This is a genomic window from Pseudomonas fluorescens (genome assembly GCF_902498065.1).
GTDB classification, from domain to species: domain Bacteria; phylum Pseudomonadota; class Gammaproteobacteria; order Pseudomonadales; family Pseudomonadaceae; genus Aquipseudomonas; species Aquipseudomonas fluorescens_BJ.
Genome location: NZ_CABVIR010000006.1, coordinates 1 through 115,343, shown reverse-complemented (window position 1 = coordinate 115,343; position 115,343 = coordinate 1). Strand labels below are relative to the sequence as shown.

The following is a 115,343-nucleotide window of genomic DNA, read 5'->3' as shown; positions in this document are numbered from 1 at the left end:
AGTGGTTTAGTTAAAGTGTTTTGGAAATATTTAGTCAGGCTTAACTGACTGGCATCAACTTTACAGACTGTTTTTTGATTATTAGGATTCAAGGGGTGGATCTGGTTAACTATTTTATAAATGCGAACTGTCTGGTGAGGCCGAAATGCCAATGAAGATGTTACTTAGCCATAAAAATAACAATCTCACCGAACTTGAGGTTTTTGGCTTGTCGGCGCAATACAATCTTGCGGACGGACACAGTTATATCTCGGCGGAGAAGCACTTTAATACGGTGTTGTCTGAGTTGCCCGCTCTTTGGCGTTCGGCAATTGAAGTCCCTATTCCGGAAATGGAAAAACTATTCAAAAATAAATTTGCGGAGTACTTTGGCCTTGATGGCTTGAGGCAGCACGCGAATTTTTCGATATGTCCTACGGCCTCCAATAGCATCGACATCGTCGGCGCGTGGGCGCGATCGATGAACTATAAAGTTGGGCTTGTCGAGCCCACGTTTGATAACCTTGCGCAATTACTCCGACGCAGGGAAGTCGAAATAGAAGCTATTCCTGAGGTTGCATTTACTGATCTGGGCATATTAGACGGACTTATTCAGGATAAAAAGCTAGACGTGTTATTTATGGTCAACCCAAATAACCCAACAGGATTTGTTGTTGATGCTGTGATGATGAGGAATGTCGTTGAACTGTGCCACCATCATAATCTGGTTTTGGTGCTCGATACTTCCTTCAGGTTTTGCCACCAGAGCCAAATCGATGAGTACGAATTACTCATTGATCGGGGATTGTCATTTATAATTTTGGAAGATACAGGTAAGCAATGGCCAACATTAGACGCTAAGGCTAGCATTCTTTCCTATAGCGAAGACTTGCAGCATGCCATTCGAGCCATCTATGAGGAGCTTTACCTGTGCTGTTCAAATTTTTCGTTGAGAGTAATTATCGAATTCATTGATGCCACCTTGAAAAAGGGTGGTCTCCCTTACATACATTCGATTATTGAAAAAAATATTGAAATCGCTCGGTCAGAACTGAGCGGCACTCTAGTTGATATTGAATCATTGCACCCAGACTCTATCATGGCGGTAATGTGGCTTAACATCGAGAGAACCGGGCTCTCCGATCTTGAGTTGACCGAATATCTTGCCAGTTATGGTGTGGCAGTTCTGCCTGGGAGATATTTTTATTGGGGGAGTCATTATACAGCGGGACATAATCGTATAAGAATCGCTTTAATGAAACCCGACGAACAATTCGCATTTTCGATTTCGCGTCTGAAACAGGCGCTGACAGAGCTTCAGAGATTAATCTTTACAAGAAATAGAGATGTAATGGAGATCCTATAAATGCGCAAGCTTCTCGTCACAGGCGATTTTGACATTGGCGAAGGCGTATTCCCCGATAGTGTCGAACTCCTCCATATACGATGCCCTGTCGATGAACAGCAAATAATGGATATATTGCCTGGGGTTCATGACTACATCCTCGGTGGCCCTGAGTATTTATCCGCTCGACTGATTGACATCGCTACCAAGTTAGAGCACGTCGTGGTGATGGGGACAGGAACCAGCAGTTTCGTGGACGTTGAATACGCGAAAAAAAAGGGTATCCGATTAAGTAATACACCCTATATGAACGCTCATGCTGTTACAGAGTTTACGCTGGCGATGATCACTGTCAGTTTGGCAAGAATATTTGAAAGCATCGAGGGTGTAAAAGAGGGCTCCCGGTGGCTTCAAACGCCGAGACGCTCATTATCGAGCTTGGGCATTGGTTTTGTGGGCATGGGTGCTATTGGTACTGAAATAGCACAGCAACTGCAAAAGAGAGGTTGCAAGGACTTACACTATTGGTCTCGAACTCGGAAGCTCGAACTTGAAGCCTCGTTAAATTTAAAATATAGCTCTTTGATTAGAATGGTAGCTGAAGTCGATATCCTGTGTGTTCACATTGCGGGTGGCTCCGAAACGCGTCACCTTATTGATGAGGTCGTATTAAAAAGGGCAAACCCCAAGCTGATGATCTTCAATATGTCCAGTCCTGGCATTATTTGTCCGGTCGCCCTGAAGGGCTATCTCCAGAATAATACTGGCGCATCGTGTTTTATTGATGGATATTATAACGAGTGGACAGATAATAAAGGTCATTGTCATGACGTACACGGTCTGCTTTCTTTGCCGACTACAAATTTGGTAGCAACCTCTCATCTGGCAGGACAAGAGCAACAAACTGTAAAAAATATCTTTACCTGTGCATTGATTAAAATTCTTGAGTTTGCTTCTGATCACAAAAATTAAAAGATTGTTTTTTTTATCTGATCTATTTAAATAGAACTATTGATCTCCTGTACCTTTGAAAAAATATTTCGTCAATTTCTTATATGTTCAAAAAGAGAGTTTTCAATGCAGCACGTACCAGGGGCCTTTTTCGGAAATCATACCTTCGGAGAGCTTTATGATATTGCTCCGCAAAAACTAAATGATATTCGCTATTTAACCGAACTTCTGTGTGCTTCTGCTACTAAGGCTGGCGCGACCGTTTGTGGAACTGTATCCAAACAGTTCGAGCCCCAGGGCGTTACAGTTTTGGTCTTGTTGGAAGAGTCCCATGCGTCATTTCATACCTATCCGGAAATCGGCGCGCTATTTTTTGATATGTTCACCTGCGGTGACAACTGCAATTCAAGTGATGCGTTTGAGTTCATATGCTCCGCGTTGGATTGTTCGAAGCATGAGATAAAAACCGTGAAAAGAGGTTTTCAGTAATTGAAAATTTACCTGGCAGGTAATTTGTTGTGAGGAGAATAGCGAGAGTGAGCAAGATTCCAGAATCCATGATATTACAAGAACCTATTTCGGAAGGTATCAGCCGATCGTGGGAAATTTATAAAATACACGTGCAAAGCAAAACAGAATTTCAGGATTTGTTAATCGCGGATACTGCTCACGGAACTACTTTGTTCTGCAATAATGAAAGGCAAAGCTCCGAGCTAAGTCAGTTAGCCTACCATGAAGGTCAAGTAATGCCCGCTCTTTTGAGCATGCCGAATTTGCCGAAAACAGCGTTGGTTATTGGATCTTCCGAAGGCGTAGCTGTCCAAATATTGCAAAAGGCCGGTGTAGAAAATATAACCCATGTAGACATCGATGAAGAGTGTATGGTTGCCTGTGGGAAATACTTGCCGTACGGGTACACAGTTGACGAAATAAAAAAGTATATGAGCGCCGGCAGTACTGATTCACTGAAAGTGATAATCGGAGACGGAAAAGAATATATTGAGAGCATGCTTGATAAAAATATTAATTTCGATCTTATTGTGATGGATATTCCTGATGAAGGTCCTAAAACAGAGGGGCTTTATGATGAGCTATTTTGGAACAGAGTTAAGTCGGTTCTAGCTCCTGGCGGCGCATTTATCACACAAGCTGGCAACTCATGCTTGTGGCGTTGCGACTCACTTAAAACCGCCTACGTCAGAATGAAGAAAGTATTCCATCATGTAACGTATTTCGAAGTGGATGAGCAGGATTGGGTTTGGCTGGTCGGTCATGCCGGAGAGGTTGAACTGTCCACTGAACAAATGCAGGAAAAATTAGCTTCAAGTAAATATACCCCTCGCCACATTGACGCGGTGTCACTTTCAAGATCGGTGATTGCTCCTAAGGTGATGCGAATGGATGACTGCATCTGACAGCTTTATGAGACAGCTAAAGAGAGTTGCACCTGTAATAAAGGCCAATTCTCCTTACACAGAATGATTGGAAAATCCGTCGCTCTCATTAAAAAATCTGCAATTGTACCGATTTTTGAACCCTTGCAGCATCGAGTTCAAAAATCGGTAATTAATTCAAATCTTCACTGTATCGAAATTTCTTTGTAGGGCATCAGAGTTCATCATGAACGACAGGTTTTGAGCCCAAATCCTGTGCAAATCGAAGCAGGTAACCATCCGGATCTTGTACTAGAAAATTACTCTCTCCCAAGAGCTCTTTATCCGATTTATACCAAAACGTTTCTATTGGTTTACGCAGTTCATATCCCGATTTTTTCAATGTCCTCGCCATCGTGGTTACGTCGGGACATTCGATTGATAAATTCATCCCGCGTCCGTAGGGATGTGCTAGAGGTTCTACGCGCCAAGGCGAAGTCTTAAAACGATCTTGCCCCAACATCAATTGACTACCGTGATAAGAAATAAATGCAAATCCTTCTTCAGACCTTTCATACTCGACGCGGAAGCCAATCACCTTACAATAAAATTTTAAACTACGTTTAATATCAGAAACGATTAATTCTGGAACGAGTTTGTTGAAGTTAACCATGTAATGTCCTTCATCCTTGAAGTTATAAATATTTTTTGTGCCGCGGAATTAATATCAACTATATTGCAAATGAAGTCCAATCCGGATTGTTGATGATGTGTTGCCATATATTGCTGCTTGCTCGCCCGTTCAGTATTGGCTTTTTTGATTAAGGCTGAAACATTAATTATTCTATTCTTTCTTTACATGTATTTTAGTTTTTTGTAAATTCATGCGATGGAGATTAAAGGAGAAATTCAATGACTGTTCGAGATTCTTTGAAGATATAAGTCAGCGTGCGGTCGTCATAAAGTTAGTGTCGGAAACACACGAAATTTTCGAAATGCATTAACTGTATCATTGATAGATACCGCATTCATGTTCGTAATTAACAAGATATCCTATTCTAAACACAGGAGGGGCTCTTATGCGCGAGTTTCGCACCGCAGAAGCAATCTTTGACTCTCAACTGCAGAACGGCAATTTGACTGCAATTAAAGATCTGGCAGAGCAGGTAATTCGGCCTAGAACCGATAACTATAATCTACAGGGCCAAACGCTGAAATTATGGGCGGAAAACATGGGGTCTATGACGGAGTTCTTACGTCAGCCACATGCTGATATAAAGCACTTTCAGTTGTCGAAAATCAAAACGCTTGTGGACAGGGCTTATAATAACGTCCCGTTTTATCGCGAATTGTATGGAGCGTGCGGTTACGAAGAAGGGGCCATCTCTTGTTTTTCTGATTTTGAACAGCTTCCCATCGTGACCAAAGCTGTTTTGAACGACTTTGAGCCTCGCATCAGGGTAAACGATCCGAAAGTCCTGGAGTTTGCCAATACGTCTCGAACATCGGGTTCAAGTGGAAAACCGTTCACAGTGTACAGTGACGATAACGACATCGTTCTCGACCATTTGCAGGTAATGCGTTTTTATAATTCATGCTTGCAGCGTCCTCTGAAAGAACAAGACTGGATTTATGTGATTCATCACTCGGGATTGGCGTTTTCATCGCTACACGGAAAATACAGAACATTTCAGTTGCCCGATCTATTGCCGAGCACGCCGTTGGGCGAGCACTTGCTTTTACTACGGCCCAGGTTGCTCATCATATTGCCGAGCTATCTGCCAATTATACTTAAACATAAGTTGGCACTGCAGATGAGTGGCGTTGAAGCTATTTTAACTAATTCCGAAAGCAGCACGCAGCTCGAGCGAACCTATTACTCAAAGGCATTGGGAATTCCTGTTTTTGACGAATACAGCTCTGAAGAAGTCGGATTGATCGCGACCCAATGCGCTCATGGTCAATATCATGTAATCGAGGATGGTGTTTATCTCGAAGTTGTGAATGCGGATGCACAAGGATTTGGTAGCGTAGTTTGTACAGATCTAGATAACGATTTGATGCCATTAATCCGGTTTGATCATGGTGATATAGCACGCAAAACCTCAGAGCGTGAGCGCTGTGGTTGTGGCAGTTGCTGTACGTCGCTTTATGAAGTCAATGGCAGGCGCGATGATGCTTTCCGAACACGTGAGCATCACCTTGTTCCTAGCGCGTCCATTCTTGCAGCGGTGGACGATATATTGGTTACACCTGACAAAACACTAAACGCCTTCCGATTAATACAAAAAAACGAGAAAACAATAGAGTTAATTACTCACTACACGGGAAGTCCTCACAAAAATATGACGGAAATCCTCGGTCAGTTAAATGACCGGCTCTCCTGCTTGTTCGGTTATACGATTACGTTATTGCATCAAGAAGTGGATATGCTGCCTGATCAGAAATCGTATAAACGCAGAAGTATCATACGAGAGTGGGAGTTGGATTAATTGTCTCTGGTAAAAATAGAAGGCGTTTCTTTGTGCTTTAATGAAAAAATGCTTTTTTCCAATCTGAATTTTTCTATAAATAGCGGAGATAAAATAGGGATTATTGGTGATAATGGTTCTGGAAAAAGTTCTTTGTTGCGCACGATTGCAAAAAGCCTGGATGAGCATGATGGAAATATCACTCACTCCAGAGGGATGCGCTGTCACTATGTGCAGCAGGGATTTCCAGAGCTGTGGAGCAAGTTAATTGCTTCTGAAATATTGGAGAGTTGCTTGTCTGAGCCTCTCGCCGAAAAGTGGAAGGCGGATTACGTATTTGAATTATGCGCATTTCCGAAAGAATATCGGTCCTTGTCTTTTGACCAGCTGAGTGGAGGCTGGAAAAAGATATTAATGATTGGCAGGGCGGTTCTTTTAGAACCGGATCTATTGTTGCTGGATGAGCCTACAAATCATTTGGATCAGATACACATCGCAAACCTGATTCGTTTGCTTGGAGACAGCGGTTTATTATCTACATACGTTGTGGTTAGTCATAATCGAGATTTTTTAGACGCGGTTACGAGAAGTACATTAATTCTTCATCATAAAAAATTCTCTTATTTCAATTTTTCTTTTACACGAGCTCGTGAATTGTTTTTAGAGCAAGAACGATCCATTGCTTGCTCTAGAACTGAAGCTATAAATGAAATTCAGCGGCTAAAGAAAAGTGCTCAATTCCAACGTCAACTTGGAGTGAACAACTATAGCGATACAGCGTTGCAAAAAGCCAAAAAAATCGAAAAAAAAATCAAAATGCTTGAAGCGGTAGTACCCGAAAAACAAGCCTTTCGCAAGAAAGAGGTTGGCTTGGATGTAGAGGAATTCCATGCCAAGAAGATCTTGCAAATTGAAAATCTTAATTTGTACTCGGGCGAAGGTCGTCTATTATTTTTCATTAAGTCCTTAGTGATAGAGAGAGGGGATCGATTAGTCATTTCTGGCGTTAATGGTTCTGGTAAAAGTACCTTACTCAAAGCCATTATTGATAATATTGATCCTGGTATCAAAATTGGGCCTTCTGTGAAGGTCGGTGTTCTGGATCAAGAACTTTCGTCACTGCCGCTTGATTCTGAAATCCTCGAATTTATTGCAACTCTATTTCAACTCGACCAACAACAAGCAATCAATAAACTAGCGTCCGCAGGTTTTTGTTTTCTGGACTCTCAAAAAACAATCGGACAAATTAGTCATGGAGAGCGCACGCGTCTTGCTTTGCTGACACTTCGCTTGAGTTGCCCAAATTTCTTGATTTTAGACGAGCCAACTAACCACTTGGATATTACTTCTCAAGAGCTGCTGGAAATTGAAATGCAGCGCCTGAATCCAGCGGCGATAATAGTTTCTCATGACACCCGATTTGTTAAACGTACGGGAAATCGATTTTTTAATATTTCGGATGGGGCCTTGATAGAACTCTTCAACTAGTTTTCAAGTTTGTCCAAATCTCTTTCCAAAGTTTAAATAATTTAATGACCAGAGATGTCGTGCTATTAAGGAACCATAAATGCCTATGGATACTCTGATTAGTTTGAAGTCCGTTTGCAAAAGCTACTACTTGGCCAGGGAGACAGAGGGTATTGCGGATTGGTGTCAGCAATTAATAAGACCAAAATATACTACATTCAAGGCTTTGGAATCGATAGATCTTACCGTCTCCAGTGGTGCGGCAGTTGGGTTTATCGGGCCTAATGGGGCGGGTAAATCCAGCTTGATCAAAATTTTGTGTGGAATACAAAAACCAAGTTCAGGCTGTGTGAGAGTTCTTGGATATGATCCCAGTCTTCGTCAAAGAGAGTTTCTGAAACAAATTGGTGTCGTGTTTGGACATAAGACATCTCTGTGGTGGGATCTCCCTGTAAAAACGAGTCTAGATACTTATAAAGAAATTTATAGTATTGCAGATGGCGACTATCGGGAGCGGCTTTATGAGTTGACTGATGCATTGAATCTTGGCCGCGTTCTTCACAAGCCTGTGCGCAATCTTAGTCTTGGTGAGCGCGTGAAGTGTGAGCTGACGTTGAATCTTTTGCATTCTCCAAAGCTAATCTTTTTAGATGAGCCAACTGTAGGCTTGGATGTCACGTCGAAGTTTGAAATACGCAAGTATCTAAACTATAAAAGAAAGCATGGTGGTCTTTCGGTGTTTCTCACGAGTCATGATTTGGGTGATATCGAATCCTGCTGTGATGATGCCGTTATCATTGATAAAGGTAAAATCCGATTTGATGGCTCTATGCGCGATTTAAGCGAGAATTTTACAGCCAATGTCAAATTGGTAGTTAGCACAAAGGATTCGACCCAAAGTGAATCAGGTCTCCTGGCTTTCAAAGGAGCTGTGGACAGGATTCAGGGCGTAAGCATTCTTAATGATGGGTTGAATCAGATCACCTATCTAGTTCCCAAGGCATCGTTGCGTTCGGTTTTCAACTTGTTTCCTGAAGGTTTATATGATTTAGAAGTATCCCCGTTAGATTTTGAGAATAACGTGGTTAATCTTTTCAAAACATGGTCTGGTGAATCCTCGTGATGAGTATTGCTTATTACAAACTTGCGCAAACCGGGTTGCTGTCGGTTTACAGGGACCGGTCTATGCTGATTACGGATTTGGTGGTCGCGACGGGTGTCCCATTCGTTATACAGTTTGCAATTTGGCGATTTGTCTATGATCAGGGTAGTGCTGGCGCATTATCGCAATATAGTCTTGAAGAGACTTATCTATATTACGTGGCTGTACTGGCGCTCAATCGTTTGAATAATGCCTACGACCTTATATCGAGAGTGTCTACCCATGTCCACGAAGGGCAGTTGGAAGGTATTTTTATTAAGCCAGTAAGCTATTTCGAATATAATCTATTTGTTTTTCTGGGAGAGAGTGCCCTGTATTATGCTCCTATATTGATTATCGCAATTTTTGTGTTGGTTTCGGGAGGAGACTGGACAGGCGTTTTGGGTTTTGTAGTTTTAAGCATGACAAATCTGTTCTTTTGTTTTTTGCTGGGCTTTTTAATGTCGCTTTCGACGTTTTGGCTTACGCGGCCCGATATGATACTTAGCTTCCAAGTGGTTCTGGCAAGCGTTATGGGAGGCACGCTATTACCTATCGCTTATTGGCCTGACTACCTTCAGCCTTTAATGAGATACAATCCGTTTCGCCTGATCATTAGTGGTCCAGCGGAGTTCTTGCTGCGTCCAAGCAGTGGCTTGCTTATCGAGCTTATATGTCTTTATATTGTTTGGTTTCTAATTATGCTAGTGGCTTGCAAAGTTATATTTAGATTTGCAACTGGCAGATATTCGGGGGCGGGGGGGTAAATGCACATAATTAATCTGTTCAAAAATGCGGTAAAAGAAGAAGCGAGATATAAGATCAATTTGTTAGGCGGAGTGCTTGCATTGCTCACGCTTTACAGCCTGCAGTTGGTTTTTTTTGACGTAATAAGCTCATTTGTACCTGCTGACGAAATCAACGGCAACTGGCTTATGATTTTTTTTATGTCATATGCATTGGGAGGCTTGCTTGTGAATTTTTTCAGCTCAGCAATCACAGGCTTCTTTCGACAACTGACGCAAGGGAAACTGGAAGCTTTGCTGGTTCGACCTATTAATTTGTTTGTCCTGATTCTGTTCCGGTGGTGTCAGGTTTACTACCTGTTAGTTGCTCTACTCTTGGTGGTTATCTGTATTTTATCGAACAAAATTGATTTCCAGCCATTTTTTTTCAGTTTGACTAATACTGTTCTGTATTTACTTGTGCTGGTGGCAGGGGTGGCGGCAAGCATTACCTTTATATTGGCTTTTAACTCGTTCTCCTTCATTACCCAGCGTGATTTGCCTATTGATTATATTCACGCGTCAATTTTTACCTTCGCATTGCTGCCTGCAACGTTTTACTCGAAAATAGTATTGTATTTTCTGGTCGCGGCTTTGCCAATGATTGTGTTTGCTTCCGTCGCATTGGACGCTCTGTATAATGGGGTGACTTTGTTTGTTTCGGTTTTTCTACTTGTAGTGAGCGTTACATCATTTTTTGTTATTAAAATTGTTTATGCTCTGTTCAATCGATTCGACAGTATTGGAGGCTGAATCGGCATACTAAATTCGGAATGTGCCGATAGTTGATAGTTTCGAAAAGAATTCAACTGTCGGCACTTCATCCGGGTATTGATCTTGTGTCAGTTGCTTGCTCCTTCAGATTCTGAATTTGCCCACCAGCATCTGCAAATGCGTCCCCAACCGCGCCAGCTCAACGCTGGAGGCCGCGGTCTCTTCACTCGCCGCCGAGGTCTGTTCAGACACGTCGCGTACGTTCAGCACGCTCCGGTTGATCTCTTCAGCCACCGCACTTTGCTGCTCGGCCGCCGCGGCGATCTGTTGGTTCATTGACTGAATCGCCGACACGGTGCGTGTGATGCTTTCCAGTGAGCCACCGGCACGGCGGGTCAGTTCGACGCTGCTGTCAGTCAGGGTGCGGCTGTTGTCCATGATGGTCGCGACTTGCTGGGTGCCACTTTGCAGGCCGACGATCAGCTCTTCAATTTCTTCGGTGGACTTCTGTGTGCGCTGAGCCAGGCTGCGGACCTCGTCGGCGACCACCGCAAAACCACGTCCGGCTTCGCCTGCGCGGGCGGCTTCAATGGCTGCGTTGAGCGCCAGCAGGTTGGTTTGCTGGGCGACGGATTTGATCACGTCTAGCACGCTGCCGATCTTGTCGCTTTCGCGTTTGAGATGACCCATGGCTTCGGTGGAGTTGCCGACTTCCTTGGCCAGGCGTTCGATTTGAGCGATGGCTTCGCCGACCACCTTGTCGCCTTCGCGTGCCTGCTGATCGGCGGCGAGCGCGGCTTCGGAGGCTTCTTCGGCGTTGCGCGCGACTTCCTGCACGGTGGCGGTCATTTCGTTCATCGCAGTCGCCACCTGATCGGTCTCGACCTTTTGGCTGTTGACCCCGGCGCTGGTCTGTTCGGTGACTGCGGACAGTTCTTCAGCGGCGCTGGCGATCTGTCTGACGCCATCGCTGATGCCGCCGATCAACTCGCGCAGGCCCAGGGTCATGCTTTGTATCGCGCGCTGGAGCTGGCCGAGTTCGTCCTGGCGCTCGGAAACGAGGTTCTGGGTCAGGTCGCCGGCGGCGATGCGCTCGGCCACTTTCAGCGTCTGACTCAGCGGAATGACGATCTGCCGGGTGATAGCCCACGCCGCAAAAAGACCGAAGACCAATGCGAGGGCGCTGGCCAGCAACAGCATGTTCTTGGCGCGCGTGGCGTCGGTGTCGCGCACGATAGTTTGCGAGGCGGTGAGCTTTTTGCTGACGTCGATCAGGATGTTGCCTTGAGCGGCCATGCGTTTCAACGCGGCGGCGCTGGCGACCTGAGAGTCACGGAACTGGCTGACGGCGGCACGGTAGGCTTTGAGCGATTCGCTGGCCTGTTGCAGATTGGCAGTGTGCTGTTGCGGCAGTTTTGACGGAAGGCTGTCGAGGCTGTTCAGGGCATTGGCAATGGCATCCAGCGCCGGTTGTTCGGCGTCGGCCTTGCCGCTGTAGGTGTATCCGCGAACCTGATAGCGGGCTTGTTGAAGCAATTTACTGACCTCAACCACAGCGTTGAAATCGGCGACGCTGTCGCCCTGCTGCATGGATTTTTCGACTTCAGTCACGCGTGCGACGGCGTTATCGGCGTTGGCGCCGAGTTTGCTGCGAGCATCTTCGCGGTTAGCGCCGGCCTGGGTCATGGCGGCGAAGGCTTGTTTGTACTCGCTGACCGCGGCCAGTTGCTGGTCGACCATGGCTGCATCGGCAGGTTGCTCGATCAGTGTGCGTGCAGTTTTCAGCCCGGTGTCGAGTTGACCGAGCAGGTCGTTGACGGCGCCCGGGCCCTGTTCGCCACGGCGCATTTCGTAGTCCACGCGGGCCAGCCGCAAGTCTTTGGTCAAGTCGTTGAGGCTGGCAATGAACCCCAGCTTATCGCCGCGACTTACCACGTCACTCAGGCCGGTCCAGCCCGTGACGGTGATCAACAGCGTCAGCAGTAGCACCAGACCGAAGCCGACACCCAGTTTGCGATTGACGCTGACGTTCCCCAGTTTCTCGGCTAGCCATCGGTACATACTGCAACTCCCACGGACCACAAGTTGGTTTTATGGGAGGTGTATCGGCTGGTGGGCGGGAATCTGAAGGTGCGGACCGATGTACAGCGAAGCGATATCCGAAGTGAATGATGACCTGTGGGAGCGGGGTGTTTAGAACAGGCGCGAAAGCAACGCAGTGACAGCAGTTTCGACGCGCAGGATGCGCTCGCCGAGTTGCACCGGTTGCAGGCCGGACTTGGCCAGCAGATCGATTTCGTAGGGGATCCAACCGCCTTCCGGGCCGATGGCCAGGGTCACCGGTTCGTCCAGACCGCGGGGGCAGGGCGGGTAATTGCCCGGATGGCCGACCAGCCCCAGAGTGCCTTCGGCAATTGCTGGCAGTCGATCTTCGACAAACGGTTTGAAACGTTTCTCGATGACAATTTCAGGCAACACGCTGTCCCGAGCCTGTTCAAGGCCGAGGATCAGTTGCTCGCGAATCGCTTCAGGTTCGAGGAACGGCGTCTGCCAGAAGCTCTTCTCGACGCGGTAGCTGTTCACCAGGACGATCCGTGGCACACCCATGGCCGCCACGGTCTGAAACACCCGACGCAGCATTTTGGGCCGAGGCAGGGCCAGCACCAGGGTCAGCGGCAGCTTGGCTGGTGGCGGTTGGTCGAGGGTGACGCGCAGTTCGGCTTCGTCGGCGTCCAGGCGCAGCACTTCGGCCGAGCCCATCAGGCCGCCGATACGCCCGACGCGCATGCTGTCACCCACTTCACAGCGGTGGACTTCCTGCATGTGGGTCAACCGGCGATCACGCAGGATCGCCCGGTCGGCCGCGATGAAGTCGGCCTCTTCAAGCAGCAGCAGGTTCACGCTTGGGTCGCTGGCGGCTGGTCGTTGTGATCGTCAACCGGCTGGTCGTCCGGATGGTCGCCGCGCTTGCTGATCAGGCCGCCGAACAGGATGCCGATTTCAAACAACAGCCACATCGGTACAGCCAGCAGCGTCTGCGAGAAGATGTCCGGCGGCGTCAGGATCATGCCGACCACGAAGCAGCCGATGATCACGTACGGGCGGATTTTCTTCAGGTACTTGACGTCGACCACGCCGATCCACACCAGCAGCACCACGGCCACCGGGATTTCGAACGCCACGCCGAAGGCGAAGAACAGCGTCATGACGAAGTCGAGGTAGCTGCTGATGTCGGTCATCATTTCCACGCCGGCCGGGGTGGCGGCGGCGAAGAATTTGAAGATCAGCGGGAACACCAGGTAATAGGCGAATGCCATGCCGGCGTAGAACAGCATGATGCTCGATACCAGCAACGGCACCGCGATGCGCTTTTCATGCTTGTACAGACCCGGCGCGATGAAGCCCCAGATCTGATGCAGGATCACAGGAATCGCGAGGAACAGCGACACCATCATGGTCAGCTTCAACGGCGTCAGGAAAGGCGACGACACGTCGGTGGCGATCATCGTCGCACCAACTGGCAGATACTGGCGCAGCGGCGTGGAGACGAAGGTGTAGATCTGCTGGGTGAAGGCGAACAACCCGGCGAAGATGATGAAAATCGCCGCTACGCAGCGCAGCAGGCGGGTACGCAACTCGGTGAGGTGCGAAACCAGCGGCATGTGCTGGTCGTTTTCTGGGAGATCGCTCATGAGACTCGCGGCGGCAAAGTGGTGTCGTGAGGAGCCGGCGTTATCGGCGCGGCGGCAGGAGCAACGGGTTCTGCATGCGCCACAACCGGCGCCGCTTCAACCGCATCGACAGCTTTCGCGGTTTCCGTCGGTGCAGCAGGCGCGGATTCTGTTGTCGACGCATGAATCGTTTGTTCCACCACCGGCTGAACCGGTGTGGCTTCCTGCTGAGTCGGCGTGAAAATCTTCCGCGCCTCCTGCTCCAGCGACAGAATGTGCTCGTTGTGCAGTTGCCGACGAATCTCGTCGGCACCGATTTCACGTTCAACTTCCTGTTTGATCGCGTTGAAGCTGCGCTTCAGACGCCCGACCCACAGGCCGGCGGTGCGCGCAGCGCCCGGCAGACGCTCGGGACCCAGCACCAGCAGGGCCACCAGGCCGACGAGCAGCAGTTCAGAGAAGCTGATACCAAACATTAGTCAGTGCTCACACGTCTTTGCGGATCGGCTCTTCGACTTTTTGCGCCTGCACGTCGATGGTGTGCGGCTGATTCACGGACTGCGTGGTTTGTGGCTGAACAGGTGGAACCGGTTGAGCCGGGGTCACGGTTGGGTCGGCCGTTTTTTCGTCATCGTTCATGGCTTTGCGAAAGCCCTTGATCGACTCGCCGACGTCAGTGCCGAGGTTTTTCAGTTTCTTGGTGCCGAACACCAGCACGACAACAACCAGGATGACGATCCAGTGTTTCCAGTCAAAAATGCCCATGTTGCTGCTCCTCTCTAATTAGTTGTTCAGGCGGACGGGCGCGAGGCTTTCTCTACGTGTCCGGACAGACCGAAGCGACGGTCCAGTTCATCGAGTACAGCCTGTGGATGCTGACCCAGTTGGGCGAGCATGACCATGCTGTGGAACCACAAATCGGCGGTCTCGTAGATCACATCGCTGCAGTCGCCGCTGATGGCGGCGTCCTTGGCGGCAATGATGGTTTCGACCGACTCTTCGCCGACCTTTTCCAGAATCTTGTTCAAGCCCTTGTGGTAAAGGCTGGCAACGTACGAGCTGTCGGCGGCGGCGCCTTTGCGCGCTTCCAGTACCTCGGCCAGTCGGGTCAGAGTGTCACTCATGTGTGTGTCCTGCGGAATAGATGGCGTGCGGGTCTTTCAGAACCGGGTCGACGGTTTTCCAGTCGCCGTTCTCGAAGACGCGATAGAAGCAGCTCTGCCGCCCGGTATGGCAGGCAATGTCGCCGATCTGCTCGACCATCAGGATGATCACGTCGGCGTCACAGTCCAGGCGCATCTCATGCAGGGTCTGCACGTGGCCGGACTCTTCACCCTTGCGCCACAACTTGCCACGGGAACGTGACCAGTAGATGGCGCGGTTTTCGGCAGCGGTCAGTTCCAGTGCTTCTCGGTTCATCCAGGCCATCATCAGGACGCGCCCGGTCTTGTGATCCTGGGCGATTGCCGGCACCAGGCCGTCGGCGTCCCACTTGATCTCGTCCAGCCAGTTTTTCATCTTCGACTCCGACAGCGGGCTCCGCACTTCATTAGCAGAGTCCAACGTTCAAACAGTGTGCCAGTGGATCGCACAACTGGCTATCGGCGAACGACCAGATACAAACCGACGGCCATCATGATTCCGGCCGGCCAGTAGGCCAGTTCGTTCAACGGACCGCCCATGGCCAGTATTGCGCCGCCGGCCAGGTGCGCGGTACCGAGCAGGCGCAGGAACCAGTCGTCCCGACGTCGATGCCACGGGGGCGGCGGGTCGTAAGCGTGGGGCTGTGACATGCGTTCGAGCAGATCGCGCGCCATGTTGGCCAGGTGCGGCAGTTGTTCGAATTGGCTCTGCACGTTACCGAGCAGGGCTTTGGGGCTGACACGCTCGCGCATCCAGCGCTCGAGGAACGGTTGCGCGGTGTTCCACAGATCGAGGTCCGGGTATAGCTGACGGCCCAGCCCTTCGATGTTCAACAGGGTTTTTTGCAGCAGGACCAGCTGTGGCTGCACTTCCATGTTGAAGCGTCGAGCGGTCTGGAACAGGCGCATCAGCACCTGGCCGAAGGAAATATCTTTTAACGGTTTTTCGAAGATCGGTTCGCAAACGGTACGGATCGCCGCTTCGAATTCGTTGAGTTTGGTTTCCGCCGGCACCCAGCCCGAGTCGATGTGCAATTGCGCCACGCGCCGGTAATCGCGTTTGAAGAACGCGAACAGGTTGCGCGCCAGGTAATCCTGGTCTTCCGGGGTCAGGCTGCCAACGATGCCGCAGTCGATCGCAATGTACTGCGGGCTCCACGGGTTGACGGTGCTGACGAAGATGTTGCCGGGGTGCATGTCGGCGTGGAAGAAACTGTCGCGGAACACCTGGGTGAAGAAGATCTCCACGCCGCGTTCGGCGAGCATTTTCATGTCGGTACGCTGGTCGGCGAGGGTCGCTAGGTCGGTGACCTGAATGCCGTAGATGCGCTCCATCACCAGCACTTTCGGTCGGCACCAATCCCAATAGACTTGCGGCACGTACAGCAGCGGCGAGCCTTCGAAGTTACGCTTCAACTGGCTGGCGTTGGCCGCCTCGCGCAGCAGATCGAGTTCGTCGTAGATGGTTTTTTCGTAGTCCTGGACCACGTCCACCGGGTGCAGCAGGCGCGCATCCGCCGAGAGTTTTTCTGCTGCGCGGGCGAGGATGAACAACCACGCCAGGTCTTGCGCGATGATTGGCTTCAGGCCGGGGCGAATCACTTTGACGACGACTTCTTCACCGGTTTTCAACTGCGCGGCATGCACCTGCGCCACCGACGCCGAGGCCAGCGGTTCAACGTCGAAACGGCTGAATACTTCACTGATCTTTTTGCCGAGTTGTTCTTCGATCAGCTTGATCGACACTTGCGAATCGAACGGCGGCACGCGGTCCTGCAGCTTCATCAGCTCATCGGCGATGTCTTCCGGCAGCAGGTCGCGGCGGGTGGACAGGATCTGCCCGAACTTGATGAAAATCGGCCCCAGGTCCTGCAGCGCCAGACGCAATCGCGCGCCCCGGCTCAGGTCCAGCGGCTTGCGCGGGAACCAGCGCCACGGCAGGGCGTAGCGCAGCGCCAGCAGAAACCACGGCAGCGGCAGGGCGAACAGCAGGTCATCGAGGCGGTAGCGAATCACAACGCGCTGGATGCGCAACAAACGGCGGACGGCAAGCAGCTTCATGCGTTATCGCTTGGGTCGAGGGATCGGGAAAGGCGCTCGAAACGCGCCTCGAGACGTTCCAGATCGAGTTTGATCTGGTCCAGTTCACTGAATCGTGCTTCGGCTTCGCGCTGACCGACGAGGGTGCGCGATTCTTCGGCCAGGTACTCGCCCAGGTTCTGACCCAGGCTGGCAAATCCTTGCTGATACCAGCGTGCGCGGCTGCGCAGGTGGCCGCCGACCAGGTGCGTGGCCACAGGTCCCAGCCAGCGCGAGAGTTCGTACTCCCAGTCCAGCTCGAGGTCCTGAAGGATCGCCGCCAGTTCCAGCAACACGCCGCTGTCACCGTCGAGTTCAACTTCAGGGCCATGCAGGACCGAGGTCTTGTCCTTGCTCATCGCCAGTTTCAACAGGCTGGAGGCCGGTGCACGCAAGGTGCAGTCGGCGCCGGTTTCCCAGTGGGACGCCAACATCAAGCCTTCGTCGCTGGGCAGGATGAACAGTTGCAGCGCCGGGCTTCGGCAGTTGACGGCAATCACTCTGCCGCTCAAATGCGCCAGCCGCGGTAGCGCCGTGCTGTCGAGACGCAGCACCCGGTTCAGACCGAGTTCTACGCTGGCGAGCAGGCCGGCCAGCAACATCAGGGTTTGATGCCGCGGTGCAGGGCGACGATGCCTGCGGTCATGTTGTGGTAGGTCACGCGGTCGAAACCGGCCTCGACCATCATCGACTTCAGGGTTTCCTGGTTCGGGTGCATGCGGATCGATTCGGCCAGGTAGCGATAGCTTTCCGAGTCATTGGTGATCAGCTTGCCCATCAAAGGCATGAAGGCGAACGAGTAGGCGTCGTAGGCTTTGGACATCAGCGCGTTGGTCGGCTTGGAGAATTCCAGCACCAGCAAACGGCCGCCCGGTTTGAGTACGCGCAGCATCGAACGCAGGGCGTCTTCTTTATGCGTCACGTTACGCAGGCCGAAGGCGATGGTCACGCAGTCGAAATGGTTGTCCGGGAACGGCAGCTTTTCAGCGTCGGCCTGAACGAATTCGACGTTGCCGGCCACACCCAGATCCAGCAGGCGGTCACGACCGACCTTGAGCATGGATTCATTGATGTCGGCCAACACCACCTGGCCGGTCGGGCCCACGAGGTGCGAGAATTTTTTGGTCAGGTCGCCGGTGCCGCCGGCAATGTCCAGCACGCGGTTGCCGGTGCGAACGCCCGACAGTTCGATCGCAAAACGCTTCCACAAACGGTGCATGCCGCCCGACAGGAGGTCGTTCATCAAGTCGTACTTGGCGGCTACCGAGTGGAAAACCTCAGCGACTTTTTCCGCTTTTTGGCTTTCCGGAACGTTTTTGAAACCGAAGTGCGTGGTGGGTTCGGCATCGCTGCCTTTGCGCTGATCAGTCATATCGCTGTCACCAGAAGAGAATGCGGGACATTCTAATCCCGGTGGCCTGCTTTGTCTTGGCAAGGCTGAAGGTAAGATGTAGAACCGCCGGGACGTTTTGACGCAGTCAGGGTCAAGATGCTTCAGGAAAGTATCCATAAAGCAGGAGTCATTCGATGGCCCGTATTAGTGTTGAACGTGCCCACGGCCTGGGCAAGGAAGCGGCCCGCGAGAAGGCCGACCAGTTGGCGCAGAAACTGTCCGATCAATATGGCCTGGAGCCGCAGTGGTCCGGCGACACCTTGAACCTCAAGCGTTCCGGGGTGAAGGGCGCGGTGCATGTCAGCGAAGATTCGATCCGTGTCGATGTAGAGTTGGGTCTGATGATGTCGGCCATGAGCGGCATGATCAAATCGGAAATCGAAAAGGCCCTCGATAAAGCGTTGGTCTGAGCCCGCATTGAAGCCCCTGTGGGAGCTAGCCTGCTAGCGATAGCGTTTCATCAGTCAACGACAATGTCGACGGATAAATCGCTATGGCCAGCAGGCTGGCTCCCACATTTGTTTTGTGGTGTCGCCAGAGGTTTATGTCAGTTGTTAGGGTGCCGTTTCTAATTTTTCTCCCTACTTTGTGCATGAGCCCGACACTTTCGCGGGCAGTTCCTCAAACCTTTTGCGCGTGAGGTGCACCATGGCCAAAGTTATTTTGAAGAAAAAAATCGACGCTTCGACAACCGCTCTGAGCGACGTCAAATCCTATGCCCGCAAGATCTGGCTGGCAGGCCTGGGTGCCTACGCCAAGGTCGGCCAAGAGGGCAGCGAATACTTTCAAGAGTTGATCAAAGAAGGTCAAGCTGTTGAAAAGAAAGGCAAAAAGGTAGTTGCCGAGAAACTTGAAGCCGCTAACGCCGAGATCGATGAAGCCAAGAGCGAAGTGAGTACCTTCAAAGGCAAGGTCGAAGTTCAACTCGACAAGGTCGAGAAGGCTTTTGACTCGCGTGTTGCAAGTGCCTTGAATCGTATCGGCATTCCGTCTAAACATGACGTTGAGACACTGTCTGCTAAGCTCGATGAGTTGACGGCATTGCTCGAACGCGTCGCGCGTAAATCTTAAGGAGAACGGGATGGCTGGTAAAAAGAACACCGAAAAAGAAGGCAGCTCGTGGATCGGGAAAGTCGAAGACTACTCCCGCAAAATCTGGCTGGCTGGTTTAGGCGTGTACTCGAAGATCGACACTGACGGCAGCAAGCTCTTCGATACATTGGTCAAAGACGGCGAGAAAGCAGAGAAGCTCACCAAGAGCGCTGTCGGCAAGAAAGTCGATGACGTCAAGGACTCCGCTTCCTCGGCAAAATCGCGCATCACTGGCGTGAAAGATCGTGCGCTGGGCAAGTGGGATGAGCTGGAAGGGGCTTTCGACAAGCGCCTGAACAGCGCCATTTCGCGCTTGGGTGTACCGAGCCGTAATGAAGTGAAAGCGCTGCACAGCAAGGTCGATACCCTGACCAAGCAAATCGAAAAACTCACCGGCGCCAAGGTTGCGCCAGTTGCGGCGAAAACCGCCGCCGCCAAACCAGCGACCAAAACCGCTGCCAAGCCACTGGTAAAAGCTGCCGCCAAGCCGGCTGCCAAACCCGCCGCGAAAGCAGCGGCCAAGCCGGCTGCCAAAACGGCCGCAGCAAAACCTGCAGCAGCCAAGTCAGCAGCAGCCAAGCCAGCGGCCAAACCGGTCGCCGCCAAAGCCGCAGCTAAACCAGCTGCCAAGCCTGCAGCGAAAACCGCAGCCGCCAAACCGGCAGCCAAGCCGGCAGCAAAATCTGCTGCAGCGAAAAAGCCTGCAGTGAAAAAACCGGCAGCGCCGAAAGCCGCTGCTCCAAAACCAGCAGTGGCGGCCGCCAAACCGGCAGCCCCGTCGACTCCGGTCAGCACTTCGAACTCTGCTACCGCGCCGACCCCTGTTGCATCCCCGACTGCCGCGCCAGCTCCATCGACGCCAACCAGTCAGTCCTGATTTCAGGGCTCAAAAAAACGCCCGGCCTGCAAAGGTCGGGCGTTTTTGTTTGTGCACGGTTCTGCAAACACCGCGGCCCCCTGTGGGGGCTAGCCTGCTAGCGATAGCGGTTCATCAGTCAACAACAATGTCGACGAATAAATCGCTATCGCTAGCAGGCTAGCTCCCACAAGGGCCGCGGTGTTCAGGGGTTATTCGTGTTCTTCAAGATACTGCAACGCCAGTTGCTCGGTCGCCACTTTGATCGGCGGCAACAAGTGCGGTGCCACCAGCATCATGATCTGATACACCACCAGCCTCACCTCGCCCTCGCGATCCAGAATCCGCTGATAATCCAGCGAGAACAGCAACGTCATGGTGATCTGTTCCACCAATTGCCCCAACGCCTGGGTGTCGCTGACCAACTGCCCCTGAGCCTTCAGCCGCGCGAGCAATGACGCCAGCGTGCGCTTCAGCGCATTGAGCAGATTGCGTATTCCTTTGGCCAGTTTCGGCAGTCGCCCGGCGAGGTTCGACAGGTCCTGGAACAGAAACCGATAATGAGCCAGGCGCTCGACGATCAAATGCAGAAACAGCCAATAGTCTTCAGGGGCCAGTTCTACGTCGGACGGCGGATCGAGCAGCGGCGCGAGCTCCGCCTGGAAGCGCTCGAACAACCCGAGAATCAGCGGTTCCTTGCCGTGGAAGTGGTAGTAGAGGTTGCCCGGGCTGATGCCCATTTCGTTGGCAACTTCCATGGTGGAGACGTTCGGTTCGCCCTTCTGGTTAAACAACTGCAGGGCACATTCGAGGATCCGGTCGCGGGTTTTCATCCAGTCTTCTTAATGATCAGGTCATGCCACGGTCGATGCCGGCCGTGGTGTGTTGAGCGTCAGCGCACGCGCACGTAAGTACCGGGTGCCGCCTCCATCGGTGGATAGTTCTGGTTGCCGAGCGCCATGTGGGTTTCTTTCTGTGCGCCCGAGCGTTCCTGAATCCAGCCCAGCCACTGCGTCCACCAACTGCCGTCGACTTGCTTGGCGTCGTAATACCAGGCCCGGGGATCGCCGCTCAGTTTCGTGCTTTCGATGAAATTGGCTTTCGGGTTGGAAGGCGGGTTGAGGATGCTCTGCACATGACCGCTATTGGACAGCACGAAGCGCCGCTCGCCACCCAGTAGCAGCGTCGAGCGATACACCGCATCCCATGGGGTGATGTGGTCGTTGATGCCGGCCACGCTGAAGCTGTCGACCGTGACTTTCTGCAAATCGATCGGCGTGCCGCACACTTCCAGGCCGCCCGGATGACTCAGCGGGTTGTGCTTGAAGAAGTCCAGCAGGTCGCCGTGAAAGGCCGCCGGCAGACGCGTGTTGTCGTTGTTCCAATAGAGGATGTCGAACGCCGGCGGCTCCTTGCCCAACAGGTAGTTGTTGACGAAGTAGCTCCAGATCAAATCGTTGGGGCGCATCCAGGCGAAGACCTTGGCCATGTCTCGGCCATCCAGTACGCCTTTCTGATACGACCGACGTTTGGCCGCTTCCAGGGTCTGTTCGTCGGCGAACAGGGTCGCGGGGCTCTCCATCTGACTGTCGAGCAGGCTCACCAGATAGGTTGCGCTGGATACCCGGCGCAACTGCCGTTTGGCTTGCAAATGGCCTTGCAGCGCGGCGATGGTCAGCCCGCCGGCGCAAGCGCCCATCAGATTCACTTCCCGGGCACCGGTAATCGCCCGGCACACATTCATCGCTTCTTCGACGGCTTCGACGTACGTCGATAGGCCCCATTCGCGATGACGCACATCCGGGTTGCGCCAACTGATCATGAAGGTCTGCAGGCCGTTTTTCAGGGCGAACTGGACGAAGCTGTTGCTCGGGCTCAGGTCGAAAATGTAGTACTTGTTGATCTGTGGCGGCACCACCAGCAGCGGTTTGGAATACTGCTTTTCGCTCATCGGCTTGTACTGGATCAGCTCCAGCAGCTCATTGCGAAACACCACGGAGCCGGTGGTGGTGGCGACGGTCTTGCCGACCTCGAATGCCTGTTTGGTGACTTGCCTGGGCAGGCCGTCGTTGTGCAGGAAATCATCGACCAGATGACTGATGCCACGCACAAGGCTGTTGCCGCCGGAGTTGAAGATTTCCTTGATCGCCAGCGGGTTGAGCAGGGTGTTGGACGGTGACACCGCATCATTGAGCAAGGCGAACGCGAAGTGCGCGCGGGCGCGATCATCCGGGTTCATGTTGCTTTCGTCGATCCAGCTTTTGACCTGCTTCTGCCAACTCAGGTAAGCCTGCAAGCTTCGGCGATAAAACGGGTTGAGGCTCCAGGCCGGGTCAGCGAAGCGACTGTCGTTGGGGTTGGTCGGGTGCAGGGTTTCGCCCAGCAACACCCGCCCCAGTTGACCGCCCAGCTTCAACGCATGGCGGGCGCTGTGTACCGGGTTGCGCAAACCATGGGCGGCAACGCTGCGCAGGGTCGACAGCAAATCCCGACCACGCAGGCCGGTAATCGCACTCTGTGCGTTGATGAACGCGGCGGGAGTGGGTAAAGATTCCCTCGCTGGCTTCTCGCGCATGACTCAACACTCCTTCGTCTTCAGGCCAAATACAAACACACCGAACCAGAACACCATAGACGCTGTAGCGGGTTGTTGCGCGGCGCGGCGTCCTGCCGACTGACAATGTGCCGGTTAACCGCCCAATGGCGACGGATGCGGATGCATCACGGCGCGCTGCCGTTCTTCCTCGAGAAACTTCATGATGATCGGCGCCACGGCCTCGGCGCGCGTGATCAGGAACAGGTGCCCGTCATCGATGATGTGCAACTGGGCATTGGGAATCCGCCAGGCCAACATGCGCATGTTGATCAAAGGGATCAGCGGGTCATCGTCGCCGGCCAGTACCAGCGTCGGCTGGTTGATCTTGTGCAGCCAGTGAATGCTGGTCCAGCCGAGCCCGGCGAACAGCTGCCAGTAGTAACCAAGCTTGCCCGCCGAACGTACCTTTGCCGCATGGCTGGCCGCCAGTGTCGGATCGCGACGGAACGAGCCGCCGTAGATCATCGGCGCAATGCGGATCACGTGAGACGGCTGGATGTAACGCCGTGGGCTGGCCATCATCCACAGCACTTTTGGTTTGCCCGGCACCATCACCGCACCCGCCGCGGTCGCCGCCAGCACCAGTTTCTTGCAGCGCTCGGGGTAGTCGTAAGCAAACTGCTGGGCGAGGGCGCCGCCCCACGACACGCCGATCACGTTCACTTGCCCGTAATCGAGATAGTCGAGCATCCGCGCCGTGAGCTTGGCCAGGCCCGGAAAACGATAGGGCCGGTTCGGCGTCGACGAACCGCCGACACCGGGCACGTCGAAAGCGATGACTTCGAGGTCCGGGTCCAGCGCCGCGACGAACGGAAACACCAGCTCAAGGTTGGCGCCGATGCCGTTGAAAATCAGCAAGGGCGTCAAGTGAGGCTTGCCGGGGCGTACTGCCGTGCGGAGGGTCTGGCCATCCAGGTCGACGGTACGAAAAATGAACGGTTGCGGCATGCTTCAAGCCCTGTGGGTTAATTATCCCGATCCGCTGCAGGCGCTGAGCAGGCTCAGCTCCTGCAGCGGATCGGGGTGTGTCAGTTACCGCTCGTGTACATAAGTGCCCGGCGCTGCTTCGCCCGCGGGATAAGCCTTGCTGCCCAGTTTTGTCGGAGATTTTTTCAGTTCGCCCGAACGCTCGGCCTGCCAGGCTTGCCAGTGCAGCCACCAGGAATCGGTGTGCTTGGTGGAATTTTCCTGCCAGTCCTCAGCCTTCAACGGCATCTCAACGCTTGTCATGTAGCGCGATTTCGGATTGCCCGGGGGGTTCAGAATGCTCTGGATATGCCCGCTGCTGGACAGCACAAACTCAACCTTGCCGCCGAACAGTTGCGCCGACTTGTAGCAGGACTTCCAAGGAGTGATGTGGTCGTTGGTGCCGGCCAGGGAAAAGATGTCGGCCGTGACCTGCTTCAGGTCGATCGGCGTGCCGCACACTTCCAGTGCATCCGGGCGGATCAGCGGATTGTTTTTGAACATCTCGATCAGGTCGCCGTGGAACGCAGCGGGCAATCGGGTGGTGTCGTTGTTCCAGAACAGGATGTCGAACACTGGCGGCTCGTTGCCGAGCAGGTAGTTGTTCACCCAGTAGTTCCAGATCAAATCGTTGGGGCGCATCCAGGCGAAGACTTTCGCCATGTCGCGGCCTTCCAGCACACCGGCCTGATAGGAGTGGCGCTTGGCGGCTTCGAGGGTCTGCTCGTCGACGAACAGGGCCACGTCGCTGTCCAGGGTGGTGTCCAGCACGCTGACCAGCAGCGTCAGGGCGTTGACCTTGTTCTCGCCGATCGCCGCGTAGTGGCCCAGCAGCGCGGTGCAGGTGATGCCGCCGGAGCAGGCGCCGAGCATGTTCACGTCTTTGCTGCCGGTGATCGCTGTGACCACATCGACCGCTTCCTTGAGCGCTTCGATGTAGGTCGACAGACCCCACTCGCGTTGCTCCTTGGTCGGGTTGCGCCAGCTGACGATGAACGTCTGCACGTGATTGCGCAGGCAGAAACGCGCCAGGCTTTTGTCCGGGCTCAGGTCGAATACATAAAACTTGTTGATCTGCGGCGGAACCACCAGCAACGGGCGCTCGTGCACTTGCTCGGTGGTCGGCCGGTACTGGATCAGCTCCAGCACGTCGTTGCGGAAAACCACCGCACCTTCGGTCACGCCCAGGCTCTTGCCAACCTCGAAGGCGCCCATGTTGACCTGGCTCGGCATGCCGCCGTTATTTACCAGATCCTTGGCCAGGTGCGAGAGGCCGTCGAGCAGGCTCTTGCCACCGGTTTCGAAGAAGCGTTTGACCGCCGCCGGGTTGGCCGCACTGTTGGTCGGGGCCATGGCTTCGGTCATGAGGTTGATCACGAAATGCCCGCGTGCCGTGTCCTTGGGCCCCAGGTTACTGTCGTCGATCCAGTCGTGGAGTTCCTTGCGCCACGCCAGGTAGGTTTGCAGATAACGTTTGTAGAGCGGGTTCTGGCTCCAGGCCGGATCGGCGAAGCGACGGTCATCGCTGGTCGGCAGCAACTCGGATTTGCCGAACAGCACATTCTTCAGTTCGAGGCCGAAATGAGCGACATGCTTGGCACTGTGAATTGGTTGTTTGATGGCCTGCCTGAGCACCATCCGAGCAGAAGCCAGCAGATCCTTTCCGCGCAGCCCAACGACAGGATTAAGCCCCAAGGTGTTTTCCGAGGCTTGATACTTCAAGTCATCGTTATTCTTGTTACTCATCTACGACGCTCCATTGTCCTGAGACGAGTACCTGAGTCCAGCCGTGTAGTCACACAGCCAATGCCAGGTACTACTGCTCGGGTGACCGATAATTCTGCATCGCTGCTTTTTAGTTCAGAGAGCACTGCAGGGAACTTGCCAGCTCCATTGGTTACCCGAGTTTAATTTTTTTCGCAAGCAGGCCAATGACTGGCCTCGCGGCCAAGCATTCAAACAGATGAAATTAGAAAATGCCTTCTAATGCGCAAAAGGCGCGGGTTAGAGCATCAGCTTGACGACAGATTCGCTAGGGTCGCGGGTCTTTCCGGCCGCTTTCAGTTCGGCAAGATAATCGTTCCAGAGATCCTCCTGACGCACGCCTAACTGGTACAGGTAGTCCCAAGTGAACAGGCCGCTGTCGTGGCCGTCGTCGAAGGTCAATTTCAGTGCGTACTGACCGGCCGGTTCTACTTTGGTCAGGCCTACGCCGATCTTGCCAAATTGCAGGATAGGTTTGCCGTGGCCCTGGACCTCGGCGGAAGGGGAGTGCACGCGCAGGAACTCGGCGGGCAGGTGATGTTCCTCGCCGGACGCGTATTTCAGCGACAGGGTTTTCGAGGCTTTGTGCAGTTTGATGTCGGTGGGGAGTTGGGTCATGACCTGATGTCCGTCAGTGTGGAACTCTCGCGGTCCCTTGTAGGAGCTGGCTTGCCAGCGATGGCGATCTCAAGGTCCCCACCGCCGGCAAGCCGGCTCCTACACAGGTCTCACATGACCTACAGGATATAACGGGACAGGTCTTCGTTCTGCGCCAATTCGCCCAGGTGGCTGTTGACGTAGTCGGCGTCGATCAGGATCACCTTGCCGTCATGGGCGCTGGCCAGGTCGCCGGCGCTGAACGACACCTCCTCAAGCAGACGCTCAAGCAAGGTATGCAGGCGACGGGCACCGATGTTCTCGGTCTTCTCGTTGACCTGCCAGGCGATCTCGGCGATGCGCTTGATGCCGTCCGGTTGGAACTCGATGGCCAGGCCTTCGGTTTTCAGCAGTGCGCAGTATTGCTCGGTGAGCGACGCATGCGGCTCGCTGAGAATGCGCTCGAAGTCTTCAGGCGTCAGCGCCTTCAGCTCGACACGGATCGGCAGACGGCCTTGCAGTTCAGGCACCAGATCGCTCGGCTTGCTCAGGTGGAACGCACCGGAGGCGATGAACAGGATGTGGTCAGTCTTGACCATGCCCAGTTTGGTATTGACGGTGCAGCCCTCGATCAGCGGCAGCAGGTCGCGCTGCACGCCTTCACGGGACACGTCGACGCCACCGGAATTGCCGCGCTTGGCGACCTTGTCGATTTCGTCGATGAACACGATGCCGTGCTGCTCGACGGCTTCAAGCGCCTTGGCCTTCAACTCTTCATCGTTGACCAGGCGGCTCGCTTCTTCGTCACGAACCAGTTTCAGCGCTTCCTTGACCTTGAGCTTGCGGCTCTTGCGTTTGCCCTTGCCCATGTTGGCGAACAGGCTCTGCAACTGATTGGTCATTTCTTCCATGCCCGGTGGCGCGGAGATATCGACGCCGGCCACTTCGGCGACTTCGATTTCGATCTCCTTGTCATCCAGCTGGCCTTCGCGCAGGCGCTTGCGGAACAACTGGCGGGTGTTGGAATCGGCCGAAGGGGCGTCATCGGTGTTGAAGCCCATGCGCGCCGGTGGCAGCAGGGCGTCGAGGATGCGCTCTTCGGCGGCGTCTTCGGCACGGTGGCGAACCTTGGTCATTTCCTGTTCGCGCAGCAGCTTGATGGCGGCGTCGGCGAGGTCACGAATGATCGATTCGACGTCGCGGCCAACGTAGCCGACTTCGGTGAACTTGGTCGCTTCGACTTTGATGAACGGCGCGTTGGCCAGTTTGGCCAGGCGACGGGCGATCTCGGTTTTACCGACACCGGTCGGGCCGATCATCAGGATGTTCTTGGGTGTTACTTCAACGCGCAGCTCTTCCGGCAGTTGCATCCGGCGCCAGCGGTTACGCAGCGCGATGGCGACGGCGCGTTTGGCATCGTCCTGGCCGATGATATGGCGATTGAGTTCGTGGACGATTTCACGGGGAGTCATGGACATAGTAATTGGCGGTCCTCAAGCAAAAGTGAGCTGTGGCGCTAAGGCCGGAACAGGCTTACTCGGCGAGGTCCTGCTCCTCAATGGTGAAGGTGTGGTTGGTGAATACGCAGATGTCGCCGGCGATGCCGAGCGCGGTTTCGACGATTTCGCGGGCCGACAGATCGGTTTTCTTCAGCAGCGCGCTGGCGGCGGCCTGGGCGTAACCGCCACCGGAACCCATGGCGATCAGGCCTTCTTCGGGTTCGACCACGTCGCCGTTGCCGGTGATGATCAGGGACGCGTCTTTATTGGCGACCGCGAGCATGGCTTCGAGGCGGCTGAGGGAGCGGTCGGTGCGCCATTCTTTGGCAAGTTCGACGGCGGCACGAACCAGGTGGCCCTGATGTTTCTCGAGCTGGCCTTCGAAGCGCTCGAAGAGGGTGAAGGCGTCAGCGGTGGCCCCGGCAAAACCGGCGATCACCTGACCGTGGTACAGGCGGCGAACTTTCTTCGCGTTGCCTTTCATCACGGTATTGCCGAGAGAAACCTGGCCGTCGCCGCCCATGACGACTTTGCCGTGGCGGCGAACTGAAACGATGGTGGTCAAGTGAGAGTCTCCACGCAGCGGGGCGAAAATGCCTTATGCCAACACATATGGGGGTGGTGGAGCGTTTTTCAACTGCGGGGCGGGAGAGGGGACGAGCGGTGTTGCGCGGGGAAGGCTGTGTGGTTTGGTCTGACGCCATCGCCAGCAAGCCGGATCCTGCAAGAGGTTGTGTAAATCCTGTAGGAGCCGGCTTGCTGGCGATCAACCGCGAAGCGGTTGGTGTTAACGGTTCTGGCGTTGTTGTAACAGCAGGTTGCTAAACCCGGCGCCGGACAATTGTTTCTGTGCGGTGGTCAGCTGTTCGCGATTGCTGAACGGCCCGACCAACACCCGATACCAGGTCTCGTCCTTCACCGTGCCGGACTCAACCGCCACCGCCTGACCCAGCAAAATGATCTGCGCGCGCACCTTGTCCGCATCGGCTTCCTTGCGGAACGAGCCAGCCTGCAGGAAGAACTTGGTTACCGGCGCTGCCTTGGCCACGGGCGGTGGCGGCGGTGGAGTGATGCCAGCCAATGCCGCCTGAGCGCGAGCGGTGTCGATCTTCGCTGCTTCTGCCGGGGTTACCGGCGTGGTCGGTACAGCCGGCGTCGGCGGAGTTTTCTCCGGCACGGCATCCGGCGGCACGATCACTTCCGATTCCGGCAGCAAAGTGTAGAAGTCGTACTTCGGCTTCACCGGTTGCGTCGGGCTCGGCGGGGTCTTGTTAGCCTCGGCGATCTTGGTGGCTTTCTGCTGCTCGATCTTCTCGCGCTTGACGCTCTCGCTGCCCTTGCCCGGTTCCAGCTTCATCAAAAACACAATGAACGCGCCGACCGTCAGGCCGATGGCCATCCACAGCCAGCCCGGAATCGGTTGCTTTGCAGGAGCTTGGTAACGGCTGGCGCCACGCTTGGGTGCAGGTTTTTTCTTGGCAGCCAACTTACATACGCTCCAGAGTTTCCAGACCCAAGAGTTCCAGGCCTTGCTTGAGAGTGCGGCCGGTCAGCGCGGCGAGGCGCAGGCGGCTTTGCATTTGCGCCGGGGTTTCAGCGCTGAGGATCGGGCAGTTCTCGTAGAAACTGGAGAACAGGCCGGCAACGTCGTACAAGTAGGTGCAGAGGATGTGCGGCGTGCCTTTCTCGGACACGTTGTTCAGGATTTCGCCAAATTGCGCGAGTTTGGCCGCCAGTTCATGCTCATGCACGGCTTCAAGAACGATCTGGCCTTCGACTTCGCTGAAGTCCTTGCCAAGCTTGCGGAACACTCCGGCCACGCGAGTGTAGGCATACAGCAGGTACGGCGCGGTGTTGCCTTCGAAGTTCAGCATCAGGTCGAAGTTGAAGCTGTAATCGCTGGTGCGGTGCTTGGACAGGTCGGCGTATTTTACCGCGCCAATGCCCACGACCTTGGCGATGTTGCGCAACTCGGCCTCGGCCAGCTCCGGGTTCTTGTCCTTCACCAGGGTGTAGGCGCGTTCCTGGGCTTCGGTCAGCAGGTCGATCAGCTTCACGGTGCCGCCATCACGGGTCTTGAACGGGCGGCCATCGGCGCCGTTCATGGTGCCGAAACCCATGTGCTCCATTTCCATCGGGTGCGTCACGAAGCCGGCCTTGCGAGCAACGGCGAACACTTGCTGGAAGTGCAGGGCCTGGCGCTGATCGACAAAGTACAGCGCACGATCAGCCTTGAGCTTGCCGCTGCGATAACGCACGGCCGCCAGGTCAGTGGTGGCGTAGAGGTAGCCGCCATCAGCCTTGACGATGATCACTGGCAGCGGGTCGCCGTCGGCGTTCTTGAATTCGTCGAGGAACACGCACTGCGCGCCGTTGCTCTCGACGAGCATGCCGGCGGCCTTGAGGTCGTTGACCACGTTGATCAGGTCGTCGTTGTAGGCACTTTCACCCATCACGTCGGCCATGGTCAGTTTGACGTTCAACAGTTCGTAGATTTTCTGGCAGTGGGACAGCGAGATGTCCTTGAACTTGGTCCACAGCGCCAGGCAGTCCGGGTCGCCGGCTTGCAGCTTGACCACCAGGCCACGGGCGCGATCGGCAAACTCTTCGGATTCGTCGAAGCGTTGCTTGGCGGCGCGGTAGAAGTTTTCCAGGTCCGACAGCTCGTCGCTGGTGATCGGGTTTTCCTGCAGATACGCCATCAGCATGCCGAACTGGGTGCCCCAGTCGCCAACGTGGTTCTGGCGGATCACTTCGTCGCCGAGAAATTCCAGCACGCGGGCCACGCCGTCGCCGATGATGGTCGAGCGCAAATGACCGACGTGCATCTCTTTTGCCAGGTTCGGTGCGGACAGGTCGACAACCGTGCGCTGCACCGGGCCGGCCTTGCGTACGCCGACGTGCGCGTCAGCCAAAGCGGCGTCGAGGCGAGTGGCCAGGGCCTGGGTGTTCTGGAAGAAGTTCAGGAAGCCAGGGCCGGCGATTTCGGTCTTGGTGACGTTTTCGTCGGCCGGCAGTGCGGCGATGATTTTCTCGGCCAGATCCCGCGGCTTCATGCCTGCAGGTTTGGCCAGCATCATGGCAATGTTGCTGGCGAAATCGCCGTTCTTCTTGTCGCGGGAGTTTTCCACCTGGATCGCCGGCGACAGGCCTTCAGGCAACACACCTTCGTTGACGAGTTGGGTGATGGCTTGTTGGATCAGCTGGCGAATGGTGTCTTTCATGGTCTTCTCTTTCGACCGCAAGCGCGGCGGCGCTTCGATGCGCTGGTGGAAAAACTGGGCATTATCCGTTGCGAACGCGGGCTTGCCAACTATAGCGGCCAGGTTATGGATATGTGGTGACGATTCGGCCGCCATCGCGGGCAAGCCCGCTCCCACAGGGATTGCGCAAAACCTGTGGGAGCGGGCTTGCCCGCGATGACGATCTTCCAATCAATACAAATCGACGGGATCGACATCCAGCGACCAGCGCACCGCCCGCCCGCTCGGCATCTGCTCCAGCGCCAGCAACCAACTGGCCAGTAGCCGGTGCAGCGGCGCCCGAGCCGTTGCCTGCAACAACAACTGCGCGCGATAACGCCCGGCCCGCCGTTCCATTGGCGCCGGCACCGGCCCGAGCAATTCGATCCCGGTCAGACTCTGTTCGGCCAGCAAGCGTTCCGCCTCGCTGCACGCCTCATCCAGAAAACCTTCGGCTTGCCCCGGTTTATGTGCTTCCGCACGCAGCAGCGCCAGGTGCGCAAACGGCGGCAAACCGGCAGAGCGCCGCTCGCTCAGCGCCTGCTCGGCGAAGGCGAAATAGCCTTGCTCGGTCAATTGCACCAGCAGCGGATGGTCCGCCAGATGGGTCTGGATAATCACTTTTCCCGGCTCTTCGGCCCGGCCTGCACGGCCGGCGACCTGCACGATCAATTGCGCCATGCGCTCGCTGGCGCGGAAGTCGCCGGAGAACAAGCCACCGTCCGCATCGAGAATCGACACCAGCGTCACCCGTGGAAAGTGATGCCCTTTGGCAAGCATCTGCGTGCCCACGAGAATGCACGGGTGCCCCTTCTGAATGGTTGCGAACAACTGATTCATCGCGTCTTTGCGCGACGTGCTGTCGCGGTCGACCCGCAACACCGGAACATCCGGGAACAGAATGGCCAGGCGTTCTTCGGCGCGCTCGGTGCCGGCGCCCACCGGCCGCAAATCCACTTTGCCGCACTTCGGACAGTGCCGGGGCACGCGTTCGACGTAGCCGCAATGGTGGCAACGCAGTTCGCCGGAGCGTTGGTGCACGGTCATCCGCGCATCGCAGCGCTGGCATTCGGACATCCAGCCGCAATCGTGGCACAGCAGTGTCGGTGCGAATCCTCGACGGTTGAGGAACACCAAAACTTGCTGTCCGGCCGCGAGTGTCTGGCCAATGGCTTGCTGCATCGGCCCGGAAATGCCGCTGTCGAGCGGGCGACTTTTCACATCCAGACGCAGGAAACGCGGCTGCTTGGCGCCGCCCGCACGCTCGTTCAGACGTAGGAGGCCGTACCGCCCGGTGTAGGCGTTGTGCAGGCTTTCCAGCGAAGGCGTGGCGGAGCCGAGCACGATCGGGATGTTTTCCTGCCGCGCGCGCACCAATGCCAGGTCGCGGGCGTGATAGCGCAGGCCTTCCTGCTGTTTATAGGAGCCGTCGTGCTCTTCGTCGATGATGATCAGGCCGGGATTTTTCATGGGCGTGAACAGCGCCGAACGGGTGCCGATAATAATGTCGGCGTCGCCATCCCGAGCGGCGAGCCAGGCTTCAAGGCGCTCGCGGTCGTTGACCGCCGAGTGGATCAGCGCAATTCGTGCATTGAAGCGTTGTTCGAAGCGCGCAAGGGTTTGCGGGCCGAGGTTGATCTCCGGGATCAACACCAGCGCTTGCTTCCCGGCTTCGAGGGTTTCACGGATCAGCTGCAAATAGACTTCGGTCTTGCCGCTGCCGGTGACCCCGGCCAGCAAGAATGCGTGATAACTGTCGAACCCGGCGCGAATCGCTTCGTAGGCGGTGCGTTGCTCAGGGTTGAGCGGCAACTCCGGTTGCGCCAGCCAATGCTCGTGACGTGCGCCGGGGGCGTGCTTGCGGATCTCCACTTGCACCAGATCCTTGGCCAGCAGCAGGTCGAGGCTGTCCTTGCTCAGCATCAGTTTGCTCAGCAACTGATGGGCGACGCCGTGAGGATGCTGGGCCAGGGTTGCCAACGCCTCGCGCTGACGCGGGGCTCGGGCGATACGCGGGTCATCGAGGCTGGCGCCAGGCGCGGCGGACCAGAAACGTTCCTGGCGCGCTTCGGCCAGCTCACCCTGACGCAACAACACCGGCAGCGCCCAGCTCAGGGTGTCGCCGAGGCTGTGCTGATAATACTGGGAGGTCCACAGGCATAGCTTGAACAATGCGGGGGGCAAGGGCGGCGTGGCGTCGAGCAGGGCCAGGGCCGGTTTGAGTTTTTCTGCCGGGACTTCACTGGTGTCGGTGACCTCCACCAGAATCCCGATCATCTCCCGCCGGCCGAACGGCACCCGCAGGCGCATACCGGGCTGCAACTGGTCGCGCAGGACCCCGGCCGGGGCGCGATAATCGAACAGGCGGCGCAGGGGCGAAGGCAGGGCGAGGCGCAAAATGGCGTCGGGCACGCGATGATTTTCTCGATGATGGAGCGGCGAAGAAGGCCGGGAGCCTAGCAGACGGTCGGTCTCAGCGACAGCTTGCGTGATTGAGATTGTCTGGTAGAATCCGCGGCCTAATTACGTGCGGTATTCAACAATAGTGTTGGGTGGCGGCACGCAGCCCGAGGAAGACACGATGAAAGCTGATATCCATCCAACATACGAAATCACCGCAGTTACCTGCAGCTGTGGCAACAAGTTCGAAACTCGTTCGAACCTGGCCAAGCCTCTGGCGATCGACGTATGCAACGAGTGCCACCCGTTCTACACCGGTAAGCAGAAGACTCTGGATACCGGCGGCCGTGTACAGCGCTTTGCAGACCGTTTCGGTGCTTTCGGCAAGAAACCTGCTGCTGCAGCAGAGTAAGGTTCGAAAGCCCCATGGGCTTTACCTTGCTAATGAAAAAGGCGTCCCTTGCGGGCGCCTTTTTTGTGTCCGCAATTTGGCTCTCGGGCGCCCAGGCCTTCTGTCCGGTGCCAAGTGGGCTGGCGTCGGTCGCGGTGCAACGCGTGGTGGATGGCGACACATTGCGCCTGAGCGATGGCCGCAGCGTGCGCATGATCGGCTTGAACACGCCCGAGCTGGGCAAGCAGGGCCGCTCCGACGAGCCGTTCGCCGTGGCGGCGCGCAAGCGTCTGGAAGCCTTGGTGGCTGCCAGCGGCGGGCGGGTGGGTGTGCTCCTCGGTAAAGAGAGCAAGGATCACTACGGTCGCACCCTGGCGCATGTTTATGGCGCCGAGGGGGCCAACCTCGAAGCGCAGATGCTCGCAGAAGGGCTCGGTTTTCAGGTGGCGGTCGCGCCAAATGTTGATCTGGTCACCTGTCAGCAGGCGGCGGAACGCAGTGCGCGGCAAGCGGGGCTCGGGGTGTGGCGCCAGTCGCCTGTACTGAAAGCGGAGCAGATCAACACGTCTGGCTTCGCTGTGGTCAGCGGGCGTGTGAGCAGGGTTCAGCGCAATCGCGGCGGCGTTTGGATCGAGTTGCAGGATTCGCTTGTACTGCGGGTTGCACCCAATTTACTGGGGCAGTTCGACGTCCCGGCGCTGGAACGCCTGAAGGGCAAGCAGATCGAGGCGCGTGGCTGGGTCGTGGACCGTTCCCGCCGTGGCGGTTTGAAACCGGGGCAGGCGCGATGGCTCCTGCCCTTGACCGATCCGGCGATGTTGCAAGCGGTGCCTTGATAAAAAATTGTAGACATTTTTTATGTCGATTGTGAACAGTCTATCCCTTGTGTTCCGTGGCTCTTGGCCCAAAGTCGTAGGGCCGGGCGCTTGACAGGGGTGACTGGTCAGTCTTGTGGGGACTTTGCGAGGCGCGTATCCTCGCTGACCAGTCTGTCCAACAGTAAAAGCGGAATGCCCCCATGTCTGATTTGAAAACTGCCGCTCTCGAATATCACGCCCATCCTCGTCCAGGTAAGCTGAGTGTCGAGCTCACCAAGGCCACCGCTACCGCCCGCGACCTGTCGCTGGCCTACAGCCCCGGCGTAGCCGAACCAGTACGCGAAATCGCTCGCGACCCTGAACTGGCCTACAAATACACCGGCAAAGGCAACCTGGTTGCAGTCATTTCCGATGGCACCGCGATTCTGGGCCTGGGTAACCTCGGTCCATTGGCTTCCAAGCCAGTGATGGAAGGTAAAGGCGTGCTGTTCAAGCGCTTCGCCGGCATCGACGTTTTCGACATCGAAGTCGACTCCGAAAGCCCGCAAGCCTTCATCGACACCGTCAAGCGCATCTCCATCACCTTCGGTGGCATCAACCTGGAAGACATCAAGGCACCTGAGTGCTTTGAGATCGAACGCGCTCTGATCGAGCAGTGCAACATTCCGGTGTTCCACGATGACCAGCACGGCACCGCAATCGTAACTGCGGCCGGCATGATCAACGCCCTGGAAATCGCTGGCAAAACCCTTGCTGACGCCAAGATCGTCTGCCTGGGCGCTGGTGCGGCTGCCATCTCCTGCATGAAGTTGCTGGTGAGCATGGGCGCCAACATCGAAAACATCTACATGGTTGACCGTACCGGTGTGATCCACTCCGGCCGTGACGACCTGAACCAGTACAAGGCTGTCTTCGCTCACGCGACCGACAAGCGCACCCTGGCAGATGCCCTGCAAGGCGCGGACGTGTTCGTTGGCCTGTCCGGCCCGAACCTGCTCAGCGCTGAAGGCCTGAAGTCCATGGCGGCCAACCCGATCGTGTTCGCGTGCTCGAACCCTGATCCGGAAATCGCCCCGGAGCTGGCGCACGCCACCCGTGACGACGTGATCATGGCGACCGGCCGTTCGGACTACCCGAACCAGGTCAACAACGTGCTCGGCTTCCCGTTCATCTTCCGTGGTGCCCTGGACGTTCGCGCCAAGCGCATCAACGAAGAAATGAAAGTGGCCGCGGCCAACGCCCTGCGTGAACTGGCCAAACTGCCGGTTCCTCAGGAAGTCTGCGACGCCTACGGCGGCATCAAACTGGAATTCGGTCGTGAGTACATCATCCCGAAACCAATGGATGCCCGTCTGATCACCCTGATCTCCGATGCCGTGGCCAAGGCTGCGATCGAGACCGGCGTGGCAACCCTGCCGTATCCGAAGAACTACCCGCTGAAAAGCGTGGATGATGTGTTCAACGGCTAAGCCGTTGTAGCGCTTCAATCAAAGGCCCCGACTTGTAATGAGTCGGGGCCTTTTTGCATCTGCGGGTTTTGCATCGCCCGCAAAGACGACGCAAAACCTGCAGGCAATAAAATGCCCCGCACTTCTCTCGAAGGCGGGGCTTTTTCATATGGCTACGCGATCAGAACAAATCGATCGGCGCCGCTTCATCCGCTGGCAGCGGGCTGCCTGGCGCATTGCCGTTGCCCAGCTCATTCGCCGACGGTGGCGTATCTTCGGCCTTGAACAGCTCGAAGTACGCGCCAGGCGTACCCGGAGAGGCTGCACGTCCACTGATCGGGTCAACCCGCAGGCTGAGGATGCCTTCCGGCTCTGGCTGCGTGTGTGGCGGCTTGTCTTTGAGCGCGGCGCCCATGTAATTCATCCAGATCGGCAGGGCGACGGTGCCGCCGAACTCGCGCTTGCCCAGGCTTTCCGGTTGGTCGAAACCGGTCCAGACGGTGGTCACGTAATCGGCGTTGTAGCCCGAGAACCAGGCATCCTTCGATTCGTTGGTCGTACCGGTTTTCCCGGCGATGTCGGGGCGCCCCAAGGCCAGTGCGCGGCGGCCGGTGCCGAGTTTGATCACGTCCTCGAGCATGCTGTTGAGGATGTAAGTGGTACGGCCATCGACAATGCGCTCCGCCACGGCGGGTGCCTGAGGCACGGGTTGGCCCGGAGCCTCGCCCGGCGTCGCGTTGACCGTAAAGGCTTCGGCGACGGGGGCGGCAATGCCATCCGGGGCGACGCCACCTTTCGGCACGCTTGGCGGGTTGGCGACGAACAGTGAGTCGCCGTTGCGGCTTTCGATCTTGTCGATGATGTACGGGGTGATCTTGAAGCCGCCGTTGGCGAATGTGCTCCAGCCGGTAGCGATTTCCATTGGCGTCAGGGTCGCGGTGCCCAGGGCCAGCGACAGGTTGCGCGGCAGGTCCTGCTTGTTGAAGCCGAACTTGCTGATGTAGTCGATGGTGCGATCGACGCCCAGCGCCTGCACCAGGCGGATCGACACCAGGTTGCGCGACTTGTACAGCCCTTCACGCAAGCGGATCGGGCCGAGGAAGGTGTTGGTGTCGTTCTTCGGACGCCAGACTTTGTCCAAGTATTCGTCGACGAACACGATCGGTGCGTCGTTCACCAGGCTGGCGGCGGTGTAGCCGTTATCCAGCGCGGCGCTGTAAACGAACGGTTTGAAACTCGAGCCTGGCTGGCGCTTGGCCTGCAGGGCACGGTTGTAGTTGCTCTGCTCGAAGGCGAAACCGCCGACCAGCGAACGAATGGCGCCGTTCTGCGGATCAAGGGAGACCAGTGCGCCCTGAGCTTGCGGGATTTGGCTGAATTTCAGCGAATTATCCGGCTGACGCTGCACACGAATCAGATCACCGACCTGCGCCACATCCGCAGGCTGCTTCGGATTGGCGCCCATGCTGTTGGTGTTCAGGAACGGCCGCGCCCATTTCATGCTGTCCCAGCCGATGTGTTCGTCGCCGGTACGGGTCAGCACTTGCAGGCCGTTCTTGTCGACCTGCGTGACGATGGCCGGTTCCAGGCCGCTGATGGTGCGCTGCTTGGTCAGCTCGGTGGCCCAGGCCTCACGGGTCTTGCCCGGCAGGCGTGACTCAGGGCCGCGATAGCCATGACGCTGATCGTAGGTCATCAGGCCTTCGTGGACAGCAGTGTTGGCCATTTCCTGCAGGTTGCTCGGCACCGTGGTCGTGACGCGGAAACCCTCGGTGTAGGCATCGCTGCCGTAGCGGCCGACCATTTCGGCGCGGGCCATTTCAGCGATGTACGGCGCATTCACTTCCGGGGTCGGCACGTGATAGCTGGCGTTCAGTGGCTCGTTGATCGCGGCGGTGTAATCGCTCTCGGTGATCTTGCCGAGCTTGTACATGCGCCCGAGGATCCAGTCACGGCGCTCCTTGCTGCGGGCCGGATTGGCCAGCGGGTTGAAGCGTGACGGGGCTTTCGGCAGGCCGGCGATCATCGCCATCTGCGCCAGGCTGACATCACGAATCGACTTGCCGTAATACACCTGCGCCGCGGCCTCGATGCCGTAGGCCCGGTTGCCCAGATAGATTTTGTTGACGTACAGCTCAAGGATCTCATCCTTGGTCAGCTGTCGTTCGATCTGCAGGGCCAGGAGAATTTCAGTGGTCTTGCGCGAAAAGCTGCGTTCGCTGGTCAGGAAGAAGTTTTTCGCCACCTGCATGGTGATGGTGCTGCCGCCGGACTGGATGTGTCCGCTTTTGACCAACTGGGTGGCGGCGCGCATCAGGCTGCTGGGATCGACGCCGTAGTGATTGGCGAAATTGTCATCTTCAGCACTTAGTAACGCATTAATGAAATTGGGGGGAATGTCGGCGAAACGGATCGGCGTACGGCGCATTTCGCCAAATTCTGCGATCAACTTGTTGTCGCTGCTGTAGACGCGCAATGGAATCTGCAACTGGATGCTTCTCAGAGCCTCCACAGATGGTAATCCCGGACTAAGGTAAAGAAATGCGCCGCTCAGACCGAGGAGCAGTCCGCAGAAAACGGCGACGATGGACCAACCGAAAAATTTCAGCAGACGAATCAAGGCTTTGGGATATCCAGGGCAAAGAATGAATTAGGCAGCAGGGCTCAGATAAACAGGAAACGACCCGCGCTTGCAGTAAAAACCGGAAAAAAACGCTGGGCATTATAAGCATTTTTCCGTCGAGAGCGTCATTTGCGCTGCTGTCAAGACGGGTGGTTTGAACGCAACGCACATTACAGAGTCCGTAAGACACGGATAGTCATAGGGAATTGGTAGTGCTAGGACTCTTCAATAAAAAAGCCAATACGCTTCTGGGGATCGACATCAGCTCCACGTCGGTGAAGCTTCTGGAGCTAAGCCGTCAGGGCGACCGCTACCGGGTCGAGGCTTATGCCGTAGAGCCGCTGCCGGCCAGTGCGGTGGTCGAGAAAAATATCGCCGAGCTCGAAGGCGTGGGTCAGGCCCTCGCACGCGTGCTGCTCAAGGCCAAAACCAGCCTCAAGAACGTGGCCGTCGCCGTGGCCGGTTCTGCCGTCATCACCAAAACCATCGAAATGGATGCCGGTCTTTCCGACGACGAGATGGAAAACCAGCTGAAGATCGAGGCCGATCAGTACATCCCTTATCCACTGGATGAAGTCGCCATCGACTTTGAAGTGCAGGGCGCGTCGGCGCGTAACCCGGAGCGGGTCAATGTGCTGCTGGCTGCCTGTCGCAAGGAAAACGTCGAAGTCCGTGAAGCGGCGCTCGCACTGGCCGGCCTGACGGCGCGCGTGGTCGATGTCGAGGCTTACGCGCTGGAGCGGTCATTCGGCTTGCTGACCGGGAATCTGGCAGCGTCTCGCGAGCACCTGACGGTCGCCGTAGTCGACATCGGCGCGACCATGACCACCCTGAGCGTGCTGCGCAACGGGAAAATCATTTATACCCGCGAACAATTGTTCGGCGGCCGCCAGCTGACAGAAGAAATCCAGCGACGTTATGGCCTGACCCTTGAGCAAGCGGGGCTGGCGAAGAAGCAGGGCGGGTTGCCGGACGATTATGTCAGCGAAGTGTTGCAGCCCTTCCGCGATGCGCTGGTGCAGCAAGTGTCGCGTTCGTTGCAGTTTTTCTTTGCTTCCGGCCAGTACACTTCGGTTGACCATATCCTGTTGGCTGGCGGCACCGCTTCGGTTCCGGGGCTGGACCGATTGATCGAGGAGCGACTGGGTACTCCGACGCAAGTGGCCAATCCATTCGCCGACATGACCCTGAGCAGCAAAGTCAACGCCGGTGCCCTGGCCAGCGACGCGCCCGCACTGATGATTGCCTGCGGGTTGGCCCTCAGGAGTTTCGACTGATGGCGCGGATCAACCTTTTACCTTGGCGCGAAGAGCTGCGGGACGCACGTCGCAAACGCTTTTTGCTGGCGCTGGTCGGCGCACTGGTGGCCGCTGTGGCAGCGGTGCTGATCGCGAATCAGGCCATCAACGACGCCATAGACCGACAGGTCGCCCGAAACGATTACATCGGTAAACAGATTGCGGTGGTTGACGAACGGATCAAGCAGATCAGCGACCTCAAGGCCCGGCGTCAGCAGTTGGTCGAACGCATGCGCATCATTCAGGACCTGCAGGGCAATCGTCCGATCAGCGGGCGGATCTTCGATCAATTGGCGCGTACGTTGCCGGATGGGGTGTATTTCACCGAGGTGAAAATGGAGGGTAAAACCCTGTCCATCACCGGCGCGGCAGAATCCAATAACCGTGTTTCCGACCTGATGCGCAATCTGGATGCATCGGACTGGTTCGATGCGCCCACCCTGACAGAGGTCAAGGCGACCACTGCCGGCCAACTGGATCAGGCCAACGTTTTTCAGTTGACCGTGCGCCAGACCCAACCTGCTGCCATGGAGGCCGTTCAATGAGGCCGGCCGAATGGATCGAAGGGCTGCGCAAGATCGACATCAACGATCTGGACACCAACAACATGGGGTCCTGGCCGCCCACCATCAAGGCACTGGCGGGTATTCTGCTGATGATTCTGGTGCTGGCCCTGGGCTACAGCTTTTCCATCAGCGACCTTGAGAGTCAACTTGAACTCAAGCGCGAGGAAGAGTCGACCCTCAAGGAGCAGTTCGCCACCAAGGCCCACATGGCGGCGAATCTTGAGCTGTACACCCAGCAGATGAAGGAAATGGAGAACTCCTTTGGCGTGCTCCTGCGGCAATTGCCCAGCGACACCGAAGTGCCTGGTCTGCTGGAGGACATCACCCGGACCGGCCTCGGGAGCGGGTTGGAGTTTGAAGAGATCAAGCTGCTGCCAGAGGTGACCCAGCCGTTCTACATTGAACTGCCGATCCAGATCACCGTCACCGGCGCCTATCATGACCTCGCCACGTTCGTCAGTGGCGTGGCCGGGCTGCCGCGGATCGTCACTCTGCATGACTTCGATCTTGCCCCGGCCAACCCCGAAGGCGGCCCGAAATTGCGCATGAGCATCCTCGCCAAGACCTACCGCTACAACGACAAGGGGCTGCAAAAATGAGCCCGATTCGTTTTTTTCCGATGATCGGGCTGTTGGCCGTCCTGGCTGGCTGTGGCGGCGGCAATGACTTCAGCGATCTCGACGCTTACATGAACGAAATGCGTTTGCGTGCGCCTGGCAGGATTGAACCAACGCCGACATTCCGGTCTTACCCAACGTTCACCTATAACGCGGCTAACTTGCGAAGCCCGTTTTCCCGGCAGGTCAGAGTTGATCTGGCCGGCCAAAAACATGGCGCACGCAATGTCAAACCTGACCCCGATCGGGTCAAGCAGTACCTCGAAGGTTTCAACATCGAGCAGTTTGAAATGGTCGGCACGATCTCCAATGCGGCTGGCTCCTTTGCGCTGTTGCGCGGGGCGGGCGGTGTGCATCGGTTGAAGGTCGGCGATTACCTGGGACGTAACGATGGCCGGATCGTCGCCATCAGCGGCTCGCAAGTCGATGTGGTCGAAATCGTTCCCGACGGCGAAGGCGCCTGGCTGGAGCGGCCGCGGACCATTCCTTTGAAAGAGCACTCATAGTGGAACTCGAATAATGAACAGGATTTTCGCAACCTTCGGAATTTCGCTATGGATAGCGTTGCTGTCGCCGATGGTACAAGCGGCCAACCTCAAAGCGCTGGATGTCGCTGCGCTGCCGGGAGACCGCGTCGAGTTGAAGTTGTCATTCGATGGTGCCCCCCCGGCGCCCCACGGCTACACGACGGAGCAGCCTGCGCGGATTGCGCTGGACCTGCCCGGGGTGGTCAACCAACTGGCGAGCAAGACCCGCGACCTGGGCGGCGGTAATGCTCGCAGCGCCACGGTGGTGGAAGCCAAGGACCGCACGCGGCTGATCATCAATCTGACTCAGTTGACTCCGTATACCGCTCGCGTCGAAGGCAACACTCTGTTTGTGGTGGTCGGGCGTGGAGCCAGTAACGCAGCGTCTGCACCCGCGGCCAAGCCGCCACGTGTCGCCACGGCCACTCCGGCGCCGGCCAAGACCTATGCGCCGGTGAGCAAGGCGATCCGTGGCGTGGATTTCCAGCGCGGAACCCAGGGTGAAGGCAATGTGGTCATCGATCTGTCGGATCCCTCCATTGCCCCGGACATTCAGGAGCGCGATGGCAAGATCGTCCTTAACTTCGCCCGAACCCAGTTGCCGGAACCTTTGCGAGTGCGCCTGGACGTCAAGGACTTCGCCACGCCTGTGCAATTCGTCAACGCCAGCGCCACCGGAGACCGGGCGACCATCAGCATCGAGCCCAGTGGCGCATTCGATTACTCGACCTACCAGACCGACAACAAACTCACCGTCAGCATTCGCCCGATGACCGTCGATGATTTGCAAAAACGCAACGCCGAGCGCTTTGCCTACACCGGTGAAAAGCTCTCGCTGAATTTTCAGGACATCGATGTACGCTCGGTTCTGCAACTGATCGCCGACTTCACCAATCTCAATCTGGTGGCCAGCGACACGGTGCAGGGCGGCATCACCTTGCGTCTGCAAAACGTGCCATGGGATCAGGCGCTCGACCTGGTGTTGAAAACCAAGGGGCTGGACAAGCGCAAGATCGGCAACGTGCTGTTGGTGGCCCCGGCCGACGAGATTGCCGCGCGCGAACGTCAGGAGCTGGAATCGCAGAAGCAGATTGCCGATCTTGCGCCATTGCGTCGTGAACTGCTGCAGGTCAATTACGCCAAGGCGGCGGATATCGCCAAATTGTTCACGTCGGTGACCAGTGCCGAGGCGAAAGTGGACGAACGGGGTTCGATCACCGTCGATGACCGGACCAACAACATCATTGCCTATCAGACTCAGGATCGCCTCGACGAACTTCGCCGGATCGTCGCGCAGCTGGACATCCCGGTGCGTCAGGTGATGATCGAGGCGCGAATCGTCGAAGCCAACGTCGACTACGACAAAAGCCTTGGCGTGCGCTGGGGCGGTTCATTGCAGAACAAGGGCAACTGGAACACGTCCGGGGTCAGCAATGGCGCCAACGCGTCGTCGACCATTGGTACGCCTGGCAGCACCAGTACCAATTCGCCGTTCGTCGATATGGGTGCCGCCGCCAACACCTCGGGGCTCGGTATCGCGTTCATCACCGACAATGTGCTGCTGGATCTCGAGCTGACCGCCATGGAAAAAACCGGCAACGGCGAAATCGTCTCGCAGCCCAAGGTGGTCACGTCCGACAAGGAAACTGCAAAAATCCTCAAGGGCACCGAGATTCCCTATCAGGAAGCCAGCTCCAGTGGCGCCACATCGGTGTCATTCAAGGAGGCCTCGCTGTCGCTTGAGGTGACGCCGCAGATCACTCCGGACAACCGGATCATCATGGAGGTCAAGGTCACCAAGGACGAACCGGACTACCTGAACAAGGTGCAGGATGTACCGCCGATCAAGAAAAACGAGGTGAACGCCAAGGTCCTGGTCAATGACGGCGAGACCATCGTGATCGGTGGCGTTTTCTCAAATACTCAGAGCAAGGTTGTAGATAAGGTGCCATTTCTCGGTGATGTGCCGTATCTTGGCCGCCTTTTCCGGCGTGACGTGGTTTCGGAGAAAAAATCCGAGCTGCTGGTATTTCTCACTCCGCGTATCATGAACAACCAGGCGATTGCTGTGAGTCATTGATTCTGTGCGAAATTTGATTCTTGTTGGACCGATGGGGGCTGGAAAAAGCACCATCGGCCGGTTGCTGGCCAAAGAGCTGCGCCTGCCATTCAAAGATTCCGATAAGGAAATTGAATTGCGCACGGGCGCCAATATCCCATGGATTTTCGATAAGGAAGGCGAGCCAGGCTTTCGTGATCGCGAGCAGGCGATGATCGCCGAGCTGTGCGGTTGCGATGGCGTGGTGCTGGCGACCGGTGGTGGTGCAGTGATGCGCGAAGCCAATCGTCGGGCGCTGCGTGCCGGTGGTCGGGTGGTATATCTGCATGCTTCCGTCGAGCAGCAGGTCGGCCGCACTGCCCGCGATCGTAATCGACCACTGTTGCGTACCGCGGATCCGGCCAAGACCCTTCGGGACCTGCTGGAGTTGCGCGATCCGCTATATCGGGAAATCGCCGACCTGGTGGTTGAAACGGATGAGCGGCCGCCGCGTATGGTGGTGCTCGATATTCTCGAGCGCTTGCAGCAACTGCCTCCCCGTTAAAGCGCAGCGCGAAATGCGCTATCCTCGGCGTCCTGCCACGACGGCTCAAGGTTGTGGCGGATGGCTACCGAACGGCGTCACACCATCAGATGCCCTGGATACTCGATAACTCAAGGCGGGACGCCTGATTTCATCTTCACTGTGGGGACACATGCAGACACTCAAGGTCGATCTAGGCGAGCGCAGCTACCCGATTCATATTGGCGAAGGTTTGTTGGATCAGCCAGAGCTGCTGGCCCCGCATATTCGCGGACGGCAAGTGGCGATCATCTCCAACGAAACCGTTGCGCCGCTCTATCTTGAACGTCTGACCCGCAGCCTTGCGCAGTTTTCGGTGATTTCCGTGGTGCTGCCCGACGGCGAAGCCTTCAAGACCTGGGAAACCCTGCAACTGATTTTCGACGGCTTGCTGACGGCACGACACGACCGTCGCACGACCGTTATCGCACTCGGTGGGGGCGTGATTGGCGACATGGCCGGTTTTGCCGCTGCCTGTTACCAGCGTGGCGTCGATTTCATCCAGGTTCCGACCACGCTGTTGTCGCAAGTCGACTCCTCGGTGGGCGGCAAGACCGGGATCAATCATCCGCTGGGCAAAAACATGGTCGGCGCCTTCTATCAGCCGAACGTGGTGCTGATCGATACCGCCTCCCTCAATACCCTGCCGGCCCGCGAATTGTCCGCCGGGCTTGCTGAAGTCATCAAATACGGCTTGATCTGCGACGAGCCGTTCCTGACCTGGCTCGAAGAAAACGTCGATCGCCTGCGTGCCCTGGACCAGGTCGCCTTGACCTATGCCATCGAGCGCTCCTGCGCGGCCAAGGCGGCGGTGGTCGGCGCCGACGAAAAGGAAACCGGTGTACGGGCCACGTTGAACCTGGGCCACACGTTTGGCCACGCCATCGAAACCCACATGGGATATGGTGTCTGGCTGCATGGTGAAGCGGTCGCTGCTGGCACGGTAATGGCGCTGGAAATGTCCACGCGTCTCGGCTGGATCAGTGAGCAAGAGCGTGATCGCGGTATTCGCCTGTTCCAGCGTGCCGGCCTGCCGGTCATCCCGCCTCCAGAGATGACTGAGGCCGATTTTCTCGAACACATGGCAATTGACAAGAAAGTGATCGACGGTCGTTTGCGCCTGGTGCTGCTGCGCCACATGGGCGAAGCCGTGGTGACCGACGATTATCCGAAAGAGGTTTTACAGGCCACGCTGGGAGCGGATTACCGCGCCCTGGCTCAGCTTAAAGGTTAATAAGATCCCGATGACTAGTTTGCATGCCGACGAGGCTTTCCTCGGCCATTACCAGTTGAGTCATGACCCTTTTGCTCCGCGGGTACCTGGCTTCAAATTTTTCCCGGCTCAGCGCAAACCAGTGCTGGGTCAGCTGCATCACCTGGCACGTTACAGCCAGTTGCTGCTGGTGGTCACCGGCCCGCAAGGCAGTGGCAAGACCCTGTTGCGTCAGGCCCTGGTGGCCAGCACCAACAAACAGTCCGTTCAAAGCGTAGTGGTTTCCGCCCGCGGTGCCGGTGATGCGGCGGGCGTATTGCGTCAGGTGGCTCAGTCGCTGAACGTCGCTCAAGCTGAGATTGGCCCGATCCTGGCTCAAGTGGTGCAACTCGCACTCACGGGGCAGGAAGTCTATTTGCTGGTGGATGACGCCGAACAACTCGACGAATCTGCGCTCGAAGCCTTGATGGAGTTGGCCGCCGGTGCGCCGGAAGGCCGCCCGCACGTGTTCCTGTTCGGCGAGTCCTCGCTGATTGCGCAACTTGAGGCGCTGAGTCTCGAAGAAGAGCGCTTCCACGTCATCGAACTGCAGCCTTACACCGAAGAAGAAACCCGCGAGTATCTGGACCAACGGCTCGAAGGCGCGGGCCGGGGTATCGAACTTTTCACTGCAGAACAGATCTCTGATATTCACGAAAGCTCCGACGGCTGGCCTGGCAACATCAACCAGGTCGCCCGCGATGCAATGATCGAAGCCATGATTGCCAGCCGCTCAGCGGTCAAGCGTCCAAGTATGGGGTTCAACATGCCGAAGAAACACGTATTGGCGATTTCCGCCGTCGTCGTGGTCGCGGTAGCCGCCGCCTGGTTGATGCCGGGTCGCAGCAAAGCACCGACCACCGGCGCACCTGCCAACGAACAGGCGCAACTGCCGCTGGGCCAGGGCACGCCACAACCTAACAGCGGCGGCGCACCTGCCGTGGAATTCGCGGGCAACTCGCAACCGATGCCATTGCCGCTGGTCGGCAACTCGCAGCCGGTCATGCGTGGCCCGTTGGCGGAAGCGGCCGGTGGCATCACCGAAGGCGACGATGGCGTGCCGGTCGAAGGTTCCAGCGCTACACCGCCGACCGTGACCACCACCGCGCCGCCTGCGGGCATCCAGCCTGGTCCTGCGCCGACGCCTGCCACCAAGCCGGTGCCAGCGCCGACTCAGGTCGCGACCGCCAAGCCAGCCCCGACTGCGCCTGCCGTTAAGCCGGCTCCGGCGCCAGCCAAGCCTGCCGTCGTGGCCACCGCCAAGCCTGCCGAGAAACCAGCCGCCGCTGCTGCTGCGAAAGGCGCTGGTGGTACTTGGTACGCTGGTCAGGCTCCGGGTAACTACGTGGTGCAGATCCTCGGCACCAGCTCCGAAGCCGCCGCGCAATCCTTCGTGAAAGAGCAGGGCGGCGAGTACCGCTATTTCAAGAAAGTCCTCAACGGCAAGCCGCTTTACGTCATCACCTACGGCAACTTCGCCAGCCGCGATGCAGCCGTTACCGCCATCAAGGCCTTGCCAGCGAAGGTTCAGGCTGGTAAACCTTGGCCTCGCACTGTCGCCAGCGTCCAACAGGAACTGGCAACAACTCGCTGAAGATTCGGCGGCCTTACCCAGGCCGCCTCTCCCGGCACCTCAAAATTTCTGCAAGAGCGCGCTGGCCTCACAGGCCGCGTGCCTTGTGGTGTCTGCGTCACAGTAGTCTTTGAGTCGTTGCGGTCGAAATTAAAAAAAGTTTTGACTAGCACAGCAGATCGCTTTAAACCTTTCACAAATGCGACATAGATTTGCGACAGTTCGTCGTCAAATTTGTGAGCCTCTGTGTCGGTGTGTACAATGACCTCCCTTTTGCCCCCGCAAAGCTGGCGTACGTTCGGCGCGGATGGTAAGTGGTTGAATTGAAAAGAAATTTGCCTCGACAAGAGGCAGCCTGGTGAGAAAGTGTCTATGAAAGCAGGTCTGTACCAACCAGATGAATTCAAGGATAACTGCGGTTTCGGCCTGATAGCCCATATGCAGGGCGAGCCCAGTCATACCCTTTTGCAAACGGCCATCGAGGCCCTGACCTGCATGACCCACCGCGGTGGGATCAACGCCGACGGCAAGACCGGTGACGGTTGCGGTCTGCTGATTCAAAAACCGGATGTGTTCCTGCGAGCCATCGCCCAGGAAACCTTCGGCGTCGAATTGCCCAAGCAATACGCAGTGGGCATGGTCTTCTTCAACCAGGACCCGGTCAAAGCCGAAGCCGCTCGCGAGAACCTCAACCGCGAAATCCTGGCCGAAGGCCTGCAACTGGTCGGCTGGCGCAAAGTGCCGATCGACACCAGCGTCCTCGGCCGCCTGGCCCTTGAGCGCCTGCCGCAGATCGAGCAGGTCTACATCGGCGGTGAAGGCCTGAGCGATCAGGACATGGCGATCAAGCTGTTCAGCGCCCGTCGTCGCTCGTCCGTGGCGAACGCCGCCGACGTCGATCACTACATCTGCAGCTTTTCGCACAAGACCATCATTTATAAAGGCCTGATGATGCCGGCGGATTTGACCGCCTTCTATCCAGACCTCAGCGATCAGCGCCTGCAAACCTCGATTTGCGTGTTCCACCAGCGCTTCTCCACCAACACCCTGCCGAAATGGCCGCTGGCCCAGCCATTCCGCTTCCTCGCCCACAACGGCGAGATCAACACCATCACCGGCAACCGCAACTGGGCCCAGGCCCGTCGCACCAAGTTCACCAACGATCTGATGGATCTGGAAGAACTCGGCCCGCTGGTGAACCGCGTCGGTTCCGACTCATCGAGCATGGACAACATGCTTGAACTGATGGTCACCGGTGGCATCGACCTGTTCCGTGGCGTGCGGATGATCATTCCGCCTGCGTGGCAGAACGTCGAAACCATGGACCCGGATCTGCGTGCGTTCTACGAATACAACTCGATGCACATGGAACCGTGGGACGGCCCGGCCGGTGTGGTAATGACCGATGGTCGTTACGCGGTGTGCCTGCTCGACCGTAACGGTCTGCGTCCGGCGCGCTGGGTCACCACCAAAAACGGTTTCATCACCCTGGCCTCGGAAATCGGTGTCTGGAACTATCAGCCTGAAGACGTGATCGCCAAGGGCCGCGTTGGCCCGGGCCAGATCTTCGCCGTGGACACCGAAACCGGCCAGATCCTCGACACCGATGCGATCGACAACCGTTTGAAATCCCGTCATCCGTACAAGCAATGGCTGCGCAAGAATGCCCTGCGCATCCAGGCGACCATGGAAGACAACGATCACGGTTCGGCGTTCTACGACGTCGATCAGCTCAAGCAGTACATGAAGATGTACCAGGTCACGTTCGAAGAGCGCGACCAGGTGCTGCGTCCGCTCGGCGAGCAAGGCTACGAAGCCGTTGGCTCGATGGGTGACGATACGCCGATGGCCGTGCTGTCCCAGCGCGTGCGCACGCCGTACGACTATTTCCGTCAGCAGTTCGCGCAGGTGACCAACCCGCCGATCGACCCGCTGCGCGAAGCCATCGTCATGTCGCTGGAGATCTGCCTCGGTGCCGAGCGCAACATTTTCCAGGAGTCGCCGGAACATGCTTCGCGCGTGATCCTCAGCTCGCCGGTCATTTCCCCGGCCAAGTGGCGCTCGCTGATGAATCTCGATCGTCCGGGCTTCGAGCGCGCGATCATCGACCTCAACTACGACGAAAGCGTCGGCCTCGAAGCGGCCGTGCGCAACGTCGCCGATCAGGCTGAAGAAGCCGTTCGTGCCGGTCGCACCCAGATCGTCCTGAGTGACCGTCACATCGCGCCGGGCAAGCTGCCGATTCATGCTTCGCTCGCTACCGGCGCGGTGCACCACCGCCTGACCGAAAAAGGCCTGCGTTGCGACTCCAACATCCTGGTCGAAACCGCTACCGCACGCGATCCGCACCACTTCGCCGTGTTGATCGGTTTTGGCGCCTCGGCGGTCTATCCGTTCCTGGCCTACGAAGTGCTGGGCGACCTGATCCGCACCGGTGAAGTGCTGGGCGACCTCTATGAGGTGTTCAAGAACTACCGCAAAGGCATCACCAAAGGCCTGCTGAAAATCCTGTCGAAGATGGGTATTTCGACCATCGCCTCGTACCGCGGTGCGCAGCTGTTCGAAGCCATCGGCCTGTCCGAGGAAGTCTGCGACCTGAGCTTCCGCGGCGTGCCAAGCCGCATCAAAGGCGCACGTTTCGTCGACATCGAAGCCGAGCAGAAAGCCCTCGCCGCTGAAGCCTGGAGCCCGCGCAAGCCGATCCAGCAGGGCGGCCTGCTGAAGTTCGTCCACGGTGGTGAATATCACGCCTACAACCCGGACGTGGTCAACACACTGCAAGCCGCTGTGCAGCAGGGCGACTACAGCAAGTTCAAGGAATACACGGCGCTGGTGGACAACCGTCCGGTGTCGATGATCCGCGACATGTTCAAGGTCAAGACCCTGGACACGCCGCTGGACATCAGCGAGATCGAACCGCTGGAATCGGTGCTCAAGCGCTTTGACTCCGCCGGCATCTCGTTGGGCGCGCTGTCGCCGGAAGCTCACGAAGCCCTGGCCGAAGCCATGAACCGCCTTGGTGCGCGTTCCAACTCCGGCGAAGGCGGCGAAGACCCGGCGCGCTACGGCACGATCAAGAGCTCGAAAATCAAGCAGGTTGCGACGGGCCGTTTCGGTGTTACGCCGGAATATCTGGTCAACGCTGAAGTGCTGCAGATCAAGGTCGCCCAGGGCGCCAAGCCCGGCGAAGGCGGTCAGCTGCCAGGCGGCAAGGTCAACGGTCTGATCGCCAAGCTGCGTTACGCAGTGCCGGGCGTGACCCTGATCTCGCCACCGCCGCACCACGACATTTATTCCATCGAAGACTTGTCGCAGCTGATTTTCGACCTGAAACAAGTCAACCCGAAGGCCCTGGTCTCGGTGAAGCTGGTGGCAGAAGCGGGCGTCGGCACCATCGCCGCCGGTGTGGCCAAGGCCTACGCGGACTTGATCACCATCTCCGGTTATGACGGCGGCACCGGCGCATCGCCACTGACCTCGATCAAATACGCGGGCGCTCCGTGGGAACTCGGCCTGGCCGAAACCCACCAGACCCTGCGTGGCAATGACTTGCGCGGCAAAGTCCGGGTGCAGACCGACGGCGGCCTGAAAACCGGCCTCGACGTGATCAAGGCCGCGATCCTCGGCGCTGAAAGCTTCGGCTTCGGCACCGCGCCAATGATCGCGCTGGGCTGCAAGTACCTGCGTATCTGCCACCTGAACAACTGCGCCACCGGCGTCGCGACTCAGAACGAGAAGCTGCGCAAGGATCACTACATCGGCACCGTCGACATGGTGGTGAACTTCTTCACCTACGTCGCCGAAGAAACCCGTGAGTGGCTGGCCAAGCTGGGCGTGCGCTCCCTCGAAGAGCTGATCGGTCGTACCGATCTGCTGGACATCCTCGAAGGCCAGACCGCCAAGCAGCAACACCTGGACCTGACCCCGTTGCTGGGCAGCGATCACATCCCGGCAGACAAGCCTCAGTTCTGTCAGGTCGAGCGCAACCCGCCGTTCGACAAAGGTCTGCTGGCCGAGAAAATGGTCGACATGGCCACCTCGGCCATCAACGACATGAGCGGCGCCGATTTCGCCCTGGATATCTGCAACTGCGACCGTTCGATCGGTGCGCGGATCTCCGGTGAAATCGCGCGCAAGCACGGCAACCAAGGCATGGCGAACGCGCCGATCACCTTCCGCTTCAAAGGGACGGCCGGTCAGAGCTTTGGTGTGTGGAACGCCGGTGGCCTGAACATGTACCTGGAAGGCGACGCCAACGACTACGTCGGCAAAGGCATGACCGGCGGCAAGCTGGTCATCGTTCCGCCGAAGGGCAGCGTCTACAAGACTCAGGACAGTGCGATCATCGGCAACACCTGCCTTTACGGCGCCACTGGCGGCAAGCTGTTCGCCGCCGGTACCGCGGGCGAGCGTTTCGCGGTGCGTAACTCCGGTGCTCACACCGTGGTGGAAGGCACCGGCGATCACTGCTGCGAATACATGACCGGTGGTTTCGTCTGCGTGCTGGGCAAGACCGGTTACAACTTCGGCTCAGGCATGACCGGCGGTTTCGCCTACGTGCTCGACCAGGACAACACCTTCGTTGACCGGGTCAACCACGAACTGGTGGAAATCCAGCGGATCAGCGGCGAAGCGATGGAAGCCTACCGCAGCCACCTGCAACGCGTGCTGAACGAGTACGTCGAGGAAACCGACAGCGAGTGGGGTCGTGAACTCGCGGAAAACCTCGATGACTACCTGCGTCGTTTCTGGTTGGTCAAGCCAAAGGCTGCCAGCTTGAAAACGTTGCTTTCCAGCACCCGTGCCAACCCGCAGTGATATGCGCCTGAAGAGTTTGATGAGGTTTTAACAATGGCTGAACGTCTGAATAACGACTTCCAGTTCATCGACGTCGGGCGCAAAGATCCGAAGAAGAAACTGTTGCGTCAACGCAAGAAAGAGTTCGTGGAGATCTACGAACCCTTCAAACCCCAGCATTCGGCCGATCAGGCCCACCGCTGCCTGGGTTGCGGTAACCCGTATTGCGAATGGAAGTGCCCGGTGCACAACTTCATTCCGAACTGGCTGAAACTGGTGGCCGAGGGCAACATCCTCCAGGCCGCCGAGCTGTCGCACCAGACCAACACCCTGCCGGAAGTGTGCGGTCGGGTGTGCCCGCAGGATCGTCTGTGCGAGGGTGCCTGCACCCTCAACGACGGCTTCGGCGCGGTGACCATCGGTTCGGTCGAGAAGTACATCACCGACACCGCGTTCGCCATGGGCTGGCGCCCGGACATGTCCAAGGTCAAGCCGACCGGCAAGCGTGTAGCCATTATCGGCGCAGGCCCTGCCGGCCTCGGTTGTGCCGACGTGCTGGTGCGCGGCGGCGTGACCCCGGTGGTGTTCGACAAGAACCCGGAAATCGGTGGTCTGCTGACCTTCGGTATCCCCGAGTTCAAGCTGGAAAAGACCGTGCTGAGCAATCGTCGCGAAGTCTTCACCGGCATGGGCATCGAGTTCCGTCTGAATACCGAAGTGGGCAAGGACGTGTCCGTCGAGCAACTGCTCGAAGAATACGATGCCGTGTTCATGGGCATGGGCACCTACACCTACATGAAGGGCGGGTTTGCCGGTGAGGATTTGCCGGGTGTGCATGACGCGCTCGACTTCCTGATCGCCAACGTCAACCGCAACCTGGGCTTTGAAAAGTCGCCGGAAGATTTCGTCGACATGAAAGGCAAGAAGGTTGTGGTGCTGGGCGGCGGGGACACGGCGATGGACTGCAACCGTACTTCGATCCGCCAGGGCGCCAAGTCGGTGACCTGTGCGTATCGTCGTGACGAAGCGAACATGCCGGGCTCGCGCAAAGAGGTGAAGAACGCCAAGGAAGAAGGCGTGAAATTCCTCTACAACCGCCAGCCGATCGCCATTGTTGGTGAAGACAAGGTTGAAGGTGTGAAGGTGGTCGAGACCCGTCTCGGCGAACCGGACGCCCGTGGCCGTCGCAGCCCCGAGCCGATCCCGGGTTCCGAAGAGATCATCCCGGCCGACGCCGTGGTCATCGCTTTCGGTTTCCGACCAAGCCCGGCTGCGTGGTTCGAGCAGCACAGCATCCAGACCGACAGCCAGGGCCGCGTTGTGGCGCCGGAACAAGGTCAATACAAGCACCAGACCAGCAACCCGAAAATCTTCGCCGGTGGCGATATGGTTCGCGGTTCTGACCTGGTGGTGACGGCGATCTTCGAAGGCCGCAATGCGGCTGAAGGGATCCTGGATTACCTGGGCGTCTGATCAACTTCCAATATTGGAATGCAATACCTGTGGGAGCTGGCTTGCCAGCGATGCAGACACCTCGGTTTGTCAGATGGACCGAGGTGATGCTATCGCTGGCAAGCCAGCTCCCACAGTGTTTTGCGATGCTGCAAAAATGCGACAAATTGACCCGATAGACAAAAGGCTGACCTGCAACCGTGCCTTTTGCGTCGCGCTCTGAGAAAATGCCCGCACTTTTTTTCCGGATGCCGACATGACTGCCCTGAAGAACGACCGTTTCCTTCGCGCCCTGCTCAAGCAACCCGTAGACGTCACCCCTGTGTGGATGATGCGTCAGGCCGGTCGCTACCTGCCGGAATACCGCGCCAGCCGTGCCAAGGCCGGTGATTTCATGAGCCTGTGCATGAACCCGGAGTTCGCTTGCGAAGTCACCATGCAACCGCTCGACCGCTACCCGCAACTGGATGCGGCCATCCTCTTCTCCGACATCCTGACCATCCCGGACGCCATGGGCCAAGGCCTGTACTTCGAAACCGGTGAAGGTCCGCGCTTCAAGAAAGTCGTCAGCACCCTGGCCGACATCGAAGCCCTGCCGATCCCTGATCCGCACAAAGACCTCGGCTATGTGATGGACGCGGTCAGCACCATCCGCCGCGAACTGAATGGTCGTGTGCCGTTGATCGGTTTCTCCGGCAGCCCGTGGACCCTGGCCACCTACATGGTCGAAGGCGGCTCGTCGAAAGACTACCGCAAGACCAAAACCATGCTCTACGACAACCCGCAAGCCCTGCACTTGTTGCTGGACAAGCTGGCTCAGTCGGTCACCAGCTACCTCAACGGCCAGATCATGGCCGGTGCCCAAGCGGTGCAGATCTTCGATAGCTGGGGCGGCAACCTCTCGGCGGCGGCGTACCAGGAATTCTCCCTGGCCTACATGCGCAAGATCGTCAGTGGCCTGATCCGCGAACACGAAGGCCGCAAGGTGCCGGTCATCCTGTTCACCAAGGGCGGGGGACTCTGGCTGGAAAGCATCGCCGACGCCGGCGCTGACGCGTTGGGCCTGGACTGGACCTGCGACATCGGCAATGCCCGCGACCGCGTCGGCAGCAAAGTCGCCTTGCAAGGCAACATGGACCCGACCGTGCTCTACGCCAAACCGGAAGCCATCCGCACCGAAGTCGGACGGATCCTCGCCAGTTATGGCAAGGGCAGTGGCCACGTGTTCAACCTCGGCCATGGCATCACCCCGGAAGTCGATCCGGAACATGCGGGTGCATTCCTGCGCGCGGTGCATGAGCTGTCGGCGCAGTATCACGAGTAATACTTGCCGGTTCCATCAAGCCTGTTCGGCCAACGCCGGGCAGGCTTTTTTTTGTCTGAAAAAACGCAGGCCTGGCAAATACGTTGCTCCTTGTAAGAATGTTTTCTTTCTTTGTCAGATAAGTGAAGAGAGAGATCAATCCTCACGTCAGCGGTGACTTGTCCTACATAGAATTCTCTTTCATCTCGGTAAGGTTTCAGACCTTCGTTCGGTGTAGTTCCGAACGAGATTACGAACAGCGGCGCCCTTACGGCGCCTTAATTTTCGATAAGTAGTCTGGAACACAATCATGAAAAGAACCTTCTTCAAGGGAAGTGCGCTCACCGCATGCTCCTCTTCAATGATCCTGTTATCGGCAATGTTGGCATCTCAAACCGTATCAGCCCATGGCTATATGGAAGTGCCGCCTTCGCGCGCGCTGCTGTGCCAGAAAGGTGTGAATACCAACTGTGGCGCCGCGCAATACGAACCTCAAAGTGTTGGCGAAACGTTCAAAGGCTTTCCGGCCGGTGTTGGCGGTGCTCCTTTGCAAGGGCCGATCGACGGCAAGATTCCGAGCGGCGGTCATCCATCGTTCTCCGCCATGGATGCCCAGTCTGCTTCCCGTTGGCAATTGACCGAAATCAAAGACCGCAATATCGATTTCCAGTGGCGCTACACCCAGTCCCACCCCGCGACCAAGCATGAATACTTCATCACTCGCAACGGCTGGAACGTTAACGAGTCCCTCAAGCGCGCTTCGTTCGAAAGCACGCCGTTCTGCGTCGTCGACGGTGGGCATCAACTGCCGGTGTCCGGCGCCAAGCACAATTGCAACATTCCTGAAGACAAATCCGGCCAGCACGTCATCCTCGGGATCTGGACTGTCGGCGATACCGACGCGGCCTTCTACAACGCCGTCGATGTGAATATCCTCGGCGAACCGTCGTTGCCAGGTGGCTGGACTTCGGTAGGCGGAATCGCGCCATCGGCCCAATTGCTGGTCGGCGACAAGGTCAAGGCCCGTGCATTCTCTGCCAACGGTGTCAGCCCGGATTACGACGTCGAAATCGCCATCGACACGGCCGAGGAAGGCTCGCCGAATAACTGGGCGTTCAAACTGGCAGAAAAAATCAACAGCACTCACTCGCTGATCCGCGCCGGTATTCGTCATGAGAACGGCAACATCGAACCGGTCCGGGGTAACAACACCCTCTACGCCCAGAAAGAAAGCGGCGTAACTCGTTACGAAGTCCAACTGGACATGAAGGAAGACACTGCAGCGCGCATGTCGGTGGCCTCCCAGCAAGCCGAATACGTTCTGGAAAAAGGCCTGGCCAGCGTCCAGTTCAGCATGATCTCCAATCGCCCGATGAACGTCGAAGCGACCTTGTTCGACGAGAACAACAAGCCGGTCGGTTCCGTTGCGAAGCAGGTGGAGAGCGGTTCGACCTCGCTGACCATGGATGTTCGCAGTAATCCTGGGCAACACACCCTGACGCTGGTCGGCACCACGCTGGATGGCCGCACCACTCGCCAGGACACCCAACCCACCCAGATGACCGGTGAAGGCGCGGGCGTCGAGCATGACTTCGTATTCCCAGAAGGCATCAGCGAGTACACCGCCGGTACCAAAGTGCTGCAACCCAAGACCAATGAAGTCTTCGAATGCAAGCCCTTCCCCGAGTCCGGTTACTGCAAGCAATACAGCCCGACGGCCAACGGCTTTGAGCCCGGTGTAGGGGCGCACTGGCACATGGCGTGGGACAAAATCTAAGTCTCTCGTAACACTTCAGGCAATCCGGAACCGGGTTGCCTGAAGGCTCATATTCCTGTTGAAAGTCGAGTTGAAAAATGACGGTTTTGGGTTACTCCACCCAACGCGTATGGCTGCACTGGTTGTCGGCGGCGGTGATCATCTGGACGCTGGCGTCGGGATTCTATGTGGCCTATGTGGACGTGCCAGCCCGTGTCGGTGAACGGGTTGCCTTTATCAATGTGTCGCTGACCACGCTGTTCATCCCGTTTTTTGTCTGGCGGCTGTTTATTTTTTTTGTTCACGCCCGGCAGACGAGCGTGAACACGTTGTCGTCCATGGAAAAACTGGCGCTGTTTGCCCACACGCTGATCTACCTGATGGTGGCTGTCGTGCTGGTGACCGGTGTGTTGATGATGGACCGCCCGATCGATGTATTCGGGTGGTTCGATATTGCGCAGCCGTTGAGTGATCCAGCGCTTATCACGCGGTTCTCCACGGTACACATTGGGGCGTGCCTGGTGCTTGCACTGCTGATCGCGATGCATGTCGGTGCGGTGATTTTCCATGAGCTGTGCGGTCACCGCGTACTGCGACGTATGTCCTTGTGCCGCCGTGTTCGCAGTGACAGCGCCAAGTGAGCGGACGACTCTGCACCCTCTGCCTTCTGCTGGTGACAGTCGGGTACGGATCGTTTCTGGTGTGGCAAGAGTGGGGGGTTCGCCAAAGCCGTGTCGTCCCGGTGCCCGTCGTTTCAACGATGGCGACCTCACCGTCCCGTGCACCCCTGGATACCACTGCGGTGGCGACGGTGCTCGGCCTGACCGCTGGAACCCCATTGCTTCCCAGTGCCGAACCGCTGACCCTGCAGGCCAGTTTTGTCCTTGCCACAGGGTTGTCCAGAGCGCTGCTGGCAGACGCTCAAGGCTCGCGGATTTATCAGGTGGGCGAACCGTTGCCGGGCGGCAGCGTCCTGCGCCGCGTCGAGGCGAATCGGGCAGTGTTGTGGAACAAGGGGCGAGAAGAAGTGCTGACGCTGCAGACGTCTGTCACGCACCTCTTGCGTCGATTCGACCCGCAAGCCGAGGTGTCGGCCCCCGCGACTTCTGCGCCTTTTCTAAGCCCGCTCTCAGGGCCGTCAGAGTGATCAACCCATGAACCGTCCCATCAGTGCGCAGGCGTTGCGCACGCTGCTTATTCTCGCCGCGTTGGCGCTGTCACTCTTTCCGGGCGCGACGCAGGCCGAGGAAGAAAAATGGCAACTGGCGATGAACAATGCCGAGCTGCGCGACATCGTCGAGGAAATCTCGACCATTCTCGGGACTACGGTGGTGCTTGATCCCAGAGTCTCCGGGCGCATCACCGTCATGTCCCGTCAGGCCCTCGACCGCGAAGGTGTTCGCCGATTGTTTTATTCGGTGCTGGACGCCCACAACTTCACGGTGATCGACGAGGGGGAGCGGATCCTGATTACGCCGGTCACTGAGGCGAAAACCCGCGCTGGCCAAGGTATTGCAAACAATGCCACGGCTTCGCAATTCATCACCCGGGTCGTCGAGCTGAATACCAGCAGCGCTTCCGACATCGCCGGCCTGGTTCGGCCGCTGGTGTCGGCCGCCGGTTATGTCGGCCCGTCGGTGTCGGCCAATGCGCTGGTGGTTACCGATACCACGGCTAATGTGAACCGTATCTCGCAGGTGGTCCGGCAACTGGATTCCGGGCAGAACAACCAGCATGCCGTGGTGCAAATGCAGCACGCACAGGCTGCTGATGTGGCGACTGTCATGGAGTCCTCGCTGGGCAAACGCAGCGCTGATACGGCGATCCAGGTACTGGCCGACAGCAGAACCAATCGGCTGATCCTCATTGGTCCACCGTCGGTTCGCCAACGCCTGATCGACCTCGCACGCCGTCTCGATACCCCCGCTACCGCCACACTCGATAATGCGCGCGTGATTCGCCTGCGTTACAGCGATGCCAGGCAATTGGCCGAAGTCCTCGAAACGATGGGGCAGGGTCGAAAGCCGGCAACGGTCGTCGGTGGCACCCGGGATAACTCATCCGGCAACACCTTCATGATCAAGGCCGACGAGAGCCAGAATGCGCTGGTGTTGATCGCCGAGCCGGCGCAAATCCGCACCATCGAGAACATCGTGCGTCAGTTGGACCAGCCCAGGGCTCAGGTGCTGATCCATGCCGCCATCGTGGAGATTTCCGGGGACATTGCCGAGGCCGTGGGTGTTCAGTGGAGCGTCAGCGGGGGCGATGCCAAAGGCTTCATCAACTTCCCCGGCACCGACATCCCGATCATCGGCGGGCTGAACTTTGACGAGAAAAAATCCGCACCGGAAGGGGCCATCCTGCAACTGGGCAATGACCGCTTCGGCGCGTTGATTTCGGCGCTGGCCAGCAACACCCGCAGCAACCTGCTGTCCACGCCGAGCCTGTTGACCCTGGACAATCAGGAGGCAGAAATCATCGTCGGCCAGAACGTCCCGTTCAAGACCGGCTCCTACGCCACCAACAGCAACGGCGCGGACAATCCGTTTACCACCGTCGAGCGCAAGGACGTGGGCATCAGCCTGAAGATCAAGCCGTACATCAACGAAGGCTCGACGCTGCGTCTGGAGGTCGCACAGGAAGTGTCGGACATCGCGCCTTCGGTATCGGGCATCGATTCTTCGGACCTGATCACCAACAAACGTGCGCTCAAGAGCACTATCCTGGCTGACGATGGCGAAATCATCGTGATCGGCGGGCTGATCAGAGACAGCGTCCGCACCCAGCAGAGCGGGGTGCCGTTGTTGCGCGATATTCCCTACCTCGGTGCGCTGTTCCGCTGGACTCGCGACACCCAGACCAAAAGCAACCTCATGGTGTTTTTGCGACCGACCATCGTGCGCAGCAAGGAAGACCTGTCTGACGTCAGCCAGCAGCGTTACAACGCGCTGCGTGAATTGAGCAAGCCCGGCGCGCGAGGGAACAACTCCTTGCTGTTGCCAGCCGAGTCGCGTCAGTTGTTCGACCCTGTGCCCGACGCCCCTGTGTTCGATTTGCGTAAGCCAGCGGCGGAATCGCCATGAGCGTATTGCGCGAAACCCACCCACCATTGCCCTTCGGTTTCGCCCGGCGTTTCGGCCTACTGCTGGAGCACGACGGGCCAGGCTCAAGCCTTGTCCTGCGCGCCAATACGCCGCTCACGGCCCTGTCGGAAGCCCGACGGGCAAGCGCTCTGGATCTGCCGATGCAGGTGCTGGACGCCGATGCGTTCGCCGCCCGCCTGGCCGCCGCCTATCGCGAAGGTCAGAGCGCCGCCGAGCAAGTTGCCCAAGGGCTGGACGAAGAACTGGACTTGCTCAGCCTGGTCGACCAAGTCCCGCAAACCGCCGACCTGCTGGAGCAGCAGGGCGACGCGCCGATCATCCGGCTGATCAACGCACTGCTCAGCGAAGCGGTGCGCGAGCACGCATCGGACGTGCACCTGGAAACCTTCGAGCAGTACCTCTCGGTGCGCATGCGCGTCGACGGGCAATTACGCGAAATGCTCAGGCCCCGCCGTGAACTCGCCACCTTGCTGGTGTCGCGGATCAAGGTCATGGCGCGCCTGGACATTGCTGAAAAACGGGTCCCGCAGGATGGTCGAATGGCCCTGCGACTGGCCGGGCACGAAGTCGATGTGCGGGTTTCCACGCTGCCTTCGGCCCACGGCGAACGAGTGGTACTGCGCCTGCTCGACAAGCAGGCCGGGCGCCTGGAATTGCCGCGACTCGGCATGCCTGCCGATACCCTCGCTGCGCTGCGCGAGTTGCTCGGAAAACCTCACGGCATTCTTCTGGTGACCGGCCCTACCGGTTCCGGCAAAACCACCAGCCTGTACGCCGCGCTGAGCAGCCTGAACGATCAGACACGCAACATTCTCACGGTCGAAGACCCCATCGAATATCACCTGCCGGGTGTCGGTCAGATGCCGGTCAATCCGAAAGTGGACATGACATTTGCCCGTGGCTTGCGGGCGATTTTGCGTCAGGACCCGGACGTGGTGATGGTCGGCGAAATCCGTGATCGCGAGACGGCGGAAATCGCCGTCCAGGCATCACTGACCGGTCACCTGGTGCTCTCGACGTTGCACACCAACAGTGCGGTCGGTGCCGTGACGCGGCTGGTGGACATGGGCGTTGATGCCTACCTGCTGGCGTCGTCGCTGGTGGGCATTCTGGCTCAGCGACTACTGCGCACGTTGTGCCCCCATTGCAAGGCGGCATACCGCGCCGATGAGGCCACAAGTGAGCGCCTCGGGCTCGATTCCGCAGCGTCACCGCAACTGTTCAGGGCGGTGGGGTGTGACCAGTGCCAGCACGGTTATCGCGGACGGATCGGGATCTACGAGTTAGTCAGCGTGACGCCCGCTGTCTCGGCTCTGATTCATCAAGGTGCAAGTGAACAGGCGTTGATAGAGGAGACGCGCAAGGTCTCCCGCAGCCTGTTTCAGGACGGTCGCCAGCGGGTGCTGGAGGGCGCGACCAGCCTCGACGAATTATTGCGCGTCACGCAGGAGGACTAGCGAGTGCCGACGTTCGATTACCGCGCTGACGACGCCCAAGGCCGACGCTGCAAAGGCCGACTGGAAGCCGACGGCCCGCGTCATGCCCGGCAACTGATGCGTGAACGCGGCTTGTGGCCGCGTGAGTTGAATGAGGTCAGGGCAGGTGGCGACACGGGGACGCATCCTCGTAGCGCACGTCTGAGCGCGGCGGATCTGGCGCTGTTGACCTTGCAGCTGTCCACCCTCGTTCAGGCGGGGCTGCCACTGGAGGAAGCCCTTGAAGCGGTGACGAAGCAGAGTGCGAAGCGCAAGGTTGCCGGTCTGCTGTCGGTGGTCAGAAGTCGGGTGATGGAAGGTCATGCCCTGTCGACGGCGTTGGCGCAGTTTCCCAAGGCATTCCCCGAATTATTCCGCGCTACCGTCGCGGCCGGTGAACGTTCCGGTCACTTGGGTCATGTGCTGGAACAACTGGCGGCTTACACCCAGGCCCGCCAGGCGTCGCGGCAGACAATTCAGATGGCCCTGGTGTACCCGTTGATCCTGATGGTGGCCAGCGTCGCGATTGTTGGTTTTCTGCTCGGCTTCGTGGTGCCCGATGTGGTGAAGATCTTCGTCGACAGCGGCCAGCCGTTGCCCTGGCTGACGCAGGCACTGATCGGCCTGAGCAATGGGCTGCGCAATAACTTTTTGCTGTTGATGGGCGTGCTGGCGACGTTGCTGGGCCTCTGGCGCTGGAGTTTGCGTCAATCGGTCTGGCGCCTGCGCTGGCACCGTCTTGCGTTGAAATTACCGGTCATGGGCGAGGTGTTGCGGGCGATGGAAGCTGCGCGGTTCGCCAGCACACTGGCGATCCTCGGCAAAAGTGCGGTGCCATTGGTGGACGCGCTGGAGATCGCAGCGGCTGTCATCGGCAACCTGACCATCCGCGCTCGCATGGCCGATGTCGCGCGCTCGGTCCGTGAGGGTGGAACGCTGACCCACGGTCTGGAATTGAGCGGCGACATTCCGCCGATGATGCTGCACATGATCGCCAGCGGCGAACGCGCCGGTGAGCTCGATCACATGCTGGTACGGGCCGCCGAGCAACAGGAAAGCAGCCTGGCGGCGCGTATCGCATTGGTCGTGAGCCTTTTCGAACCGGCCATGCTGGTGCTGATGGGCGGCGTGGTGCTGCTGATCGTCATGGCCATCCTCCTACCGATTCTCAGCCTCAACCAATTGGTGAATTGACCCATGAATGCTGCACAAAAAAACAGCCCTCGCGCTCAACGCGGTTTTACCCTGATCGAAATCATGGTGGTGGTGGTCATCATCGGTGTGCTGGGGGCCATCGTGGTGCCGCAGTTCATGAGTCGTCCCGATCAGGCCAAAGTCACCGCCAGCAAAATTGATCTCCAGGCCATCGCCACCGCCCTCGAAATGTATCGCCTCGACAACTTCAACTACCCCTCGACGCAGCAGGGGCTGGAAGCCTTGAGTAAACAACCTTCTGGCCTGCCGGCGGCGAAGAACTGGAACCCTCAGGGTTATCTGAAAAGCTTGCCGGTCGATCCGTGGAACACGCCCTATCAGTACGTCAATCCCGGAGTGCAATCGGTGGACGGCAGCTATGACTTGTATTCCCTCGGTTCCGATGGCGTGAAGGGCGGCGAAGGGCATGCAGCCGATATCGGTAACTGGGGCGACTGAAACATGCGCCAGCGTTGTCGGGGATTCACCTTGCTCGAACTTATGATCGTGATCGTTTTGATCGGCGTGCTGTTGGGCATGGTGAGTTTTGCCGCCGGGCCGAATCCGGCGCGGCAGGCCCGGCAGGAGGCGCACGGGATCGTGGGCGTTATTCAACAGTTGCGTGAACGTGCAGTGCTCGATGGTCAGGAGTTCGGCCTGCGGCTGAGTGTGGAGGGTTACCGGGTGATGAGGCTCGATGTTCAGGGTTGGAAACCGATGGCGGCTCTTTATCGATGGCCCGAAAACGTACGGCTACGACTTGAACAGGAGGGTCATTGGGTCACCCTTGGCGCCGACGAAGGCGCTCCGCAGTTGTTGATGTTCAGCAACGATGAAACCAGTGTTTTTACCCTGATGTTTGGCAGTGACAAAAAGACTTGGCTCAGCCTGTCCAGCGATGGCCTTGGCCAGGTGGTGATCGATGGCTAGCCGGCCGTTTGTTTCGCGCATGGGGGGCTTCACCTTGCTGGAAATCATGGTGGCCCTGGCGGTCTTTTCGACGCTGGCGGCCGCCGTGCTGTCGGCGAGCCAATATGTGGTCAGGCAAACCGGCGCGGTCGAAGAGCGACTGTTCGCCGCGTGGCTGGCAGACAACCATCTGAATGAACTACGCCTGCAAACCGGATTGACCCTCGGCCAGCTACAACGGGTCGTGCCGATGGATCGCCGCAACTGGCTGCTGCGCCAACACGTCAGCGCTTCGCCTGACCCGCGGCTGCTCAAGGTCGATGTTCACGTCAGCCTTTCCGGGCGCGAGCAAACCGTCCACCGCGCCAGTGGCTGGATACTTCATCGTGATGAATAAGCAGCGCGGTTTCACCTTGCTGGAACTGGTCATCGCCATGGCAATTTTCGCGTTGCTGGGCCTTGCCAGTTGGGGGCTGTTCGATGGCGTGGTGCGGGTGCAACGAGGGACGACGGAGCATGAGCGTGAGTTCAGAAGCCTGCAACGGGCGGTGGCGGTGATCGAGCGGGATGTGTTGCACGTCACCGATCAACCGGTGGTGCTCCAGCAATCGGTGTTGCAGTTGCAACGCAGCCATTGGCGCAACCCTTTTGATCAACCGCGCAGCGAGCTTCAGGCGCTGACCTATCGACTCGATAACGGCACGCTGTGGCGTGAAAGTCAGGGGGAGGGCACGCCGTTCGTGCAACGGCAAAAACTGCTGGGCGATGTTCGAGACTTGAGCTGGCGGTTGTTCGACGCACGTTCTGGTTGGCGCAGCGACTGGCCATCCGGGCGGGACGTGAAACCGCCGTTGGCGGTGGAAGTGCAATTCTCTACGGGCCGTTTCGAGGCGATTCGTCGAGTATTGCTGTTGCCCGGCGCGTTTCCATGAAGGCTGATCAACGCGGCATTGCGTTGATCAGCGTGTTGCTGGTCATGAGTCTGGCGCTGTTGATCACCAGCGGCTTGCTGCGCAGCCATCGCCTGTCGCTGCACAGTAGCGGCCAGACCCTGCAGCACATTCAAATGCGCCAACTCGCAGTCGCCGGGGAAAACTGGGCACTTTTGCGCTTGCAGGAAGCGGCGCAGCTCTCGCCGAAAACCGTCGACCTGACCCAGGACTGGGCGCGGATGACACCTGACTTCGACCTTGAAGACGCGCAGATCCGCGTTGATATCGAGGACCTCGCCGGGCGGTTCAATCTCAACTCATTGTTGAGCCAGGGGCAGATCGATCAGGTCACCCTTAAGCGTTGGGCGCGCTTGCTCGACGTGCTGGATCTTGCACCGCTGCAACTTGATCAGGTGGGGGCTTTACGAGAGCTGAGCCAACTGCGCCTGCTGCCGGGGGTTGACGCTCAGGTGCTGCGTCAACTTGAACCTTGGGTGGCAATGTTGCCCGGCCATGCAACGTTGAACGTCAACACCGCACCGTCGCTGGTGCTGAGGACGCTCGATGGCGTGGACGCGACCACGGCCGCGGCATTGGCTCGTCAGGCCTCCACGGCTGGATGGGCCAGCGTCCAGGCCTTTACGCAAGACCCGCTGCTCTCCGGTGTGGGCCTGAGCAGTCATGGCCTTGGCACCGCCAGCCGCTGGTTCCGTATCACCGTGCAGGTCACTCAGGGACAGCGCCGTTTGCGGCTGGCCACGGAGGTCGAACGTGACGCCGCCACGCACCAATTCAACGTCCTGCAACGACGTCTTCTTCCTTTGAGTGCCCACGAGATGCCGCGATGAATACCTGGCTTTACCTGACCGCCGAAGGCCTGGACGAACCGTCGACAGACTGGCCTTGCTACGTCTGGTCCCCGACTCGGCAGCGTCAGCCCATGCCCTTGAATCAAGCGGCGCAGTTGCTGAACGGGCAGGCGGTCGACCTGCTGTTGCCCATGGAATTGTGCAGTTGGGTGCGCAGTGATCCATGGCCTTCCAAGCGCCAACCCAACGCGCAAGCCATCGCGTTTGCCGTGGAGGATCAGTTGAGCGAAGCGCTGGACAAGCTGCACCTGAGCATCGGCGCTTGCGATAAGGATGGGCGTTATCCGGTCATGGTGATCGACCGCCAGCGGTTTACCGCCATGCTCACGTTACTGGCAGAAGAAGGAATCGAGGTGCGCTCGGTGTTCGTCGATGCCGATGTTTTGCCCTTGGATCAGGCACTCGGTGTGTGGTGGTTCGGTCGATGGTTGCTCGGCGGAGGGCTACCGGCCCGCCTGGCATTGACGGACGACGGATTGACGTTGCTGAGACCGGCCTTGCCTTCGGGTATTCAATGGATCGACGGGCGTCAGGGCGCGACCGATGTCGATCAATACCTGACCCACCGCCCCGCGCAGGCCATCAATCTGCTGCAAGGCGAATTCGCCCTGCGCAACAAACGACTGCCCTGGCGCCGCGGCGGTTTGACGATCCTGGCGCTGCTGTTGCTGACCTGGGGCGCGAGTGCCGCGCGAATCCATTTTATCGAGCGTGAAACACGTACGCTCTACAGCCAGAACGAGCAGCGGTTCAAGACGCTTTACCCTGAGCAGAGCCGCATCGTCGACCTGGCAGCGCAGCTCGACGCACTTCAAAAGCACACCGCCGAGCCTCAGCGCACGCGCGTCGCCGATCTGGTGAAGCTCGTCGAGCAGGTGATCGGCGCAAGCAATGTCGAGGTCCGGCGCATCGAATTTCGCGCCGGCGATGGCTGGAGAATCCAGCTGAGCGCCAACAGCTTTGCCGAGTTGGAGCAACTGCGCGAACGCGGGCGAGACCAAGGCGTGCCGCTCAGAATCGACAGTGCGAGTAAAGAGCGCAACCGCGTGCAGGCGACCCTGACAGTGGAGGATCGAGCATGAAAGCTGCCTGGCAACGGCTGTCCATTCGAGAGCAACGACTGTTGCTGGCCATGGGCGCATTTTTATTGGCTGTCATCGTGTTCAGCCTGATCTGGCAACCGACGCGCCAGCGCCTGCAAACCATGGAGCGCCAGTACCAACAGCAACTGGCCGTGTCAGCGCAGCTGCAACGAGCACAGCCGCGACCCTCCACGCCCGTCGTCACCCATCAGCCGTTGTCGCTGCGCGTCAGCGAAAGCGCCACAGCGGCGGGGCTTGAAATCCAGCAGATGGAAACCGACAGCGACGTATTGCGCCTGACCCTCAGCGGCGACGCGAAGACGTTGCTGCAATGGCTGGACCGCGCCGAACGTGACGACGTCGCCTTGCAATCGCTGATGTTGGAAAAGCGCGATGCGATGCTTGAGGCGCGGGTGGTGCTCAAGTAATCGAGCCATTCCCCGGCAGCAGCGGCAAGCGGGCCAGTTTCAACGCAATCAGCAAGGCTACCACCAGCAGCGCACCAATGAACAAGCCAATCCCGTTCCATCCGCCGAGGTGCCAGAACACACCGCCCGCCGTACCGGCTATGCTCGATCCGGCGTAGTAACTGAACAAGTACAACGACGATGCCTGACCCTTGGCCTTGGTGGCGCGACGACCGATCCAGCTACTCGCCACCGAGTGCGCGCCGAAGAAGCCGAAGGTGAAAATCAGCATACCGATGATCACCACGGGCAGCGGCGTGAGCATGGTCAGGGCGAGGCCGGCGAGCATCAACACGATGGTCGACCAGAGCACTTTGCGCCGACCGAGTTTGTCGGCCAGTGAACCGATTTTCGCCGAGCTGTAGATGCCGGACAGGTACACCACCGATAGCAGGCCGACGAACGCCTGGTCCATGTGGTACGGCTCGGCCAGCAGGCGATAACCGATGTAGTTGAACAGCGTGACGAACGCACCCATCAGCACAAAGGCTTCGAGAAACAACAACGGCAGGCCGGCGTCGCGAAAGTGCATGGTGAAGCCGTCGAGCAGGCTTCGCGGGTGCAGCGAGCGGGCGCGGAAGTTGCGCGATTCGGGGAGGATTTTCCAGAACACCGCTGCCGCGATCAGCGCCAGGCCGCCGATCACCAACATCGCCGTGTGCCAGCTGACGAAGTCGATCAACACCCCGGTAATCAGGCGCCCGCACATCCCGCCAATCGCGTTGCCGCCGATGTACAGGCCCATCGCCAGGCCAATGTGTTGTGGGTGGATCTCTTCGCTCAGGTACGTCATCGCGACCGCCGCCAGGCCGCTCAACGACAACCCGATCAACGCACGCATCACCAGTACGCCGTGCCAGCTCGGCATCATCGAACTGGCGATGGTGCACAGCGCCGCGGCAAACAGCGCCGCCACCATCACCGGTTTGCGCCCTACACGGTCGGAGATCGGCCCCGTGATCAGCAGACCGATGGCAAGCATGCCCGTGGCCACCGACAGAATCAGGCTGCTCTGCGCCGCGTTGATCGAATACTCGTGTGACAGCAGCGGCATCATCGGTTGCACGCAGTACAGCAGCGCGAAGGTGGCGAAGCCGCCGGAGAACAGCGCCAACACCGTGCGCATGAACATCGGCGTGCCTTTTTCGATGTAGATTTCCTTCAGCTCGGCGACGGCATCGTCCAGCGCGGCGGGCGGAACTTCATGGGCGAGTGCGGCGACAGCAGTTTTCACTTCAGACCTCGGGGCAGCGCAGCCGGTCAGGCAATGAAAAAAGCATATAGCTGCCTAATGATTCAATCCAATATATTATTCGACCTGTTTAAGAGGTTTTGCGACCTAATGGGGTTTTCATGGAATTGCGTCACCTGCGCTACTTCATCGCCGTCGCCGAAGAACTGCACTTCGGCCGCGCCGCCCAAGTGCTGGGCATCTCGCAACCGCCGCTGAGCCAACAGATTCAAGCGCTGGAACAGGAAGTCGGCGCACGATTGTTCGAGCGAACCAATCGTCGGGTGGAACTGAGTGAAGCCGGGCGATTGTTTCTGGAAGAGGCGCGGTTGGTGCTGGCGCAGGTCGACAAAGCCGCGGATGTGGCGCGGCGGGCGCAGCTCGGTGAGTTGGGTGAACTCAAAATCGGTTTCACCTCGTCGGCACCGTTCAACTCGACCATCCCCCAGGCGATCTTTTCGTTTCGCCAGCGTTTTCCGGCGGTGCACCTGAACCTGCGGGAAATGAGCAGCACCCAAGTGGCCGAGGCACTGGTGGATGAGTCGATCGAAGTCGGGATCATGCGGCCGTTGGGTTTGCCGGACTCGCTCAGCGTGGTGGAGCTGATGCGTGAGCCGCTGGTGGCGGTGCTCAGTTCCAAGCATCCGTTGGTGCAGGACAGCGAAGAGGGATTGTTCCTGTCGGCATTGGCGCTCGAACCATTCGTATTTTTCCCACGCAGTTATGGCAGTGGTCTGTATGCGCAGTTGCTCAGCCTGGCGCGGGACGCCGGTTTCAGCCCGCACTTTGCGCAAGAGGCGGGGGAGGCGATGACCATCATTGGCCTGGTGGCGGCGGGGCTCGGCGTGTCGGTGCTGCCGGCGTCTTATCAGCGGATGCGGATTGATGGCGTGGTCTATCGGCCGCTGCTCGACCCGGAAGCGGTGTCGGCGGTGTGGCTGGTGCAGCGCAAGGATCAGAAGTCGCCGATGGCCAAGGCGTTTGTGGAGTTGTTGACGCGCAAGGTCGAACCACAGAAAGCGTGACTGCTTCGCAGTCAATCGCGGGCAAGCCCGCTCCCACAGTTTCTGCGGTGTTAGCACAATCTCCAGCAGACTACCAACCTCTGTGGGAGCGGGCTTGCCCGCGAAAGCGTCCGCAAGTTCACCAAAAAGGTGTGCAGCTACCGATGCCATAGCGGGCGCCTCGGTGAAGGGTGTAGGACATTTCTGAACTGTCTCGGAAAGACCACAGCGCCTTGCGGCAATGCCTACAACTACTCCAGAATCCGCCGGCTTGTGCGCTTTGGGGGGCATCGGTAACTTGGTTCGCATCACTGATTTCCAGTGATCGGGTTTAGTAGCCCGTGTTCACACGATGCGCATTTGCATGCCGAACAGTCAGGTAATTTCATGCCTGCACTTTGATGGTAGCTGTGCGTAGGGCGCTCTCGGGCGCGCCGGTTCGTGTTTCCCGGTCTACTAACCTGCGTACGGCTGCCACCCTTTTGATTAGTAGCGACTCGGTGGCTCCACTTTGTAGGTAGCCGAAACATGACGAATACAACAGCAACTCCTCCGGACGTCGATCCGGACGCCCCACGCCAACCAAGCAAAATATTCCTCATCGCCCCCGACATCGACAACCAGACCCTGCTCGAATACGCCTGTGAATCCCTGGCATCAGCCAACGTCATCGCGAGTGATTTCGCGAGGTATCTGGAAGGATCGCAAAGCAACACACTGCTGGGCATTCAACAGTCGATCATGCTCGGGGAGCTGGCGGTGAACCGGGTACTGGATAACCTTGATCCGCCCTAGCTCAGCACTCGATTGATCGTTCCGAAAGGTGATTGTGAGGAGGCCATCGCCGAAAACTCAAGGTTGCTCACTGAGTGCTTCACACTCGGGGATCGGCGATGGCTTGGGACTGCCAAGGCACAGCGAGTACACCTGCTCCCAGTCGGCTTCAATTTCATCGAAGGGTACCCACGGCTTAGCCACCGAAAGAGTAATGAGATAGCGTTCTTCGGCCGGATTTCTGGAATCTTTGAAACGGCCTAGTAGCAGCATTGCCTGATACTTTTCGCCTGCCTGCCAAAAAGATCGTCCATGCCGGATCCCTTTCCGAAGCCAGGCCCGCCATTCGGGTGTATCGGCAATGGTGGGGTTGTTCCGCAGGCCCCTCGCCACCCAGCCTTTTTCGCGCCATTGGTCCTGTAAGTCGAGAACGACCTTGAGGGCATCATCAATCAGCAACGGTTCTATTTGTGGTGACATGCGGATGTCGTCAATGACGTTGTCGTCGAATCCAACCGTGAAAAAGCGAGCCAGAGGCGTGACGAACCCGAACTGCGGGTCGATGAATCGCATTCGTGCATCCACCATAGGAACTCCGAGCCACAGGTGCCCACGGATTAACGGGCTAAAAGAGGCGGAAGAGCGATTACGCATCTCTTCATACGTTCCGCCTATCTCCACGGCGACTTCCGGTTCATCCCACAAAGGCTGTCTCAGTTGGTGTATGGCGGCCAGCGCCAAAACAGCCAGAAGCAACCAGCCTGCTCCTCGGCGCCAGCTGCGTAAGTTCATGCCTCGCCACCGGAGGCGATTTCTCGAATCGACTGCTCCAATGCCCCTCGGTTGCTGTCGTTTAGCATCTCATCGAACCTCGCCGCCGCCCGGAGTACGAAAGGCATGCGCTGCTTGATGTTCGACAAGTCCGCCAGCGGGTTGGAACTAAAGCCGATGGTGCGTTCGTCCTTAACGCTTTGGCATTGGCTCGTGAGGGTCAACTCGATAGCCTGAGCCACGCCAGAGGGAAAACCGGTCACGTAGGCAGCATGATTGGTACGCAGCAAGGCCACCAATTGCTGGTCCTCGTAAATGGCTGGCTGGAGGATATTGCGCTGCTCATGCCATGCTAGAAACTCCACGCTTTGGGCAGTATCCCCTTCATCAATCAATTCGAAAGCACGAATGATTTCCTGATGAAATTGTCCGAAAGCAAGCGTTTCCTGCCCTGCCGGCCAAAGCACTGGAAACTTTGGATGACCATAAATCCTCCCTCGCACTTCCAGGCACTTCTTCAACTCCTTCAAGCCTCGCTTCGCATAGAACTCGTGCAGCGGGAAAATATCCAGAAACAGCGTGGTGTTCCCCAGTGCCATCATGTCGTGGACATGCCGGAACTGTTGCTGCACCAACGACAAGTCATTTCCCTTGAAGCGGAGATCTACGGACGGAACCGGGTTACGCGCATCGGCTTCTTTGTAGTCACGCAGCGCTTCGGCCTGTTCGGCCATCCTGTCAGGTGTAAACAACCCGAATTCACTACGGCTATCTCGCACGCGCTGTCGGGATTGATGTTCCGCGCCAATACGTCCAATGCTGTCCGCCGCATGCAGCAGTCCGCAGCCAACCTGCTTGGAAGCAAATGCAGCAAGCCCGGCCCACTGAAACCGCGAATCATGCAACCACAGCCGGGCATAGGCTGCGTTGATCACTCGGTTGCGTTCCACCGGATCAGCAATCAGCACGCCGCCAGGGGCAACGATGTCTTCGGCTTGGCGTTGGTAGATGCGCCAAAGGCATTCGCACGTGAGGATGGGGACCTTGGTCACCATGGTCTTGACGCCGTAAAGCAGTTGTTCTTTGCATTCACAGTCAGCAACGGGCGTGCTGTTGTGGTTCAGGCGCTGATTATCGCTGGGGTGTTCTTTGAAGCATTGGGTCATGGCTGGAGGGTCGCTTGTCAGGAAATGCCTGAACCCTAACAGCCATAAATCCTGCCCAGATCACGCGGACTCAAAATCAGACGTCACTGGCAGACGAGATGCGCAAAGTGCGAGGAAATTACGATGAAGCGGGTAGGAAATATCCTCAAGTGCCTCGTTCATCGTAGGAAATCCATGTTTCTTGCTGTGGTGAATCAAACGATCGCTGCAGGCGGCGATCGTTTGATTTTGCTTAGGCCCACCGCCGAAAAATCAACGACGTATTAACCCCGCCAAACGCAAAATTATTGTTCATCACATACTGATGACTCATCTGCCGAAATTCACCGCGCAGGTAATCGAGCTTGCCGCAATTCGGATCAACTTCATCAAGGTTGAAGGTGTGCACGTACAAATCGCGGTTCATCATTTCGATGCTGAACCAGGATTCCAACGCACCGCAGGCGCCGAGGGTGTGGCCGAGGAAACTCTTCTGCGAACTGATCGGCATGTGTTCGCCGAACAGGCTGCTGGTGGCGAGTGTTTCGGCAATGTCGCCCTGTTCGGTCGCGGTGCCGTGACCATTGACGTAGCCGATGTCCGATGGCTGCAAACCGGCGTCTTCCAGGGCCAGTTCCATGGCGCGGCGCATGGTGGACTGCTCTGGACGCGTGGTGTGCTGGCCGTCGGCGTTGCTGCCGAAACCGACCAGTTCGGCATGGATGTGCGCGCCGCGCGCCAACGCATGTTCGAGCTCTTCAAGCACCAGCATGCCGCCGCCTTCACCGATCACCAGGCCATCGCGACCGCTGTCGTAAGGGCGTGGGGAGGTCTGCGGCGCATCGTTTTTCAGGCTGGTGGCGTACAGCGCGTCGAAGACCATGGCTTCGGTGGGGCACAGTTCTTCGGCGCCGCCGGCAAGCATCAGCGGCAAGCGGCCGAACTTGATCGATTCGTACGCATAACCGATGCCCTGGCTGCCGCTGGTGCAGGCGCTGGAGGTCGGGATCAGCCGGCCAGTGAGGCCGAAGAAGATGCTGATGTTCGCCGCCGTGGTGTGCGGCATCATGCGCACGTAGGAGTTGGCGTTCAGGCCTTCGGCCACGGAGTTGAGGAGCATGTTGCCAAACGCCTTGATCTCGTCGGTGCTGCCCGTTGAGGAGCCGCACGCCACACCCATGCGTCCGTCCTTGATGATCGGGTTACCCAACAGTCCGGCGTCGGCCAGCGCCTGTTCCGACGCACCGACTGCCAGGCGCGAAACCCGGCCCATGCTGCGCAGTTGCTTGCGGGTCCAGTGGCTCGGCACTTTGAAGTCGTCGATAGGCCCGGCCAGGCGCGTGTTGAGTTCGGTAAAGCGATCCCACTCGTCCATCCGGCGGATGCCGCTGCGGTTGGCTGCGAAGTTGGCGGCGATGGTTGCCCAATCGCTGCCCAGTGAGGTGATGCCGGCCATGCCGGTGACGACGACGCGCTTCATCAGCACAGGCCTCCGTTGACGGCCAGAACCTGCCGGGTGATGTACGACGCTTCCGCCGACATCAGGAAATTCACCGCGCCGGCCACCTCTTCCGGGGTGCCCATGCGTTGTGCGGGGATCATTTTCATCAGTTCTTCCACGGGCACGTTTTCGTCGAGCATGGCGGTGTCGATCAGGCCGGGTGCGACGCAATTGACGGTGATTTTGCGCTTGCCCAGTTCAATCGCCAACGCTTTTGCCGCGCCGATCAAACCGGCCTTGGAGGCACTGTAATTGACCTGCCCGCGATTGCCGATCAAACCGGAAACCGAGGTGATGCAAACAATTCGCCCGGCGGCGCGACGACGGATCATAGGCATCATCACCGGGTGCAGCACGTTGTAGAAACCGTCGAGGTTGGTGCGCATCACCACATCCCAATCATCCTCGCTCAGCGCTGGAAAAGCACCGTCGCGTGTCAGGCCAGCGTTGAGCACCACGCCGTAATAGGCGCCGTGGCTTTCCACGTCGGCTTCGAGAATGGCTTTGCAGCTGGCGCGGTCGGACACGTCGAATTGCAGGACGCGGGCGTTGCGGCCCAAGGCTTCGACTTCGATTTTCACGGCCTCGGCGTCCGCAAGCCCGCTGCGGCAATGCAGCACGATGTCATGCCCGGCCTGGGCCAGACGCAAGGCGATGGCACGGCCGATGCCACGGCTGGAGCCGGTGACCAGTACGGATTCAGTCATGACCGGACTCCTGGGGTTTCATTAAGGTATTGGGCGGCTTGCGGTGGACGAAACACGTTCAGACGGGCGGTAGCGTGAATGCCGGGGGCGTTGATGTGGCATTCGAACACGCCCATGCCGTTGTCGTCTTCCAGCGAACGCACGCCGTGGATGGTCAGCTCGGTGCCGGCGGGAAAGTGGTCGACATTGCATTCGAATTTGCGGGTGCCGAGCAGGAAGCCCAGCTCCACCGCATCGCCTCGCTGGCGCGCATGGCAACCGGCGTAGGCCGCCACGCTCTGGGCCATCAGTTCGATGCCGACCCAGGCCGGCAGGCTGCCGTCGGGCCGGTTGAACAGGCCATCGGGCTTGACGGTGAGGCGGGTGTGGATCTGCTCGTCATCGAACGCGAGGATCTGATCGATGAGGATCATGTCGCCAGCGTGCGGCAGCAGTTCGGCGAGCGGCCAGTCAATCATGGGGCGTCTCCGATAATCAGGCTGACGTTATTGCCACCGAAGGCAAAGGAATTGCTCATCAAGTAGCGAGGTGCAATGGACGTCAGGCGATCGGCTGGGGTCACCCAGTCCAGGGCTGGCAGTTCGGGGTCAGGCTGGCCGTCCCAGACATGCGGTGGCAGCGCAAAGTGTTGATTGTCCGCGCTCAGGCTCAGCCAGCAGAACGCGGCCTCCAGCGCACCGGCCGCGCCGAGGGTATGGCCGGTCATCGGTTTGGTCGAGGAACACGGCACACCGGCCGGGAACAACGTCTTCACGGCCAGGCTTTCCATGGCGTCATTGTGTTGGGTGGCGGTGCCGTGCAGGTTCAGATAAGCAATCTGCCCGGGCTGCAGATGCGCTCGGCTCAAGGCTTTGCGCATCGCTTGCAGGGCGCCACGGCCGGTCGGTTCCGGCGCCGAAATGTGGTGCGCATCGGAACTGGCGCCGCTGCCGAGCAGGGCAATCGACGGCTTGTTGTCCGCACTTTTTGTCATCAGAAACAGCACCGCCGCTTCGCCGATGTTGATGCCGTTGCGGTTCACCGAAAACGGGTTGCAACGTTCTTCGGACACCGCTTCCAGCGCCGAGAACCCGTTTAGGGTCAGTTTGCACAAACTATCGACACCGCCGCACAACACCGCGTCGCACAGGCCCAGATCCAGCAGGCGCTGGGCACTCATCAACGCTCGGGCGCTGGAGGTGCAGGCGGTGGAAATCACATACGCCGGGCCGCTGAGTTGCAGCCAGTCGGCAAGGAAATTCGCCGGCGCCCCCAGTTCCTGTTGCTGATAGTCGTAAGCGTCCGGGAACTGATGTTCGCGGATGTAATGGGCCAGGCCGCGACTGGCTTCATCGATGCCGGACGTGCTGGTGCCGAGGATCACGCCGATGCGGTCGCGGCCGTAGGTCTGGATCGCTTGATCGATGTCGTCGCGGATTTGCAGCGCAGCTTCCAGCAACAACTGATTGTTGCGGCTGCTCTGCTTCGCCAGTTCCCTCGGGATCGGCGCCAGTGCACCACGCACCGCGGCCACCGGCAACGAACGTTCCGGCACCCAGCCAGACTCGCTGCGCATGCCGGAGCAATCGCCGGCAAACAGGTTGCGCGCGACTTCGCGCTTGTCGCGGCCCAGGGCGCAGATCACTCCGAGGGCGTTGAGGTAAGCGGTCATGGCGTCTCACCGCTCAGGGGCGTGACTTGATACATCGGACCTTTAGGCAGTTTCAATTCAAAGCTCAGCGGTTGTGAATAACGGACTTCCCAGTGTTCCGGCAAGGATCGCTGTGCGCCATGCTGCCAGGCGTCAGGATAGTTACCGTGCAATTCATCCTTGGGCGTCAGCGCAAACAGCAGCGCGGCGAAGAGTTCTCGGGCTTCCGGATTGGGCGGCAACAGGCCGTCCGCTTGCCATTGACCGTCGATCAGTTTCTGACGGGCCTGTGGAATGCCCAGCAAGTCCATCATCGACCAGCGAATGCCCGGGCCTTCACGGGCAATCACCAGCACCCAGTCCTGACGCTGGCCGTCCAGCAGACGCTGAATGTGCAATTGCTGCGGCAACGGCAGGTTCGCGGTTTGCTCAGGCAGCGGCGCGTGGCTGGCGCAGGCGGTCAGCAGCAGGATCGCGCCGAGTAGCAGAAACTTCAGAGTTTTCACTACCCCTGTGGGAGCGGGCTTGCCCGCGATAGCGATAGAACATTCAACATCTATGTTGACTGACCCACCGCTATCGCGGGCAAGCCCGCTCCCACAGGGTATGTATTTTGAGCGACTGACAATGAACATCACACAGCACCTTCAAGCGGTTTGCGCGCCACCACATTGACCAGGGTTTCTTCCCGTTGGCCGAAGGGTTTTGGCCGGCGCAGACCCCAGCGTTCAAGCAGGCCGAAATCCTTGGCGCGGCTCCACCACAAATACGGATAAGACACGTTGTGCGGGCCGAATTCGAAGCCCTGGCGACGAAGCATGTCGAGGTATTGCGCGGCGCTTTTTTGCACGTGCATTGGATGGCGGAACAACCAGCGAATCACCCAGGTATCAATGTAAGCCTCGGTGGATTCGGCGAACAGCAGATAACCGCCGGGCTTGAGCACGCGGTAGAACTCGGCGAGCGCTTTGTCCTGTTCCACCAGATGATGGAAGGTCTGGTGACAGAACAGCAGATCGACGCTGGCGTCCGGCACGGCCAGCGTGGCGCAGTCGCTGCCGATCAACTCCACGTCCATGCCCTGGCGGGTGGCTTCTTCGCCGCTCAAGTCGAGGCTGTGCGGGTCGGCGTCCACACCGATCAGGCGCTGTGGGGCAAAGGTCTGGCGCAGGTACTGGAACGACTTGCCCTGACCGCAGCCGGCATCCAGCAACACCGGAGTGGCTGGCAAAGGTTCGCTGAACAGGCTGCGCAGGTCATTGATCGCGACACGCAGCACATGGTGCTGCCAGGTGTGGCTGCGCAGGAACCAGAACCCGAAGCGGGTTTCCTCGACGTAGTTGTCGCTCAAGTAGCTCAAGAGGCATCACTCGCGCAAATTTCCGACAGCATGCGCAACCGGCGCTTGGCTTCGCTGACGAACGGATTACGCTCGTCCCACGCATAACCGGCCAGGATCGAGCTAATCATGCGGTGAATATCCGCCGAGCCGCCCTCGTGATAAATCACATCCTGGAACGTCCCGGCGTACCAGCCTTCGACATAGCAACGGAAGGTGTCGACGCCGCGCTTGAGCGGTTCGGCGAACTCGGTCTGCCAGTCAACGCTTTCCCCTTGCAACTGACGATGCAGAACCGCGGCGGCCATGCTCGCCGAGCGCATGGCGATGGTCACGCCGGAGGAGAACACCGGGTCGAGGAATTCCGCCGCGTTACCGAGCAGTGCAAAGCCAGGACCGTGCAGGGTTTTGACGTTGGCCGAATACCCGCCGATGGTGCGCGCCGGCGTATCCCACACGGCGTTGCTTAGCACGCCGGAGAGGCTCGGGGTTTCAGCGATGAACCCGCGCAGGCACTCGTCCAGATTGTCCATGCGGCCTTCATAGTGTTCGGCTGCCGCGACAACACCCACCGAGCAACGGCCGTTACTGAACGGAATGGTCCAGAACCAGATATCGCGCTGCGTCGGGTGGGTGGTGATGAGGATCTTTTCCCGTTCGAAGGTCGGGCTGTCGATATGGTCTTCGATGTGCGTGAACACGGCTTGTCGCACTGGAAAATTCGACGGTGCTTCAAGGTCGAGCAAGCGCGGCAGGACGCGACCGTAACCGCTGGCGTCGAGCATGAAGTCAGCTTCGATAGCGTACTCGCTGCCGTCTTCACGACGCACGCCAAGCTGCGGTTTCGCCCGATCGACATCGACGCTGACGATGGCTTCGCCGTAACGGATTTCGACGCCCTGCAGCGCGGCCTGATCGGCCAGCAGTTTGTCGAAGTCGGCACGCTGGACCTGGAAGGTGGTCGGCTTGCCGTGGCTGAACGTGTCGCCGAAATCGAAAGCGCTATAGCGCTCGCCCCAGGCAAATGCTGCACCGTTTTTCAACTGGAAGCCGGCGGCGTTGACGGCATCGAGCATGCCGGCTTCTTCGACGAAATCCAGGCAGTGCGACAGCAGGCTTTCGCCGATGGAAAACCGTGGGAAATGCTGGCGTTCGATCACCAGCACGTCATGCCCCTTGCGCTTGAGTAGCGCGGCGGCGATGGCGCCCGATGGGCCGGCGCCGATGATCACTACCTGACGACGTTCCATTTCAACGATTGGCATGGGGGCTCCTTGCCGGGACGGCAGCTTTCAAAGGGATTCGGTGCATGCCGGCCAATGCCGGCAGCAGTGTTGCGATCAGGCCCATCAGCATCAGCGCAAAGTACAGCGGCGGGCTGATGAGGTGTTGTTGCAGCAGCAGGTTGAGAAAGACAATCTCGCTCAAGCCGCGAATATTCAGCAGGACACTTTCGCGCCAGCGGCTGGCGCCGGCAAACGAAGCGCCGGCCCAGCCAAGTCCCAGCCAGTTGCCCAGCAGTTTGCTGGCAATCGGCAACAGCAGCAGTGCGGCCAGTTGTGCCCAGCTCAGGCTGTCCATGGCGCTGTGGACGTTGATCTGCACGATGCCGAACGTCAGGATCAGCGGGATCGCGATGTAGGTCTGCAGGCGATTCATCCACACCGCCGGCATGGGCAGCACCAGCGGCACTTTCAGCGCGGCCATGCACAACAAGTAACCGATGCCGAAAATCAGCGCATTGAGTTTGTAGTGCTCGGCCACCACCAGCAGCGCAAAGAAACACCCGCTGTACAGTCGTGGTTGGCGCAAGCCGAGAACTCGCAGCAGCACGGGCAGGCACGCGCCGGCCAGTGGCAGCAGCAGACTGCTCAAGTGCAGACTGCCCTGGGCAATGGCGAACACGGTCCAGCACGTGAGGTCGATGAGGATCGCGGTTTGTACCAGTCGCCGGGTGGCGGCGACCGGGTAATCGATATGCCGAAGGTACAGGTACAACACCGGAATCGCGGTAATGGCGAACAGCAGGCCGACCGCCAAAGAACTGATCCACGGCTGTGGCGGCAGCCACCAGATCGCCGTGGCCAGGCCGCAGGCAAACGGAAAGCAGAAGCTCGGCAGGGCGATTTTCAGGCTCTGGCGATCAAGGCGCAGATCAATCACGTCGCTGAGGATGTAGCCCAGCAACAGCGCGAAACTCAGGCTGTAGAGGTTTTTCAGCCAGATCGGTGCGACCAGCGTCGCGCCGCTCAAGTGCCACTGAGGTTCGATCCAGAAGTACATCAGCAGCGGCAAACCGACGGTGGCCAGCAACAACTGGCTGACGATCGGGATCAAACCGAAGTGACGCCCGAGACGGGTGGCCACGGCGAACAGCGCCAGGGCCATTGCCCAGAACAGCACGACCATCACGCTGCCGACTCCGCGACGGTGGTCGCATGTATCTGCCGTCCGGCCCACGGCGCAAGGATGAAGCTGAACGCCAGGCCGAGGCTCACCGACAACCCGAAATTGCTCACCGCGGGGGTGCTGGACACAGCCAGCAATCCGAACGACAGCCACGTGGTCAACGCCGCCAGCAAGGTGCCCAGCAGGCTGACGGCGGCGCCGCCGACTTGTTCGCGCATGAGGATCGCGTAGTCGACGCTGATCGCCGTCACCAGCAGCAGGCCGAACAGGCTGAACAACGTCAGCGGCTGACCCAGCCAGCCGAGACTGGCGAGGCTGCACAATGCTGCCAACAGCGGCAGGGCGACGATGCGCAGCGCGCCGCCGAGGCCGAACGGCAGAATCAGCACCAGCACGATCAACACGCACGAGGCGAGTTTCAGTTCGGCGGCGCTGATCTGGGTTTTGGCGAAAACGTTGTTCAATTCGCCCAGACGATCCACCAGTTCCACCCCCGGCAGATCCAGCGCCTGCACCCGCAGCAGCGCCGGGTTGTTCAGGCCTTGCAGGCTGACCATCGCCGCTACGCCGTCTTCGGTCGGGCCCAGCCACAAGGCGCGATACGGTTCAGCCAACGGACCGGTCAGTGCGCTGTCGATGTCTTCGACTGGCAACGCCTGCAACTTCGCCAACTCGGTTTTCAGTGCTTCAAGCGGCACGCCGACATCGAGCAACGGTTGCCAGAATTGCGGCAACTTGTTCAGCGCTTCGCGCACTTGCAGTTGCACGTTTGGCTGGCTGACCAGTTGGTTCAGTGACAGATAGCCCTGAAGTTTTTCCAGATTGATCAACTGATCCAGCCGCTCGCTCAACGCGGTTTGGCGTTCGAGCAATTCTTGTTGATTGGACGCTCGCACCAGGAAGAACTGGCTGGTGGGTTGGTAACCGGTGATGCGCGCGATGGTCTGGGCTTCGTCCGTCAATTGCTGCGGTGCGCCGACCCATTGGCGAATATCGTTTTTGCTGTCGAGCTGCAACAGACCGCCCACGCAGAAGGCAATCAGCAGCCCCAGCAGCACTGGCGTTCGGACGAATTTCAACAGCTTTTCGCGCAGTGCCAGCAAATAGTCGGCGACGCGCAATGGCCATTGCGCCGGACGCAAATCCGAGCCCTTGAGCAGCGCGGGCAACAGACACACCGCCGACAGGTACGCGCCGAGCAGCCCGGCAGCGGAGAACACGGCGATCTGGGTCAGGGCCGGGAACGGCGTCCAGGCCAGTGCGAGGTAACCGATGCAACTGGTGATCAGGCTCAGCGTCAGCCCCGGCAACGTCAGGCGCAACGCAGGCCAGGCGTGCCAGGGTTTCAGGCTCCAGCTCTTGGACAAATAGTGCAGCGGGTAATCGACCGCGACGCCGATCAGGCTGGAGCCGAGCACCAGCGTCATCACATGCATGCGGCCGAACAGCGCCACACACGCCACCGCGCCGAACAGCATGCCCACCAGTACCGGAACGAACGCCAGCAGCACCCGCCAGCGGCGGAAGGCCAGCAGCAACAGCAACAGAATGCCGACGGTGGCGCCGCCGCCGACCCAGGTCATTTCCCGGGTGGCTTGTTGTTGACCGGCTGCTGCGTAGAGCAAACCGCTGGCCGCCAGCAGTTGCACGTCGCTCTGAGCCGCTTCTTCGCGGCTGTGCTTGAGCAGGTCAGCTACTTGCAGCGGCAGGTTCATGTCGAAGGCATTGCCGGTGGTGCGGGCCCGCAGCATCACCCAGCTCTTGCCATCGGCATCGGCAACCAGTGCGCCGCTGCCGATGTCCAGTTGCACCGAACCGTGTTGCGGCTGGCTGTTCTGGATGCGCCCGGTCAGGCCCAGCCAGTCATCCTGGCTCGGCACCAGGCTGAAACCGGTGAACGGGTCGAACAGCGCCTGCACCCGTTGCTGGATAAAGGCGTCGGGGTGTTCGATCAGTTGCTGGCGATCCATCGCCGAGAGCATCGCCAACCGGCCTTGCAGCAGTTGCGTGCGCAACGCGGGCAAGTCGGCTTGCAGAGTCCACTGGACCTTTTCGAACAGGCCGCTGGCCTGCCACTGCTCGCCCAGTTTCTGCGCCATGGCGACGGCTTGCTGGCGATCGGTGTGACCGACCAGCACCAGCATTTCGCGGTTCAGCGGTTCTTGCATGCGTTGTTCGGCGCGCAGCTCCAGTGCGTCCGGCGCGGTGCCCGGCACCAATTCCATCAGGTTGGCCGACAGCGGAGCACCGTCGCGCCATTGCCAGCCGGCGAGCGCGAGCACCGCCAGCAGCAGGATCAGAAACAGCCGTGGAAGCGTACGTTCACTCGGCAAAGTCATGTTGCTCCGCGTCGCTCAACGGTTGGGCGCTGTTGCTGTCCTGCATGCGCAGCAAAGTGCTGTCGCCCTGGGTTTCCAGCAGCTCGATGGTGCTCACCAATTCGCCGCCGGTGATGTTGATCTGATTGAACACCTGCTTGAGCAGCAGCGAGCGTGGGGTCAGCGTCAATTTCCAGTTCTGCGCCTCACCACTCAGCGACAGTTCGAAGTCTCGTTGCAGCCCGCTGCTGTCACCTTGCAGCACGGCGAGGAACAAGCGGTTCTGCTCGGCACCGGCACTCTTGCCCGGCAGCATCTGCCAACCGCTGGCGTCACGTCGCGCGATGCCTTTGTCGGTGATGCGGTAATCCTGTTGCAGCGGGGTTTTCAGCAGCCAGAGCAGGCCGTGGTTTTTCGCGAGGACGAAGGTGCCCTTGCTGGTCAACGGCTGGGGCAGGGCGCGCAGGTGTTTTTCCTGGATGAAGTGGCCGTGGATCACATCGGGTCTGGCCAGTTGATCGCTGAGTTGTTGCAGGTCGAAGGCGTGAGCCAGCCCTGGAATGCCCAGCAACACGCACAATACTGCAGGAGCGAGCTTGCTCGCGAAAAGCTTGAGAGCGCCACGGAGTGTCAGGTGCCCAGCGTTATCGTTAACGACCATCGCGGGCAAGCCCGCTCCCACAGGGGAACGGGGGGGAGAGAAAATCATGGCAGGGCCCTCTCGACGGCGTCGGTGAAGATCTTGGGCGAAGCCATCTGCATTTCGCGGCTGCTCATGTCCACCGCAACCTGCACGGAACTGGCGCGGGTCAAACGTTCACCGGTTTGCAGATCGCTGATCAGGTAATTGATCTTCAGACGGTTTTCCCACTCCACCAGATTCGCCCGCACGTTCAGCTTCTGACCAAACACCGCGCCGCGCACATAGCGCAATTGCAGGTCGATCACTGGCCAGGCGTAACCCGACTCGACCATCGCCGTGTAGTTGTGGCCGATCTTGTCCAGCAGCGCGCAACGAGCGACTTCCAGGTATTTGACGTAGTGGCCGTGCCAGACGACGTTCATGGTGTCGACGTCAAAGAACGGCACGAGGATTTCCGTATCGGTGTGAAGCACTCCTTTGCTACGCATGCAGCCTCCAGTGTTGCTCGGCAATCCGTTTCAGGCACAGGCGCAATTCGCCTTCCAGCGCGCGGTCTTCGATGACCGGCGGGAAGTCCTTGGCCAGCGCTTCGTGCATGGCGGCGAGGGCGGGTGGCAATGGGCGGGCATCTTCAGCTTTGCTGCGTAGCCACACACCTTGATTGGCGGCGAGCAGAGTAGCGGCGGCGACCTGTTCGGTCAGCTCCAGCACACGAATGGCATCGCGGGCGGCGATGGTGCCCATGCTCACCTTGTCCTGGTTGTGGCATTCGGTGGAACGCGAAAACACGCTGGCCGGCATGGTGTTTTTCAGCGCTTCGGCAGTCCAGGCGCTGGTGCCGATCTGCACGGCTTTGAAGCCATGGTTGAGCATCGCGCGATCCGCCGAGGCGCCGGACAAATTGCTCGGCAAACCATGGTTGTAACGTTCGTCCACCAGCAACGCGAGTTGACGGTCGAGCAAGTCGGCAACGTTGGCCACCAGGTTTTTCAGGCTGTCCATGGCAAACGCGATATGGCCGCCGTAGAAGTGCCCACCGTGCAGCACGCGCTCGGCTTCGGCGTCGATGATCGGGTTGTCGTTGGCGCTGTTGAGTTCGATCTCGATGAACGAGCGCAGCCAGTTCAGGCTGTCGGCCAGGACGCCGAGCACGTGGGGCGCGCAGCGCAGGGAATAACGGTCTTGCAGGCGATGCAGCGGCGCGGTCGGCGCGTCGATCGCCAGATCCTTGCGCAGCCACGCGGCGACTTGCATCTGCCCCGGATGCGGTTTGGCGGCGAACAGGCGCTCGTCGAAGTGCTCCGGATTGCCTTGCAGCGCGACCACGTTCAGCGCGGTGATGCGCGTCGCCAGTTGCAGCAGGTAATCGGCGCGGGCGTAGGCCAGGCAGGCGAGGCCGGTCATCACGGCGGTGCCGTTCATCAGCGCGAGGGCTTCTTTGGGGCGCAAAACCAGCGGCTCCCAGCCGAGTTCGCGGTGTACGTCCGAGGCCTGGCGGCGTTCGCCACGGAACATGACTTCGCGTTCGCCGGACAAGGTCGCGGCCACATACGAAAGTGGCGTCAGATCACCGCTGGCGCCCACCGAACCTTCTTCCGGGATCAGCGGCAAAATGTCGTGTTCGAGGAACGCTTGCAGGCGTTCCAACAGTTCCACGCGCACCCCGGACACGCCGTGGCACAGCGACTGCAAACGCGCCGCAAGCACCGCGCGGGTGGCTTGGGCGTCGAGCAGTTTGCCCAGCCCGCAACCGTGGAACGTGTACAGATGACGGGGCAACGCCTCGACGTGATGCAACGGCACCGCGACCACGCAGGAATCGCCGTAACCGGTGGTCACGCCATAGATCACGCCTTCCTTGTCCAGCAGGGAATCGAGGAATCGCGCGCCCTTGGCAATGCGCTCGCGGTACGCAGGATCGTCCTGCAACTGCGTCGGCACCTGACGGTTGGCGAGGGCCAGCACGTCTTCGATGCGCAAAGGGAGTTCGCCGAAGGTTACCGGCTCAAGCGTTGGCGTCGTCATCGGTCTTCCAGAAAGGGTAAAAGTTGAACCATTGTTGAGGCGCTTCAAGGCAATAGTGACCCAGACGCTCGGCGTAGCGGGTCGCCCACTGATGAATGACCTGTTCGCGGTCGCTGCGCTTCCAGGTGATCGCGTCGGCGAACGGTTCCAGGGTCAGCCGGTAATCGCCGTCGGGTTTCTTCAGGCACAGCAGCAGGTTGACCGGGCATTTCAACAGCCCGGCCAGCAGCCACGGCCCTTGCGGAAACTTTGCCGGATGGCCAAGGAAATCCACGGTCACGCTGCGCCCGCCGTGCAACGGCACGCGATCACCGGCAATCGCCAACCACTCGCCGCGCTCCAGGCGCTCGTGCAGTTGCAGCATGATCACCGGGTCCAGTTCGCTGACCTGGATCAGCCGCAGATTGGTCGCCCCGGCTTCGCCCAGCAAACGGTTGAACTGCTCGGCGTGCTTGGTGTGCACCAGCACGTTCATCGTGACCTTTTCGCCGATCTCCGCCAGCGCGCGGCACACCTCGAGATTGCCCAGGTGTGCGCCCACCAGCAGTTGCCCGCGGCTGCCGCGCAGCTGATTGCGCAGCAATGCCGGATCGATGATTTCGATCTGCTCGATGCTCAGCTTGCCGTTCCACACGTCGAGCTTGTCGAGCATCGAATCGGCGAAGGCCATGAACTGACCGAATACGCGCCAGTGGCTGGGGCGCAGTTCGCTGCGACCACTCCAGTCGGCGAGGCGTTGTTGATATTGCCAGGCGCTGTGGCGGGCACTGCGGCCGAACAGGAAAAAGTACAGGACGATACCGTACAACAGCGGGCTCAGCAGTCGGCGGCCGAGTACCTTGGCGCCGAACGCGGTGAGCTTCATCAGCCAGAAACTGCCGCGCTCCTGGCGGTCGGCCCAGTGTTCTTTATCTGCGTTGATGCTCATGCCCGCCACCGTCGCCAAAGGATCACCGGCGCCCGCAGCAACATGCCGAAGAACAGCCGGGTGTGCATGCTCGAAATCAGCACATTGTCGTGGAACATACGGAAATGCGAGACGCCGTCCAGCGGGTAATGCACCTTGGTCGGCAGCCACTGCATCGGCTGATTGCGCCAGGCCAGGCGCACCAGAATGTCCGAGTCGAAGTCCATGCGCTTGCCGATCTTCGCTGACTCGATCACTGCCAGGGTGGCTGGCAACGGATAGACGCGGAAGCCGCACATGGAGTCGCGAATCTGCAGCGACAGGGTGTTGATCCAGACCATCACATGCGTCAGGTAGCGGGCGTACAGACGACCTTTCGGCACGCTGGCATCGTATTGCGGATAGCCGCAGATCACCGCGCGAGGGTGGGCGCGCGACTGTTCGATGAAGGTTGCGACGTCTTGCAGGTCGTGCTGTCCGTCGGCGTCGACCTGCAAGGCGTGGCTGAAGCCCAGGCGCGAGGCTTCGCGCAGACCGGTCATGACCGCGCCGCCCTTGCCTTGGTTCGCGGCGAGGCGGATCAGGTAAACCATTTCGCGTTGGGCCAGTTGATCAAGCACCGCCGCGCAGGACGGGTCGCTGGCATCGTCTACCAAAATGCATGGCAAGTTGCTTGCGATCACTGCGTCGACCACGGTAGTGATCGCGGTTTCGTGGTTGTAGACCGGGATGATTGCGCAAGGGTTATGCATTTTGGGTTTCGCCTGTAAGACCGAGGCGCCTGCATCGCGAGCAGGCTCGCGCCCACATAGGATTTGTGCACGACGCCGCCCTCCTGTGGGCGCGAGTCTGCTCGCGATTGAGTGCGCAGCACTCACCCGACTTACTCATCACAAGAAGCCTCCAGCAAAATCCGCCCGCTGGAGCACGTGGCGGTCTCGTTGCGATAGGCGAAATACAACTTGCTGCGTACCGGATCGAAGCGCAGGTGCAACTGGACTTCATCGCCGGGGCGCACCAGTTGCTGGAATTTCAGCACTTCCATGCCGGCGAATTTTTCCGGCAGGTTCATCAGTTGCTGGCCGAGGCTCAGGGCCCAATCCACTTGCACCACGCCCGGCAATACCGGCGCTTTGGGGAAATGGCCGCTGAAGTACGCGAGGTCGGGTGGCACCGCCAGTTGCAGGCTCCACTCACCATCGACTTCGACCTGCTCCAGCACTTGCGGCGTCTTCGGGCGCGGGGCCAGCAGTAAGGCTTCCACGTCGGCCTGAGGCAGTTTGCCTTGAGCGTTGAGCGGCAGTTGTCGCAGCAGGCGCCAGCGTCGCGGCAGTGCAAGGGCTTCACAATGCTGGCTGAGGTGTTGGCGCAGTTCCTGAGTGAGGGTGCGGCGCCCCTGATTGCGCAAGGCATGCAAACCCGATTCGCTCAGCACCAGCAGCGCACCCAGTGAAGCGCGATTTTCCTGAACCACGCCCAGGCGTGCTTCGCAGACCCAGTCGTGGGCCATCAGCGCGTGTTCCAGCATCGGCAGCGAGATGCGTTTTTCTTCCAGTTTGACGATCCGGTCCAGCCGCCCGAGCAATTCGAAGCGGCCGTCGGCGGCGATTCGCGCGGCATCCGCGGTGTGTTCGACGTGACCCGGCGGCAGATACGGCGACGTAATGAGCAGCGCACCGTCACTGTCCTGGCTCAATTCGATGCCGGCAAAAGCTTGCCAGAGGTCGTTGCCCTGACGCCAGGCGATGCCACCGGTTTCCGAACTGCCGAGGATTTCCGTTGGCCACTGGTGCAGGCGTTGCTGCAGGCTTAGCGCCGCTTCGGCCGGCAACGCACCGCCAGAGGAAAACACCCGGCGAACCGCGCTCAGCGCCGGCCAGTCGAGGTTGTCGCCCATGCGCTTGAGCAGTGCCGGGCTGGCGACCCAGGCAAAGGCCGGGTGTTCGCGGCTGGCGCGCTGCAAATCTTCCGGAAAGGCCAGTTGCTTGCGCACGAACGAGCGCCCGGCACACAGCGGCCACAACACCCGAAACAGCAGGCCGTAGATGTGCTGGGTGGCAACGCTGCCGATGATGCAGGCTTCAGCCAGATCGACGCCCCAGAGCTGCTCCAGTGCCTGGACTTCATTGGCCAGTTGGCGCAGGTTTTTGTCGATGCGCTTGGGTTCGCCACTGGAGCCGGAAGTGCACAGGCTCAGTGTGCAGCGGTCCAGGTCCAGCGCTGTGGCACTGAGTGGCGCATGGCGATAGTCGCTCAGTTGCGCATCATCGGCCTGATCCGTCAGCCACAGATCCACTTCGCTCGACCAACGCTGACGCGTTTGCGGTTGCAGATCGGCAGGCAACAGCACGCTGACCCCGGCGCGCCAGGCACCCAGCAACGCAATGGCCAGGTCGGCGGCGTCGTCAAGGTGCACGGCAATGCGCTGCACGCCCTGGGCTTGCAGGCCGGCGGCCAGGCTCAGGGCCTGTTCGCACAACTGTGCGTGATTCAGCGCCGGATCGGCCGTCACGGCGCGCTCCGGTTGAGCCTTGAGCAACAATTGCTCAAGTTTTATCCAATTCATGGGTGGCCTCGTACCCGTTGTCGTATGAGCCATTCAATGGCAAACATCAGGCCGATCAACCCATAGGAGATCAGGCCGGTGTACAACATCCACCAACTCAGCGGCGCCCAGAGAGTCAGGGCGGCGGCGCACAAACCGTTGCAGAGAAAAAACACACACCAGGCAATGGTGACCTGGCGCGTATAGCGAATCGCCTTGGCCGGCAAGCGTGGTTCGCGCAAGCGGGCCAGGCGTTCGATCATTGGCGGGCCGTATTTCAGGCTCAACCCGAACAGCACCAGCATGAAGCCGCTGATCAGCACGGGGTACCAGCGCAGCATGGCGGGGCTGTCAAACAGGGCCAGCAACAGGCAAAACACGATGGCGACGGTGGCCATCCACAGGCTTCCCGGTCGACGCACCCCCGTCACCGCTCGCGCCAGCCACAGGCTGCCCAGCAGCAGACCGAACTGCCACGGGGCGAAATGCTCCATGCCGAAATACACCGCGAAAGGGTACAGCAGCCCCGCGAGCAGCAGGCCGAGGCCGATCAGTCGACTCATGCGGCCGGCTGAACCAGACGGTAGACCGCCTCGACGACGTCGCTGACGGTACGCACTGTTTTGAATTCTTCAGCGGCGATTTTCTTGCCGGTCTGGCGCTTGATATGGTCGATCAGGTCGACCGCGTCAATGCTGTCGATTTCCAGGTCCTGGTACAGGTTGGAATCGAGCCTCACACGCTCGGGGTCCAGCTCGAAGAGTTCGACCAAGGCATCGCGCAGGGTGTTGAAAATGTCATCACGAGTTTGCATGGTCCGGTCTCAAGCTGCCTGTTTTGCAGTGACGAACGCCGCAAGGCTCGCCACGTTGCTGAAGTGATTACGGGTGTCCTTGGCGTCGGCATCGATTTTGATACCGTACTTTTTCTGGATCGCCAGGCCCAGCTCCAGGGCGTCGACCGAGTCCAGGCCCAGGCCTTCGCCGAACAGCGTCTGGTCATCGCCGATGTCTTGCGCACTGATGTCTTCGAGGCCCAGGGCTTCGATGATCAGTTCTTTGATTTCGTGCATGAGACTAAGAGTGTGCAGATCGCTCATCTTCGGCGAGCTCCTTAATAAAGTAGTGATGCAGGTAGTCATTGAGCTTGCGCGAGGCTTGAGGCGCGGGCCCTTGCGCGGCGAACGCCTGTGGGTCTATATCGGCCCCCACACGGAAACTGAAGTGCACGCGGCGTTTGGGGATCCGATACCAGGGTTCGGCCTTGGTCAAGGTGGTCGGGCTGACCTTGATGACCACCGGCGTGAGGATTTTCGCACCGCGCAGTGCGATCGACGCCGCACCCCGATGAAAGGAGGGCGCTTCGCCAGGCCGCGTACGCGTGCCCTCGGGGAAAATGATCAGGGTCTGGCCGCTTTTCAGCGCGTCGGCCGCCGCGTCGAGCATGTCCATGCTGCCGTCGTTGCTGATGTATTCGGTGCGGCGCAGCGGGCCTCGGGTGAAGGGGTTTTCCCAGAGGCTGCTTTTGACCACGCAGTTGGAATGGCGCACCAGACCGATCAGGAACACCACGTCGATCAGCGACGGGTGATTGGCGATGATCATCTGCCCGGGGCGGCCGAGTTTTTCCGCGCCCTCAATGTCGTAGGTCAGCACGCCGGTACGGGCCATGAACCGGACGAAAAACCAGAAGCAGCGACTGACGGTTTGCCGCGCACGCAAGCGGTGCGTCTGCGCATCGCCGGGCAGGCAGCTCAGTACCGGGAAAATCACCAGGCGCAGGCACAGTCCGCCCAACCCGAAGAGAGTGAAGCTTGCGGCGGTGGCCAGCAAACGCCAGTAATAGGCGTCGCGGCTTTTTTCGGTTACAGGTTGCGTTGCCAGGTCCATACACGATTTTTCCAGGCATGTTGGCAGGTGGTTTGCTGGCCGAGCAGGGTACGCAAGAGATTCAGGGCATGGGGCCAGTGGGCTTTGGACAACTCATCCGAAGTGCTGTTCAAGGACAGTTGCCAGTCGTTGCCCGGCGTCAGTAACAAACCCACCGCATAGGGAAATGGCACATCATCGATCCAGGCCGAATAGACTTCGGGAGGCTGTTCTTCTGTCACCACCAGCAGAACCGCGGGCGCGCCTTCGGCAAGCAGCGCCGCCGCCTCTAGCATGCCGTGTTCAAGTCCATCGCCGGCCGCAGCGAGGGCGGTCATTTCGCTGGTTTCGCCGCGCATGATCGACCACAGGCCGATGACCGCGTTATGCACAGACAGGCTGAACTGGGTCGGCGACAGTGGCTGGTCGGCGGCCAGATCGCTGAGGATATCGAAGGTGCGCGGGGTTTCGCCGTGGCGGGAAATAAAGACCAACGGTAGGTCAGTGCGACCATCGGCCAACGGCCAGCCGACACTGAACGCCATCCGCGCTAGACGGCTGAGCCGCCGCCGCTGCATGGCCGGCAGAAACGAGACGTCGGGGGCGGCATCGCTGCTCTGTAGCGCGACCGGTTGTCGGCTCCAGGCCTGCCAATCGTCCACGCTTTCGAGCCCAGGGGCCCACGCGCGCCATTGGGCGATGTTGAAATTGATCACAGGCATTCATCCCGCCCCTGCGGGCTTTCTTGACGCGGCAAGTCGCAGAATCAGCGATTCACCTGACGTGACGCTGAGCGTCGAGTGGCGCGCATTATCCCGGTGCGGCGAGCGCGTAGCAAATGCTGGTTACATTTTGCCCAACGAAATGGACCGATTGGTACGTGAGTGGATGTCGTTTGGCCATTGTCCACATCGAGCCATGGATGTCTGTCGGCTCCGAGAGCATTTTTCTGGACGAGATGGCGGCTTTTTCAGTGAGCCTTCGCACCTGACTGTGTAGTCCCTTTGCCGGCGAGGTAGCTAAGCGACGCCATGGACTACTACACTCGGTCATTCTTTGATACACGGAGGTTTTGACATGCGGCGCGTGGTATTCAATCAGAAAGGCGGCGTAGGCAAATCCAGTATTGCCTGCAATCTGGCGGCGGTCAGTGCCAGCGAGGGCTATCGAACCCTTCTGGTGGATCTCGACGCTCAGGCCAATTCCACCCAGTACCTCACCGGGCTCACCGGTAATGACATTCCGATGGGGATTGCCGACTTCTTCAAGCAGACGCTGTCTTCAGGCCCGTTTTCGAAGAAAAACCAGGTCGATATCTACGAAACCCCGTTCGACAACCTCCACGTCATCACCGCCACTGCCGAGCTGGCCGACTTGCAGCCCAAGCTTGAGGCGAAACACAAGATCAACAAGCTGCGCAAACTGCTCGACGAGTTGGCCGAAGACTACGACCGGATCTACCTCGATACGCCGCCAGCCCTGAACTTTTATGCTGTATCGGCTTTAATTGCCGCCGATCGTGTGTTGATTCCCTTCGACTGCGACAGTTTCTCGCGTCAGGCGCTGTACGGCTTGCTGGCGGAAATCGAGGAACTGAAGGACGACCATAACGAAGGGCTGGAGGTCGAGGGCATCGTCGTCAACCAGTTCCAGGCCCGTGCCAGTCTGCCGCAGCAAATCCTCGACGAATTGATTGCCGAGGGCTTGCCGGTGTTGCCGGTGTATTTGGGTAGTTCAGTACGCATGCGCGAATCGCACCAGGCCAATACGCCGCTGATCCACCTCGATCCACGGCACAAACTGACCCAGCAATTCGTCGAACTGCATAACCTTCTCGAAAGCGCCTGATCCGCCGAAACAACATCGGCCATTGTGGTGGTATTAAATCCCCTGGCTACGCAACCAGCTCATCAACTGCGGTAACGGGAAGGCGCCGCTCTGGCGCGCCACTTCCCGGCCGTTCTTGAACAGAATCAGGCTCGGAATCGAGCGAATCCCCAACTGGGCGGACAGCTGCTGATTAGCCTCGCTGTCCAGCTTGGCCAGCCTGCATTTCCCAGCCAACTGACTCGCCGCCTGCTCGAACACCGGGGCAAAGGACTTGCACGGCCCGCACCAGTCCGCCCATACGTCCACCAGCAAGGGCAGATCACCCTTGATCTGACTGGCGTAATCGCCTTGTTTCAATTCGAAAGGCTTGCTCAGCAAGACCTCGGCTTTGCAGCGACCGCATTTCGGCTGGTCGTTGAGGCGCTCGGCAGGGATGCGGTTGAGGCCGTTGCAGTAGGGGCAGGGGATGAGGAGTGGTTCGGTCATGAGGGTGGTCCTTTTAGGCGGCGTCCTCCTGATTTGGAGACGTTTGTTCATATTTTCAACCGTTCGAACAAGCGCAGCGAATCTACGCTAGGAGAATGCTGGCGCGCCGCTGGTCGGCCTATGATTATCGCAACTTGCGATATTTACCTCCTGTGGTTAACTCATCCATAGCCAATGCGATAAGGAAATTGCATGCGTGTGTTTTCTGAAAAACGAATATGGGACTCAAAGGAAAAATGGCCAAATGCAGCAACTGCGCTTGACCATTGGTATCGAATGGTCAAGCGCAATAGTCCTTGTGATTTTGCCGCCATGAAATCGTTGTTTTCTGCGACGGACAAAGTTGGTGAGTTACATGTATTCGATATTGGGGGGAATAAGCTGCGTTTGATTGCATATGTCAGGTACCGGAGCCAGAAGCTGTACATCAAACACGTGCTGGATCATCGCGAATATGACCGAGGAAAATGGAAGGAGGGAAAAGAATGAGTGCATTGATCAAACAGGCGGCTGAGCACTGGGCGTTCGTTTCGCCATTGTTGCGCAAGCCGAAAAACGAAGACGACTACGACAGGCTGGTTCTTGCGCTTGATGAGTTGCTCGAAATAACCGGTGATGACGAGTCTCATCCACTTATGAGTCTTGTCGACATCATTGGTGACTGGATAGAGGAATGGGATCACAAACATCGCCCTATGCCCGAAGCAAGCGGGGCTGATGTTCTTGGTTACATGATGCGGGAGCACGGTTTGACTCAGAGCGATCTGCCTGGTGTTGGCACTCAATCGGTGGTGTCCGAAATCCTGAGCGGCAAGCGTCAGCTCAACCTGCGGCAGATCCGTTGGTTGGCAGAGCGCTTCGGTACGTCAGTGGAAACCTTTATCTAGCCGGGTTCAGGAAGAACAACTGATCTCCAAATGCTTCCCCCACTCCGGCGGCCGCTCGGCATAGCTCTCCATCCCTGGCTGCTCCTCAAACGGCTTGCTCAACACCGCATGCAAGCGGCGAACCTCTGAGTAGTCGCCGCTTTCCGCTGCATCGATCGCTTTCTGCGCCAGGTAGTTGCGCAGGATGTAGAGCGGATTGACCGCATGCATCCGTTGGCGGCGTTGTTCCTGATCGACCGCGCCTTCGCGAGCAACCCGCGCGACATACAGCTCGGCCCAGGCATCGAAGCCCTTGATGTCGACAAAGTCGTCGCGCAATCGGGCAACGGCCAGCTCCGGCGATTCATCGCCCAGGCGGCGGAAAAACAGGCTGTAATCGACGCCGCTGTTCTGCATCAGTTGCAGCAATTGCTCCAGCAGTTTCTGGTCCTCGTCTTCAGCGGTGGTGAGCCCGAGGCGGCGGCGCATCAGGTCCAGATAGTGAGCCTGGAACAGCGGCAGGTACAGACCCAGGGTTTCACGCAGGGCCTCGACGCTGATGAACGGCGTCAGCGCCTGGGCGAGCGCGCTAAGGTTCCATTGACCGATCGGCACCTGGTTGCTGAAGGAATAACGGCCCTGATCGTCGGAGTGGTTGCAGATGAAGTTGGCGTCAAAGTCATCGAGGAACGCGAACGGGCCAAAGTCGAAGGTGATGCCGAGGATCGACATGTTGTCGGTGTTCATCACGCCGTGGCAGAAACCATAGGCCTGCCATTTGGCGATGAGCTCGGCATTGCGCTCGACGATTTCGCGGAACATCGCCAGATAAGGTTCGGACTGTTCGAGGCATTCGGGGAAGTGCATGGCCAGCACGTGCTCGCCGAGTTCTTTCTGTTTCTCTGGGCGTTTGGTGTAGTAGAAAAATTCGAAATGCCCGAAGCGCACATGGCTCGGCGCCAGGCGCAGAACCATGGCCGCGCGCTCCTGTTTTTCGCGCCACACCGGCGTGTCGGAGCCGATCACGCACAACGCGCGGGTGGTCGGGATGTTCAGGGCGTGCAGCGCTTCGGACGCAAGAAACTCGCGGATCGACGATCGCAGCACCGCGCGGCCATCGCCCATGCGCGAAAAAGGTGTCTGGCCGGCGCCCTTGAGGTGCAAGTCCCAATGCTCGCCGGCCTCGTTGTAGACCTCGCCCAGCAACAGGCCGCGACCATCGCCCAACTGAGGGTTGTACGAACCGAACTGATGCCCGGAATAGACCATCGCTCGTGGCATCGCGTCGGCCCAGAGCTTGTGCCCGCTGAACAGCTCGGCGAACTCCGGAGTTTCAGCGACGGCCGGATCAAGGTCGAGCAACGCCATGGCGGCGGGGCTCGCAACGACCAGACGCGGATTGTCGATGGGTTCGGGTAGTACGTGAGTGGAAAACGTATCGCCCAGGCGATCGAAGCGATTATCGAAGGTCAGTTCGTCGAGGGCTTTCACCGGCCATCTCCAGCAGAATGTCCGAGCATTCTGCTAGGAATAGGGCGGTTAGTCGAGTTTGGCGGGCGGCGGCTCTTGCGGTGGTTTGCCATCGACCAGCGGCACGATGGTTTTGGTTTCCGGTTCGATTGGCACCATTTTGTATTCCTGACCGTGCAGGTTCTTCAGGTAAACCTCCATCTGCCGGAACGAGATATTGATGTGCTGCTTCTTGAACTCGCGGTTGATGAAGCGGTTGACCTCATCGAGCACCGGGTTGCGGTCGCCGAGATCGCGCACATGCATGCGCAGCTCGTGGTCGAGGGTGCTTTCGCCGAAGTTCAGGAAGTACACGTGCGGTTCCGGATCCTTCAGCACGCGCGGGTTGTCCCGGGCGGCTTTGAGCAACAGCTCTTTCACCAGGTCCAGGTCCGAACCGTAATCGACGCCGAGCTTCAAGGTCACCCGGGTAATGGTGTCGGTCAGCGACCAGTTGATCAGTTGCCCGGTGATAAACGTCTTGTTCGGGACGATGATGTCCTTGCGGTCAAAATCGGTGATGGTCGTGGCGCGGATACGGATCTTGCTGACCGTGCCCGACAGGTTGCCGATGGTGATCGTGTCGCCGATCCGCACCGGGCGTTCAAACAGGATCATGATCCCGGAGATGAAGTTCGCAAAAATCTCCTGCATCCCGAAACCAAGGCCCACCGACAGCGCCGCCACCAGCCACTGCAACTTGTCCCAGCTCACGCCGAGCGTGGACAGGGTCGAGACGAAACCGACGCCGGCGATCACGTAAGACAGCAACGTCGTCGTGGCGTAGGCGCTGCCCTGCGCCAGGTTCAGCTTCGACAACACCAACACTTCCAGCAGCCCCGGCAAGTTTCGCGCGAGGGCAAAGGTGATGCCGATGATGATCAGCGCGCCGAGCATGTCGCCGATGCTGATCGGCACCATGCTCATGTTGGCGCCGGTGCCGCTGGTGTATTCGTAGAGGGTGATGTTGTCGAGGTACGAGAACACCGAAATCAGATCGGACCAGACCCAGTACAGCGCAGCGATGAAGCCGCCGAGCAGCGCCAGGCGAATCAGGCGCAGCGATTGCTCGTTGACCTTCTCGATGTCCAGGGTCGGCTCTTCGATCACCGCTTCGCCATCGCCGGCCTCCTTTGCCGCCTGCCGTTTGGCCAGGGCGCGCTGGTACGCGAGACGGCGTGCCGCAACGCTCAGGCCACGGACGAAGGTGGCTTCGATCACCAGCCAGAACATCAGCAGGTAAAGCGTGTTGATCAAACGGTCGCTGAGCTTCAGCGCGGTGTAGTAGTAGCCGAAGCACACCGCTACGAACAACGCGACAGGCAGGACAGTGAACATGACCCCGACCGCTTTGCGGAACAGTGAGGCGTTTTCGTGCGTCGGGCTACTGATCAGCAATCGGCTGAGCAGCCAGGCCATCAAGGCGTAGCAGATCAATACGACCGGCATGCCCAGCACATCGTCGGCCAGCGCCGCCGGTTGCAGCTCGGCAACCGCCACCACCGCGACCAACGCCATGACAACCAGCCCGAGACGACGGACCCAGCCCTGAAGGAATTCGACCTGAGGCTTTTCCCAGCGGAAATGCAGTTCGGCGACGCCGCCCGGCGCGAGGATCCGGTAAGCGGTATAGAACACCAGCCAGGCCTGCGCCATTTGCAACAAGGCCGAGCCCATGTTGGCGTTCTGCCCTCGAGCATCGATTTGCAGGGCCAGGCCACACAAGGCCAGGCCCAGCGCAACCGGTAATGCCAGCAGAATATTGATCAGAATCGCCTGCGGCGTGTGCAACTGGCTGTCACGCTTGAAGTGGCCGATGTCCTGGTGAACCTTGTTCAGTCGGGCATACAGGCTTTTGCGCCGCCACAGCAGGGCGCCGATCACCAGCACCAACGGCAGAAACAGCAGCGGTCGTTGAGTCAGGCCGTCAATCAGTTCGCTCACGCTCGACGCCAGCGGCAGGGTTGCCACCTGGCGTTGCAGACGCTCTGGCACGCCGCGCATCCATTCCAGATCGAGCGGCTTGTTGCTCGGAATCCAGAACATCTGTTCGTCGAGGGTCGCCCGCAGGCTTTGCGCGGTGCTGAGCAGTTGCTTCTGATTGAGTTGCAGTGTGATCGATTCGTTGAGCACCGCGCTCAGTTCGCGGTTCAGCCGCTCCAGCAGGTCGGCGCGGGTGGTCGCGATTTCCAGCAGGTTCTTGCGCAGTTGCGGGGTGACTTGCTCGGGGGGCTGAGTCGACAGCAGGTTGTCGACATAGGTCGCGGGGTTGCTGAGCAATTCCCGTTGTTGGCTGACCTCGAACTGATACAGGCGAATGTCGGCGATCTGGTCCGCGAGGTCGCGGTCGAGCTTGAGGCGCGGCAGCCCCTGTTTCTGTTTGTAGAGGATTTTCGACAGCAGCAGGCTGCCCTTGAGCACGTTGATTTGCTCGTCGAGGGCCGAATCGCTCTGGGTCACGTTGTCGAGCTGCTGCTTGGTCTGCAGGTTTTGCTGAGTGACGACGTTCAGGCGGTCGGTGCTTTTGAGCAGGTAGTCGGACAGCTTCAGATTCGCCGCGCTTTCGGTGGCCAGTAGCGCACTGCCGCCGGACTTTTGCGCCTCAATGGACTGCTGCGTCACCGTCTCCTGAGATTGAGCCAGGCGTTTCTGGTTGATCAGGTTTTGCAGCTCCTGGATTTCGCGATCCAGGCGGTCGGATTTTTCCGAGAGCAAGTCATGCTGGCTGTTGCCCAGGTCCTGCAACTGGCTGTTGCCGGCCAGTTCCTGGCGACGCAGGGGGATCAGCGCATTCAGCGCCGCGAGTTCGGCATTGAGCAGGTCGCGCTGTTCGCCGCTCAAGGTCTTGCCGTTGTCCTTGCCGTTCTTGAGGACGTTATTGATCTGCTGGATACGCGTCTGGCTGGTGGAAATTTCCGCCTGGGCGCGCTCGGGGCGGGTTTGGGCGGTAATGACCAGGCTGTTCGCATCGGCGAGGGCTTTTTGCAGATCGCTTTGCTGGGTCGAGCGCTCGGTCAGCATCTGCTCGAGCTGCTGCACGGATTCTTTGCCATAGCGTTGCGCCACCGGGACGGCGCTGGTGGCTTTCAGGCGCGTCAGTTCCCGCTGGTTCTCGATGTTCTGCTTGGGCGCGGTGGCGAGTTGTTGCTTGAGATCGGTCAGCTTCTGCTCGTAATCACGCTTGTTGTTGAGCTGGGTCAGCGTGTTTTGCAGCAGCGTCTGCAGGGCTTTCTGATCGGCTTCCGGCAGTTTGCGGTCGGCGATCTTGTTCAGGCTCGCCTGCACCGCTTCGCTGGACGGCGGTTCGGCCGCTTGCAACGTGCCGACAGAGAGACTCAAGCCCAGCAGGGCCATGATGAAAAAGGTGCGCAGGGTTGACATAGAGACCGATCGAGAACGAGACGAAGAGTGGAGTTTAGAGGAACAAGCCCGGGCCTGGGCGACTTCCTTCGGGGAATCTGACGCCCACTTTGCCGATCTTGTTCCCTTCCATGACCGCGACGGTCCAGATGGTGTTGTTCCATTCCACCTGGTCACCCACGACTGGCGCACCGCCCACTTTGTGGGCAATGAAACTGGCCAGCGTCATGTCCGGATCGATGCCCTCGACTTTCAACCCGTACAGGGCAGCAACCGCAGCCAACTGGGCATCTCCCTCGAGTACGAAGTCGCCGAAGAAGCGCAAATCGAGGCCTCGTTGCGGTGCCTGGCTAAAGAGTTTTCCAAGGGCCGGCAGGTTGTGTTCATGGCCGATAACACACAGCAAATCATCGACTTCAAGCACCGTACTACCCGACGGATGGAGCAGTTGCTGACCACGAAACAGGGCCGCGATGCGCGTGCCGTCGGGCATTTTCAGTTCGCGAAGGGGCGAACCGATGCACCATTTTTCGGCGCCGAGGCGATAAACGAACAGCTCCCACTCGCTGGTGACATGCACTTCCAGCGCGGCGCGGGAAATCGGCGCCGGCTCCGGCGGAACGGTCACCTTCAACAGTTTCGCCACCCAAGGCAGGCTGGTGCCCTGCACCAGCAACGAGACCAGCACAATAAAGAACGCGAGGTTGAAGTACAGCTGGGCGTTGGGCAGGCCGGCCATCAGCGGGAACACCGCCAGAATGATCGGGACCGCACCGCGCAGGCCGACCCAGGAAATGAAGGCTTTCTCTCGGCCGTGGAAGGCCTTGAACGGCAGTAGGCCGACCATCACCGACAGCGGCCGGGCAAACAGGATCATCCACAGCGCCAGGCCCAGCGCGGGCAGGGCGATGGGCAATAAATCATGCGGCGTAACCAGCAGACCCAGCACCAGGAACATGCCGATCTGCGCCAGCCACGCCATGCCGTCGAGCATGTGCAGAATGCCGTGACGGCTGCGCACCGGACGGTTGCCGATCACCAGGCCACACAGGTAAACCGCAAGGAAGCCGCTGCCATGTAGGGCGTTGGTCAGGGCGAACACCACCAGACCACCGGCAATCACCAGAATCGGATAAAGGCCGGTGGCCAGGTTGATCCGGTTGACCAGTTGCAGCATCAGCCAGCCGCCACCGAGCCCGATCACGCCGCCGATACCGAACTCGCGCACCAGATGCCCCAGCAGGCTCCAGTGCAGGCCGGTTTCGCCACTGGCGAGCATGTCGATCAGGGTGACGGTGAGGAACACCGCCATCGGGTCGTTGCTGCCGGATTCGATCTCGAGGCTGGCCGTGACCCGTTCGTTCAGGCCTTTGCCGCCGAGCAGCGAGAACACTGCCGCGGCATCGGTGGAGCCGACGATGGCGCCGATCAGCAGGCCCTGAATCAGGTTCAGATTGAACAGCCACGCCGCGGCCATGCCGGTCAGCCCGGTGGTGATCAACACCCCGACCGTGGCCAGCGACAGCGCTGGCCATAACGCCACGCGGAAACTTGACACCCTGGTTCGCAAGCCGCCATCGAGCAGGATCACCGCCAGCGCGAGGTTGCCGACCAGATACGCCGTTGGGTAGTTATCGAAAATGATGCCGCCGCCGTCGACGCCGGCAGCCATGCCCACGGCCAGGATAATCACCAGAATCGGGATACCGAGGCGGGACGAAAGTGAACTCACCAGAATGCTCGCACCTACCAGCAACGCGCCGATCAAGAACAGGCTGTTGATGGTCGTCGCATTCAAAGGCAATACTCCAGAAAGCTGAAAAGGCGGGCACAAACTGACCATGCAGTCTGCGTGCCAGCGATTCTAACCTGTTGAAATGTGATGCTGTCAAAAAGCTTTGTAGGAGCGAGCTTGCTCGCGATGGACGTCAACGGTTCCGCGTACTGTCTGATTCACCGCATCGTCATTGGAATCATCGCGAGCAAGCTCGCTCCTACAGGAATTGTGTCACTGTGACATTCAGAGGCTAAACCGCCCGACCATGTTGTTCAGGTCCAGCGCCAATCGCGACAGCTCGTTGCTCGCAGCGCTGGTCTGATTGGCGCCGGTGGCCGATTGCACCGACAGATCGCGAATGTTCACCAGGTTACGGTCCACTTCGCGGGCCACTTGGGCCTGTTCTTCGGCCGCGCTGGCGATCACCAGGTTGCGTTCGTTGATTTCGACGATGGCGCTGTTGATCGTGTCCAGCGACATCCCGGCGCCGCGAGCGATGTTCAAGGTCGACTCGGCACGCTCGGTGCTGTTGCGCATCGAATCCACTGCGTGTTCGGTGCCGGTCTGAATGCTGCCGATCATGCGTTCGATTTCGCTGGTCGATTGCTGAGTGCGGTGCGCCAGTGCACGCACTTCGTCCGCCACCACCGCAAAACCGCGCCCGGCTTCACCGGCGCGGGCAGCTTCAATGGCGGCGTTCAAGGCCAGCAGGTTGGTCTGATCAGCCAGACCCCGGATCACGTCCAGCACCTTGCCGATGTCGCGAGACTCATTGGCCAGATCGCCGATCAGCGTCGCCGTACTCTGCACATCGGCGCTCATGCGTTCGATGGCGCTGACGGTTTCCTGCACCAGATCACGACCGTCACCGGCCGACGTGGTGGCATTTTTCGACGCTTCGGAGGTGCTCACCGCGTTGCGCGCGACTTCTTCCACGGCGCTGGTCATTTCATTGACGGCGGTAGCGGCCTGTTCGATTTCGTTGTTCTGCTGAGTCAAGCCACGGGCGCTTTCGTCGGTGACGCTGTTGAGCTCTTCAGCGGCGGAGGCCAGTTGTGTGGCCGAGCCGGAAATACGCTGCAGAGTGTCGCGCAGCTTGTCCTGCATCTTCGACATGGCCAGTAGCAAGCGACCGGCTTCGTCTTCGCCATCAACGGTGATCGGGCGAGTCAGGTTGCCTTCGGCGATCTCTTCGGCAGCGCTCAAGGCATTGGCGATGGGTTTGGTGATGCTGTTGGTCAGCAGCCAGGCAAACAGCATGGTCAGGCCGGTGGCGATGACCAGCAAGGTGATCACCAGATTGAAGGCCGAAGCGTACTGGTCGGCGGCGCGCTGATTGGTGTCGAGAGTTTGCTGGGTGTTGATCTCCAGCAAACGGTTGAGCACCGCGTTGACCGCTTCGGAGTTGGTCAACAGATCCGTGTTGAGCAGCGTGCGCAGCTCATCGACCTGATTGTTGCGCGACAGGGTTTTCATCCGGTCTTCGATCTGGCGATATTGTCCCAGCAACTGCACGTATTGATCGTAGGCTGCACGTTCCTGCGGGCTGGCGATCAGTTTTTCGTAGGAGGCCTGAGCCGCACGAATCTGTTGGTTGCGTGTTTCCAGCAGCTCCATGGTTTTCTGCTGAACGTCGGGCTCGCGGTTCACCAGCAAACGGTAGGACAGCACCCGCAGGCGCAAGGTGAGTTGAGTGAACTCGTCGAGGCTTTTGATACTCGGCACGCTGCTCAAGGTGATCTCCTCGGCAGCACCGCGAATCTTGCTCATCTGATTCAAGGCAAATACCCCCAGAACCAGCATCAAACCGCCAATCAAAGCGAAGCCGAGGAACGCTCGCGGCGCGATATTCATATTACGAAGGGACATGGTGTTTACCGAAAAGAGCGCACCTGTGCGGCGCTGAGACTGACGTATGGATGACTTATCGGTCATACGACTAAAGTCTTGAGGGCCTACGTGTATTTGTCACAGCCAAGTCCCGGCGACGAAGTGCAGGAACCAGATCCGCCAATCGCAGTCTTTAAAGATCGCGAGAAAGGTCGCCCGCCAGGAAAATCAAGGCATTGCGCCCCATTAACCCTGGCATCCGTGGTGACTTTTCTTTATCGTACGCGCCCCTTGAAAATGCTTGGAAATTCAAAATGTTGGAAGCATCCCTAAGCCAATTGGAACAGCTGGTCAGCGACCTTGTTCAACAGAACCAGAGCCTGCTCGGCACTAACCAAACCCTGAGCGCAGAACTGGCCCAGGCCAAGGATGAAAACGAAAGCCTGCAACTGAGCCTGATGGAACAGGAAGAGAAACAAGGCGCCACCGCCGCCCGCATTCAGGCCCTGGTTGAGCGCGTCAGCGCTGGTCCGGTCAGCGCATGAGTGTCGGCGCCGCAGGGGTAAAAGTCGTCTCGATCCTGGGGGAGGACTATTCGATCAAGGCGCCAGCCGGGGAAGAGCAAACCCTGCTGGACGCCGCAATGATGTTGAAGGCCGCTTTGGCCGACACCAAACGAAAGTACCCGACACTGATCGGTGACCGCCTGTTGGTGCTGGCCGCCATGAATCTGTGTTCTCAGCAGATCGAAATGAAAAAGCAGCACACGCTCGAACTCGACCGTTACCAAGAGCAAGTCAGCGCCACGGTTGAAGTGATCTCCAAGACGATCAATCAGTCCTGATCGGTTTTGCGCACAACCAAAGAATAAATTGTCGCTTGTGTTGTATACAATCGGCACGGCTGTTGCAGTGTTTCAGCCTCTTATTCTTTGGGGGTGCTCCATGCAGTTTTGGCGTCGCAGTATTCAATGGCAGTTGATCCTCAGTATGGGCACCGCCCTGCTGGTCAGTATTCTGATCGTGGTTGGCATTTATACCCTCGTGGTCAACCGTCTCGCCCAGCGCTACCTGGTCGAACAAGCGCTGCCGTCGAGCATCGAAGCGACGCGCAACGACATCGAACGCATCCTCGTTCAACCCCTCACTGCCGCCAAGGACATCGCCAGCAACCGCATGGTGCGAGACTGGCTCGCCGGGGGCGAAAACAGTGCCCAGACTGCTGCGTTTGTGGCGTATCTGGAAGGCATCCGCGCCGAACACAAAGCGTTTACCGCACTGATCGTCGGCACGGCTTCAAGCCACTATTTCAATGAGAAAGGCCTGGACCGGACCCTCAGCCGTTCCAACCCCAAAGACGCCTGGTTCTACTCGTTCCTCGACAGCAATCAGCCGCGCACCCTCAATATTGACAATGACGCCACAACCGGAGAATTGGCGCTGTTTATCGACCTCAAAGTCGAACAGGCCGGCAAAGTCGTGGGCGTTGCCGGACTCGGCCTGAGCATGAAAGAGCTGTCAGAGTTGATTCACAACTTCAACTTCGGTGAGCGCGGCAAGGTCTATCTCGTGCGTTCCGACGGTTTGATCCAGGTTCACCCCGAGGCGCAATTGAGCGGTAAACGCACCTTGGCCGAGCAAATTGGCGCGCCGGCAGCGCAAGCGGTGATGGGGCAACTCTCTACTTCCAAAGCGTCCGCCACGAACAGCAGCTTCGTGCGCGATGGCGAAGACTATCTGGCGTTGAGCCTGCCACTGCGGGATCTGGGCTGGACCCTGGTGGCCGAAGTGCCGCAGTCGCAGATCTACGCCGAAGCCCGTCGCGCCATGTGGATGAGCAGCGGCATTGGTCTGGCGGTGGCGCTGGTGTGCCTGTTGCTGGTGGTGTTGCTGGCCCGTGGCCTGGTGCGGCCGATTCGTCAGGTAACAGCGGCGCTGGTAGCCATCGGTAGCGGTGGTGGAGATTTGACCCAACGGTTAGATTCCAGCCGCGCTGATGAGCTGGGTGACCTGGCGCGTGGCTTCAATCGATTCCTCGACAGTCAGCGCGAGATGATCGGCGAAGTGCTGACCACCAGCGAGCATTTGCGCACCGCTGTCAGTCAGGTGGCGAAGGTTGTGGACAACACCGCCGAACGGTCCGGGCGTCAGCAGGAAATGACCGACATGGTCGCCACCGCCGTCCACGAAATGGGCCTGACCGTGCAGGAAATCGCGCAGAACGCCGGCAACGCGGCGGTTGCGTCGCAGAGTGCTCGTGATGAGGCGATGCAGGCGCGGGAAGTGGTGGGCGGTTCGATCCGGCATATTGAAAGCATGTCCGATGAAATTGGCATCGCGGCGGGTGCCGTTGGCGAATTGGCCAATCAGGTCGCGTCCATCGATCAGGTGCTGGCAGTGATTCGCGGGATTTCCGAGCAGACCAACCTTTTGGCGTTGAACGCGGCCATCGAAGCGGCGCGTGCCGGGGATATGGGGCGCGGGTTTGCCGTCGTAGCGGATGAAGTGCGGACGCTGGCGCGGCGGACGCAATCATCCACCGATGAAATTCAGCAGATGATCGGCAGCCTCAAGCAAGGCGCGGATAATGCGGTGTCATCAATGCACACCGGCCAAGCGGCGACTGGCACCGGGGTTGAATCGAGTCAGCGCACCGGGGCGTCATTGACGGCGATTACCGGGCAGGTCGAGCGCATCAGCGATATGAACCATCAGGTGGCGACCGCGACGGAAGAGCAGTCGGCGGTGACGGAAGAGATCAACCGCAATGTGCAGGGGATTTCTGATCTGGCCCGAGCGACGGCGGGGGAGGTCAGGGCTTGCCGAGAGGATTGCCAGACGTTGCAACGGTTGGCGGATGATCTGGCGCGGCAGATGGGCAGTTTCAAGCTGAAGTGATGTGGTGGTTGTGCTGACACCATCGCGAGCAGGCTCGCTCCCACAGGATTTGGGTGTTGATCACATTATCTGTGACTTACAGAGATCCCTGTGGGAGCGAGCTTGCTCGCGATTGGATTTCAGCAGCATTGCAAGGCTTTAGTTAAAACCACTCATCCTGCATCCCAAGACACACATCATCCCGAGTCTCAAGAATCGCCAGTTCATGGTGGCAACCCGGCACTTCCCACGTCAGGAAATACCGCGCCGCCTGCAGCTTGCCCTTATAGAAGCTCACATCCGCCGCATTTCCTTTGGCCAACCCTTCCTCGGCACGAATTGCCTGTTCCAGCCAGCGCCAGCCAATCACCGTGTGCCCGAACACTTTCAGGTACAGCGCCGAGTTCGCCAGGCTGCTGTTGACCTTGCCTTGGCCCAAATCGGTCAGCAGGCCAATGGTCACGGTTTGCAGGCGCGCCACCAGTTTCTCCAGTGGTTCACGCAACGGCGTTAACGATTCGTATGCATGAGCGCGCTCGGCAGTATTGGCGATCAGACGGATCAATTGCTTGAGCCCGGCACCACCGTTTTGCGCCAGTTTGCGACCCAGCAAGTCCAGCGACTGAATGCCATGAGTCCCTTCATGAATCGGGTTCAAACGGTTGTCGCGGTAATACTGTTCCACCGGATACTCACGGGTGTAACCGTGACCACCGAGAATCTGGATCGCCAGTTCGTTGGCCTTCAGGCAAAACTCCGATGGCCAGGATTTGACGATCGGGGTCAGCAAATCCAGCAGCTCATGCGCCTGTTTGCGCTCGGCTTCAGTCTCAAGCGTCGTGGTGTCATCGAACAGCCGAGCCGCGTACAGCCCGAGGTCGAACGAGCCTTCGACGTAGGCTTTTTGCGTGAGCAACATGCGTTTGACGTCGGCGTGCTGAATGATCGCCACCGGCGCGGTGTTCGGGTCTTTGCTGTCCGGCACGCGGCCTTGCGGACGCTCGCGGGCGTACTCCAGCGAATACAGGTAACCGGCGTAGCCGAGCATCACCGCGCCCATGCCGACGCCGATCCGCGCTTCGTTCATCATCTGAAACATGTAGCTCAAACCGTGGTGCGGCTTGCCAACCAGATAGCCGACGCACTCGCCGTTATCGCCGAAGTTCAGCGCGGTGGAGGTGGTGCCGCGCCAGCCCATTTTGTGGAACAGTCCGGCCAGCAGCACGTCGTTGCGCTTGCCGAGGCTGCCGTCATTGTTGACCAGGAACTTGGGCACGATAAACAACGAAATGCCCTTCACCCCGGCCGGTGCGTCCGGCAGTTTGGCCAGCACCATGTGCACGATGTTTTCCGACAGTGGGTGATCGCCGCCGGAGATGAAAATCTTGTTGCCCTTCAGGCGATAAGTACCGTCAGACGCAGGCTCCGCGCGGGTACGAATATCCGACAGCGACGAACCGGCATGCGGCTCGGTCAGGGCCATGGTGCCGAAAAAACGGCCGTCGATCATCGGTTGCAGGAAGCGCTGCTTCTGTTCCTCGGTACCGAAGCTTTCGATCAGGTTCGCCGCACCCATTGTCAGGAACGGGTACGAAGTCGAGGCCGCGTTGGCTGACTGGAAGTGGGCGAAACAAGCCTGGGACAACAGCGTGGGAAGTTGCATGCCGCCGGCGTCGAAACTGCGCGCGGCGTTGAGGAAACCGGCTTCGAGGAAGGCGTCCACCGCCGGTTTCACTTCCGGTATCAGAATCGCCTGACCGTCCTCGTAGCGCGGTTCGTTCTCGTCACCCTTGCGGTTGTGCGGGGCGAAGAATTTTTCGGCAATGCTGCGGGCGGTGCCGATGGCGGCATCGAAGGTCTCGCGATTGTGCTCGGCGAAACGCTCACGCTGAGTCAGGCCTTCGGCATCGAGGACTTCATACAGCTCGAAAGCCAGATTGCGGGAACTGAGCAACGTCTCGGACATGGCGGCCTACCTTTTTTTGGAATGGACCGAGTCTAGGCGTGGGAATAGAGGCTGAACAGGATGATTGATGAGCGTGATGGTGTGGTGCGGGCACCGCTAATCAAATGTGGGAGCGAGCCTGCTCGCGATGAGGCCATAACATTCAACATATTTGTTGACTGCTATACCGCTATCGCTAGCAGGCTAGCTCCCACAGGGGGGTTGCATTCCAGGCGCCCATTGCGAGCGCCTGGTTTTAAAGCGATTTAGCCGATCGTCATCAAGCTCGCATTACCACCCGCCGCAGCAGTGTTAACACTCAACGCCCGCTCAATCACCAAGCGCTCCAGCGCAATGTTGGTCTCGCCCTGGGACAACCCATGAACCCCGACAATCGCCCCGGCACGCTTGGCCACTTGCTGGCAAACCGCGCGCAGTTGATCGGAATGGCCGTGATGCAGAACCGCGTCAAACACCACTTCGTCCTTGTTCCAGTCGGAAACCAGCTTGATGCGTGCCTGAACTTCCTTCGGCAGACGTGCGAACAGTGCCTTGGTCAAGTCAGCTTCCGGCCACACCGCCGAACCACCCACGGCCAAAACAGCGGCCAGTTGAGCCAGCAGATCGCCCTCGACTTCCGCCAGGCACAGCACGTGTTCGCGCGGCAGAATGGCGTAGCTGTTGCGTTCGCCAGTCGGGCCTGCCAACACGCGAGTGATCCCGCTTTGCGATTGCGCCGCGAACTGCACGGACAGGGTGCTCAGGTCGGCAAACTTGTTGCTGTCGGCCCAGGCTTTCAGGGCGGTGAGCGGTTTGCTCATGGCATCACGCAAGCGAACATCCGGTGCCGTGACGGCATCGCCACGAGCGAAGGATTGTTCGATTGCATCGGTAGGACGAGTCGACAGCAGACGGTACAGGTACAACGGGCCACCGGCTTTCGGGCCAGTGCCCGACAGGCCTTCGCCACCAAACGGTTGCACGCCAACCACAGCGCCAACGATGTTGCGGTTCACGTAGACGTTACCGGCGTTGACGTTGTCGATCACCTTGGCGATGGTCTCGTCGATACGCGTGTGCACGCCCAGCGTCAGACCGTAGCCGGAAGCGTTGATCTGACCGATCAACTGGTCGATTTCTTTGCGCTTGTAGCGTACTACGTGCAACACCGGACCGAAGATCTCGCGTTGCAGCTCATCGAAGCTTTCCAGCTCGATCAGCGTCGGCATCACGAAGGTGCCGCGTTTGACTTCTTCGCTGTTGGCGATGGCCACCTGATAGACGTTGCGACCTTTGTCGCGCATGGCCTGGATGTGCTTCTCGATGCCCGCCTTGGCTTCGGCGTCGATCACCGGGCCGATGTCCACGGACAGGCGCTCAGGGTTGCCGAGACGGCATTCAGCCATGGCGCCCTTGAGCATTTCGATGACGCGGTCAGCGGAATCTTCCTGCAAGCAAAGGACACGCAGGGCCGAGCAACGTTGACCGGCGCTGTCGAAGGCCGACGACACCACGTCGATCACGACCTGTTCGGTCAGTGCCGAGGAGTCGACGATCATCGCGTTCTGGCCGCCAGTCTCAGCGATCAGCGGAATCGGACGGCCCTGTGCATCCAGGCGACCGGCGACGTTGCGTTGCAGCAAACGAGCGACTTCGGTGGAACCGGTGAACATCACGCCTTTGACCCGATCGTCACCGACCAGGCGGGCGCCAACGGTTTCGCCACGACCCGGCAGCAGTTGCAGCACGCCTTCCGGAATCCCGGCTTCGAGCAGCAAACGCACGGCTTGAGCGGCGACCAGCGGGGTTTGTTCCGCCGGTTTGGCCAGTACCGGGTTACCGGCGGCCAGCGCCGCAGCGACCTGGCCACTGAAGATCGCCAGCGGGAAGTTCCACGGGCTGATGCAGACCACCGGACCCAGTGGGCGGTGGGCGTCGTTGGTGAAATCGTTGCGTGCCTGCACGGCGTAGTACCGCAGGAAGTCCACGGCTTCACGCACTTCGGCGATGGCGTTGGCGAAGGTCTTGCCGGCTTCGCGAGCCAACAGGCCCATCAGCGGCTGGATCTCGCCTTCCATCAGGTCAGCGGCACGTTCCAGAATCGCAGCACGTTCGGCGGGCGGAGTGGCCTGCCAGATCGGCGCAGCATTCAAGGCGCACTGGATCGCGTTGTCGACGTCTTCGACGGTCGCTTCCTGCACATGGCCGACCACGTCGCGCAGATCCGACGGGTTGAGGACTGGCGCAGGGGTTTCGGTGCTGGAAACGCAACCGAGCATCGGCGCGGCTTTCCAGTGGTTATGAGCGGTGGCCAGCAGGGCGCAGGACAGGGAAGCCAGACGATGTTCGTTGGCCATGTCGATGCCGCTGGAGTTGGCGCGCTCGGCACCATAAAGATCACGCGGCAGCGGGATACGCGGGTGCGGCAGGCCGAAGCCGCCTTCCAGCGTCGCCATCTGCTCGATGCTGGCCACTGGATCGGCCACCAGCTCCTGAATCGAAATGGATTGGTCGGCGATGCGGTTGACGAACGAAGTGTTCGCGCCGTTTTCCAGCAGACGACGTACCAGGTACGCCAACAGCGTTTCGTGAGTGCCGACGGGTGCGTACACGCGGCACGGACGGTTCAGCTTGCCTTCGGAAACTTTGCCTACAACCTGTTCGTACAGCGGTTCACCCATGCCGTGCAGACACTGGAACTCGTACTGACCGGGGTAATAGTTCTGACCGGCGATGTGGTAAATGGCCGACAACGTGTGGGCGTTGTGCGTGGCGAACTGCGGATAGATGACTTCCGGTACCGACAACAACTTGCGGGCGCACGCGATGTAGGAAACGTCGGTGTACACCTTGCGGGTGTAGACCGGGTAGCCTTCCAGGCCTTCGACCTGGGCGCGCTTGATTTCGCTGTCCCAGTACGCGCCTTTTACCAGACGGATCATCAGGCGATGACGGCTGCGGCGAGCCAGGTCGATCACGTAGTCGATCACATACGGGCAACGCTTCTGATAGGCCTGGATCACGAAACCGATGCCGTTCCAGCCGGTCAGTTGCGGCTCGAAGCACAGGCGCTCCAGCAGATCCAGCGACAGCTCGAGGCGGTCGGCTTCTTCGGCGTCGATGTTCAGGCCGATGTCGTATTGCTTGGCCAGCAGGGTCAGCGACAGCAGGCGCGGGTACAACTCGTCCATCACACGCTCGTACTGCGCACGGCTGTAACGCGGGTGCAGTGCCGACAGCTTGATGGAAATGCCCGGGCCTTCATAAATCCCACGGCCGTGGGACGCTTTGCCGATCGAGTGGATGGCTTGTTCGTACGAAGCGAGGTACTTCTGGGCGTCGTGTTCGGTGAGTGCGGCTTCACCCAGCATGTCGTAGGAATAGCGGAAGCCCTTGGCTTCGAACTTGCTGGCGTTGGCCAGGGCCTCGGCGATGGTCTCGCCGGTGACGAACTGCTCGCCCATCAGGCGCATGGCCATGTCGACGCCCTTGCGGATCATCGGCTCGCCGCTCTTGCCGATGATGCGGCTCAAGGACGAAGTCAGGCCGGCTTCATTGTGAGTGGCGACCAGTTTGCCGGTCAGCAGCAGGCCCCAGGTCGCGGCGTTGACGAACAGCGACGGGCTGTTGCCCAGGTGCGGGTGCCAGTTGCCGGTGCTGATCTTGTCGCGAATCAGTGCGTCGCGAGTGCCTTTGTCCGGGATGCGCAGCAGCGCTTCGGCCAGGCACATCAGCGCCACGCCTTCCTGGGACGACAGGGAAAATTCCTGCAGCAGGCCCTGAACAATCCCGGCACGGCCGCCGGCGCTCTTCTGATTGCGCAGTTTCTCGGCAATCGAGGCCGCCAGCTTGTTGGTGGCTTCAGCCATGGCGACTGGCAAGCGAGCCTGTTCGATCAGCATCGGCACCACTTCCGGCTCAGGGCGACGGTAAGCGGCGGTGATCGAAGCGCGTAGCACCGATTGCGGCAGGATGCTTTCGGCGAACTCGAGGAAGCACTGGTGCGCGTGGTCGACATGGACTTCGCCACTGTCGTCAGCCTCTTTGGCGGTCAGGCCGTTCAGCTCGGTCAGGGTTGCACCACCCTCGAGTTTTTCCAGGTAATTGAAAATTGCCTGCTTGATCAGCCAGTGCGGTGTGCGATCAATCGAGGTCGCGGCCGCCTTGAGGCGCTCGCGGGTCGGGTCATCAAGTTTGACCCCAAGGGTGGTGGTAGCCATATTTTTATCCTCATGTTTGCCACGACCGCGTGGCATCAGCTGGCCGCAAGATTAGCTGGGCAACCTTTGAGGTGCAACCGGGTGCAACCCTTTTTTTGTCGGAATTATAAGCAGCTCGTCAGGAAATAAATTCCGGTACGAACGTACCGCACTTGCTTGGTGCTTTTAATTCTAGGAACGGTCGTTGACTGCGCTAAAAGGAAGCAAAAACCGGCTTTTTTCCGGTAAATCCGACTAGGTGCAACTTATTCTCGCGAAATGGGTTGCACCTTATTTGCATTGTTGAATAGCATTCGCGGCCAAGGTGCAACCAGTCGAAAAGACAGGTGTATCTGGCTGATGGCTTTCCTGGGGAAACATCAGTCATAAATGCGCGGGATCTGAAATCGTCTGTCAAACGTCGTCGTTTGCGTGCGGTTCACCAGCCGCCGCTACATAAAAACAAAGCCAGGGCGTAACTTAATGAGCGTAAGCAATCCAACCCTGATCACGTTCGTGATCTACATCGCAGCAATGGTGCTGATCGGCTTCATGGCCTATCGCTCCACCAACAACCTTTCTGACTACATTCTGGGCGGTCGCAGCCTGGGCAGCGTCGTGACTGCATTGTCCGCCGGCGCCTCCGACATGAGCGGCTGGTTGTTGATGGGCCTGCCGGGCGCCATCTACATGTCCGGCCTGTCCGAAAGCTGGATCGCCATCGGCCTGATCATCGGTGCTTACCTGAACTGGCTGTTCGTCGCCGGCCGTCTGCGCGTGCAGACCGAGCACAACGGCGATGCGTTGACCCTGCCGGACTACTTCTCCAGCCGCTTCGAAGACAAAAGCGGTCTGCTGCGGATCATCTCCGCGGTCGTGATCCTGGTGTTCTTCACCATCTACTGCGCTTCCGGCATCGTGGCCGGCGCCCGTCTGTTCGAAAGCACCTTCGGCATGTCCTACGAGACAGCGCTGTGGGCCGGTGCTGCGGCGACGATTGCCTACACCTTCGTCGGCGGTTTCCTGGCCGTGAGCTGGACGGATACCGTACAAGCCACGCTGATGATCTTCGCCCTGTTGCTGACGCCGATCATCGTGCTGCTGGCCACCGGCGGCGTTGACACCACGTTCCTGGCCATCGAAGCGAAAGACGCCAGCAACTTCGACATGCTGAAAAACACCACCTTCATCGGCATCATCTCGCTGATGGGTTGGGGCCTGGGCTACTTCGGCCAACCGCACATCCTGGCGCGCTTCATGGCGGCGGATTCGGTCAAGTCGATCGCCAAGGCACGTCGCATTTCCATGGCCTGGATGATCCTGTGCCTGGGCGGCACCGTCGCGGTAGGTTTCTTCGGTATCGCTTACTTCTCTGCACACCCTGAACTGGCCGGTCCTGTGACCGAAAACCCGGAGCGCGTGTTCATCGAGCTGGCGAAAATCCTGTTCAACCCATGGGTTGCCGGTGTCCTGCTGTCGGCCATTCTGGCCGCGGTAATGAGCACCTTGAGCTGCCAGTTGCTGGTGTGCTCGAGCGCCCTGACCGAAGACTTCTACAAAACCTTCCTGCGTAAAACCGCTTCCCAGGTTGAACTGGTCTGGGTTGGCCGCGCCATGGTGCTGCTGGTTGCCCTGATCGCCATCGCGTTGGCCGCCAACCCGGAAAACCGCGTATTGGGTCTGGTCAGCTACGCTTGGGCCGGTTTCGGTGCTGCGTTCGGTCCGGTGGTCCTGATCTCCGTGATCTGGAAAGACATGACCCGCAACGGCGCACTGGCTGGCATCCTGGTTGGCGCGATCACCGTGATCGTGTGGAAACACTTCGAGCTGCTGGGTCTGTACGAAATCATCCCTGGTTTCATCTTCGCCAGCCTGGCGATCTACATCGTCAGCAAACTGGGCGCGCCGACACACGGCATGCTGCAGCGTTTCGCGGCTGCCGAGGCTGATTTCCGCCTGAACAAGTGATCGGGATGAGCTGAGGCTCAGACCTTTCGCCGAACATGAAAACGGCCCGCTTCCTTTGGAGGCGGGCCGTTTTTATTGGGCGTTAGAAAATCCCACCGTAGGAGCGAGCAAGCTCGCTCCTACGGTTGTTCTGCTGTGTTTCTGAAAGGAATGTCTGTAGCCAAACATCCCGATTATTGAAGGAAGATTCCCTAAAAAAGCAGGGGTAATCTGTTTTTCCTGTCCCTCCGCTAACACCCGTTTTCGCTCATGCAGAATCGCTCGCCTTCAATCTGCAGAGACACATCGGATGTTCGCTCCTGCTAATCAACCGCGCTTCACGCTGACCGTCGACGGCGACCAGAATGACCTCAAGGTGCTTGAGTTCACCGGCAAGGAAGCTATCAGCCAGCCTTACCGCTTTGACCTGGAACTGGTCAGCGATCGGCCGGACATCAAACTCGAAAACCTCCTGCATCGTCAGGCCTTTCTGAGTCTCGATGCACAAGGCTCCGGCATTCACGGTCAGATTTATCGCGTGGGGCAAGGCGATTCCGGGAAGCGTCTGACGCGTTATCAAGTCAGTCTGGTGCCGAATCTTGCCTATTTGAGCCATCGCATCAATCAGCGAATTTTCCAGCACAAAAGCGTGCCGGCGATCATCGAGGCGGTCCTCAAAAGTCACGGCATTCTCATGGGGGCTGGCTTCCATTTTCAGCTCGGCAGCGATTACCCCGAGCGCGAGTACTGCGTGCAATACGCGGAAAGCGACCTGGCGTTCATCCAGCGGCTGTGTGCCGAGATCGGTATTCACTACCACTTTGAGCACAGCCCCGAGGGGCATTTGCTGGTGTTTGGTGATGACCAGACAGTTTTCCCTCGTTTGCCCGAGCCGATTCCCTACCTTCCAGACACCGGCATGGCAGCGCAAGCACCTGTCATCAAGCGCTTTAACGTGCGCTTGGAAACCCGCACGACGGCCGTGACCCTTCGCGATTACGACTTCACCAAACCTCGCCTGGACCTTGAAAGTCGTGTCGACAGTCAGCAATTGCCGGCACTGGAGGCCTACCACTTTCCTGGCCAGTTCTCGGATCGCGATCATGGCAAGGACCTCGCTCAACGAACGCTGGAGCGCCACAACGCCGACTACCGTCAGGCTGCAGGTCGAGGCGATGAATCTGCCTTGATCAGCGGGCATTTCCTACGCCTCGCCGACCATCCGCGTCAGGCGTGGAATGACCTGTGGTTGATCACCGAAATCGAACACCATGGCCGCCAACCGCAAGTGCTGGAAGAGTCGGCCCCCGGCGATAACCCGGATGATTTCCAGGGTTACTGCAATACTTTTCTGGCGACGCCTTGGGACGTTTCCTTTCGCGCACCGCTAGGACCAGAAAAGCCACGCATGCTCGGCTACCAGCCTGCCGTGGTCACCGGTCCGGTCGACAGCGAAATCCATTGCGATGAGTTTGGTCGGGTCAAGGTCCAGCTCGCCTGGGACCGCGACGGTCAGCTCAATGAACATTCCAGTTGCTGGTTGCGGGTTGCCACAGGCTGGGCCCACGAGCAGTACGGCAGCGTGCTGATTCCGCGAGTCGGCATGGAAGTGCTGGTGGGTTTCATTGACGCCGATGCCGACAAACCGCTGGTGATGGGGTGCCTGCCCAACGCCGCAACACCGCCGCCGCTGGACCTGCCCGCCGACAAGACCCGCAGCATCTTCCGCAGCCAGAGCAGTCCAGGAGGCGGCGGTTACAACGAATTGCGCATCGAGGATCGCAAAGGCGCCGAGGAAATCTACCTGCGCGCCCAGCGAAACTGGACCCAGCACGTGTTGAATGATCAGCAGGTGCAGGTCGACAACCAGCGCAACATCATCGTCACAGGGACCGCTCGCCATGAGCTGAAAGCTGACGAACAACGCATCACTCACGGCCAGCGCCAAGCCGAAGTGAAGCTTGACGATCACTTGGTGGTGATGGGCGACCGGCACATCCGTGTGTCCAGTCAGGCGCTCAACGCCAGTCAGCAATTCCACGTCCGCGCCGGTCAGCAAGTGGTCATCGACGGCGGTGCCAGCGCGACGATTCAGGCGGGCGGGCAGTGGATCAACATCGGTCCCGGCGGGATTTTCAGCAGCGTACCGATTCAGGTCGGTGGAGGGTTGATGCCGTCGATGGCCGCTGCGCCCGTGTCGCCGGATACGCCGTTTAAACTTCTCGTCGCCCCGGTCGCGCTGCTGAGTACCGCACAGATCATGAGCCTGCAAAGCGACGCGCCGTTCTGCGAAGAATGCGAGCGCTGCAAGGACGGTGTCTGTGCCGCCTGATCGCTTGTCACCCCACGCCTGGCTGGAACGCCAACCGCTCAAGCCTGGCGAGCAGTTGTTCGCGATTTTCAGCGGTGCCAGTGCTGCGCAGCCATTGAATGCCTGGCGACACACAACTTTGGCACAAGCGCCGAGCCCGATCTGGGCCGACACCGCCTATGCCGAGTGGGAACCGGTGATGCCCTATGTCGGAATCGTCGCCGCAAGCAGTGAGTTTCTGCAGTGGGTCGCTACGACCGAGTCCCGTGACTGGGGGTGGCTGGCGGTTTCTTCTGCGTCTCAAGACGCCTTGGTCGAGCATCTGCGCAGCCTGACCCAAGTGCTTTTGCCCAACGGCAATGCGGTGTTTTTCCGCTTCTGGGATGGGCGTTATCTGTTGCCGATTCTTCGGTCTGCCGACGTTAACGCCGCCAACTTAATGCCAGTGCTTGAGCGTTGTTTGATCAATGGGCAGCCGCTCGATATCGGCGGCAATGCATTGAAAACCTCCAGGGTTTTTCCGTGGTGGGAAGTGGGTGAATCACTGCTCGAAGACCTCGCCACCCAGTCAGCGACAACCCGCATCGACAACTTGATGAAGTGGTTGGGCGAGGACCGTCCTGATCTTTTTGAGGCGTTTTCGCAGCGTGTGTTGCGGCACAAGGTCGCGATCTTTCTGCAAGCGCCGGACCTGCCTCAAGCACCGAAACAAGCCTTGGCGAATTACCTCATGGCGGAGCTGAACTGATGGATCAGAGGGGGCGCATCGAGCAGGAGCTCGACGGTTTTAAAGACACGTTGGTTTTGTATCGCCAGCAGCTTGGCGATTTCTTGAGCCGCAATGCGGACAAGGTCAGTCGGGCGATGGACATGCCTTCGCTGTTGGACATGGAGCGGCTGATAAAGCTTGGCGATTCGACGACCGCGGTGAGTAGTCGCGACGATGATTTTTTCTCGGGTTTTGCGCGGTGTCCTGCGAACGGAACTCTGGAG

At 58.8% G+C, this 115,343-nt stretch carries 103 protein-coding genes and 3 pseudogenes; 52 read left to right on the top strand and 54 right to left on the bottom strand.

What is annotated here, in order from left to right; genetic code table 11:
- The first annotated feature begins 145 nt into the window (after nt 1-145).
- The 4 genes from F8N43_RS20770 (at nt 146) to F8N43_RS20755 (ending at nt 3,690) form a co-directional block, all read left to right on the top strand.
- On the top strand, nt 146-1,345 hold the full coding sequence (locus tag F8N43_RS20770) for an aminotransferase class I/II-fold pyridoxal phosphate-dependent enzyme (RefSeq protein WP_150639717.1): 1,200 nt from the start codon (nt 146-148) through the stop codon (nt 1,343-1,345).
- Nucleotides 1,346-2,296, top strand: coding sequence for a 2-hydroxyacid dehydrogenase (locus F8N43_RS20765; RefSeq protein WP_150654285.1), 951 nt, complete (start codon nt 1,346-1,348; stop codon nt 2,294-2,296).
- A 105-nt stretch (nt 2,297-2,401) separates the two neighbouring features.
- Nucleotides 2,402-2,764, top strand: coding sequence for an adenosylmethionine decarboxylase (gene speD / locus F8N43_RS20760; protein WP_150654284.1), 363 nt, complete (start codon nt 2,402-2,404; stop codon nt 2,762-2,764).
- A 47-nt stretch (nt 2,765-2,811) separates the two neighbouring features.
- Complete coding sequence (locus F8N43_RS20755; protein ID WP_150654283.1) at nt 2,812-3,690, top strand: spermidine synthase; 879 nt, start codon at nt 2,812-2,814, stop codon at nt 3,688-3,690.
- A 193-nt stretch (nt 3,691-3,883) separates the two neighbouring features.
- Here F8N43_RS20755 and F8N43_RS20750 read toward each other — a convergent pair whose 3' ends face one another.
- On the bottom strand, nt 3,884-4,321 hold the full coding sequence (locus F8N43_RS20750; protein ID WP_150639726.1) for a VOC family protein: 438 nt from the start codon (nt 4,319-4,321) through the stop codon (nt 3,884-3,886).
- A 406-nt stretch (nt 4,322-4,727) separates the two neighbouring features.
- Here F8N43_RS20750 and F8N43_RS20745 point away from each other — a divergent pair, with 406 nt between their 5' ends.
- The 5 genes from F8N43_RS20745 (at nt 4,728) to F8N43_RS20725 (ending at nt 10,265) form a co-directional block, all read left to right on the top strand.
- Nucleotides 4,728-6,140 (top strand): phenylacetate--CoA ligase family protein, encoded by a 1,413-nt coding sequence (locus F8N43_RS20745; protein WP_150654282.1) that lies wholly within the window; start codon nt 4,728-4,730, stop codon nt 6,138-6,140.
- A complete protein-coding gene (locus F8N43_RS20740; RefSeq protein WP_150654281.1) occupies nt 6,141-7,607 on the top strand; it encodes an ATP-binding cassette domain-containing protein in 1,467 nt (488 codons plus the stop codon).
- Between the two features lie 79 nt (nt 7,608-7,686).
- Nucleotides 7,687-8,709: an ATP-binding cassette domain-containing protein gene (locus F8N43_RS20735; protein ID WP_150634755.1), complete on the top strand. Its 1,023-nt coding sequence runs from the start codon at nt 7,687-7,689 to the stop codon at nt 8,707-8,709.
- Complete coding sequence (locus F8N43_RS20730) at nt 8,709-9,494, top strand: ABC-2 family transporter protein (protein WP_150639712.1); 786 nt, start codon at nt 8,709-8,711, stop codon at nt 9,492-9,494. Before F8N43_RS20735 ends, F8N43_RS20730 begins: the two co-directional genes overlap by 1 nt.
- Entirely contained in the window at nt 9,495-10,265 is a 771-nt protein-coding gene (locus F8N43_RS20725; protein ID WP_150634753.1) for an ABC-2 family transporter protein, read from the top strand.
- A 105-nt stretch (nt 10,266-10,370) separates the two neighbouring features.
- Here F8N43_RS20725 and F8N43_RS29995 read toward each other — a convergent pair whose 3' ends face one another.
- From F8N43_RS29995 to ubiE, 11 genes and pseudogenes are all read right to left on the bottom strand, one after another.
- Nucleotides 10,371-11,084, bottom strand: a complete 714-nt coding sequence (locus F8N43_RS29995; RefSeq protein WP_412071094.1) for a methyl-accepting chemotaxis protein — start codon at nt 11,082-11,084, stop codon at nt 10,371-10,373.
- A gap of 144 nt (nt 11,085-11,228) precedes the next feature.
- Nucleotides 11,229-12,287, bottom strand: a pseudogene (locus F8N43_RS29990) (methyl-accepting chemotaxis protein); the annotation flags it as partial.
- 132 nt (nt 12,288-12,419) lie between these two features.
- Nucleotides 12,420-13,127: a 16S rRNA (uracil(1498)-N(3))-methyltransferase gene (locus F8N43_RS20715; RefSeq protein ID WP_150634751.1), complete on the bottom strand. Its 708-nt coding sequence runs from the start codon at nt 13,125-13,127 to the stop codon at nt 12,420-12,422.
- Complete coding sequence (gene tatC, locus F8N43_RS20710) at nt 13,124-13,918, bottom strand: twin-arginine translocase subunit TatC (protein ID WP_008025235.1); 795 nt, start codon at nt 13,916-13,918, stop codon at nt 13,124-13,126. The genes F8N43_RS20715 and tatC overlap by 4 nt, the downstream gene beginning before the upstream one ends.
- Nucleotides 13,915-14,373, bottom strand: coding sequence for a Sec-independent protein translocase protein TatB (gene tatB / locus F8N43_RS20705; RefSeq protein ID WP_150634813.1), 459 nt, complete (start codon nt 14,371-14,373; stop codon nt 13,915-13,917). The genes tatC and tatB overlap by 4 nt, the downstream gene beginning before the upstream one ends.
- 10 nt (nt 14,374-14,383) lie before the next feature.
- Complete coding sequence (locus F8N43_RS20700) at nt 14,384-14,662, bottom strand: twin-arginine translocase TatA/TatE family subunit (protein WP_150634812.1); 279 nt, start codon at nt 14,660-14,662, stop codon at nt 14,384-14,386.
- 26 nt (nt 14,663-14,688) lie between these two features.
- A complete protein-coding gene (locus F8N43_RS20695) occupies nt 14,689-15,021 on the bottom strand; it encodes a phosphoribosyl-ATP diphosphatase (RefSeq protein ID WP_150634811.1) in 333 nt (110 codons plus the stop codon).
- The gene (gene hisI / locus F8N43_RS20690; RefSeq protein WP_007899278.1) at nt 15,014-15,415 is read right to left on the bottom strand and encodes a phosphoribosyl-AMP cyclohydrolase; all 402 of its coding nucleotides are present in this window, start codon (nt 15,413-15,415) and stop codon (nt 15,014-15,016) included. The genes F8N43_RS20695 and hisI overlap by 8 nt, the downstream gene beginning before the upstream one ends.
- A gap of 80 nt (nt 15,416-15,495) precedes the next feature.
- The gene (gene ubiB / locus F8N43_RS20685) at nt 15,496-17,100 is read right to left on the bottom strand and encodes a ubiquinone biosynthesis regulatory protein kinase UbiB (RefSeq protein WP_150639710.1); all 1,605 of its coding nucleotides are present in this window, start codon (nt 17,098-17,100) and stop codon (nt 15,496-15,498) included.
- Complete coding sequence (locus F8N43_RS20680; RefSeq protein WP_150654280.1) at nt 17,097-17,720, bottom strand: SCP2 domain-containing protein; 624 nt, start codon at nt 17,718-17,720, stop codon at nt 17,097-17,099. Before F8N43_RS20680 ends, ubiB begins: the two co-directional genes overlap by 4 nt.
- A complete protein-coding gene (gene ubiE / locus F8N43_RS20675; protein WP_007948968.1) occupies nt 17,720-18,490 on the bottom strand; it encodes a bifunctional demethylmenaquinone methyltransferase/2-methoxy-6-polyprenyl-1,4-benzoquinol methylase UbiE in 771 nt (256 codons plus the stop codon). The genes F8N43_RS20680 and ubiE overlap by 1 nt, the downstream gene beginning before the upstream one ends.
- Before the next feature lie 155 nt (nt 18,491-18,645).
- On the opposite strand from ubiE, the gene F8N43_RS20670 reads away from it, so the two are divergent.
- The 3 genes from F8N43_RS20670 (at nt 18,646) to F8N43_RS20660 (ending at nt 20,480) form a co-directional block, all read left to right on the top strand.
- Entirely contained in the window at nt 18,646-18,921 is a 276-nt protein-coding gene (locus tag F8N43_RS20670) for a polyhydroxyalkanoic acid system family protein (protein ID WP_149416788.1), read from the top strand.
- Nucleotides 18,922-19,159: 238 nt separating this feature from the next.
- Nucleotides 19,160-19,582: a phasin family protein gene (locus F8N43_RS20665; protein WP_150632737.1), complete on the top strand. Its 423-nt coding sequence runs from the start codon at nt 19,160-19,162 to the stop codon at nt 19,580-19,582.
- A 10-nt stretch (nt 19,583-19,592) separates the two neighbouring features.
- On the top strand, nt 19,593-20,480 hold the full coding sequence (locus F8N43_RS20660; RefSeq protein WP_150654279.1) for a phasin family protein: 888 nt from the start codon (nt 19,593-19,595) through the stop codon (nt 20,478-20,480).
- A 191-nt stretch (nt 20,481-20,671) separates the two neighbouring features.
- Here the strand turns inward: F8N43_RS20660 and F8N43_RS20655 are convergent, their stop codons facing one another.
- The 10 genes from F8N43_RS20655 to F8N43_RS20610 form a co-directional block, all read right to left on the bottom strand.
- Nucleotides 20,672-21,292, bottom strand: a complete 621-nt coding sequence (locus tag F8N43_RS20655) for a TetR/AcrR family transcriptional regulator (RefSeq protein WP_150632735.1) — start codon at nt 21,290-21,292, stop codon at nt 20,672-20,674.
- 59 nt (nt 21,293-21,351) lie between these two features.
- Nucleotides 21,352-23,034: a class II poly(R)-hydroxyalkanoic acid synthase gene (phaC, locus tag F8N43_RS20650; protein WP_150632734.1), complete on the bottom strand. Its 1,683-nt coding sequence runs from the start codon at nt 23,032-23,034 to the stop codon at nt 21,352-21,354.
- Nucleotides 23,035-23,148: 114 nt separating this feature from the next.
- The gene (gene phaZ, locus F8N43_RS20645) at nt 23,149-24,003 is read right to left on the bottom strand and encodes a poly(3-hydroxyalkanoate) depolymerase (RefSeq protein WP_150632733.1); all 855 of its coding nucleotides are present in this window, start codon (nt 24,001-24,003) and stop codon (nt 23,149-23,151) included.
- 84 nt (nt 24,004-24,087) lie between these two features.
- Complete coding sequence (gene phaC, locus F8N43_RS20640) at nt 24,088-25,767, bottom strand: class II poly(R)-hydroxyalkanoic acid synthase (RefSeq protein WP_150632732.1); 1,680 nt, start codon at nt 25,765-25,767, stop codon at nt 24,088-24,090.
- Between the two features lie 258 nt (nt 25,768-26,025).
- Complete coding sequence (locus tag F8N43_RS20635) at nt 26,026-26,403, bottom strand: gamma-butyrobetaine hydroxylase-like domain-containing protein (RefSeq protein ID WP_150632731.1); 378 nt, start codon at nt 26,401-26,403, stop codon at nt 26,026-26,028.
- A 119-nt stretch (nt 26,404-26,522) separates the two neighbouring features.
- On the bottom strand, nt 26,523-27,860 hold the full coding sequence (gene hslU / locus F8N43_RS20630; protein ID WP_150632730.1) for an ATP-dependent protease ATPase subunit HslU: 1,338 nt from the start codon (nt 27,858-27,860) through the stop codon (nt 26,523-26,525).
- Nucleotides 27,861-27,915: 55 nt separating this feature from the next.
- Nucleotides 27,916-28,446 carry an ATP-dependent protease subunit HslV gene (gene hslV / locus F8N43_RS20625; protein ID WP_007899242.1) on the bottom strand — a complete coding sequence of 177 codons (531 nt, stop codon included), beginning with the start codon at nt 28,444-28,446 and terminating at the stop codon, nt 27,916-27,918.
- Between the two features lie 222 nt (nt 28,447-28,668).
- The gene (locus F8N43_RS20620) at nt 28,669-29,367 is read right to left on the bottom strand and encodes an SPOR domain-containing protein (protein WP_084322549.1); all 699 of its coding nucleotides are present in this window, start codon (nt 29,365-29,367) and stop codon (nt 28,669-28,671) included.
- A 1-nt stretch (nt 29,368) separates the two neighbouring features.
- Complete coding sequence (argS, locus tag F8N43_RS20615) at nt 29,369-31,105, bottom strand: arginine--tRNA ligase (protein WP_150632729.1); 1,737 nt, start codon at nt 31,103-31,105, stop codon at nt 29,369-29,371.
- Nucleotides 31,106-31,315: 210 nt separating this feature from the next.
- Nucleotides 31,316-33,535, bottom strand: a complete 2,220-nt coding sequence (locus F8N43_RS20610; protein WP_150654278.1) for a primosomal protein N' — start codon at nt 33,533-33,535, stop codon at nt 31,316-31,318.
- Nucleotides 33,536-33,704: 169 nt separating this feature from the next.
- Here F8N43_RS20610 and rpmE point away from each other — a divergent pair, with 169 nt between their 5' ends.
- The 3 genes from rpmE (at nt 33,705) to F8N43_RS20595 (ending at nt 36,201) form a co-directional block, all read left to right on the top strand.
- Nucleotides 33,705-33,935 carry a 50S ribosomal protein L31 gene (gene rpmE / locus F8N43_RS20605; RefSeq protein WP_017336116.1) on the top strand — a complete coding sequence of 77 codons (231 nt, stop codon included), beginning with the start codon at nt 33,705-33,707 and terminating at the stop codon, nt 33,933-33,935.
- 14 nt (nt 33,936-33,949) lie between these two features.
- Nucleotides 33,950-34,750 (top strand): thermonuclease family protein, encoded by an 801-nt coding sequence (locus F8N43_RS20600; RefSeq protein WP_150632727.1) that lies wholly within the window; start codon nt 33,950-33,952, stop codon nt 34,748-34,750.
- A 182-nt stretch (nt 34,751-34,932) separates the two neighbouring features.
- On the top strand, nt 34,933-36,201 hold the full coding sequence (locus tag F8N43_RS20595; protein WP_150654277.1) for a malic enzyme-like NAD(P)-binding protein: 1,269 nt from the start codon (nt 34,933-34,935) through the stop codon (nt 36,199-36,201).
- Nucleotides 36,202-36,361: 160 nt separating this feature from the next.
- Here F8N43_RS20595 and F8N43_RS20590 read toward each other — a convergent pair whose 3' ends face one another.
- On the bottom strand, nt 36,362-38,797 hold the full coding sequence (locus F8N43_RS20590) for a penicillin-binding protein 1A (protein ID WP_412071042.1): 2,436 nt from the start codon (nt 38,795-38,797) through the stop codon (nt 36,362-36,364).
- A gap of 218 nt (nt 38,798-39,015) precedes the next feature.
- Here F8N43_RS20590 and F8N43_RS20585 point away from each other — a divergent pair, with 218 nt between their 5' ends.
- From F8N43_RS20585 to gspM, 24 genes are all read left to right on the top strand, one after another.
- Complete coding sequence (locus tag F8N43_RS20585; RefSeq protein WP_150632725.1) at nt 39,016-40,080, top strand: pilus assembly protein PilM; 1,065 nt, start codon at nt 39,016-39,018, stop codon at nt 40,078-40,080.
- On the top strand, nt 40,080-40,646 hold the full coding sequence (locus tag F8N43_RS20580; protein WP_150632724.1) for a PilN domain-containing protein: 567 nt from the start codon (nt 40,080-40,082) through the stop codon (nt 40,644-40,646). The genes F8N43_RS20585 and F8N43_RS20580 overlap by 1 nt, the downstream gene beginning before the upstream one ends.
- Nucleotides 40,643-41,266 carry a type 4a pilus biogenesis protein PilO gene (pilO, locus tag F8N43_RS20575; RefSeq protein WP_150632723.1) on the top strand — a complete coding sequence of 208 codons (624 nt, stop codon included), beginning with the start codon at nt 40,643-40,645 and terminating at the stop codon, nt 41,264-41,266. Before F8N43_RS20580 ends, pilO begins: the two co-directional genes overlap by 4 nt.
- The gene (locus F8N43_RS20570) at nt 41,263-41,790 is read left to right on the top strand and encodes a pilus assembly protein PilP (protein WP_150654276.1); all 528 of its coding nucleotides are present in this window, start codon (nt 41,263-41,265) and stop codon (nt 41,788-41,790) included. The genes pilO and F8N43_RS20570 overlap by 4 nt, the downstream gene beginning before the upstream one ends.
- 13 nt (nt 41,791-41,803) lie before the next feature.
- A complete protein-coding gene (gene pilQ / locus F8N43_RS20565) occupies nt 41,804-43,891 on the top strand; it encodes a type IV pilus secretin PilQ (protein ID WP_150632721.1) in 2,088 nt (695 codons plus the stop codon).
- 4 nt (nt 43,892-43,895) lie between these two features.
- Nucleotides 43,896-44,414 carry a shikimate kinase AroK gene (gene aroK / locus F8N43_RS20560; RefSeq protein WP_150632720.1) on the top strand — a complete coding sequence of 173 codons (519 nt, stop codon included), beginning with the start codon at nt 43,896-43,898 and terminating at the stop codon, nt 44,412-44,414.
- 151 nt (nt 44,415-44,565) lie between these two features.
- On the top strand, nt 44,566-45,666 hold the full coding sequence (gene aroB / locus F8N43_RS20555) for a 3-dehydroquinate synthase (RefSeq protein ID WP_150632719.1): 1,101 nt from the start codon (nt 44,566-44,568) through the stop codon (nt 45,664-45,666).
- A 10-nt stretch (nt 45,667-45,676) separates the two neighbouring features.
- Nucleotides 45,677-47,278: an AAA family ATPase gene (locus F8N43_RS20550; protein ID WP_150632718.1), complete on the top strand. Its 1,602-nt coding sequence runs from the start codon at nt 45,677-45,679 to the stop codon at nt 47,276-47,278.
- Nucleotides 47,279-47,629: 351 nt separating this feature from the next.
- Nucleotides 47,630-52,075 carry a glutamate synthase large subunit gene (gene gltB / locus F8N43_RS20540; protein WP_150632717.1) on the top strand — a complete coding sequence of 1,482 codons (4,446 nt, stop codon included), beginning with the start codon at nt 47,630-47,632 and terminating at the stop codon, nt 52,073-52,075.
- Nucleotides 52,076-52,108: 33 nt separating this feature from the next.
- Complete coding sequence (locus tag F8N43_RS20535) at nt 52,109-53,527, top strand: FAD-dependent oxidoreductase (protein WP_150632716.1); 1,419 nt, start codon at nt 52,109-52,111, stop codon at nt 53,525-53,527.
- A 235-nt stretch (nt 53,528-53,762) separates the two neighbouring features.
- Nucleotides 53,763-54,830, top strand: coding sequence for a uroporphyrinogen decarboxylase (hemE, locus tag F8N43_RS20530; protein ID WP_150632715.1), 1,068 nt, complete (start codon nt 53,763-53,765; stop codon nt 54,828-54,830).
- Nucleotides 54,831-55,119: 289 nt separating this feature from the next.
- Complete coding sequence (gene gbpA / locus F8N43_RS20525) at nt 55,120-56,586, top strand: N-acetylglucosamine-binding protein GbpA (RefSeq protein ID WP_150639706.1); 1,467 nt, start codon at nt 55,120-55,122, stop codon at nt 56,584-56,586.
- A 77-nt stretch (nt 56,587-56,663) separates the two neighbouring features.
- Entirely contained in the window at nt 56,664-57,206 is a 543-nt protein-coding gene (locus F8N43_RS20520; protein WP_150632713.1) for a cytochrome b, read from the top strand.
- Nucleotides 57,203-57,712 (top strand): hypothetical protein, encoded by a 510-nt coding sequence (locus tag F8N43_RS20515; RefSeq protein WP_150654275.1) that lies wholly within the window; start codon nt 57,203-57,205, stop codon nt 57,710-57,712. The genes F8N43_RS20520 and F8N43_RS20515 overlap by 4 nt, the downstream gene beginning before the upstream one ends.
- Before the next feature lie 7 nt (nt 57,713-57,719).
- On the top strand, nt 57,720-59,648 hold the full coding sequence (gene gspD / locus F8N43_RS20510) for a type II secretion system secretin GspD (protein WP_150654274.1): 1,929 nt from the start codon (nt 57,720-57,722) through the stop codon (nt 59,646-59,648).
- The gene (gene gspE, locus F8N43_RS20505; protein ID WP_150639703.1) at nt 59,645-61,126 is read left to right on the top strand and encodes a type II secretion system ATPase GspE; all 1,482 of its coding nucleotides are present in this window, start codon (nt 59,645-59,647) and stop codon (nt 61,124-61,126) included. The genes gspD and gspE overlap by 4 nt, the downstream gene beginning before the upstream one ends.
- Before the next feature lie 3 nt (nt 61,127-61,129).
- Nucleotides 61,130-62,338: a type II secretion system inner membrane protein GspF gene (gene gspF, locus F8N43_RS20500; protein ID WP_150654273.1), complete on the top strand. Its 1,209-nt coding sequence runs from the start codon at nt 61,130-61,132 to the stop codon at nt 62,336-62,338.
- Between the two features lie 3 nt (nt 62,339-62,341).
- Entirely contained in the window at nt 62,342-62,797 is a 456-nt protein-coding gene (gene gspG / locus F8N43_RS20495) for a type II secretion system major pseudopilin GspG (RefSeq protein WP_150632708.1), read from the top strand.
- 3 nt (nt 62,798-62,800) lie between these two features.
- Complete coding sequence (gspH, locus tag F8N43_RS20490) at nt 62,801-63,268, top strand: type II secretion system minor pseudopilin GspH (RefSeq protein WP_150632707.1); 468 nt, start codon at nt 62,801-62,803, stop codon at nt 63,266-63,268.
- Nucleotides 63,261-63,644: a type II secretion system minor pseudopilin GspI gene (gene gspI / locus F8N43_RS20485; RefSeq protein ID WP_150654272.1), complete on the top strand. Its 384-nt coding sequence runs from the start codon at nt 63,261-63,263 to the stop codon at nt 63,642-63,644. Before gspH ends, gspI begins: the two co-directional genes overlap by 8 nt.
- Nucleotides 63,637-64,179 (top strand): type II secretion system protein GspJ, encoded by a 543-nt coding sequence (locus F8N43_RS20480; RefSeq protein WP_150654271.1) that lies wholly within the window; start codon nt 63,637-63,639, stop codon nt 64,177-64,179. Before gspI ends, F8N43_RS20480 begins: the two co-directional genes overlap by 8 nt.
- Entirely contained in the window at nt 64,176-65,027 is an 852-nt protein-coding gene (locus tag F8N43_RS20475) for a type II secretion system protein GspK (protein WP_150654270.1), read from the top strand. The genes F8N43_RS20480 and F8N43_RS20475 overlap by 4 nt, the downstream gene beginning before the upstream one ends.
- Nucleotides 65,024-66,130 (top strand): type II secretion system protein GspL, encoded by a 1,107-nt coding sequence (gene gspL, locus F8N43_RS20470; RefSeq protein ID WP_150654269.1) that lies wholly within the window; start codon nt 65,024-65,026, stop codon nt 66,128-66,130. Before F8N43_RS20475 ends, gspL begins: the two co-directional genes overlap by 4 nt.
- Nucleotides 66,127-66,558, top strand: coding sequence for a type II secretion system protein GspM (gene gspM / locus F8N43_RS20465; protein ID WP_150654268.1), 432 nt, complete (start codon nt 66,127-66,129; stop codon nt 66,556-66,558). The genes gspL and gspM overlap by 4 nt, the downstream gene beginning before the upstream one ends.
- Here gspM and F8N43_RS20460 read toward each other — a convergent pair.
- A complete protein-coding gene (locus F8N43_RS20460; protein WP_412072598.1) occupies nt 66,551-67,783 on the bottom strand; it encodes an MFS transporter in 1,233 nt (410 codons plus the stop codon). The genes gspM and F8N43_RS20460 overlap by 8 nt on opposite strands.
- A 167-nt stretch (nt 67,784-67,950) precedes the next feature.
- On the opposite strand from F8N43_RS20460, the gene F8N43_RS20455 reads away from it, so the two are divergent.
- The gene (locus F8N43_RS20455) at nt 67,951-68,853 is read left to right on the top strand and encodes a LysR family transcriptional regulator (protein WP_150632700.1); all 903 of its coding nucleotides are present in this window, start codon (nt 67,951-67,953) and stop codon (nt 68,851-68,853) included.
- A 507-nt stretch (nt 68,854-69,360) separates the two neighbouring features.
- The gene (locus F8N43_RS20450) at nt 69,361-69,627 is read left to right on the top strand and encodes a DUF6124 family protein (protein ID WP_150654266.1); all 267 of its coding nucleotides are present in this window, start codon (nt 69,361-69,363) and stop codon (nt 69,625-69,627) included.
- 57 nt (nt 69,628-69,684) lie between these two features.
- Here the strand turns inward: F8N43_RS20450 and F8N43_RS20445 are convergent, their stop codons facing one another.
- The 22 genes from F8N43_RS20445 to F8N43_RS20340 all read right to left on the bottom strand — a co-directional run bounded on the left by F8N43_RS20445 (nt 69,685) and on the right by F8N43_RS20340 (nt 90,136).
- A complete protein-coding gene (locus F8N43_RS20445) occupies nt 69,685-70,398 on the bottom strand; it encodes a hypothetical protein (protein WP_150632698.1) in 714 nt (237 codons plus the stop codon).
- A complete protein-coding gene (locus tag F8N43_RS20440) occupies nt 70,395-71,543 on the bottom strand; it encodes a DUF2515 family protein (RefSeq protein WP_150632697.1) in 1,149 nt (382 codons plus the stop codon). The genes F8N43_RS20445 and F8N43_RS20440 overlap by 4 nt, the downstream gene beginning before the upstream one ends.
- 232 nt (nt 71,544-71,775) lie before the next feature.
- Nucleotides 71,776-73,002 (bottom strand): beta-ketoacyl-ACP synthase, encoded by a 1,227-nt coding sequence (locus tag F8N43_RS20435; RefSeq protein WP_150639697.1) that lies wholly within the window; start codon nt 73,000-73,002, stop codon nt 71,776-71,778.
- Complete coding sequence (fabG, locus tag F8N43_RS20430) at nt 73,002-73,730, bottom strand: 3-oxoacyl-ACP reductase FabG (RefSeq protein WP_150632695.1); 729 nt, start codon at nt 73,728-73,730, stop codon at nt 73,002-73,004. The genes F8N43_RS20435 and fabG overlap by 1 nt, the downstream gene beginning before the upstream one ends.
- Nucleotides 73,727-74,188: a hotdog family protein gene (locus tag F8N43_RS20425; RefSeq protein WP_150632694.1), complete on the bottom strand. Its 462-nt coding sequence runs from the start codon at nt 74,186-74,188 to the stop codon at nt 73,727-73,729. Before F8N43_RS20425 ends, fabG begins: the two co-directional genes overlap by 4 nt.
- Entirely contained in the window at nt 74,185-75,381 is a 1,197-nt protein-coding gene (locus tag F8N43_RS20420) for a beta-ketoacyl-[acyl-carrier-protein] synthase family protein (protein ID WP_150639696.1), read from the bottom strand. Before F8N43_RS20420 ends, F8N43_RS20425 begins: the two co-directional genes overlap by 4 nt.
- Nucleotides 75,378-75,995: a DUF3261 domain-containing protein gene (locus F8N43_RS20415; protein ID WP_150654265.1), complete on the bottom strand. Its 618-nt coding sequence runs from the start codon at nt 75,993-75,995 to the stop codon at nt 75,378-75,380. The genes F8N43_RS20420 and F8N43_RS20415 overlap by 4 nt, the downstream gene beginning before the upstream one ends.
- The gene (locus tag F8N43_RS20410) at nt 75,995-76,720 is read right to left on the bottom strand and encodes a class I SAM-dependent methyltransferase (protein WP_150639694.1); all 726 of its coding nucleotides are present in this window, start codon (nt 76,718-76,720) and stop codon (nt 75,995-75,997) included. Before F8N43_RS20410 ends, F8N43_RS20415 begins: the two co-directional genes overlap by 1 nt.
- Nucleotides 76,717-77,964, bottom strand: coding sequence for an NAD(P)/FAD-dependent oxidoreductase (locus tag F8N43_RS20405; protein WP_150654264.1), 1,248 nt, complete (start codon nt 77,962-77,964; stop codon nt 76,717-76,719). Before F8N43_RS20405 ends, F8N43_RS20410 begins: the two co-directional genes overlap by 4 nt.
- Nucleotides 77,951-79,108: a sodium:proton antiporter gene (locus tag F8N43_RS20400; protein WP_150654365.1), complete on the bottom strand. Its 1,158-nt coding sequence runs from the start codon at nt 79,106-79,108 to the stop codon at nt 77,951-77,953. The genes F8N43_RS20405 and F8N43_RS20400 overlap by 14 nt, the downstream gene beginning before the upstream one ends.
- Complete coding sequence (locus F8N43_RS20395; RefSeq protein WP_150654263.1) at nt 79,108-81,447, bottom strand: MMPL family transporter; 2,340 nt, start codon at nt 81,445-81,447, stop codon at nt 79,108-79,110. The genes F8N43_RS20400 and F8N43_RS20395 overlap by 1 nt, the downstream gene beginning before the upstream one ends.
- Complete coding sequence (locus F8N43_RS20390) at nt 81,431-82,135, bottom strand: outer membrane lipoprotein carrier protein LolA (RefSeq protein ID WP_150632688.1); 705 nt, start codon at nt 82,133-82,135, stop codon at nt 81,431-81,433. Before F8N43_RS20390 ends, F8N43_RS20395 begins: the two co-directional genes overlap by 17 nt.
- Nucleotides 82,132-82,557 (bottom strand): acyl-CoA thioesterase, encoded by a 426-nt coding sequence (locus tag F8N43_RS20385; protein ID WP_150632687.1) that lies wholly within the window; start codon nt 82,555-82,557, stop codon nt 82,132-82,134. Before F8N43_RS20385 ends, F8N43_RS20390 begins: the two co-directional genes overlap by 4 nt.
- Nucleotides 82,550-84,094 carry an HAL/PAL/TAL family ammonia-lyase gene (locus F8N43_RS20380; protein WP_150640028.1) on the bottom strand — a complete coding sequence of 515 codons (1,545 nt, stop codon included), beginning with the start codon at nt 84,092-84,094 and terminating at the stop codon, nt 82,550-82,552. The genes F8N43_RS20385 and F8N43_RS20380 overlap by 8 nt, the downstream gene beginning before the upstream one ends.
- A complete protein-coding gene (locus F8N43_RS20375) occupies nt 84,075-85,022 on the bottom strand; it encodes a glycosyl transferase (protein WP_150632686.1) in 948 nt (315 codons plus the stop codon). The genes F8N43_RS20380 and F8N43_RS20375 overlap by 20 nt, the downstream gene beginning before the upstream one ends.
- Nucleotides 85,019-85,753 carry a glycosyltransferase family 2 protein gene (locus F8N43_RS20370; RefSeq protein ID WP_150632685.1) on the bottom strand — a complete coding sequence of 245 codons (735 nt, stop codon included), beginning with the start codon at nt 85,751-85,753 and terminating at the stop codon, nt 85,019-85,021. The genes F8N43_RS20375 and F8N43_RS20370 overlap by 4 nt, the downstream gene beginning before the upstream one ends.
- 131 nt (nt 85,754-85,884) lie before the next feature.
- Nucleotides 85,885-87,567, bottom strand: a complete 1,683-nt coding sequence (locus F8N43_RS20365; RefSeq protein WP_150654262.1) for an acyl-CoA synthetase family protein — start codon at nt 87,565-87,567, stop codon at nt 85,885-85,887.
- Nucleotides 87,564-88,109 carry a hypothetical protein gene (locus F8N43_RS20360; protein WP_150654261.1) on the bottom strand — a complete coding sequence of 182 codons (546 nt, stop codon included), beginning with the start codon at nt 88,107-88,109 and terminating at the stop codon, nt 87,564-87,566. The genes F8N43_RS20365 and F8N43_RS20360 overlap by 4 nt, the downstream gene beginning before the upstream one ends.
- Complete coding sequence (locus tag F8N43_RS20355) at nt 88,106-88,360, bottom strand: acyl carrier protein (RefSeq protein ID WP_150632682.1); 255 nt, start codon at nt 88,358-88,360, stop codon at nt 88,106-88,108. Before F8N43_RS20355 ends, F8N43_RS20360 begins: the two co-directional genes overlap by 4 nt.
- A 9-nt stretch (nt 88,361-88,369) precedes the next feature.
- Nucleotides 88,370-88,645: a phosphopantetheine-binding protein gene (locus tag F8N43_RS20350; RefSeq protein ID WP_150632681.1), complete on the bottom strand. Its 276-nt coding sequence runs from the start codon at nt 88,643-88,645 to the stop codon at nt 88,370-88,372.
- Nucleotides 88,623-89,435, bottom strand: coding sequence for a lysophospholipid acyltransferase family protein (locus F8N43_RS20345; protein ID WP_150632680.1), 813 nt, complete (start codon nt 89,433-89,435; stop codon nt 88,623-88,625). Before F8N43_RS20345 ends, F8N43_RS20350 begins: the two co-directional genes overlap by 23 nt.
- The gene (locus F8N43_RS20340) at nt 89,411-90,136 is read right to left on the bottom strand and encodes a beta-ketoacyl synthase chain length factor (RefSeq protein ID WP_150632679.1); all 726 of its coding nucleotides are present in this window, start codon (nt 90,134-90,136) and stop codon (nt 89,411-89,413) included. The genes F8N43_RS20345 and F8N43_RS20340 overlap by 25 nt, the downstream gene beginning before the upstream one ends.
- 355 nt (nt 90,137-90,491) lie before the next feature.
- Between F8N43_RS20340 and F8N43_RS20335 the strand changes: the two genes are divergently transcribed.
- Nucleotides 90,492-91,262 (top strand): ParA family protein, encoded by a 771-nt coding sequence (locus tag F8N43_RS20335; RefSeq protein ID WP_150632678.1) that lies wholly within the window; start codon nt 90,492-90,494, stop codon nt 91,260-91,262.
- A gap of 33 nt (nt 91,263-91,295) precedes the next feature.
- Here the strand turns inward: F8N43_RS20335 and trxC are convergent, their stop codons facing one another.
- Nucleotides 91,296-91,730, bottom strand: a complete 435-nt coding sequence (trxC, locus tag F8N43_RS20330) for a thioredoxin TrxC (RefSeq protein WP_150640025.1) — start codon at nt 91,728-91,730, stop codon at nt 91,296-91,298.
- A gap of 192 nt (nt 91,731-91,922) precedes the next feature.
- On the opposite strand from trxC, the gene F8N43_RS20325 reads away from it, so the two are divergent.
- Entirely contained in the window at nt 91,923-92,219 is a 297-nt protein-coding gene (locus F8N43_RS20325; RefSeq protein ID WP_150640024.1) for a type II toxin-antitoxin system HigB family toxin, read from the top strand.
- Nucleotides 92,216-92,617: a helix-turn-helix domain-containing protein gene (locus F8N43_RS20320; protein WP_150632675.1), complete on the top strand. Its 402-nt coding sequence runs from the start codon at nt 92,216-92,218 to the stop codon at nt 92,615-92,617. Before F8N43_RS20325 ends, F8N43_RS20320 begins: the two co-directional genes overlap by 4 nt.
- A 6-nt stretch (nt 92,618-92,623) precedes the next feature.
- Here F8N43_RS20320 and selO read toward each other — a convergent pair whose 3' ends face one another.
- The 5 genes and pseudogenes from selO to F8N43_RS29980 all read right to left on the bottom strand — a co-directional run.
- Nucleotides 92,624-94,087, bottom strand: a complete 1,464-nt coding sequence (selO, locus tag F8N43_RS20315) for a protein adenylyltransferase SelO (RefSeq protein WP_150640023.1) — start codon at nt 94,085-94,087, stop codon at nt 92,624-92,626.
- Nucleotides 94,088-94,135: 48 nt separating this feature from the next.
- Nucleotides 94,136-97,486 (bottom strand): mechanosensitive channel MscK, encoded by a 3,351-nt coding sequence (mscK, locus tag F8N43_RS20310; RefSeq protein WP_150632673.1) that lies wholly within the window; start codon nt 97,484-97,486, stop codon nt 94,136-94,138.
- A 34-nt stretch (nt 97,487-97,520) separates the two neighbouring features.
- The gene (locus tag F8N43_RS20305) at nt 97,521-99,263 is read right to left on the bottom strand and encodes a potassium/proton antiporter (RefSeq protein ID WP_150654260.1); all 1,743 of its coding nucleotides are present in this window, start codon (nt 99,261-99,263) and stop codon (nt 97,521-97,523) included.
- Between the two features lie 222 nt (nt 99,264-99,485).
- Nucleotides 99,486-100,349: a methyl-accepting chemotaxis protein gene (locus F8N43_RS29985; RefSeq protein ID WP_412071790.1), complete on the bottom strand. Its 864-nt coding sequence runs from the start codon at nt 100,347-100,349 to the stop codon at nt 99,486-99,488.
- Nucleotides 100,341-101,096, bottom strand: a pseudogene (locus F8N43_RS29980) (MCP four helix bundle domain-containing protein); the annotation flags it as partial. The gene F8N43_RS29985 and the pseudogene F8N43_RS29980, both read right to left, overlap by 9 nt.
- A gap of 290 nt (nt 101,097-101,386) precedes the next feature.
- On the opposite strand from F8N43_RS29980, the gene F8N43_RS20295 reads away from it, so the two are divergent.
- The 4 genes and pseudogenes from F8N43_RS20295 (at nt 101,387) to F8N43_RS29970 (ending at nt 103,969) form a co-directional block, all read left to right on the top strand.
- A complete protein-coding gene (locus F8N43_RS20295) occupies nt 101,387-101,617 on the top strand; it encodes a hypothetical protein (RefSeq protein ID WP_054053207.1) in 231 nt (76 codons plus the stop codon).
- Nucleotides 101,614-101,916, top strand: a complete 303-nt coding sequence (locus F8N43_RS20290) for a cell division protein ZapA (protein WP_150654259.1) — start codon at nt 101,614-101,616, stop codon at nt 101,914-101,916. Before F8N43_RS20295 ends, F8N43_RS20290 begins: the two co-directional genes overlap by 4 nt.
- A gap of 100 nt (nt 101,917-102,016) precedes the next feature.
- A pseudogene (locus tag F8N43_RS29975) lies at nt 102,017-103,105 on the top strand (cache domain-containing protein); the annotation flags it as partial.
- Between the two features lie 18 nt (nt 103,106-103,123).
- The gene (locus F8N43_RS29970; protein WP_412072597.1) at nt 103,124-103,969 is read left to right on the top strand and encodes a methyl-accepting chemotaxis protein; all 846 of its coding nucleotides are present in this window, start codon (nt 103,124-103,126) and stop codon (nt 103,967-103,969) included.
- Nucleotides 103,970-104,111: 142 nt separating this feature from the next.
- Here the strand turns inward: F8N43_RS29970 and F8N43_RS20280 are convergent, their stop codons facing one another.
- Nucleotides 104,112-105,914: an acyl-CoA dehydrogenase gene (locus tag F8N43_RS20280; RefSeq protein WP_150654257.1), complete on the bottom strand. Its 1,803-nt coding sequence runs from the start codon at nt 105,912-105,914 to the stop codon at nt 104,112-104,114.
- A gap of 245 nt (nt 105,915-106,159) precedes the next feature.
- Nucleotides 106,160-110,113 (bottom strand): trifunctional transcriptional regulator/proline dehydrogenase/L-glutamate gamma-semialdehyde dehydrogenase, encoded by a 3,954-nt coding sequence (putA, locus tag F8N43_RS20270; protein WP_150654255.1) that lies wholly within the window; start codon nt 110,111-110,113, stop codon nt 106,160-106,162.
- 462 nt (nt 110,114-110,575) lie between these two features.
- On the opposite strand from putA, the gene putP reads away from it, so the two are divergent.
- From putP to F8N43_RS20250, 4 genes are all read left to right on the top strand, one after another.
- Complete coding sequence (gene putP / locus F8N43_RS20265; RefSeq protein WP_150632665.1) at nt 110,576-112,060, top strand: sodium/proline symporter PutP; 1,485 nt, start codon at nt 110,576-110,578, stop codon at nt 112,058-112,060.
- A gap of 289 nt (nt 112,061-112,349) precedes the next feature.
- The gene (locus tag F8N43_RS20260; protein ID WP_150640016.1) at nt 112,350-114,371 is read left to right on the top strand and encodes a type VI secretion system tip protein VgrG; all 2,022 of its coding nucleotides are present in this window, start codon (nt 112,350-112,352) and stop codon (nt 114,369-114,371) included.
- A complete protein-coding gene (locus tag F8N43_RS20255; RefSeq protein WP_150654254.1) occupies nt 114,361-115,098 on the top strand; it encodes a DUF4123 domain-containing protein in 738 nt (245 codons plus the stop codon). Before F8N43_RS20260 ends, F8N43_RS20255 begins: the two co-directional genes overlap by 11 nt.
- On the top strand, nt 115,098-115,343 hold a 246-nt coding region (locus F8N43_RS20250; protein WP_150654253.1), incomplete at its 3' end, for a hypothetical protein. The genes F8N43_RS20255 and F8N43_RS20250, both read left to right, overlap by 1 nt.

Bases quoted from the DNA above. Each gene is read 5' to 3' on its own strand.
- F8N43_RS20770 (WP_150639717.1), top strand. From the start codon at position 146: ATGCCAATGAAGATGTTACTTAGCCATAAAAATAACAATCTCACCGAA.
- F8N43_RS20765 (WP_150654285.1), top strand. From the start codon at position 1,346: ATGCGCAAGCTTCTCGTCACAGGCGATTTTGACATTGGCGAAGGCGTA.
- speD (WP_150654284.1), top strand. From the start codon at position 2,402: ATGCAGCACGTACCAGGGGCCTTTTTCGGAAATCATACCTTCGGAGAG.
- F8N43_RS20750 (WP_150639726.1), bottom strand. From the start codon at position 4,321: ATGGTTAACTTCAACAAACTCGTTCCAGAATTAATCGTTTCTGATATT.
- F8N43_RS20745 (WP_150654282.1), top strand. From the start codon at position 4,728: ATGCGCGAGTTTCGCACCGCAGAAGCAATCTTTGACTCTCAACTGCAG.
- F8N43_RS20735 (WP_150634755.1), top strand. From the start codon at position 7,687: ATGCCTATGGATACTCTGATTAGTTTGAAGTCCGTTTGCAAAAGCTAC.
- F8N43_RS20730 (WP_150639712.1), top strand. From the start codon at position 8,709: ATGAGTATTGCTTATTACAAACTTGCGCAAACCGGGTTGCTGTCGGTT.
- F8N43_RS20725 (WP_150634753.1), top strand. From the start codon at position 9,495: ATGCACATAATTAATCTGTTCAAAAATGCGGTAAAAGAAGAAGCGAGA.
- F8N43_RS29995 (WP_412071094.1), bottom strand. From the start codon at position 11,084: ATGAACGAAATGACCGCCACCGTGCAGGAAGTCGCGCGCAACGCCGAA.
- tatC (WP_008025235.1), bottom strand. From the start codon at position 13,918: ATGAGCGATCTCCCAGAAAACGACCAGCACATGCCGCTGGTTTCGCAC.
- tatB (WP_150634813.1), bottom strand. From the start codon at position 14,373: ATGTTTGGTATCAGCTTCTCTGAACTGCTGCTCGTCGGCCTGGTGGCC.
- F8N43_RS20700 (WP_150634812.1), bottom strand. From the start codon at position 14,662: ATGGGCATTTTTGACTGGAAACACTGGATCGTCATCCTGGTTGTTGTC.
- F8N43_RS20695 (WP_150634811.1), bottom strand. From the start codon at position 15,021: ATGAGTGACACTCTGACCCGACTGGCCGAGGTACTGGAAGCGCGCAAA.
- hisI (WP_007899278.1), bottom strand. From the start codon at position 15,415: ATGAAAAACTGGCTGGACGAGATCAAGTGGGACGCCGACGGCCTGGTG.
- ubiB (WP_150639710.1), bottom strand. From the start codon at position 17,100: ATGAAGCTGCTTGCCGTCCGCCGTTTGTTGCGCATCCAGCGCGTTGTG.
- F8N43_RS20680 (WP_150654280.1), bottom strand. From the start codon at position 17,720: ATGTTGCTGGCCGGCCTGCTCGCCAGCGTAGAACTCGGTCTGAACCGG.
- ubiE (WP_007948968.1), bottom strand. From the start codon at position 18,490: ATGACTGATCAGCGCAAAGGCAGCGATGCCGAACCCACCACGCACTTC.
- F8N43_RS20670 (WP_149416788.1), top strand. From the start codon at position 18,646: ATGGCCCGTATTAGTGTTGAACGTGCCCACGGCCTGGGCAAGGAAGCG.
- F8N43_RS20665 (WP_150632737.1), top strand. From the start codon at position 19,160: ATGGCCAAAGTTATTTTGAAGAAAAAAATCGACGCTTCGACAACCGCT.
- F8N43_RS20660 (WP_150654279.1), top strand. From the start codon at position 19,593: ATGGCTGGTAAAAAGAACACCGAAAAAGAAGGCAGCTCGTGGATCGGG.
- F8N43_RS20655 (WP_150632735.1), bottom strand. From the start codon at position 21,292: ATGAAAACCCGCGACCGGATCCTCGAATGTGCCCTGCAGTTGTTTAAC.
- phaC (WP_150632734.1), bottom strand. From the start codon at position 23,034: ATGCGCGAGAAGCCAGCGAGGGAATCTTTACCCACTCCCGCCGCGTTC.
- phaZ (WP_150632733.1), bottom strand. From the start codon at position 24,003: ATGCCGCAACCGTTCATTTTTCGTACCGTCGACCTGGATGGCCAGACC.
- phaC (WP_150632732.1), bottom strand. From the start codon at position 25,767: ATGAGTAACAAGAATAACGATGACTTGAAGTATCAAGCCTCGGAAAAC.
- F8N43_RS20635 (WP_150632731.1), bottom strand. From the start codon at position 26,403: ATGACCCAACTCCCCACCGACATCAAACTGCACAAAGCCTCGAAAACC.
- hslU (WP_150632730.1), bottom strand. From the start codon at position 27,860: ATGTCCATGACTCCCCGTGAAATCGTCCACGAACTCAATCGCCATATC.
- argS (WP_150632729.1), bottom strand. From the start codon at position 31,105: ATGAAAGACACCATTCGCCAGCTGATCCAACAAGCCATCACCCAACTC.
- rpmE (WP_017336116.1), top strand. From the start codon at position 33,705: ATGAAAGCTGATATCCATCCAACATACGAAATCACCGCAGTTACCTGC.
- F8N43_RS20600 (WP_150632727.1), top strand. From the start codon at position 33,950: ATGGGCTTTACCTTGCTAATGAAAAAGGCGTCCCTTGCGGGCGCCTTT.
- F8N43_RS20595 (WP_150654277.1), top strand. From the start codon at position 34,933: ATGTCTGATTTGAAAACTGCCGCTCTCGAATATCACGCCCATCCTCGT.
- F8N43_RS20580 (WP_150632724.1), top strand. From the start codon at position 40,080: ATGGCGCGGATCAACCTTTTACCTTGGCGCGAAGAGCTGCGGGACGCA.
- pilO (WP_150632723.1), top strand. From the start codon at position 40,643: ATGAGGCCGGCCGAATGGATCGAAGGGCTGCGCAAGATCGACATCAAC.
- F8N43_RS20570 (WP_150654276.1), top strand. From the start codon at position 41,263: ATGAGCCCGATTCGTTTTTTTCCGATGATCGGGCTGTTGGCCGTCCTG.
- pilQ (WP_150632721.1), top strand. From the start codon at position 41,804: ATGAACAGGATTTTCGCAACCTTCGGAATTTCGCTATGGATAGCGTTG.
- aroB (WP_150632719.1), top strand. From the start codon at position 44,566: ATGCAGACACTCAAGGTCGATCTAGGCGAGCGCAGCTACCCGATTCAT.
- F8N43_RS20550 (WP_150632718.1), top strand. From the start codon at position 45,677: ATGACTAGTTTGCATGCCGACGAGGCTTTCCTCGGCCATTACCAGTTG.
- gltB (WP_150632717.1), top strand. From the start codon at position 47,630: ATGAAAGCAGGTCTGTACCAACCAGATGAATTCAAGGATAACTGCGGT.
- F8N43_RS20535 (WP_150632716.1), top strand. From the start codon at position 52,109: ATGGCTGAACGTCTGAATAACGACTTCCAGTTCATCGACGTCGGGCGC.
- hemE (WP_150632715.1), top strand. From the start codon at position 53,763: ATGACTGCCCTGAAGAACGACCGTTTCCTTCGCGCCCTGCTCAAGCAA.
- gbpA (WP_150639706.1), top strand. From the start codon at position 55,120: ATGAAAAGAACCTTCTTCAAGGGAAGTGCGCTCACCGCATGCTCCTCT.
- F8N43_RS20520 (WP_150632713.1), top strand. From the start codon at position 56,664: ATGACGGTTTTGGGTTACTCCACCCAACGCGTATGGCTGCACTGGTTG.
- gspD (WP_150654274.1), top strand. From the start codon at position 57,720: ATGAACCGTCCCATCAGTGCGCAGGCGTTGCGCACGCTGCTTATTCTC.
- gspE (WP_150639703.1), top strand. From the start codon at position 59,645: ATGAGCGTATTGCGCGAAACCCACCCACCATTGCCCTTCGGTTTCGCC.
- gspG (WP_150632708.1), top strand. From the start codon at position 62,342: ATGAATGCTGCACAAAAAAACAGCCCTCGCGCTCAACGCGGTTTTACC.
- gspH (WP_150632707.1), top strand. From the start codon at position 62,801: ATGCGCCAGCGTTGTCGGGGATTCACCTTGCTCGAACTTATGATCGTG.
- gspI (WP_150654272.1), top strand. From the start codon at position 63,261: ATGGCTAGCCGGCCGTTTGTTTCGCGCATGGGGGGCTTCACCTTGCTG.
- F8N43_RS20480 (WP_150654271.1), top strand. From the start codon at position 63,637: ATGAATAAGCAGCGCGGTTTCACCTTGCTGGAACTGGTCATCGCCATG.
- F8N43_RS20475 (WP_150654270.1), top strand. From the start codon at position 64,176: ATGAAGGCTGATCAACGCGGCATTGCGTTGATCAGCGTGTTGCTGGTC.
- gspL (WP_150654269.1), top strand. From the start codon at position 65,024: ATGAATACCTGGCTTTACCTGACCGCCGAAGGCCTGGACGAACCGTCG.
- gspM (WP_150654268.1), top strand. From the start codon at position 66,127: ATGAAAGCTGCCTGGCAACGGCTGTCCATTCGAGAGCAACGACTGTTG.
- F8N43_RS20455 (WP_150632700.1), top strand. From the start codon at position 67,951: ATGGAATTGCGTCACCTGCGCTACTTCATCGCCGTCGCCGAAGAACTG.
- F8N43_RS20450 (WP_150654266.1), top strand. From the start codon at position 69,361: ATGACGAATACAACAGCAACTCCTCCGGACGTCGATCCGGACGCCCCA.
- F8N43_RS20445 (WP_150632698.1), bottom strand. From the start codon at position 70,398: ATGAACTTACGCAGCTGGCGCCGAGGAGCAGGCTGGTTGCTTCTGGCT.
- F8N43_RS20440 (WP_150632697.1), bottom strand. From the start codon at position 71,543: ATGACCCAATGCTTCAAAGAACACCCCAGCGATAATCAGCGCCTGAAC.
- F8N43_RS20435 (WP_150639697.1), bottom strand. From the start codon at position 73,002: ATGAAGCGCGTCGTCGTCACCGGCATGGCCGGCATCACCTCACTGGGC.
- fabG (WP_150632695.1), bottom strand. From the start codon at position 73,730: ATGACTGAATCCGTACTGGTCACCGGCTCCAGCCGTGGCATCGGCCGT.
- F8N43_RS20425 (WP_150632694.1), bottom strand. From the start codon at position 74,188: ATGATTGACTGGCCGCTCGCCGAACTGCTGCCGCACGCTGGCGACATG.
- F8N43_RS20420 (WP_150639696.1), bottom strand. From the start codon at position 75,381: ATGACCGCTTACCTCAACGCCCTCGGAGTGATCTGCGCCCTGGGCCGC.
- F8N43_RS20415 (WP_150654265.1), bottom strand. From the start codon at position 75,995: ATGTTCATTGTCAGTCGCTCAAAATACATACCCTGTGGGAGCGGGCTT.
- F8N43_RS20405 (WP_150654264.1), bottom strand. From the start codon at position 77,964: ATGCCAATCGTTGAAATGGAACGTCGTCAGGTAGTGATCATCGGCGCC.
- F8N43_RS20400 (WP_150654365.1), bottom strand. From the start codon at position 79,108: ATGGTCGTGCTGTTCTGGGCAATGGCCCTGGCGCTGTTCGCCGTGGCC.
- F8N43_RS20395 (WP_150654263.1), bottom strand. From the start codon at position 81,447: ATGACTTTGCCGAGTGAACGTACGCTTCCACGGCTGTTTCTGATCCTG.
- F8N43_RS20390 (WP_150632688.1), bottom strand. From the start codon at position 82,135: ATGATTTTCTCTCCCCCCCGTTCCCCTGTGGGAGCGGGCTTGCCCGCG.
- F8N43_RS20385 (WP_150632687.1), bottom strand. From the start codon at position 82,557: ATGCGTAGCAAAGGAGTGCTTCACACCGATACGGAAATCCTCGTGCCG.
- F8N43_RS20380 (WP_150640028.1), bottom strand. From the start codon at position 84,094: ATGACGACGCCAACGCTTGAGCCGGTAACCTTCGGCGAACTCCCTTTG.
- F8N43_RS20375 (WP_150632686.1), bottom strand. From the start codon at position 85,022: ATGAGCATCAACGCAGATAAAGAACACTGGGCCGACCGCCAGGAGCGC.
- F8N43_RS20370 (WP_150632685.1), bottom strand. From the start codon at position 85,753: ATGCATAACCCTTGCGCAATCATCCCGGTCTACAACCACGAAACCGCG.
- F8N43_RS20365 (WP_150654262.1), bottom strand. From the start codon at position 87,567: ATGAATTGGATAAAACTTGAGCAATTGTTGCTCAAGGCTCAACCGGAG.
- F8N43_RS20360 (WP_150654261.1), bottom strand. From the start codon at position 88,109: ATGAGTCGACTGATCGGCCTCGGCCTGCTGCTCGCGGGGCTGCTGTAC.
- F8N43_RS20355 (WP_150632682.1), bottom strand. From the start codon at position 88,360: ATGCAAACTCGTGATGACATTTTCAACACCCTGCGCGATGCCTTGGTC.
- F8N43_RS20350 (WP_150632681.1), bottom strand. From the start codon at position 88,645: ATGAGCGATCTGCACACTCTTAGTCTCATGCACGAAATCAAAGAACTG.
- F8N43_RS20345 (WP_150632680.1), bottom strand. From the start codon at position 89,435: ATGGACCTGGCAACGCAACCTGTAACCGAAAAAAGCCGCGACGCCTAT.
- F8N43_RS20340 (WP_150632679.1), bottom strand. From the start codon at position 90,136: ATGCCTGTGATCAATTTCAACATCGCCCAATGGCGCGCGTGGGCCCCT.
- F8N43_RS20335 (WP_150632678.1), top strand. From the start codon at position 90,492: ATGCGGCGCGTGGTATTCAATCAGAAAGGCGGCGTAGGCAAATCCAGT.
- trxC (WP_150640025.1), bottom strand. From the start codon at position 91,730: ATGACCGAACCACTCCTCATCCCCTGCCCCTACTGCAACGGCCTCAAC.
- F8N43_RS20325 (WP_150640024.1), top strand. From the start codon at position 91,923: ATGCGTGTGTTTTCTGAAAAACGAATATGGGACTCAAAGGAAAAATGG.
- F8N43_RS20320 (WP_150632675.1), top strand. From the start codon at position 92,216: ATGAGTGCATTGATCAAACAGGCGGCTGAGCACTGGGCGTTCGTTTCG.
- mscK (WP_150632673.1), bottom strand. From the start codon at position 97,486: ATGTCAACCCTGCGCACCTTTTTCATCATGGCCCTGCTGGGCTTGAGT.
- F8N43_RS29985 (WP_412071790.1), bottom strand. From the start codon at position 100,349: ATGCAGGACAAGCTGCGCGACACTCTGCAGCGTATTTCCGGCTCGGCC.
- F8N43_RS20295 (WP_054053207.1), top strand. From the start codon at position 101,387: ATGTTGGAAGCATCCCTAAGCCAATTGGAACAGCTGGTCAGCGACCTT.
- F8N43_RS20290 (WP_150654259.1), top strand. From the start codon at position 101,614: ATGAGTGTCGGCGCCGCAGGGGTAAAAGTCGTCTCGATCCTGGGGGAG.
- F8N43_RS29970 (WP_412072597.1), top strand. From the start codon at position 103,124: ATGATCGGCGAAGTGCTGACCACCAGCGAGCATTTGCGCACCGCTGTC.
- F8N43_RS20280 (WP_150654257.1), bottom strand. From the start codon at position 105,914: ATGTCCGAGACGTTGCTCAGTTCCCGCAATCTGGCTTTCGAGCTGTAT.
- putA (WP_150654255.1), bottom strand. From the start codon at position 110,113: ATGGCTACCACCACCCTTGGGGTCAAACTTGATGACCCGACCCGCGAG.
- putP (WP_150632665.1), top strand. From the start codon at position 110,576: ATGAGCGTAAGCAATCCAACCCTGATCACGTTCGTGATCTACATCGCA.
- F8N43_RS20260 (WP_150640016.1), top strand. From the start codon at position 112,350: ATGTTCGCTCCTGCTAATCAACCGCGCTTCACGCTGACCGTCGACGGC.